At 60.3% G+C, this 113,823-nt stretch carries 106 protein-coding genes and 3 pseudogenes (1 of these 109 only partly in view); 61 read left to right on the top strand and 48 right to left on the bottom strand.

Annotation, left to right across the window (positions count from 1 at the left end; translation table 11 throughout):
- Positions 1-17 carry the 5' portion of an STAS domain-containing protein gene (locus AD670_RS20955; RefSeq protein ID WP_053136745.1) on the bottom strand. Its footprint begins 835 nt before the window's first position, so 17 of the gene's 852 nt are visible here — the first part of the coding sequence; it begins with the start codon at positions 15-17; its stop codon lies off the left edge, out of view.
- Between the two features lie 209 nt (positions 18-226).
- Between AD670_RS20955 and AD670_RS20950 the strand changes: the two genes are divergently transcribed.
- Entirely contained in the window at positions 227-1,129 is a 903-nt protein-coding gene (locus tag AD670_RS20950) for a LysR family transcriptional regulator (RefSeq protein ID WP_053136742.1), read from the top strand.
- Here AD670_RS20950 and AD670_RS20945 read toward each other — a convergent pair.
- Together AD670_RS20945 and AD670_RS20940 are read right to left on the bottom strand one after the other, a co-directional pair.
- Positions 1,121-1,879: a substrate-binding domain-containing protein gene (locus AD670_RS20945; protein WP_053136739.1), complete on the bottom strand. Its 759-nt coding sequence runs from the start codon at positions 1,877-1,879 to the stop codon at positions 1,121-1,123. The two genes, AD670_RS20950 and AD670_RS20945, sit on opposite strands and share 9 nt — an antisense overlap.
- Positions 1,879-3,183, bottom strand: coding sequence for an MFS transporter (locus AD670_RS20940; RefSeq protein WP_053136735.1), 1,305 nt, complete (start codon positions 3,181-3,183; stop codon positions 1,879-1,881). The genes AD670_RS20945 and AD670_RS20940 overlap by 1 nt, the downstream gene beginning before the upstream one ends.
- A 197-nt stretch (positions 3,184-3,380) precedes the next feature.
- Here AD670_RS20940 and AD670_RS31720 point away from each other — a divergent pair, with 197 nt between their 5' ends.
- The 9 genes from AD670_RS31720 (at position 3,381) to AD670_RS20900 (ending at position 11,328) form a co-directional block, all read left to right on the top strand.
- Positions 3,381-3,527, top strand: a complete 147-nt coding sequence (locus AD670_RS31720; RefSeq protein ID WP_172681511.1) for a hypothetical protein — start codon at positions 3,381-3,383, stop codon at positions 3,525-3,527.
- Between the two features lie 156 nt (positions 3,528-3,683).
- On the top strand, positions 3,684-4,406 hold the full coding sequence (locus tag AD670_RS20935) for a GntR family transcriptional regulator (RefSeq protein WP_053136733.1): 723 nt from the start codon (positions 3,684-3,686) through the stop codon (positions 4,404-4,406).
- A complete protein-coding gene (locus AD670_RS20930; RefSeq protein ID WP_053136730.1) occupies positions 4,403-5,191 on the top strand; it encodes an SDR family oxidoreductase in 789 nt (262 codons plus the stop codon). Before AD670_RS20935 ends, AD670_RS20930 begins: the two co-directional genes overlap by 4 nt.
- Before the next feature lie 67 nt (positions 5,192-5,258).
- The gene (locus AD670_RS20925) at positions 5,259-6,191 is read left to right on the top strand and encodes a 3-keto-5-aminohexanoate cleavage protein (RefSeq protein WP_053136728.1); all 933 of its coding nucleotides are present in this window, start codon (positions 5,259-5,261) and stop codon (positions 6,189-6,191) included.
- 64 nt (positions 6,192-6,255) lie between these two features.
- Positions 6,256-7,134 (top strand): SMP-30/gluconolactonase/LRE family protein, encoded by an 879-nt coding sequence (locus tag AD670_RS20920; protein WP_053136725.1) that lies wholly within the window; start codon positions 6,256-6,258, stop codon positions 7,132-7,134.
- 73 nt (positions 7,135-7,207) lie between these two features.
- The gene (locus tag AD670_RS20915) at positions 7,208-8,527 is read left to right on the top strand and encodes an MFS transporter (RefSeq protein ID WP_053136722.1); all 1,320 of its coding nucleotides are present in this window, start codon (positions 7,208-7,210) and stop codon (positions 8,525-8,527) included.
- A 56-nt stretch (positions 8,528-8,583) separates the two neighbouring features.
- Positions 8,584-9,903: an MFS transporter gene (locus tag AD670_RS20910; protein WP_053136720.1), complete on the top strand. Its 1,320-nt coding sequence runs from the start codon at positions 8,584-8,586 to the stop codon at positions 9,901-9,903.
- Positions 9,904-9,986: 83 nt separating this feature from the next.
- Positions 9,987-10,910: a LysR substrate-binding domain-containing protein gene (locus AD670_RS20905; protein WP_053136717.1), complete on the top strand. Its 924-nt coding sequence runs from the start codon at positions 9,987-9,989 to the stop codon at positions 10,908-10,910.
- Between the two features lie 55 nt (positions 10,911-10,965).
- On the top strand, positions 10,966-11,328 hold the full coding sequence (locus AD670_RS20900; RefSeq protein ID WP_053136714.1) for a 5-carboxymethyl-2-hydroxymuconate Delta-isomerase: 363 nt from the start codon (positions 10,966-10,968) through the stop codon (positions 11,326-11,328).
- Between the two features lie 290 nt (positions 11,329-11,618).
- Here the strand turns inward: AD670_RS20900 and AD670_RS20895 are convergent, their stop codons facing one another.
- The 4 genes from AD670_RS20895 to AD670_RS20880 all read right to left on the bottom strand — a co-directional run bounded on the left by AD670_RS20895 (position 11,619) and on the right by AD670_RS20880 (position 17,089).
- The gene (locus AD670_RS20895) at positions 11,619-12,554 is read right to left on the bottom strand and encodes a LysR family transcriptional regulator (protein ID WP_053136711.1); all 936 of its coding nucleotides are present in this window, start codon (positions 12,552-12,554) and stop codon (positions 11,619-11,621) included.
- 137 nt (positions 12,555-12,691) lie between these two features.
- Positions 12,692-13,879, bottom strand: coding sequence for a cyanate transporter (locus AD670_RS20890; protein ID WP_053136709.1), 1,188 nt, complete (start codon positions 13,877-13,879; stop codon positions 12,692-12,694).
- Positions 13,880-14,024: 145 nt separating this feature from the next.
- On the bottom strand, positions 14,025-15,467 hold the full coding sequence (locus AD670_RS20885; protein WP_053136706.1) for an aldehyde dehydrogenase family protein: 1,443 nt from the start codon (positions 15,465-15,467) through the stop codon (positions 14,025-14,027).
- Positions 15,464-17,089, bottom strand: a complete 1,626-nt coding sequence (locus tag AD670_RS20880) for a 5-guanidino-2-oxopentanoate decarboxylase (protein WP_053136703.1) — start codon at positions 17,087-17,089, stop codon at positions 15,464-15,466. Before AD670_RS20880 ends, AD670_RS20885 begins: the two co-directional genes overlap by 4 nt.
- A 111-nt stretch (positions 17,090-17,200) precedes the next feature.
- Here AD670_RS20880 and AD670_RS20875 point away from each other — a divergent pair, with 111 nt between their 5' ends.
- The gene (locus AD670_RS20875; RefSeq protein WP_053136700.1) at positions 17,201-18,073 is read left to right on the top strand and encodes a LysR substrate-binding domain-containing protein; all 873 of its coding nucleotides are present in this window, start codon (positions 17,201-17,203) and stop codon (positions 18,071-18,073) included.
- Between the two features lie 123 nt (positions 18,074-18,196).
- Here AD670_RS20875 and AD670_RS20870 read toward each other — a convergent pair whose 3' ends face one another.
- Both AD670_RS20870 and AD670_RS20865 read right to left on the bottom strand, forming a co-directional pair.
- Complete coding sequence (locus tag AD670_RS20870; protein ID WP_053136697.1) at positions 18,197-18,811, bottom strand: NAD(P)-dependent oxidoreductase; 615 nt, start codon at positions 18,809-18,811, stop codon at positions 18,197-18,199.
- Between the two features lie 35 nt (positions 18,812-18,846).
- On the bottom strand, positions 18,847-19,710 hold the full coding sequence (locus AD670_RS20865) for an MBL fold metallo-hydrolase (RefSeq protein WP_053136694.1): 864 nt from the start codon (positions 19,708-19,710) through the stop codon (positions 18,847-18,849).
- A gap of 107 nt (positions 19,711-19,817) precedes the next feature.
- Between AD670_RS20865 and AD670_RS20860 the strand changes: the two genes are divergently transcribed.
- A complete protein-coding gene (locus tag AD670_RS20860) occupies positions 19,818-20,723 on the top strand; it encodes a LysR family transcriptional regulator (protein WP_053136691.1) in 906 nt (301 codons plus the stop codon).
- 100 nt (positions 20,724-20,823) lie between these two features.
- Positions 20,824-21,000, top strand: a complete 177-nt coding sequence (locus AD670_RS31715) for a hypothetical protein (RefSeq protein ID WP_172681510.1) — start codon at positions 20,824-20,826, stop codon at positions 20,998-21,000.
- A gap of 15 nt (positions 21,001-21,015) precedes the next feature.
- Here AD670_RS31715 and AD670_RS20855 read toward each other — a convergent pair whose 3' ends face one another.
- On the bottom strand, positions 21,016-21,894 hold the full coding sequence (locus AD670_RS20855; protein ID WP_053136688.1) for a helix-turn-helix domain-containing protein: 879 nt from the start codon (positions 21,892-21,894) through the stop codon (positions 21,016-21,018).
- Positions 21,895-22,083: 189 nt separating this feature from the next.
- Here AD670_RS20855 and pobA point away from each other — a divergent pair, with 189 nt between their 5' ends.
- Together pobA and AD670_RS20845 are read left to right on the top strand one after the other, a co-directional pair.
- Positions 22,084-23,268 (top strand): 4-hydroxybenzoate 3-monooxygenase, encoded by a 1,185-nt coding sequence (gene pobA, locus AD670_RS20850; protein ID WP_172681514.1) that lies wholly within the window; start codon positions 22,084-22,086, stop codon positions 23,266-23,268.
- A 66-nt stretch (positions 23,269-23,334) separates the two neighbouring features.
- Positions 23,335-24,852 carry an MDR family MFS transporter gene (locus AD670_RS20845; protein ID WP_053136682.1) on the top strand — a complete coding sequence of 506 codons (1,518 nt, stop codon included), beginning with the start codon at positions 23,335-23,337 and terminating at the stop codon, positions 24,850-24,852.
- A gap of 87 nt (positions 24,853-24,939) precedes the next feature.
- On the opposite strand, the gene AD670_RS20840 is transcribed toward AD670_RS20845, so the two are convergent.
- Together AD670_RS20840 and AD670_RS20835 are read right to left on the bottom strand one after the other, a co-directional pair.
- On the bottom strand, positions 24,940-25,779 hold the full coding sequence (locus tag AD670_RS20840) for a cache domain-containing protein (RefSeq protein ID WP_053136678.1): 840 nt from the start codon (positions 25,777-25,779) through the stop codon (positions 24,940-24,942).
- 50 nt (positions 25,780-25,829) lie between these two features.
- Positions 25,830-26,603, bottom strand: a complete 774-nt coding sequence (locus AD670_RS20835; protein WP_053136675.1) for a transporter substrate-binding domain-containing protein — start codon at positions 26,601-26,603, stop codon at positions 25,830-25,832.
- A gap of 346 nt (positions 26,604-26,949) precedes the next feature.
- Between AD670_RS20835 and AD670_RS20830 the strand changes: the two genes are divergently transcribed.
- The 5 genes from AD670_RS20830 (at position 26,950) to AD670_RS20810 (ending at position 31,607) form a co-directional block, all read left to right on the top strand.
- Positions 26,950-28,320 (top strand): glutamine synthetase family protein, encoded by a 1,371-nt coding sequence (locus AD670_RS20830; RefSeq protein WP_053136672.1) that lies wholly within the window; start codon positions 26,950-26,952, stop codon positions 28,318-28,320.
- A 101-nt stretch (positions 28,321-28,421) separates the two neighbouring features.
- A complete protein-coding gene (locus AD670_RS20825; protein WP_053136669.1) occupies positions 28,422-29,021 on the top strand; it encodes a class I SAM-dependent methyltransferase in 600 nt (199 codons plus the stop codon).
- Positions 29,022-29,143: 122 nt separating this feature from the next.
- The gene (gene rnd, locus AD670_RS20820; protein WP_053136666.1) at positions 29,144-30,277 is read left to right on the top strand and encodes a ribonuclease D; all 1,134 of its coding nucleotides are present in this window, start codon (positions 29,144-29,146) and stop codon (positions 30,275-30,277) included.
- Positions 30,274-30,567, top strand: a complete 294-nt coding sequence (locus AD670_RS20815; protein ID WP_053136663.1) for a YcgL domain-containing protein — start codon at positions 30,274-30,276, stop codon at positions 30,565-30,567. Before rnd ends, AD670_RS20815 begins: the two co-directional genes overlap by 4 nt.
- A 107-nt stretch (positions 30,568-30,674) precedes the next feature.
- Complete coding sequence (locus AD670_RS20810; RefSeq protein WP_053136659.1) at positions 30,675-31,607, top strand: D-2-hydroxyacid dehydrogenase; 933 nt, start codon at positions 30,675-30,677, stop codon at positions 31,605-31,607.
- A 67-nt stretch (positions 31,608-31,674) separates the two neighbouring features.
- Here AD670_RS20810 and AD670_RS20805 read toward each other — a convergent pair whose 3' ends face one another.
- Positions 31,675-32,259, bottom strand: coding sequence for a nitroreductase family protein (locus AD670_RS20805; protein ID WP_053136656.1), 585 nt, complete (start codon positions 32,257-32,259; stop codon positions 31,675-31,677).
- Between the two features lie 153 nt (positions 32,260-32,412).
- On the opposite strand from AD670_RS20805, the gene AD670_RS20800 reads away from it, so the two are divergent.
- Positions 32,413-32,862, top strand: coding sequence for a YcgN family cysteine cluster protein (locus AD670_RS20800; RefSeq protein ID WP_003172524.1), 450 nt, complete (start codon positions 32,413-32,415; stop codon positions 32,860-32,862).
- Between the two features lie 13 nt (positions 32,863-32,875).
- Positions 32,876-34,096 carry a hypothetical protein gene (locus AD670_RS20795; protein ID WP_053136653.1) on the top strand — a complete coding sequence of 407 codons (1,221 nt, stop codon included), beginning with the start codon at positions 32,876-32,878 and terminating at the stop codon, positions 34,094-34,096.
- A gap of 162 nt (positions 34,097-34,258) precedes the next feature.
- On the opposite strand, the gene AD670_RS20790 is transcribed toward AD670_RS20795, so the two are convergent.
- The 3 genes from AD670_RS20790 to AD670_RS20780 all read right to left on the bottom strand — a co-directional run bounded on the left by AD670_RS20790 (position 34,259) and on the right by AD670_RS20780 (position 35,687).
- Entirely contained in the window at positions 34,259-34,609 is a 351-nt protein-coding gene (locus AD670_RS20790; protein WP_053136649.1) for a DUF2892 domain-containing protein, read from the bottom strand.
- 67 nt (positions 34,610-34,676) lie between these two features.
- Positions 34,677-35,144 (bottom strand): RNA methyltransferase, encoded by a 468-nt coding sequence (locus tag AD670_RS20785; RefSeq protein ID WP_053136646.1) that lies wholly within the window; start codon positions 35,142-35,144, stop codon positions 34,677-34,679.
- Between the two features lie 168 nt (positions 35,145-35,312).
- On the bottom strand, positions 35,313-35,687 hold the full coding sequence (locus tag AD670_RS20780) for a YajD family HNH nuclease (RefSeq protein ID WP_003210675.1): 375 nt from the start codon (positions 35,685-35,687) through the stop codon (positions 35,313-35,315).
- A gap of 261 nt (positions 35,688-35,948) precedes the next feature.
- On the opposite strand from AD670_RS20780, the gene AD670_RS31505 reads away from it, so the two are divergent.
- The gene (locus tag AD670_RS31505) at positions 35,949-36,557 is read left to right on the top strand and encodes a hypothetical protein (RefSeq protein WP_156338286.1); all 609 of its coding nucleotides are present in this window, start codon (positions 35,949-35,951) and stop codon (positions 36,555-36,557) included.
- A gap of 19 nt (positions 36,558-36,576) precedes the next feature.
- On the opposite strand, the gene AD670_RS20765 is transcribed toward AD670_RS31505, so the two are convergent.
- Positions 36,577-37,263, bottom strand: a complete 687-nt coding sequence (locus tag AD670_RS20765; RefSeq protein ID WP_053136638.1) for a spermidine synthase — start codon at positions 37,261-37,263, stop codon at positions 36,577-36,579.
- A 78-nt stretch (positions 37,264-37,341) separates the two neighbouring features.
- Between AD670_RS20765 and AD670_RS20760 the strand changes: the two genes are divergently transcribed.
- Complete coding sequence (locus AD670_RS20760) at positions 37,342-37,620, top strand: hypothetical protein (protein ID WP_034137387.1); 279 nt, start codon at positions 37,342-37,344, stop codon at positions 37,618-37,620.
- Here the strand turns inward: AD670_RS20760 and AD670_RS20755 are convergent.
- Together AD670_RS20755 and AD670_RS20750 are read right to left on the bottom strand one after the other, a co-directional pair.
- Positions 37,617-38,090, bottom strand: coding sequence for a cyclic nucleotide-binding domain-containing protein (locus AD670_RS20755; protein WP_053136635.1), 474 nt, complete (start codon positions 38,088-38,090; stop codon positions 37,617-37,619). The genes AD670_RS20760 and AD670_RS20755 overlap by 4 nt on opposite strands.
- A gap of 68 nt (positions 38,091-38,158) precedes the next feature.
- Positions 38,159-40,201, bottom strand: a complete 2,043-nt coding sequence (locus tag AD670_RS20750; RefSeq protein WP_053136632.1) for a S9 family peptidase — start codon at positions 40,199-40,201, stop codon at positions 38,159-38,161.
- 24 nt (positions 40,202-40,225) lie between these two features.
- Between AD670_RS20750 and AD670_RS20745 the strand changes: the two genes are divergently transcribed.
- Genes AD670_RS20745 through AD670_RS20735 form a run of 3 tightly spaced genes read left to right on the top strand, consistent with a single transcriptional unit; the run spans position 40,226 to position 42,120 of the window.
- Entirely contained in the window at positions 40,226-40,759 is a 534-nt protein-coding gene (locus AD670_RS20745; RefSeq protein WP_053136629.1) for a hypothetical protein, read from the top strand.
- 30 nt (positions 40,760-40,789) lie between these two features.
- Positions 40,790-41,566 carry a class II glutamine amidotransferase gene (locus AD670_RS20740; RefSeq protein ID WP_053136626.1) on the top strand — a complete coding sequence of 259 codons (777 nt, stop codon included), beginning with the start codon at positions 40,790-40,792 and terminating at the stop codon, positions 41,564-41,566.
- An 11-nt stretch (positions 41,567-41,577) separates the two neighbouring features.
- The gene (locus AD670_RS20735; RefSeq protein ID WP_027604263.1) at positions 41,578-42,120 is read left to right on the top strand and encodes a DUF2937 family protein; all 543 of its coding nucleotides are present in this window, start codon (positions 41,578-41,580) and stop codon (positions 42,118-42,120) included.
- Positions 42,121-42,154: 34 nt separating this feature from the next.
- On the opposite strand, the gene AD670_RS20730 is transcribed toward AD670_RS20735, so the two are convergent.
- A complete protein-coding gene (locus AD670_RS20730) occupies positions 42,155-43,069 on the bottom strand; it encodes a LysR family transcriptional regulator (protein ID WP_053136623.1) in 915 nt (304 codons plus the stop codon).
- Positions 43,070-43,244: 175 nt separating this feature from the next.
- On the opposite strand from AD670_RS20730, the gene AD670_RS20725 reads away from it, so the two are divergent.
- From AD670_RS20725 to AD670_RS20710, 4 genes are all read left to right on the top strand, one after another.
- On the top strand, positions 43,245-43,985 hold the full coding sequence (locus tag AD670_RS20725) for a 5-oxoprolinase subunit PxpA (RefSeq protein WP_053136620.1): 741 nt from the start codon (positions 43,245-43,247) through the stop codon (positions 43,983-43,985).
- On the top strand, positions 43,982-44,686 hold the full coding sequence (pxpB, locus tag AD670_RS20720; RefSeq protein WP_053136617.1) for a 5-oxoprolinase subunit PxpB: 705 nt from the start codon (positions 43,982-43,984) through the stop codon (positions 44,684-44,686). Before AD670_RS20725 ends, pxpB begins: the two co-directional genes overlap by 4 nt.
- A complete protein-coding gene (locus AD670_RS20715; RefSeq protein ID WP_053136614.1) occupies positions 44,683-45,594 on the top strand; it encodes a biotin-dependent carboxyltransferase family protein in 912 nt (303 codons plus the stop codon). Before pxpB ends, AD670_RS20715 begins: the two co-directional genes overlap by 4 nt.
- A 96-nt stretch (positions 45,595-45,690) precedes the next feature.
- Complete coding sequence (locus tag AD670_RS20710; RefSeq protein ID WP_053136611.1) at positions 45,691-46,233, top strand: hypothetical protein; 543 nt, start codon at positions 45,691-45,693, stop codon at positions 46,231-46,233.
- A 39-nt stretch (positions 46,234-46,272) separates the two neighbouring features.
- Here AD670_RS20710 and AD670_RS20705 read toward each other — a convergent pair whose 3' ends face one another.
- The 3 genes from AD670_RS20705 to AD670_RS20695 all read right to left on the bottom strand — a co-directional run bounded on the left by AD670_RS20705 (position 46,273) and on the right by AD670_RS20695 (position 49,472).
- Positions 46,273-47,451, bottom strand: coding sequence for a VWA domain-containing protein (locus AD670_RS20705; protein ID WP_017848758.1), 1,179 nt, complete (start codon positions 47,449-47,451; stop codon positions 46,273-46,275).
- On the bottom strand, positions 47,451-48,296 hold the full coding sequence (locus tag AD670_RS20700; RefSeq protein WP_003210690.1) for a MoxR family ATPase: 846 nt from the start codon (positions 48,294-48,296) through the stop codon (positions 47,451-47,453). The genes AD670_RS20705 and AD670_RS20700 overlap by 1 nt, the downstream gene beginning before the upstream one ends.
- A 99-nt stretch (positions 48,297-48,395) precedes the next feature.
- Positions 48,396-49,472: a DUF748 domain-containing protein gene (locus AD670_RS20695; protein ID WP_053136608.1), complete on the bottom strand. Its 1,077-nt coding sequence runs from the start codon at positions 49,470-49,472 to the stop codon at positions 48,396-48,398.
- Positions 49,473-49,598: 126 nt separating this feature from the next.
- Between AD670_RS20695 and cysK the strand changes: the two genes are divergently transcribed.
- Together cysK and AD670_RS20685 are read left to right on the top strand one after the other, a co-directional pair.
- Entirely contained in the window at positions 49,599-50,573 is a 975-nt protein-coding gene (gene cysK, locus AD670_RS20690; RefSeq protein WP_053136605.1) for a cysteine synthase A, read from the top strand.
- Positions 50,574-50,700: 127 nt separating this feature from the next.
- A complete protein-coding gene (locus AD670_RS20685) occupies positions 50,701-51,639 on the top strand; it encodes an aspartyl/asparaginyl beta-hydroxylase domain-containing protein (protein ID WP_032888770.1) in 939 nt (312 codons plus the stop codon).
- Positions 51,640-51,781: 142 nt separating this feature from the next.
- On the opposite strand, the gene acnA is transcribed toward AD670_RS20685, so the two are convergent.
- The gene (gene acnA, locus AD670_RS20680; protein WP_053136603.1) at positions 51,782-54,523 is read right to left on the bottom strand and encodes an aconitate hydratase AcnA; all 2,742 of its coding nucleotides are present in this window, start codon (positions 54,521-54,523) and stop codon (positions 51,782-51,784) included.
- A 196-nt stretch (positions 54,524-54,719) separates the two neighbouring features.
- On the opposite strand from acnA, the gene rlmM reads away from it, so the two are divergent.
- Complete coding sequence (gene rlmM, locus AD670_RS20675; RefSeq protein ID WP_053136601.1) at positions 54,720-55,796, top strand: 23S rRNA (cytidine(2498)-2'-O)-methyltransferase RlmM; 1,077 nt, start codon at positions 54,720-54,722, stop codon at positions 55,794-55,796.
- Between the two features lie 27 nt (positions 55,797-55,823).
- Entirely contained in the window at positions 55,824-56,075 is a 252-nt protein-coding gene (gene tusA / locus AD670_RS20670; RefSeq protein ID WP_053136598.1) for a sulfurtransferase TusA, read from the top strand.
- A 126-nt stretch (positions 56,076-56,201) separates the two neighbouring features.
- On the opposite strand, the gene AD670_RS20665 is transcribed toward tusA, so the two are convergent.
- Positions 56,202-57,590: an MATE family efflux transporter gene (locus AD670_RS20665; RefSeq protein WP_053136595.1), complete on the bottom strand. Its 1,389-nt coding sequence runs from the start codon at positions 57,588-57,590 to the stop codon at positions 56,202-56,204.
- A 195-nt stretch (positions 57,591-57,785) separates the two neighbouring features.
- On the opposite strand from AD670_RS20665, the gene pdxB reads away from it, so the two are divergent.
- Positions 57,786-58,928 carry a 4-phosphoerythronate dehydrogenase PdxB gene (gene pdxB, locus AD670_RS20660; protein ID WP_053136592.1) on the top strand — a complete coding sequence of 381 codons (1,143 nt, stop codon included), beginning with the start codon at positions 57,786-57,788 and terminating at the stop codon, positions 58,926-58,928.
- A 53-nt stretch (positions 58,929-58,981) separates the two neighbouring features.
- On the opposite strand, the gene AD670_RS31710 is transcribed toward pdxB, so the two are convergent.
- On the bottom strand, positions 58,982-59,155 hold the full coding sequence (locus AD670_RS31710) for a PA1571 family protein (protein WP_053136589.1): 174 nt from the start codon (positions 59,153-59,155) through the stop codon (positions 58,982-58,984).
- Between the two features lie 251 nt (positions 59,156-59,406).
- Between AD670_RS31710 and AD670_RS20650 the strand changes: the two genes are divergently transcribed.
- Complete coding sequence (locus AD670_RS20650) at positions 59,407-61,194, top strand: ABC transporter transmembrane domain-containing protein (protein WP_172681509.1); 1,788 nt, start codon at positions 59,407-59,409, stop codon at positions 61,192-61,194.
- 162 nt (positions 61,195-61,356) lie between these two features.
- Here AD670_RS20650 and AD670_RS20645 read toward each other — a convergent pair whose 3' ends face one another.
- Positions 61,357-63,285 carry a transglycosylase SLT domain-containing protein gene (locus AD670_RS20645; RefSeq protein ID WP_053136583.1) on the bottom strand — a complete coding sequence of 643 codons (1,929 nt, stop codon included), beginning with the start codon at positions 63,283-63,285 and terminating at the stop codon, positions 61,357-61,359.
- A gap of 213 nt (positions 63,286-63,498) precedes the next feature.
- Between AD670_RS20645 and AD670_RS20640 the strand changes: the two genes are divergently transcribed.
- On the top strand, positions 63,499-65,418 hold the full coding sequence (locus AD670_RS20640; protein ID WP_053136580.1) for an ATP-binding cassette domain-containing protein: 1,920 nt from the start codon (positions 63,499-63,501) through the stop codon (positions 65,416-65,418).
- Between the two features lie 119 nt (positions 65,419-65,537).
- Here the strand turns inward: AD670_RS20640 and AD670_RS20635 are convergent, their stop codons facing one another.
- Positions 65,538-65,978: a universal stress protein gene (locus AD670_RS20635; RefSeq protein ID WP_053136577.1), complete on the bottom strand. Its 441-nt coding sequence runs from the start codon at positions 65,976-65,978 to the stop codon at positions 65,538-65,540.
- Between the two features lie 105 nt (positions 65,979-66,083).
- Between AD670_RS20635 and AD670_RS20630 the strand changes: the two genes are divergently transcribed.
- The 7 genes from AD670_RS20630 to AD670_RS20600 all read left to right on the top strand — a co-directional run bounded on the left by AD670_RS20630 (position 66,084) and on the right by AD670_RS20600 (position 74,559).
- Positions 66,084-66,521 carry a hypothetical protein gene (locus AD670_RS20630; protein ID WP_053136574.1) on the top strand — a complete coding sequence of 146 codons (438 nt, stop codon included), beginning with the start codon at positions 66,084-66,086 and terminating at the stop codon, positions 66,519-66,521.
- 495 nt (positions 66,522-67,016) lie between these two features.
- Positions 67,017-69,164 (top strand): fatty acid oxidation complex subunit alpha FadB, encoded by a 2,148-nt coding sequence (fadB, locus tag AD670_RS20625; RefSeq protein ID WP_053136572.1) that lies wholly within the window; start codon positions 67,017-67,019, stop codon positions 69,162-69,164.
- Between the two features lie 29 nt (positions 69,165-69,193).
- The gene (fadA, locus tag AD670_RS20620) at positions 69,194-70,369 is read left to right on the top strand and encodes an acetyl-CoA C-acyltransferase FadA (RefSeq protein ID WP_026136849.1); all 1,176 of its coding nucleotides are present in this window, start codon (positions 69,194-69,196) and stop codon (positions 70,367-70,369) included.
- A gap of 97 nt (positions 70,370-70,466) precedes the next feature.
- On the top strand, positions 70,467-70,703 hold the full coding sequence (locus AD670_RS20615; protein ID WP_010212074.1) for a DUF1653 domain-containing protein: 237 nt from the start codon (positions 70,467-70,469) through the stop codon (positions 70,701-70,703).
- A 114-nt stretch (positions 70,704-70,817) separates the two neighbouring features.
- The gene (gene topA / locus AD670_RS20610; protein ID WP_053136569.1) at positions 70,818-73,439 is read left to right on the top strand and encodes a type I DNA topoisomerase; all 2,622 of its coding nucleotides are present in this window, start codon (positions 70,818-70,820) and stop codon (positions 73,437-73,439) included.
- 246 nt (positions 73,440-73,685) lie between these two features.
- Positions 73,686-74,207 carry a DUF6586 family protein gene (locus tag AD670_RS20605; RefSeq protein WP_053136566.1) on the top strand — a complete coding sequence of 174 codons (522 nt, stop codon included), beginning with the start codon at positions 73,686-73,688 and terminating at the stop codon, positions 74,205-74,207.
- A gap of 118 nt (positions 74,208-74,325) precedes the next feature.
- Positions 74,326-74,559 (top strand): hypothetical protein, encoded by a 234-nt coding sequence (locus AD670_RS20600; RefSeq protein ID WP_017254451.1) that lies wholly within the window; start codon positions 74,326-74,328, stop codon positions 74,557-74,559.
- A gap of 263 nt (positions 74,560-74,822) precedes the next feature.
- Here the strand turns inward: AD670_RS20600 and sulA are convergent, their stop codons facing one another.
- On the bottom strand, positions 74,823-75,296 hold the full coding sequence (gene sulA / locus AD670_RS20595) for an SOS-induced cell division inhibitor SulA (RefSeq protein WP_053136563.1): 474 nt from the start codon (positions 75,294-75,296) through the stop codon (positions 74,823-74,825).
- A gap of 10 nt (positions 75,297-75,306) precedes the next feature.
- A complete protein-coding gene (lexA, locus tag AD670_RS20590; protein WP_003172575.1) occupies positions 75,307-75,915 on the bottom strand; it encodes a transcriptional repressor LexA in 609 nt (202 codons plus the stop codon).
- Between the two features lie 264 nt (positions 75,916-76,179).
- On the opposite strand from lexA, the gene AD670_RS20585 reads away from it, so the two are divergent.
- The gene (locus AD670_RS20585) at positions 76,180-76,887 is read left to right on the top strand and encodes a TetR/AcrR family transcriptional regulator (RefSeq protein WP_053136560.1); all 708 of its coding nucleotides are present in this window, start codon (positions 76,180-76,182) and stop codon (positions 76,885-76,887) included.
- Positions 76,888-77,023: 136 nt separating this feature from the next.
- Entirely contained in the window at positions 77,024-78,034 is a 1,011-nt protein-coding gene (gene nagZ / locus AD670_RS20580) for a beta-N-acetylhexosaminidase (protein WP_053136557.1), read from the top strand.
- 31 nt (positions 78,035-78,065) lie between these two features.
- On the opposite strand, the gene AD670_RS20575 is transcribed toward nagZ, so the two are convergent.
- From AD670_RS20575 to mfd, 3 genes are read right to left on the bottom strand one after another with little or no spacing between them, the layout of a single operon-like run.
- Positions 78,066-80,759 (bottom strand): DEAD/DEAH box helicase, encoded by a 2,694-nt coding sequence (locus tag AD670_RS20575; RefSeq protein ID WP_053136554.1) that lies wholly within the window; start codon positions 80,757-80,759, stop codon positions 78,066-78,068.
- Positions 80,760-80,768: 9 nt separating this feature from the next.
- The gene (locus AD670_RS20570) at positions 80,769-81,335 is read right to left on the bottom strand and encodes a CsiV family protein (RefSeq protein WP_053136551.1); all 567 of its coding nucleotides are present in this window, start codon (positions 81,333-81,335) and stop codon (positions 80,769-80,771) included.
- Between the two features lie 11 nt (positions 81,336-81,346).
- On the bottom strand, positions 81,347-84,796 hold the full coding sequence (gene mfd / locus AD670_RS20565) for a transcription-repair coupling factor (RefSeq protein ID WP_053136548.1): 3,450 nt from the start codon (positions 84,794-84,796) through the stop codon (positions 81,347-81,349).
- Between the two features lie 340 nt (positions 84,797-85,136).
- Here mfd and AD670_RS20560 point away from each other — a divergent pair, with 340 nt between their 5' ends.
- Positions 85,137-86,600 carry a glyceraldehyde-3-phosphate dehydrogenase gene (locus tag AD670_RS20560; protein ID WP_053136545.1) on the top strand — a complete coding sequence of 488 codons (1,464 nt, stop codon included), beginning with the start codon at positions 85,137-85,139 and terminating at the stop codon, positions 86,598-86,600.
- A 337-nt stretch (positions 86,601-86,937) separates the two neighbouring features.
- Here AD670_RS20560 and AD670_RS20555 read toward each other — a convergent pair whose 3' ends face one another.
- On the bottom strand, positions 86,938-87,471 hold the full coding sequence (locus tag AD670_RS20555; protein WP_053136542.1) for a chalcone isomerase family protein: 534 nt from the start codon (positions 87,469-87,471) through the stop codon (positions 86,938-86,940).
- A gap of 234 nt (positions 87,472-87,705) precedes the next feature.
- Here AD670_RS20555 and sthA point away from each other — a divergent pair, with 234 nt between their 5' ends.
- Positions 87,706-89,100, top strand: a complete 1,395-nt coding sequence (sthA, locus tag AD670_RS20550) for a Si-specific NAD(P)(+) transhydrogenase (RefSeq protein WP_032888814.1) — start codon at positions 87,706-87,708, stop codon at positions 89,098-89,100.
- 42 nt (positions 89,101-89,142) lie between these two features.
- On the opposite strand, the gene AD670_RS20545 is transcribed toward sthA, so the two are convergent.
- Positions 89,143-89,865, bottom strand: coding sequence for a glycerophosphodiester phosphodiesterase (locus AD670_RS20545; protein ID WP_053136538.1), 723 nt, complete (start codon positions 89,863-89,865; stop codon positions 89,143-89,145).
- A 44-nt stretch (positions 89,866-89,909) separates the two neighbouring features.
- Positions 89,910-90,494 carry a PilZ domain-containing protein gene (locus tag AD670_RS20540; protein ID WP_053136535.1) on the bottom strand — a complete coding sequence of 195 codons (585 nt, stop codon included), beginning with the start codon at positions 90,492-90,494 and terminating at the stop codon, positions 89,910-89,912.
- A 94-nt stretch (positions 90,495-90,588) separates the two neighbouring features.
- On the opposite strand from AD670_RS20540, the gene AD670_RS20535 reads away from it, so the two are divergent.
- The 4 genes from AD670_RS20535 (at position 90,589) to AD670_RS20520 (ending at position 94,896) form a co-directional block, all read left to right on the top strand.
- Positions 90,589-91,839, top strand: a complete 1,251-nt coding sequence (locus AD670_RS20535; protein WP_053136532.1) for a lipoprotein-releasing ABC transporter permease subunit — start codon at positions 90,589-90,591, stop codon at positions 91,837-91,839.
- Positions 91,840-91,846: 7 nt separating this feature from the next.
- Positions 91,847-92,530: a lipoprotein-releasing ABC transporter ATP-binding protein LolD gene (gene lolD, locus AD670_RS20530; protein ID WP_024074097.1), complete on the top strand. Its 684-nt coding sequence runs from the start codon at positions 91,847-91,849 to the stop codon at positions 92,528-92,530.
- Between the two features lie 58 nt (positions 92,531-92,588).
- Positions 92,589-93,833: a lipoprotein-releasing ABC transporter permease subunit gene (locus tag AD670_RS20525; protein WP_053136529.1), complete on the top strand. Its 1,245-nt coding sequence runs from the start codon at positions 92,589-92,591 to the stop codon at positions 93,831-93,833.
- Between the two features lie 325 nt (positions 93,834-94,158).
- Positions 94,159-94,896, top strand: coding sequence for a YopT-type cysteine protease domain-containing protein (locus tag AD670_RS20520; RefSeq protein ID WP_082341019.1), 738 nt, complete (start codon positions 94,159-94,161; stop codon positions 94,894-94,896).
- Between the two features lie 80 nt (positions 94,897-94,976).
- Here the strand turns inward: AD670_RS20520 and AD670_RS20515 are convergent, their stop codons facing one another.
- Both AD670_RS20515 and AD670_RS20510 read right to left on the bottom strand, forming a co-directional pair.
- On the bottom strand, positions 94,977-96,317 hold the full coding sequence (locus tag AD670_RS20515; protein ID WP_053137483.1) for a heavy metal sensor histidine kinase: 1,341 nt from the start codon (positions 96,315-96,317) through the stop codon (positions 94,977-94,979).
- The gene (locus AD670_RS20510) at positions 96,314-96,994 is read right to left on the bottom strand and encodes a heavy metal response regulator transcription factor (RefSeq protein ID WP_053136523.1); all 681 of its coding nucleotides are present in this window, start codon (positions 96,992-96,994) and stop codon (positions 96,314-96,316) included. Before AD670_RS20510 ends, AD670_RS20515 begins: the two co-directional genes overlap by 4 nt.
- Before the next feature lie 156 nt (positions 96,995-97,150).
- Between AD670_RS20510 and AD670_RS20505 the strand changes: the two genes are divergently transcribed.
- A complete protein-coding gene (locus tag AD670_RS20505) occupies positions 97,151-97,672 on the top strand; it encodes a plastocyanin/azurin family copper-binding protein (protein WP_053136520.1) in 522 nt (173 codons plus the stop codon).
- A 66-nt stretch (positions 97,673-97,738) separates the two neighbouring features.
- Entirely contained in the window at positions 97,739-98,569 is an 831-nt protein-coding gene (gene queF, locus AD670_RS20500; RefSeq protein ID WP_053136517.1) for an NADPH-dependent 7-cyano-7-deazaguanine reductase QueF, read from the top strand.
- 64 nt (positions 98,570-98,633) lie between these two features.
- On the opposite strand, the gene AD670_RS20495 is transcribed toward queF, so the two are convergent.
- Together AD670_RS20495 and AD670_RS20490 are read right to left on the bottom strand one after the other, a co-directional pair.
- Positions 98,634-98,900: a DUF4404 family protein gene (locus tag AD670_RS20495; RefSeq protein ID WP_053136514.1), complete on the bottom strand. Its 267-nt coding sequence runs from the start codon at positions 98,898-98,900 to the stop codon at positions 98,634-98,636.
- Positions 98,901-99,010: 110 nt separating this feature from the next.
- Positions 99,011-99,619, bottom strand: a complete 609-nt coding sequence (locus AD670_RS20490; RefSeq protein WP_053136511.1) for a hypothetical protein — start codon at positions 99,617-99,619, stop codon at positions 99,011-99,013.
- Between the two features lie 195 nt (positions 99,620-99,814).
- On the opposite strand from AD670_RS20490, the gene AD670_RS20485 reads away from it, so the two are divergent.
- Complete coding sequence (locus tag AD670_RS20485; protein ID WP_053136508.1) at positions 99,815-100,504, top strand: VacJ family lipoprotein; 690 nt, start codon at positions 99,815-99,817, stop codon at positions 100,502-100,504.
- A gap of 62 nt (positions 100,505-100,566) precedes the next feature.
- Here the strand turns inward: AD670_RS20485 and AD670_RS20480 are convergent, their stop codons facing one another.
- The gene (locus AD670_RS20480; RefSeq protein WP_053136506.1) at positions 100,567-100,863 is read right to left on the bottom strand and encodes a PilZ domain-containing protein; all 297 of its coding nucleotides are present in this window, start codon (positions 100,861-100,863) and stop codon (positions 100,567-100,569) included.
- 277 nt (positions 100,864-101,140) lie between these two features.
- Here AD670_RS20480 and rssB point away from each other — a divergent pair, with 277 nt between their 5' ends.
- Both rssB and rssC read left to right on the top strand, forming a co-directional pair.
- Complete coding sequence (gene rssB / locus AD670_RS20475; protein ID WP_027604216.1) at positions 101,141-102,322, top strand: two-component system response regulator RssB; 1,182 nt, start codon at positions 101,141-101,143, stop codon at positions 102,320-102,322.
- On the top strand, positions 102,322-102,804 hold the full coding sequence (gene rssC / locus AD670_RS20470; RefSeq protein WP_003172602.1) for an anti-sigma factor antagonist RssC: 483 nt from the start codon (positions 102,322-102,324) through the stop codon (positions 102,802-102,804). The genes rssB and rssC overlap by 1 nt, the downstream gene beginning before the upstream one ends.
- Before the next feature lie 168 nt (positions 102,805-102,972).
- On the opposite strand, the gene tal is transcribed toward rssC, so the two are convergent.
- Together tal and dusA are read right to left on the bottom strand one after the other, a co-directional pair.
- Positions 102,973-103,899, bottom strand: coding sequence for a transaldolase (tal, locus tag AD670_RS20465; RefSeq protein ID WP_053136503.1), 927 nt, complete (start codon positions 103,897-103,899; stop codon positions 102,973-102,975).
- A 226-nt stretch (positions 103,900-104,125) separates the two neighbouring features.
- Positions 104,126-105,136, bottom strand: a complete 1,011-nt coding sequence (gene dusA / locus AD670_RS20460) for a tRNA dihydrouridine(20/20a) synthase DusA (protein ID WP_053136500.1) — start codon at positions 105,134-105,136, stop codon at positions 104,126-104,128.
- Between the two features lie 105 nt (positions 105,137-105,241).
- Between dusA and AD670_RS32015 the strand changes: the two are divergent.
- A pseudogene (locus AD670_RS32015) lies at positions 105,242-105,433 on the top strand (site-specific integrase); the annotation flags it as partial.
- A gap of 31 nt (positions 105,434-105,464) precedes the next feature.
- Here the strand turns inward: AD670_RS32015 and AD670_RS20455 are convergent.
- Positions 105,465-106,253 (bottom strand): annotated as a pseudogene (locus tag AD670_RS20455) (GPO family capsid scaffolding protein); the annotation flags it as partial.
- A 25-nt stretch (positions 106,254-106,278) separates the two neighbouring features.
- Here AD670_RS20455 and AD670_RS20450 point away from each other — a divergent pair.
- Positions 106,279-107,124 (top strand): annotated as a pseudogene (locus tag AD670_RS20450) (terminase large subunit domain-containing protein); the annotation flags it as partial.
- Positions 107,124-108,173: a phage portal protein gene (locus tag AD670_RS20445; RefSeq protein ID WP_082341018.1), complete on the top strand. Its 1,050-nt coding sequence runs from the start codon at positions 107,124-107,126 to the stop codon at positions 108,171-108,173. The pseudogene AD670_RS20450 and the gene AD670_RS20445, both read left to right, overlap by 1 nt.
- Before the next feature lie 86 nt (positions 108,174-108,259).
- Here AD670_RS20445 and AD670_RS31095 read toward each other — a convergent pair whose 3' ends face one another.
- The 4 genes from AD670_RS31095 to AD670_RS31790 form a co-directional block, all read right to left on the bottom strand.
- Complete coding sequence (locus tag AD670_RS31095) at positions 108,260-110,749, bottom strand: S8 family peptidase (protein WP_082341017.1); 2,490 nt, start codon at positions 110,747-110,749, stop codon at positions 108,260-108,262.
- A 16-nt stretch (positions 110,750-110,765) separates the two neighbouring features.
- Positions 110,766-111,941 (bottom strand): AAA family ATPase, encoded by a 1,176-nt coding sequence (locus AD670_RS20440; protein WP_053136497.1) that lies wholly within the window; start codon positions 111,939-111,941, stop codon positions 110,766-110,768.
- Positions 111,942-112,926: 985 nt separating this feature from the next.
- Positions 112,927-113,586, bottom strand: a complete 660-nt coding sequence (locus tag AD670_RS31500) for an HNH endonuclease (protein WP_156338284.1) — start codon at positions 113,584-113,586, stop codon at positions 112,927-112,929.
- A 3-nt stretch (positions 113,587-113,589) separates the two neighbouring features.
- A partial coding sequence (locus AD670_RS31790; RefSeq protein WP_218187637.1) for a hypothetical protein occupies positions 113,590-113,823 on the bottom strand: 234 nt, incomplete at its 5' end.

The raw sequence follows: 113,823 nt of genomic DNA, 5'->3' as shown, positions 1-113,823 counted from the left end.
GCTTGCAGAGTTGCCACGGGGATCTCCTTGAATGCCTTGGGAATGGCATGCAATTTATACTAAATTGAAGTGTTTTGAATTGTTTCGATGGTTTTCGTTCAATCGCCGCAAGCCGCATCACGCGGGCGCTTCAGGCCTGTGTAGGGTTTGGCGGCAGGGTTTAATTAGCGTGCACTCGGCAGCCAGACGATAATGCCGCCCATCCCGACTCAACTGGCCAGCCCTTGTGATCATCAACTTCGACCTCAACGACCTCCAAGCCTTTCGCGCCGTGGTAGACAAGGGCAGTTTTCGCGGCGCCGCCGAGGCCATCCGGATCTCGCAACCGGCCCTCAGCCGGCGCATCGAAAAACTTGAGTCCGCCCTCGACGTAAAGCTGTTCGAACGCACCACCCGCCGCGTCAGCCTGACCATGGTCGGCCGCGCCTTCCTGCCGCAGGTCGAACGCATACTCGACGACCTCGACGTCGCCCTGATGGGCATCAGCAATGTCGCGTCCACGCGCATGGGTAACGTGACCATCGCCTGCGTGCCGTCTACCGCGTACTACTTCATGCCCCACGTGATCTCCGAATTCCACAAGCTCTATCCGAAGATTCGCCTACGGGTGCTGGATGCCAGTGCCGGTGAAGTGTGTAACGCGGTGGAAAGTGGTGAGGCAGATTTCGGCGTGAGCTTCAGTGGCAGCCTGGCCGATGAGATGGAGTTCGAGTTGCTGCTGCAAGAGCGCTATGTGCTGGCTTGTCGCCGTGACCATCCACTGGCCCAGCGTGACGCCGTGACCTGGGCCGAAGCCTATGAGTACGAATACATCACTGTGGACAAGACTTCGGGCAACCGCTTCCTGCTGGATCAGGCCTTGCGCGGGGTGCGGGTGAAAAAGCCGAGTATCTGCGAGACGCACCATGTGACCACCATGATCGGGCTGGTGGAGGCAGGGTTGGGGGTGGCGATGGTGCCGTCGATTGCGATGCCCGCCTCGGAGCACCCGATTTTGGTCAGTGTGCCGTTGGTGGAGCCGCAGGTGATGCGCAATGTGGGCTTGATCAAGCGCCGCGGGCGGACATTGCCGCCGGCGGCGCTGGAGTTGGAGCGGTTGGTGCGGGAGATGCCGTTTCGGTCAGCGTGACACTGAGTCCAGGCCGGTGGATTGCACCACCGGTTGTGCCTGGGGCGAGGCCAGGAACTGCAACAGTGCCTTGGCCTGCTCAGGGTGTTCGGCGTTGACCGGAATGCCCGCCGCAAAGCGCGTCACCGATTGCACATCCTCCGGGATCTTGCCGACGTAGGTCACACCCGGCACCGGCAACAACTCCGCCACCTGCTGCAAACCCACTTCGTAATCGCCCTTGGCAACCTGTTCGGCCACCGGCAGGCGTTCGATCATGGTGCCTTTGGCGGGCATGCCGAGCTTCTTGAACAGCTCTTTCTCGACATACACACCGCTGGCGCTGTCCGAATACGCCACGGACTTGGCTTGGCTCAGCACTGCCTTGAGTTCGGCATCGGTACCGATCGCGGGTTTGGCCGCACCTTGTTTCACCACCATACCGATACGTGAGTCGGCCAGTTCTACGCGGGACGCCGGGTCGACCTTGCCTTGTTTGATCAAGTCATCCAGGGCGTAGCCGACCATGATCACCACGTCGGCGTGCTCACCTCGGGCCAGGCGGTTGGGGATCGCTTCCGGCGCTTTGCCCATGGACGGGCCGAGGATCGTGTCGAGGGTGTCGCCGCTGTGCTGGGCGTATTGCGGGCCCAGCAGTTTATAAGCGGCAGTGAAGCCACCCGAGGTCATCACCTTGAGCTGTTCGGCCTGGGCCGTCAGCGCCAGTCCGCCGAGGGCCAGGGCCGTCAGGGTCTTGAGCAGAGACTTCATCACGCCGCCCCCTGCATGACCTGCCCGCGTGCGTTGGCGCGACGATACAGCGCCAGGGTCGAACACAGCGCGCACAGCGCTGCGAACATCATCCAATAGGCCGGCGACGCCTTGTCTTCGGTGATGTGGATGAACCAGGTGGAGATCGCCGGGGTGAAACCACCGAAGATCGCGGTTGCCAGGCTATAGGCCAGGGAGAAACCCGCTACGCGCACTTCCACTGGCATGATCTCGGTGAGGGCCGGGATCATTGCACCGTTGTACATGCCGTACAGGAACGAGAACCACAGCAGGGTTTCCAGCATATGGGCGAAGCTGGGTGCATTCACCACGTAGGACAGCGCCGGATAAGCCGTGAGCACCGTCAGCGCGGTCATGGCGATCAGTACCGGCTTGCGGCCGAAGCGGTCGCTCAGGGTGCCGCCGATCGGCAGCCAGACAAAGTTCGACACCGCCACCAGCAAGGTCACCAGCAGGGCGTCGGAGGTGCTCAGTTGCAGCACGGTCTTGCCGAACGTCGGCGCGTACACGGTGATCAGGTAGAACGCGGTGGTGGTCATCGCGACCATCAGCATGCCGCCGATGACCATGGTCCAGTTCTTCGCCAATGTGGCCAGCACTTCGCGCATGGTCGGGCGATGCTTGCGGTTGGCGAACTCTTCGGTTTCCTGCAGGTTGCGACGCAGCACAAAGATGAACGGGATGATCACGCAACCGACGGCGAACGGAATACGCCAGCCCCAGTCGGCCACCACGGACGGCTCCATCCACACGTTCAAGCCATAGCCCAGCGCGGCGGCGACTACGATGGAGATCTGTTGGCTGCCCGATTGCCAACTGGTGTAGAAACCCTTGCGCCCTGGCGTGGCCATTTCAGACAGGTACACCGACACACCGCCCAGTTCCGCGCCGGCCGAGAAGCCTTGCAACAGGCGGCCCAGCAGCACCAGCAGCGGCGCCCACAGGCCAATGGTGTGATAACCCGGCACCAGCACGATCAACAGCGTGCCGCTGGCCATGATCGACAGCGTCACGATCAGCCCTTTGCGGCGACCGACGTCATCGATGTAAGCACCCAGGATGATCGCGCCCAGTGGCCGCATCAGGAACCCCGCACCGAACACGGCGAAGGTCATCATTAATGACGCAAACTCATTAGCGGCGGGGAAGAACGCGGCAGCAATATAGGTGGCGTAGAAGCCGAACAGAAAGAAGTCGAACTGTTCGAGGAAGTTGCCCGAAGTAACGCGCAATACAGCGCCTACTTTCGAGCTGGCAGAGTCGGGCCGGGAAGGGCTAGTCATGGTTTTGTGTCTCCAGCGTTCTTTTAACGTGCTTGTTTCGCTTAAGACCTGGAATAGTGGCTGACACATTTAGAAATGAAAAGTGACAAATTTAGATTGATTGATGTGCGTTAGCTATCAATCGGAGCGCCGCTTAACAGTCCTGTGCTGTTCTATGCTGCAAAGGTGTGACCAATTCTTACGGATGGGAGGTGACCATGGGCAACGAACAGCAGCGCCAGGATGAGCCGGAGCGTGAACAACCCCCTCGGCAGCGTGAAGAGGAAAAACCCCAGACCTGGAAACATCCGGATGATGGTACGGAGCTTTCCGAGCGGGATCAGGAGCGCCCTTTGCAGCCCTGATTCATCCCAAGGGTAAGTTTGGCCAAGGCGCGACCCCAATGGGAGTTGCCGATAGGTGATTCGGCAGCTCCCTTTTTTTCGCCGGGAAATTATTTGACATATTTGATTTGTGATCACATATTGGAGGCATAAGAACGACAACACAGGCTTTGACTCATGACAGATGGTCCGCTGCTCCTGCCCACCCTGCGCCAGGTCTCCCGCGATACCTTGCAAGACCAGGTCTATCGCCAGATCCGCGAAGCCTTGATGAGTGGCCGTTTCCAGCCCGGCCAGAAACTCACCATCCGTGGCCTGGCCGAAGCGCTCGGCTCCAGCCCCATGCCGGTGCGTGAAGCGCTGCAACGCCTCAGCGCCGAAAACGCCTTTGAAGTCACCGAGACCTCCCGTCTGCGCGTACGCCTGATGACCGTCGAACGCCTGCGCGAAATTCGTGATGCGCGGGTCGCCCTCGAAGGGTTACTGGCGGAAAAAGCCGTGCAGCTCCTGCAAAAAACCGACCTCGACGAAATCACCGACCTGTGCCAACAGATGCAACATGCCGCTGATGAAGTCGACGTGTCCCGCTACCTGTGGACCAACTTCGCTTTCCACCGGCGCATCTACGCGGTGGCCCAGGCCGAATTGACCATGGCTGCGGTGGAAAACTTCTGGCTGCACATGGGCCCGTGCTTTGCCTTGGTTGCCCCGGATAAAGCTCACCTGCAACGTTCGATGGAAGCGCACACGCGCATCGTTGAAGCCCTGGCCGCCCGCGATGGCGCCGGTGCCCGCGCGGCGGTGACCGATGACATCATGCAGGCCGCCGATTCCCTGGCGCGCCTGCTCGTCAAGAGCGACCGTGCGCGGTCGTCTGTTTCAGGAGGTAAACGTGCATGAGTGTCCTACAACGGCTGCAGCCCTATCCTGGGTTACGTGTATTGATTTCCGGCGGGGCTGCCGGGATTGGTGAGGTGTTGGCGGCGGCGTATCTGGAAGCCGGCGCCCAGGTGCATGTGTGTGATGTGAGCGAACCGGCCCTGGCGGCGTTCCGTGACAAGTACCCGGGCAGCATCGCCACCCGTGCCGACGTCAGCGATGCCGCGCAGATCGAGGCGGTCTTCAAGGTACAGCGCGAGCATTTCGGCGGCCTTGATGTGCTGGTCAACAACGCCGGGATCGCCGGGCCCACCGGTGGTATCGATGCGATCAGCGACGCCGAGTGGCAAGCCACCATCAATATCAACCTGACGGCGCAATACCGCTTTGCCCACCACGCGGTGCCGATGCTCAAAGAATCGTCCCACGGCCACTTGCTGCATATCGCCTCGGTGGCAGGACGCCTCGGCTACGCCTGGCGCACGCCGTATGCGGCGACCAAGTGGGCCATCGTCGGCCTGATGAAATCCCTGGCGTCGGAGCTGGGTGAGAGCGACATCCGCGTCAACGCCTTGCTGCCCGGTATCGTCGAAGGCCCGCGCATGGACGGCGTGATCCGTGCCCGGGCCGAACAGGTCGGCGTGCCCGAAGCCGAGATGCGCCAGGAATACCTCAACAAGATCTCCCTCAAGCGCATGGTCACCGCCGAAGACGTCGCGGCCATGGCCTTGTTCCTCTGTTCGCCCGCCGCACGCAACGTGACCGGCCAAGCGATCAGCGTCGACGGAAACGTCGAGTACCTGTAAGCCACGGAAGAACACACAGCGCTGGACCCAGGATTTTTTTCATAAGAATAAAAGTCGGAGAATCGTCATGTCCAAAAAACGCCCCGTCATTATTACCTGCGCCGTCACCGGTGCGATTCATACGCCGTCGATGTCGCCGCATTTGCCTATCACCGCCCAGGAAATTGCCGCCGCTGCCATTGGCGCCGCCGAAGCCGGCGCGGCCATTGTTCACCTGCATGCCCGTGACCCGATTGACGGCCGCCCCAGCCAGGACCCGGCGTTGTTCGCCGAATTCCTGCCGCACATCAAGGCCGCCAGTGACGTGGTGATCAACATCACCACCGGCGGCGCACCCACGATGGGCGTGGAAGAACGCCTGCAACCGGTGATGCAGTTCAAGCCGGAACTGGCCTCGCTGAACATGGGCTCGATGAACTTCGGCCTGTACGAAATGCTTAACCGCTTTACCGAGTTCAAGCACGACTGGGAGCGTCCGTACCTGGAAGAGAGTGACGACCGGATCTTCCGCAATACCTTCCGCGACATCACCCACATCCTCAATGCCTGCGCCGAGAACCGCACCCGCTTTGAAATCGAGTGCTACGACATCGGCCACCTCTACACCGCCGCGCACTTCCTGGAACGCGGCCTGCTCAAGCCGCCGTTGTTTATCCAGTCAGTGTTTGGGCTGCGTGGCGGTATCGGCAGCCACCCCGAAGACCTGGCGCACATGCGTCGTACCGCCGACCGCCTGTTTGGCGACGACTACGTGTGGTCGATCCTCGGTGCCGGGCGTGGGCAAATTCCGTTGGCGACCATGGGCCTGTCCATGGGCAGTAACGCCCGTGTCGGCCTGGAGGATTCATTGTGGGACGGCCCGGGCAAGCTGGCGGCCTCGAATGCCGACCAGGTGCGGCGCATTCGTACGGTGATCGAAGCCCTCGGCCATCGTGTCGCCACGCCAGATGAAGCGCGGGAAATCCTCGGGCTCAAGGGGCGTGACCACGTCAACTTCTAACCAGCTAAAGGCCGCGTAATCGCGCGGCCTGCATCCCGCACAACAACAATAAGGGGATCACACCATGCGTATCGAAGTGCTTGTGGACGTCAAGACCACCCTGGGCGAAGGCCCGGTATGGGACGTCGAACAACAACGGCTGTACTGGATCGACAGTGCCGACGGCCGCATCCTGCGCTGCACCGATGATGGTCGCGAGCTACGTGCCTGGGACGTGGGCCAGAAGATCGGCTCCATGGCCCTGCGCCATAACGGCGAGGCGGCCATCGTCGCCCTGCAAAACGGCGTGCACACCCTGGACCTCGCCAGCGGCGAACTGGCGCTGATCCAGGACCCGGAACCGAACCTGCCGAACAACCGCCTCAACGACGGCAAGGTCGACCGCCAGGGCCGCTTTGTGTTTGGCTCCATGGACACCCTGGAAGACAGCGCCAGCGCCAAACTCTACCGTCTCGACGCCGACTTGAGCCTGCACACCCTGGACGAAGGCATCATCGTCTCCAACGGCCCGTGCTGGAGCCCGTCGGGGGAGACCTTCTACTTTTGCGACACCTGGTCCGGCGAGATCTGGGCGTATGACTACGACCTCGCCACCGGCGCCGTGAGCAACCGCCGCACCTTCGCCAAGGTCGATACCGCCAGTGGCGGCGCGGCCGACGGCTGCACCGTGGACGCTGAAGGTTGCCTGTGGCAAGCGCTGGTCTACGCCGGGAAACTGGTGCGCTACACCCCGGACGGCCACGTCGATCGCATCATCCAGATGCCGGTAAAAAAGGTCACCAGCCTGACCTTTGGCGGGCCAAACCTGGACACCCTGTTTGTGACCTCCATGGCCAAGCCGCCGCTGCCGCGTTTTCCGGCCGACGGCCAGCAGCGCGGCGCGCTGTTCGCCATTACCGGGTTGGGCGTGCAAGGAATAGCCGAGCGACGATTCGCCAGCTAGCGCGTTGATTCAACAAGGCACCTTCCTTTGCAACCTTGTGTCAGTGCGCGCCCTCGCGCGCCTGGAGAGGCCCATGGCAACTTTAAAAAAAGCGTCGCTGCGCAGCATTCACCGGCATTCCTGGGTATCGCTGCTGGTCTGCTGGATGATCTGGATCCTCAACGCCTACGACCGTGAGATCGTGTTGCGCCTGGGGCCGACCATCTCCAAGCATTTCGATTTATCCGCCGACCAATGGGGCACCGTGGCCACGGTGGTCATGCTCGCGCTGGCCCTGCTGGATATTCCCGGTTCGATGTGGAGCGACCGCTACGGCGGCTGGAAACGTGCACGGTTCCAGGTGCCGTTGGTGCTCGGCTACACGGCGATCTCGTTCCTGTCCGGCTTCAAAGCCTTGAGCGGCAACCTCGCGACCTTTATCGCCCTGCGCGTCGGCGTCAACCTCGGCGCCGGCTGGGGCGAGCCGGTGGGCGTGAGCAACACCGCCGAGTGGTGGCCGGTGGAGCGTCGCGGGTTTGCCTTGGGAGCGCACCACACGGGTTACCCGATTGGCGCAATGCTCAGCGGCATCGTCGCCAGTTTTGTCATCACCGTGTTCGGCGAGGACAACTGGCGCTACGTGTTCTTCTTCGCCTTCGTGGTGGCGCTGCCGCTGATGATCTTCTGGGCGCGTTATTCCACAGCCGAGCGCATTACCGCGCTGTACGTCGACATCGCCGCCAAGGGCATGACCCCACCCGACAACGCCCCGGCCAGCACCGTGAAGGGCGAGGCCTGGCGCACGTTTGTCGCCACCTTGCGTAACCGCAATATTGCCCTCACGGCGGGCAATACGATGCTCACCCAAGTGGTGTACATGGGCGTCAACATCGTGTTGCCGGCCTACCTCTACAACATCGCCGGGCTGTCGCTGGCGGAGTCGGCAGGGATGAGCGTGGTGTTCACCCTCACCGGCATTCTCGGGCAATTGGTGTGGCCGTCGCTGTCGGACATCATCGGCCGGCGTACCACCCTGATCATCTGCGGGCTGTGGATGGCGGCGAGTGTCGGCGCGTTCTACTTCGCCAATACCCTGACGTTGATCATCGTCGTGCAACTGCTGTTCGGCCTGGTGGCCAACGCGGTGTGGCCGATCTACTACGCGGTGGCCTGCGACTCGGCCGAGCCGTCGGCGACGTCCACCGCCAACGGCATCATCACCACCGCGATGTTTATCGGCGGCGGCCTGGCGCCGGTACTGATGGGCAGCCTGATTGCCATGGGTGGCGGCTGGACCACCTTGCATGGCTACACCGTGTGTTTCTTCGTGATGGCCGGCTGCGCCCTGGGCGGCGCGCTGCTGCAACTGTTTTCCCATCGCCCGCAGGCCCTGGTTGTGCAACTCGAACCCTAGAACAACAGTGATGCGCCCCCCAGCCAGGCTGGCGGGGCGCCAAGAGGAATTGCCCAATGACTACCGCCACTTCGGCCCGCGACCCGCAGGCGCTGAACGCACTGATGTTCGCCAAGCTGATGCCCTTGCTGATCATCGCCTACATCCTGAGTTTTCTGGACCGCACCAACATCGCCCTGGCCAAGCATCACCTGGACGTCGACCTGGGCATTTCCGCGGCGGCCTACGGGCTGGGGGCCGGGCTGTTTTTCCTCACGTATGCTCTGTCGGAAATCCCCAGCAACCTGATCATGCATAAGGTCGGCGCGCGGTTCTGGATTGCCCGCATCATGGTGACCTGGGGCCTGATCTCGGCCGCCATGGCGTTTGTGCAGGGCGAGACGTCGTTCTACGTATTGCGCCTGCTGCTGGGCATCGCCGAGGCCGGTTTGTTTCCCGGCGTCATGCTCTATCTGACGTACTGGTTCAACCGTGAACAGCGGGCGCGGGCCACCGGTTATTTCCTGCTTGGCGTGTGCTTTGCCAACATCATCGGCGGCCCGGTGGGTGCGGCCTTGATGCGCATGGACGGTATGCTCGGCTGGCACGGCTGGCAGTGGATGTTCCTGCTCGAAGGCCTGCCGGCCGTGGCGTTTGCCTGGGTGGTATGGCGCAAGTTGCCGGACCGCCCGAGCAAGGCACCGTGGCTGACGGCTGAAGAGGCACGCGGCATCGAACAGCGCATCGCTGTGGAAACCGAGGAAGGTGCCGGGGAGGGCGGTCACGCGTTGAAAAACTGGCTGACCCCGCAAATCCTGCTGGCGATCTTTGTGTACTTTTGCCATCAGATCACCGTCTACACCGTGATTTTTTTCCTGCCGAGCATCATCAGCAAGTATGGCGAACTGAGCACCATGAGCGTCGGTTTGCTGACCTCATTGCCGTGGATCGCGGCGGCACTCGGTGCGGTACTGATCCCGCGTTTTGCCACCACGCCCGGACGTTGTCGTCGACTGTTGGTCACGGGGTTATTGACCATGGCGCTGGGCTTGGGCATTGCGTCGGTGTCGGGGCCGGTGTTCAGCCTGTTGGGCTTTTGCCTGTCGGCGGTGATGTTCTTTGTGGTGCAGTCGATCATTTTTCTGTACCCGGCCTCGCGCCTCAAAGGCGTGGCGCTGGCGGGTGGCTTGGGCTTCGTCAATGCCTGCGGGCTGTTGGGTGGGTTTGTCGGCCCCTCGGTGATGGGCGCAATTGAAATGAGCACCGGCAATGCCATGAACGGCTTGAAAGTCATCACCGTGGTGCTGGTGGTCGCCGCGCTGGCGGCGTTGCGCTTGCGTCAGGGCCAGGAGCCGGCACCTGCCACTCACGGGGTGCTGAAACCGGTGACGAAATAGGCAACCCCATGCGTCCACCGGCATAGACGCGGCCCTATTGCCTTTCTAAACTGCGGCTTGTCTTGGGGAAGGGGCAGGCGCCGATGAATCGCAATGAATTACGCAAGGCCGATATCAACCTGATGGTGGTCTTCGAAGCACTGATGCTCGAGCGCAATGTGACGCGGGTGGCCGAGAAGCTGTTTCTCGGCCAGCCGACCATCAGTTCGGCGCTCAACCGCCTGCGCACCTTGTTCAATGACCCACTGTTCATTCGCGTCGGCCATCGCATGGAACCCACCGCGCGCGCCGAGGAAATCATCCAGCACCTGTCGCCGGCCCTGGACTCACTGTCGTCGGCCCTGAGCCTGACCCACGATTTCGACCCGTCCATCAGCACCATGACCTTTCGCATCGGCCTGTCCGATGATGTCGAGTTCGGCCTGCTGCCACCGTTGCTGCGCGCCTTGCGCCAGGAAGCGCCGCAGGTGGTGTTCGTGGTGCAGCACGTGGACTACTGGCGGATTCCTGATCTACTGGCGTCCGGCGATATCACGGTTGGCATCACCCAGACCCGTGGCCTGCCGGCCAATGCCAAGCGCAAGCTGTTGCGCCACATTCGTCCGCGACTGCTGCGCGCCGATGCCTCGGACACCCCGCTGACCCTCGATGAATATTGCTCGCGCCCCCATGTGCTGGTGTCCCACACCGCCAATGTGTCCGGGTTTGCCGATGAGTGGCTGGCGGAAATCGGTCGCAAGCGCCATGTGGTGTTGTCGGTGCCGCAATACAGCGCGTTGCCGGCGTTGCTGGCCGGCACCGACCTGATCGCCAGTCTGCCGGACTACACCGCCGAAGCCATGGCGGTGTCGGGCAACCTGTTCTGTGAGCCGTTTCCGTTCGAGACGCCGACGTTGGATTTGTCCATGGTCTGGCTCAGCCATGTGGACACCGACCCGGCTGAACGCTGGGTGCGTTCGCGGCTGGAAGCGTTCATGAGTGATCGGGGCCTGGCGAACAACGCCTGAGGCTTTTATCCGTGCTATATCTAACAACTTTCCTACGAATGACTCGGAGTCATCCATGCCACACCTGCACCTGGAATACACCGCCAACCTGACAAACCTGGCCGTCGAGAAAACCCTGTTACGGCTCAATAACGTGCTGATGGCGTCCGGGCAATTCGGCTCCGAGTTCGATATCAAAAGCCGCGCCGTGAAGGTTGAGCATTTTCAGGTGGGCACCTCCCTCAACCCTCGCGGTTTCATCGCGGTGAAGCTGTCGCTGCTCAGCGGGCGTTCGCCGCAGGTCAAGCAGCAATTGTCGCAAAGCCTGCTGGCAGCATTGCAGGACCTGGGCGACTGGCCGGCGGATATACAGGTTCAGCTCAGCGTCCTGCTGGTCGACATGGATCGCGACTCCTACAGCAAAGTCGCGATTGGCTGACACGCCATCCATCGTGGCGAGGGAGCAATTTAAAATTTCACTCTAAAGTCTTGAGTCTCGCATAAGCCATTTCAGGCGAGCGCGCTCCTGTGGCGAGCGGGCTTGTCCCGCGTTGGGCTGCGCAGCAGCCCCAGAACCAGGCGCAGAGGAGTGCCTGATACACCGCATTCTTCTTCATTAGGGGCGCTTCGCGCCCCAACGCGGGACAAGCCCGCTCGCCACAGATGTCCCAGTTTGCTGCGCGACAGCGCTACGTCGAAGAGGTAGTGGGACCTCCCTTGCCACAGACGTTAGAGTAATCCCTGATCCGCACACACCTTCACCACCTGCTCACGAAACCAGGTATTGGCGCTGTCCTGTTCACTGCTTTCATTCCACTGCATATCCAGGGTGAACCCCGGCAACCCGTTGGGGGCCTCGCAGTGGCCGAATACCGTCGCGGGCGCCAGCAGTTTTTGCACGCGGCGCGGCAGGGTGACGATGAAGTCGGTGCCGGTGATCATCTTCAGGGCTGCGCTGTAGCTATTGGCCCGGGCGATCACCTGGCGCTTGTGGGACTGGCGCGCCAGCCAGCCGTCGATCATGTTGGTGTCGGACGTCCATGGCGTGGGGAACACGTGGCGTCGCTCGACGAACGATTGCAGGCTGAAGGCAGGCTCCCTGGGCGCCGAGCGTTTATCGAAGACGCAGACCAGGTCGTCCTCCAGCAGCATCTGGGTCTTGAAGTCTTTATGGGCACGGTGAAAGTGCGGGCCGAAGCAAATCACCAGGTCCAGGCGGCCCTCGCGCAGGTCGTCGGCGGGGATCTCGGTTTCGAGCTTCTGCACATTGACGATTACCGGCAGGTCCGCCCGGTCGAAATTCTTCAACAGACGCGGCAGGATCAGTTGTTCGAAGTACTCCGGCGCGCACACATTGAACGTCACGGCCTTTTGCGTGGGGTCGAAGGCCTGGCCACCGGCGTGGCACAGGTTGATGCTTTCGAGGATCTTCTGCACATGGGCGTACATGGTGGTGGCCTTGTACGTAGGACGCATGCCCGCGCGGGTGTTGATAAACAGCTCGTCTTCAAAACTGGTGCGCAGCTTCTTCAGGCTGTAGCTCACGGTGGACTGGCTGACGAATAGGGTTTCGGACACCTCGGTCACGCTGCTCTGGTCATAGACGGCGATAAACACCATCAAGTCCTGCATATCGAGTTTTCTGAGTAAGTTACTGTTTAACATCGGTTTCGTCCGTAAACCCCATGTACCGAAGTCAGTACAAGACAGCGCGAAAGCTTAACGGAACGAGCGTGCCAATAGAAAGCGCTGTAGGGCGCTTCTATGTTTTGTGTGGGACAAATACTGTTTGTAACGCGACCTCAGCGAATATGCTGCGCGTAATGCCTTGGGTTGAAGCGCGTGACAATCAGCAGCATCAGCACAATCACCGCGGTCAGGGACCACCAGGCCCATTCGAAGCTACCCAGTTGGTCGCGGATCATCCCGGCGATCAGCGGCGACAGGCCGGCAATCAGGTAGCCGATGCCCTGCACAAAGGCGGTCAGGGCCCCTGCGCGGCGCGGGTTATCGAGGTGGTCGAGGGACAGGATCAGGCTCATCGGGAACAACCCGCCGATACCCAGGCCCAGCAGGCACGGCCACAGCAAGCTGAGGTGTTGCGGGCTGAGGATCAAGCCGCAGAACCCAAGGATGATCAGCACCAGCAACACGGCCACCACCCCGCGTTTATCCCGGCGACGGTTGGCGATGGCCGGCGTGACCAGGCCGGACACCACCTCCATTGCGGTCAGGAAACCCAACAACAAACCGGCATTCTGTTCGCTCCAGCCTTGCTCCACGTAGTACGGCGCCAGCCACGCGAGTACACAGGTGTAGGACGCAGTACCGAGGCCGAAAAAAATCGCCAGCAACCAGGCGCGACCGTTGCCGAAAAACGACTCCTTAGGGCCGGCGGCGGCTTGGGGCAAGGGCGGCAATACCGAGCGCTGGGCGTACCAGAACACCAGGGCCAGCAGCGCCAGGCCTGCCCAGATTGCCAGGCCGATGCGCCAACTGCCGGTCTGCACCTGCACCCAGGGCGAGAACGCTGCCGCCAGCGCCGCGCCGCCCATGATGGCCGTGACGTAGAGGCCCATGAACAGCGAAACGTTGTCACTGAACCGCGACTTGATCAGGGCCGGCATCAGCGCCTGGATCATGGCGATACCCACACCGGCGGCGATGGCGCTGACGATCAACTCCAGGGCCGAATCCAGGAACAGCCGCGACACTGTCGCCACGCCAATCACCAGCAGTGACAGCAAAATGCTGCGGTGCTCGCCAAAACGCTTGGCCACGCCCATGCCAAAGAACATCGCCAGGCCCATGGCCATGACCGGCAACATGGTCAGCAACGCCGCGCTGCTGAAACTCAACGGCACCTCGCCGCGAATCGACGACAACAACGGCCCCACGGCGGCCATTGACGGCCGCAGGTTAAGGGCGACCAGCACGACGCTGATCATCAGCCATACGGCGGTGGTGGGTTTTGCCTGAACGTTTTCCATGGGCCTGCCTTGAATGAACAAGGGCGAATCAGGCCACGCATGGGGGAGGGGGGCAAATGAGAAAGTCGCAGGGGCTATCTAAAAATTGCAGTTAACGGAGATACCGCTATCGGGGCAAGCCCCCTCCCACAGTTGTTCTGCGCCGTCAGATAGACCGGATCACATGCTTGATCTCCTGAAACGCCGCCAGCCCCCACGGGCCCAGCTCGCGGCCGATACTGCTCTGCTTGTAACCACCCCATGCGGTCTGCGGGAAGATCACCTGCGGTGCGTTGATCCACACCAACCCGGCCTGCAAGGCATTCGCCACGCGCTCGGTGGTCTCGACGCTACGGCTGACCACGCTGGCCACCAGGCCGAAATCGCTGTCGTTGGCCAGGGCGATGGCCTCGTCCTCACTGGCAAAAGGTCGTACACACAGCACCGGGCCGAAGATTTCTTCGTTCCACAATGCACTGTCCAGCGGCACGTCGGTAAACACCGTCGGGCGAATGAAGTAGCCCTTCGCCAGATTCGCCGGGCGTTCACCGCCACACACCAATCGCGCGCCAGCCTCAACGCCACGTTGGATATGCCCCAGCACCCGCTGATACTGCACGCGGTTGATCAGCGCGCCCATTTCCACGTCGTCGGCAAACGGGTCGGCGACGCGAATCCCTTCAGCCCGTGCCTGCAAACGCTGCAGGAACTCATCCACCAGGCTGTCGGCCACCAGCACGCGGCTGGTGGCGGAACACATTTGCCCGGCGTTGAAAAAACTACCGCCACACGCCAGCTCCACCGCCAGGTCGAGGTCGGCATCCGCGAGTACCAGCAGCGAAGATTTACCACCCAATTCCAGGCTTACGCCCTTGATGGTTTCCGCTGCGCGTTGCATCACCTGCACCCCCACGGCGTTGCTGCCGGTGAAGGAAATCTTCGCCACGCGACGGTCTGCGGCCAACGGTGCGCCAACGGCCAACCCGGTGCCGCACACCAGGTTGAACACCCCCGCCGGGATGCCAGCGTCAGCGATGATTTGCGCCAACTGCAACTCCGCCAACGGCGTGACTTCCGACGGTTTGAGCACCACGCAGCAACCGGCGGCGAGGGCCGGGGCGAGTTTCCATGCGGTGGTGACCATCGGGAAATTCCACGGCACGATCAGCCCTACCACGCCGCAGGGCTCACGGCGCAGGCGCGCACTGAAGTCATCGCTGGGCAGCGCCACCGACAGGTCCTGACCAGCGTCCATGGCGTCGGCGATACCGGCGTAGTACTCGAACGTGGCGATCACGTCGTCCACATCGATGCCGGCTTCAAAGAGTGGCTTGCCGTTGTTGCTCGACTGCAGGTGCATCAGCTGTTCGCGCTGCTCGCTGACACCTTGGGCGATTTTGCGCATCAGGCTGGCGCGATCACGGCCGGTACTTTTCGACCAATCGATAAAGGCCGCACTGGCCGCATCGACGGCTTGGGTCACGGCCTGCGCATCGCCGACGCTGATGCGCGCCAGAGTCGCCTCGGTGGCCGGGTTGATCACCTCCAGCACGTCGTGGCCTGCACGCCATGCGCCATCGATATACACACCGTTCAATACTGCGCTCATACCGCTACCTCCTGCATCCATAGGTTCTGGTCGATCTCAATCAGCGTCGGCCCCTGGCGATCGGCGGCGGCGCGCAAGGCGTTGCTTAGCTGTGCAACGCTGTGAGCGCTGTCGGCAGCACTGCCGAGGGCCTTGGCCACGCCGATAAAGTCCGGGGTGTAGATGTCCACGCCGACCGGTTCGATGGCGCGGTTGAGCATGTATTTCTTGATCTCTTCATACCCCTGGTTATTCCACAGCAGCACGATGATCGGCGTGCGCGCTTCCACCGCGCTGGCCAGTTCCGGCAGGGTGAATTGCAGCCCGCCGTCGCCGATCAAACACACCACCGGCTGCCCATCGCCACGGCCCAGCCAGGCGCCGATGGCGGCCGGCAGGGCGTAGCCCAAGGTGCCGTAGCCGGTGGAGGAGTTGAACCAGCGGCGCGGCTGGTCGAGGTTCAGGGTCAGGTTGCCGCTGTACACCGGTTGGGTCGAATCGCCCACCAGCACGACGCCCGGCAGTGTCTCCAGCACCGTGTTGAGGAACAGGGTTTGCGCGCGGGTGGCGGCGTCCCAGGAGAGGCTCAGTTCGGCCCACAGACGGGCGACGCGCTGAGCGCCCCAGTCGGTGTGACGAGGGGGTAGCGGCGTGCGGTTTAATTCGGCCAGCAAGGCATCGGCGGCGATCTGCGCATCGGCCACCAGTGCGAGGTGCGGCGGGTAGTTGCGCACGGTCTGGTCGGGGTCGATATCGACGCGCAGCAGCGCACCGGGTATCTCGAAGCCACCGGCGAAGGTCACGTCGTAGTCGGTCTCGGCCAGCTCGGTGCCGATGGCCAGCACCACATCGGCCTCAGCCACCAGCGCGCGGGTAGCGACCAGGGACTGGGTCGAGCCGATCAGCAGCGGATGATCGGAAGGCAGCATGCCCTTGGCATTGATGGTCAGGGCCACTGGCGCGCCGAGGGTTTCGGCCAGGCGGGTCAGTTCGGTGGCCGCCTCAATCGCGCCACCACCGGCCAGGATCAGCGGGCGTTTGGCGGCGGCGAGCAACTGGCTCATCTGCTTGACCGCCGACGGTGCCGCACCGGCACGGGCGACGCTGACCGGTTGACTGCCGAGCAGTGCATCGGCGTTCTCCACCAGCACATCCAACGGAATCTCGATATGCACCGGGCGCGGCCTGCCGGCCTGGAACAACGCAAACGCCCGCGCCAGCACGGCGGGCAACTCCGCTGCCGACATCAACGTATGGGAGAACGCCGCCACGCCGGCCATCATCGCGCCCTGGTTCGGCAGCTCATGCAGCTTGCCGCGCCCACCGCCCAATTGGCTGCGCGATTGCACGCTGGAAATCACCAGCATCGGGATCGAGTCGGCATAGGCCTGGCCCATGGCGGTGGTGATATTGGTCATGCCGGGGCCGGTGATGATGAAACACACGCCCGGCTTGCCGCTGGTGCGCGCATAACCGTCAGCCATAAAACCGGCGCCCTGTTCGTGGCGCGGGGTGACGTGGCGGATGCTCGAGCGGGCCAGGCCGCGATACAGCTCCACGGTGTGCACGCCGGGAATACCAAACACCTGGTCCACCCCGTAGCTTTCCAGGAGGTTGACCAATACTTCGCCGCAGGTCGCCATAGGTGTCGCTCTTGTTATGGATTCGTGGCGGTATTGGAACGGCTGGCCCGTAGCGGCAACAATCGATAAAAAGTCATACTAGCCATGTCCTCACGTCATGGCTGCGACCTTATGAAACGCCTTCCGCCACTGCCCGCGTTGCATACCTTCTGGGTCACGGCCCAGTGCTGCAACTTCACCCGCGCCGCCGAGCAACTGCACATCACCCAAGGCGCGGTGAGCCGGCAGATCGCCGGGTTGGAGAGCCATTTGGGCTACGCCTTGTTCCAGCGCCAGGCACGGGGGTTGAGCCTGACTGAAGAAGGTCGCGAGTGGTCGCAACGGGTGCAGCAGGTGTTTGGCCTGCTCGGTGACGCGGTGGAGCAGATCGGCAGTCGTCGCCACACCTTGCAAATCAAGGCATCCACCTGTGTGATGCGCTGGTTGTTGCCGCGCTTGATGCAGTGGCAAAAGGAACGCCCGGACGTGCCGGTGGAACTCACCACCACCGTGGCCTACAGCGTGGATTTTCGTCGCGAGCAATTCGACGCAGCGGTGATCTATGCGCCCATTGCCGAGCAGTCGGCCGAGGCGCGGCATTTGTTCGATGAGCAACTCACCCCGGTCTGCGCCCCCACGCTGCTCGCCGGTTTGCACACCCCGGCGGACCTGCAGCAACAGGTGCTGCTGCACCCCACGCGGGACGAGCGCGATTGGGCGCGGTGGCTCAAGGCGGCGAATACGCGGTTGAGCAATGTGAGCCAGGGGCATCATTTCGAGACGTTGGATTTGGCGATGAACGTTGCCTCCCAGGGCTCCGGGGTGGCGATGGGCGACAGTGCGTTGATGGGCGAGGATCTGAAGGCGGGGCGCTTGGCGATGCCGTTTGAACTGCGGGTGCCGACGGGCAAGGGCTATTACCTGGTGTATCCGCCGGGGACGGTGCCGTCGGCAGGGCTTGAAGCGCTGATGGATTGGTTAGTGAGCCAGGCGCAGCAGTCGTAGGCGCTGAAGATCCAAATGTGGGAGGGGGCTTGCTCCCGATAGCGGTGTGTCAGTCAAAGAGGCTCCAACTGAACCACTGCTATCGGGAGCAAGCCCCCTCCCACATTTCTTGACCGCGTTGGGTCAGTAGCCGACGGTGAAGCGCTGGCGGGAATGTTTCGGTGCTTCCACTTCGTCGATCATGGCGATGGCGTAGTCGGCAAAGCTGATCGAGCTGGTACCGTCACTGCTCACCAGCAAATCATCCTGGCCCAGGCGGAATTTACCGGTGCGTTCGGTGCCATCGAACAAGGCCGACGGCGACAGGAACGTCCAATCCAATTCCTTTTCCTGGCGCAGCACATCGAGAAACGCGGCCCCTGCACTGGCTTCGGCTTTGTATTCAGCCGGGAAGCCCTCGCTGTCGATCACGCGTCCGCCACCCGGCAGCAGCAACGAACCGGCACCGCCGACCACCAGCAGGCGTTTCACTCCGGCTTTTTTCACCGGGCCAATCACGGCGTTGGCGGGCAGGGTGGCGAAATGTGCCGCACTGATCACCACATCGCTGCCGCTGATGGCTTGTTCCAGGGCATTGGCATCCAGTGCATCAACCTGCTTGACGGTGACGCCGGGGCGTACAGCCAGCTTGTCGGTGTTACGCGCGATAGCCACCGCGCTATGCCCACGACGCAGTGCTTCTTCCAGCAATTGGCTGCCGGCACGGCCGGTGGCTCCAATGATTGCGATCTTGCTCATGACGTTCTCCAGTACGGTTAGGGTTTAAAAGCCATTCACCACTTCATTTCGCCCTTGGCGACTTTGGCGCTCAGTTCCAGCGAGCTTTCGTCGGCGAGGGTGGGGTAACGCTTTTTCATCGCCGCGATCAGGGCGGCGGAGTCCTTGGCCTTGGCGGTTTCTACGTCGAAGGCCTTGATGTAGTCGGCAGTAAAGGCCACGGATTTCGGCGATGGCGTGCCCAGGTAGTGGCCCGGAATCACCGTGCGTGGCTTCAGCTGTTCGATGCGTTGCAGGGTGGCGAGCCAGTCTTTATGGGATTGCGCGCTTTGGGTGTCAGCCATCCACAGGTGGATGTTTTGCGCGACCACGACGCCCCCGACCACGGCCTTGATCGACGGGATCCACACAAAGCTGCGGTCCGGCTGCGGGCCGTCCAGGCCGATCACCTCCAACTGCTGCCCTTCAAGGGTCAGGCTGTGGCCTTGCAGCACCTGCGGCACGATGGTTTTGCCGGGTTTGTCTGCACCCATTTTCGGGCCCCAGAACTCCAGTTTGCCGGCCACGGTGGCGTTGATATGGTCGACCACCGGTTGCGGCGCCAGCACCTTGGCGTCGGGGAACGCGGCGGTCAGGGTGTCGAGGCCGAAGTAGTAATCCGGGTCGCCGTGGCTGATGTAGATGGTGGTCAGGTGCTTGCCGCTGGCACGGATCTTCTGCACCAGTTGTTCGGCCTGGCCTTTGCCGAATTGGGCGTCGACCAGGATCGCGTCTTTGGCGCCGCTGACCAGCACCGAGCTGACCGGGAAGATCGCGGCCTCGCCTGGGTTGTACACGTCGAGGGTCAGGTCAGCCGCTGCGGCATGGCCGGCGAACGCCAAGGCAGCGGTGAAGGTCAAGCGCTTGAGGGTTGAGAACATCGGGCAGCTCCAGCAGTCGATTCAAAGGATGCACAGAGCTTAGTTGCACTAAACAAGACTAAAAATGCGATGCTGGGACATAGTTTGTTTCTGAAATCGGGCAAATCATGGATCGTCTTCAAGCAATGCGCGTGTTTGTCACGGTGGTGGACCTGGGCAGCCAGTCCGCTGCCGCCGACCATCTGGACCTGTCGCGCCCAGTAGTGTCGCGTTACCTGGCCGAGTTGGAAGACTGGGTCGGCGCGCGCCTGTTGCACCGCACCACACGCAAGCTCAGTCTTACGGCGGCCGGTGGCGAAACCCTGCCACGGTGTCGGCAACTGCTGGAATTGTGCGGCGATATGCAGGCCGCCGTCAGCGAGCCCGATGACGCGCCCCGTGGCCTGTTGCGCCTGAGTGTCAGCACCTCGTTCGGCCAGGCGCAATTGGCCGAGGCCATCGCCGAGTACGTCACGCGCTATCCCTTAGTGACCATTGACCTGCAAATGCTCGACCGCACGGTGAACCTGGTGGACGAGCGCATCGACCTGGCCATCCGCACCAGTAACGACCTGGACCCGAATCTGATCGCCCGGCGCCTGACGGTTTGTCGCTCCGTGGTGTGCGCAACCCCGGCGTACCTGTTGGAGCACCCGGCGCCGCAGAAAGTCGAAGACCTGGCCCGGCACAACTGCCTGACCCACTCGTACTTCGGCAAAAGCCTGTGGCATTTCGAAGAACACGGCGAGCACGTGTCGGTGCCGGTGCACGGCAATATCACCGCCAACGAAGCCAGTACGCTGTTGCGCGTCACGTTGGCCGGCGCGGGTGTGGCGATGCTGCCCAGCTATCAGGCCGGCGATCACATTCGTCGCGGTGAACTGGTGCGCCTGCTGCCCGCCGCAGAACCCCGGCAGATGAACATCTACGCGGTGTATGCGTCGCGCAAGCACATGCCGTCGGCGTTGCGCAGCCTGCTGGATTTCCTGGTGCTGAGGTTTCCGGAAACACCCGCGTGGGATGTGGGGCTCTGAGCCGACATAAACGTGTTGAATGTCGTCCAATAATGGCAACTCGCCCTGACTGGCCTATGCTTTAAACAGCACCGAATAGATCCGCTCAGAGGTCTGTGCCATGAGCATTAAAACCAGAAAATACCTGATGATTTTTTTCCTCTGCGCCCTGGCGACCGGCCTGTATGGCACCGCCGCCTACCGCGTGGAGCAGACCCGGATGCAGCCGACCTTTGCGATCAGTTGCCATCAGGACCAATGCGTGCCCCACATCGGCAGCTTCAGCGCTCTGCGCTGAAGCTGCAGCAGCCGGCTAGTTGTGGGGTGTTTCGGTCTTGAGTTGCTCGCGAAACGCCTTGGGTGAAAACCCGACCCGTCGGCGAAACAACCGAGAGAAGTTGGTCGGGTCGGAAAACCCCAATACCTGCGACATCTCGTTGATCGTCATGCTGGTATAAGTCAGCAGGCGCTTGGCTTCCAGCAACTGGCGGTCATGCATGATCTGCAATGCCGGTTGCCCGCCCAATTCCCGACACGTCCCGTTCAAGTGTGAGACCGAGATCCCCAGCTTGTGGGCCAAATCTTCAATCTTCGGATGCTCGCGGTAATGCTGCTCGACCAGTTGGGTAAAGCGCCGAAAATACTCGCGCCCGCGCGGTGCACGGGGATGGCGCAGTTGAATGGCCTGGCGGCTGATCCACACCAGCAGCACGCTGACCAGGGCATGCATCATCATGTCCCGGGCCGGTTGTTCATCGGCGTATTCATCCTGTAGCCGCGCGAACAGGCTGTTGAGGTAGTCGCTGTCCTTGCCCGCCGGGTAACTGCCCAGCGCCTGCAGACCGTCCACCGTCGCGCCCAACTGCGCCTGCAGATGGCTGACCAGCGGCGCCGCCAGGGTCACGACGTAACCTTGCACATCTTGCGCAAACCGAAAGCCATGCACACACAGCGGCGGCAGCACCTGCAAGGTCGCTTCGCTGAGGGTGCTGCGCTTGCCTTCGATCTCCAGTTGCGCCTGGCCTTTGTGCACGTACAGCAACTGGCACAGATCCGCGTGCCGGTGGGGTTGGATTTCCCACTCGTATTCCCGGCTGCGTCGGGAAATGGTTTCGCAGTGCAACAAATCGGGCGTCGGCCATTGCTGGCTTTCCCCGTAAAGCTTGAAGACCGGAATCGCGGTTTTGGTCATGGTTTTTATCCGATACTCAGAAGAGTGGTGCGGTAATCGCCCCAATTGGCAAAAAGCGCAGACTTTGTCTCAGTTTTCACCTTCTTATGCTGCTCACTCAAGTGAAAAATGTCAGCAACAAAACCAATGACAACTCTTTCACTTGATCCGTTCGGGTGGAACATGCGGGCCATAAAAATAATGAAAACGCTGAAAACCCAAGTCGCCATTATTGGTGCCGGTCCCTCCGGACTGTTGCTCGGCCAACTGCTGCACAACGCCGGTATCCAGACCCTTATCCTGGAGCGCCAGAGCGCCGACTACGTGCAAGGCCGCATCCGTGCCGGGGTGCTGGAGCAAGGCATGGTCGACCTGCTGCGCGAGGCGGGCGTCAGCCAGCGCATGGATACCGAAGGCCTGGTGCACGACGGCTTCGAGCTGGCGCTGGACGGGCAACTGACCCACATCGACCTCAAGGCGCTGACCGGCGGCCAATCAGTGATGATCTACGGCCAGACCGAAGTCACCCGCGACCTGATGGCCGCCCGTGCCGCCGCTGGCGCCACCACCCTGTATGAAGCGCGCGACGTGCAGCCCCATGATCTTAAAAGTGATCGACCCTGGCTGACGTTCGAGCATCAAGGCGAGGCGTTTCGTCTGGAGTGCGATTACATCGCCGGCTGTGATGGTTTCCACGGTGTGGCGCGCCAGTCGATCCCGGCTGAATCGCTGAAAGTATTCGAGCGCGTCTACCCCTTCGGTTGGCTGGGCATCCTCGCCGACACCCCGCCGGTGCACGAGGAACTGGTGTACGCCAAGCACGCCCGGGGTTTCGCGCTGTGCAGCATGCGTTCACCGACGCGCAGCCGCTATTACCTGCAAGTGCCGGCCGAGGAACCCGTGGATGAATGGTCGGACGAACGCTTCTGGGCCGAACTGAAAATGCGCCTGCCCAACGACCTCGCCGAACAGTTGGTCACCGGCCCATCCATCGAAAAAAGCATCGCGCCCCTGCGCAGTTTTGTGGTGGAACCGATGCAGTACGGGCGCCTGTTCCTGCTCGGCGATGCGGCCCATATCGTGCCGCCCACCGGGGCCAAGGGCCTGAACCTGGCGGCCAGCGACGTCAGCACGTTGTTCCGGATTTTGCTCAAGGTGTATCGCGAGGGACGGGTGGACTTGCTCGAACGTTATTCCGCCATCTGCCTGCGCCGGGTGTGGAAGGCCGAACGGTTTTCCTGGTGGATGACCTCGATGTTGCATCAATTTCCCGAGTCCGACGGCTTCAGCCAGCGCATTGCCCAGAGCGAGCTGGAATACTTCATTCACTCCGAAGCCGGACGCAAGACCATTGCGGAAAATTACGTCGGGCTTCCTTACGAAGCTATTGAATAGCCTGCTATCGTATCGAGCATTCCTGCGGGCCGCCTTTTCCCGCAGGCCCTGCTCGAAGGTTCTGCCGTGACTCAGCTCAATCAGCCCGCGCCACCGCTCCCCGCGGTGCGCAGTATTCTCGCCTCGTTGATGATGGCGATCTTCCTCGGTGCCTTGGACCAAACCATCGTCGCCGTGTCCATGCCCGCCATCTCCGCGCAATTCCACGACGTCAACCTGCTGGCCTGGGTGATCTCCGGCTATATGGTGGCGATGACGGTAGCGGTGCCGATCTACGGCAAGCTCGGCGACCTCTACGGGCGGCGGCCGATGATGCTGATCGGCATGGGCCTGTTTACCGTCGCTTCGTTGTTCTGCGGCATGGCCCAGAGCATGGAGCAACTGGTGCTGGCGCGGGTGCTGCAGGGCATCGGTGCCGGGGGGATGATCTCGGTGAGCCAGGCGATCATCGGCGACATCATCCCGCCCCGTGAGCGCGGGCGCTATCAGGGCTATTTCAGCAGCATGTACGCGGTGGCCAGCGTGGCCGGGCCGGTCTTGGGCGGCTACATGACCGAGTACCTGTCGTGGCGCTGGGTGTTCCTGATCAACCTGCCCTTGGGCGCCGGCGCCTGGTACGTGGCCCATCGCACCCTGGTGGGGCTGCCGGCGCCGCAACGCAAGCCCATCATCGATTACCTCGGCACGGTGCTGATGATCATCGGCCTGACCGCCTTGCTACTGGGCATTACCGAAATCGGCCAGGGCCATCATTGGCGTGACAGCCAGGTACTGGGGCTGTTGGCCTGCGCGCTGGTGGCGTTGACGCTGTTTGTCTGGCACGAGCGCCGGGCGCGCGAGCCGTTGCTGCCGATGCATCTGTTTGCCAATCGCAGTGCGGTGCTGTGCTGGTGCACGGTGTTTTTCACCAGTTTCCAGGCGATTTCCCTGACGGTGCTGATGCCCCTGCGCTTTCAGACAGTGACCGGCGGCGGTGCCGACAGTGCCGCCTTGCACTTGCTGCCCCTGGCAATCGGCCTGCCCATCGGCGCCTATTCCGCCGGGCGCCTGACCTCGGTGACCGGGCGCTACAAACCGATGATCCTCAGCGGCGCGCTGTTAAGCCCTCTGGCGATTCTGGGCATGGCCTACAGTGCGCCTCAGGATGTGCTGCTGACCGGCATATTCATGCTGTTGTGCGGGATTGCCGCCGGTATGCAGTTCCCCACTTCTTTAGTCGGCTCGCAGAACTCGGTGGAACAACGGGACATCGGGGTCGCCACCAGCACCACCAACCTATTCCGCTCTTTGGGCGGGGCGGTGGGGGTGGCGTGCATGTCGGCGTTGCTGCTGGCGCTGTTGCAGGACTCCAGCTTCGCCCACCTGGCCAGCGGTGCGCTGGTGGCCGAGGGCAGTTCTGGCAACGTGCTGTTGGATGGCCTGAACGCCGCCCCCGGCGCAGCGCAGAACGCCCTGCGCGGGGAGTTGGGGGACACGTTCCGGCATTTGCTGATGGTGAGTGCGGCGATCTCGCTGCTGGGGTTGGCGGCGGCGATCGCGATGCCCAACCGCGTGCTGCGCGGGCGAGACGACAAAACCCGCTGACTGACACAATAGAGACCTAATGTGGGAGGGGGCTTGCCCCCGCTCGCCACAGGGGAACTCCCACATTTGAATGCATTCCAGTTCAGATCAAGGGCTGTAGTACCCCACCGCAACCATGAAATGCCCGGCCTTGCGCACATACGCATGTTTGTTCTCGACCTTGCCGGTCACCGGGTTCTTCCAGCGGTACTTGTATTCCCCCTGGTCCTGCTCGGCCATCAGCTTGAGGATCGGCTCGCCCACCGGCTTGCCGTCGGGGTCCTTGATCTTGCTGAAGTCGGTGTTGATCAGCCGCAGTGTGGTGCCGTGGGCCACGTAGCGTTTGCTGTTCAGATCGACCACAAACACATAGAGGTCATCCTGCAGGAATCCCCCTTGCAATGAGTTGATGGCCTTGAGGGTGCCGGTTTCATCCTTGAGCAGTGCGTTCACCGCCTTGTTGCGCAGCGCGCGGGCCTGTTCCGGGGTGGCACGCGGCAGGTAATAACCCACGGCCAGGATGCGTTCGCCGACCCGCTGGTAAAACACATGCTTATGTTCGACCTTGCCGTCGTTCCAATTCTGCCAGCGGTAGTCGGCCTGCTGGATGCCCTGGCCTTCCGGCACCTTGAGCGCCTCCTTGAATGACTGGCGCAACTCCGGCCCGAGTACCTCGGACACATCGCGGCCGATCAGCGCGGAGGAGGGGCCGCCGCTGGCCAGCAACACGCCTTGGGTATCGACCACGAATACGTAGCGGTCCTGGTCGACAAACTCGCCCTGGCGACTGAACGCCGCGAAGGCCTTGTCACCGTTGGTCTGGTAATAGGCCAGGGCTTTTCCCAGCAAGGCCTTGGCCGCCTGGGCGTCCTCATCCTGAGTCGTTGCGGCGTGCACCTGGCTGAAACACAACAGCAGCAGCCAGGTGATGCGGAGCAATCCCTTCATGTTCCGTCCCTCATTATTATTGGTGTGACCACAGCGTAGACCGCTGTGGCTCAAGGCGCCGCCAGCCATTGGCTGACGATACCGTCATAGACACCGGTGGCCACGCTCAGGTGCAACCACTGGTCGACATAGCTTTTCCAGGCCACATCGTCACGGGGCAGCAAAAAGGCTTTTTCGCTGTATTGCATCTGCCGTTCCGGGTTGACCGCACACAGCCCCGGCTTGAGTTTCTGCTGGTACCGCGCCTCGCTGGCGTCGGTGATCATCACATCCGCCTTGCCGGCGAGCAGTTCGTCGAAGATGGTCACGTTGTCGTGCAGGCGGATTTGCGCCTGGGCCAGGTGGGCGCGCGCGAATATTTCGTTGGTGCCGCCTGCCGGTTCGATCACCCGCACCTGGGGCTGGTTGATCTGCTCCACGGTCTGGTAGCGCTTGACGTCGGCGCAACGCACCAGCGGGATCTTGCCGTCGACCCCGAGGGACTGGCTGAAGAAGGCTTTTTTCTGACGCTCCAACGACACCGAAATACCGCCCACGGCGATATCGCAGCGCTGGGCGAGGAAGTCCGGCATCAGGGTTTTCCAGGTGGTGGGCACCCATTGGATCTTGGCGTTGAGGCTCTTGGCCAGGGATTCGGCCATGGCAATGTCGATGCCTTCATAGCTGCCATCGGCGCGCAGCGAGGTGTAGGGCTTGTAGTCGCCGGTGGTGCAGACGCTCAGGGTGCCGCGCTCAAGCACCTGGTCAAGACGCGAGGGCGCGGTGTCGGCCAGGGCAGAGGTGGCCAGGCTTGCCAGTACGCACAGGGTTATCGTTGTTTTCATGCGATCGGGTCCTTGGGGCATGCTCGGGGGCGGTCATTATTTCCAGCAGGACGGCCAGGTAGCAAGGGGCGGCAAATGTTTAGCCAAGTTGCACCCAAACTCCGTCAACCCTGAATTTAAACACCTATGCAGGCGTGTGACGCTGGCGCATCTCCATCATTGTGATTCACCCATGGACGGCTGCCTCGACACTCATCCTGCGACATTGCCGTCCGAGCTCGCCTTCTGGGCCCTGTTTCACTGCCGCCACGCGCGCCCGCCAGACTCCCTTCTCCTACGCTGATTTTCTCCATGGATGACGCACGCTTGTGCGCGCCTGCCTGAAACAAACGTACGAGAACCCCCCATGAGTGTTTTTGCCAGCCTGCACGAAGCCCACGCCTTCCTTGCACAGCACCCGGACATCGAGATGTTCGAGCTGTTTATCCTCGACAACAACGGCGTGCCGCGCGGCAAGTTGCTGCACCGCGACGAATTGCTGGCGGTGTATGAATGCGGGCGACCGCTGCCCAGCACCATCCTCGGCCTGACCATTAATGGCGACGATGTGGAAAATTCCGGGCTGGTGTGGGAGGTGGGCGATATTGACTGCCGCGCCTATCCGATCAGCGGCAGCCTGCAGCGCATGCCGTGGCGGCTGATCCCGACGGCGGCGGTGCAAGTCAGCATGCACCCCACCGAAGGCCTGCCCGCCACCGTGGCCGACCCCCGGCATGTGCTGGCCAAGGTAATCGAAGGGTTGAATGCCGACGGTTATTACCCGGTGATGGCGGCGGAGTTGGAGTTCTACCTGCTCGACCAGAAGCCCGACAGCAATGGCCGCCCGCAACCGGCGCGAGACGCGGACGGCGGTCGCCCGCGTTCGACACAGGTCTACGGCCTGCGCGAACTGGAGCAGATCGAACCGTTTCTCGCCGACCTTTACAGCGCCTGCAAACTGCAAGGCATTCCGGCGCGCACGGCCATTTCCGAATACGCCCCAGGCCAGGTGGAAATCACCCTGGAACACCGCAGCGATGCTCTGCAGGCGATGGACGAAGCGGTGCGCTACAAGCGTCTGGTCAAGGGCGTGGCGCATAAACACGGCATGGCAGCGTGCTTTATGGCCAAGCCCTTCGATGACCTGGCGGGCACGGGCATGCATATGCACGTCAGCCTGGCTGACGCCGAGGGCAACAACCTGTTCGCCAGTGCAGCCGCCGACGGCACGCCACTGCTGCGCCACGCCGTGGGCGGCATGCTCAGCACCTTGCTCGACTCACTGCTGATGTTCTGCCCCAACGCCAACTCTTATCGGCGTTTCCAAACCAACAGCTACGCGCCGCTGGCCGCCACCTGGGGCGTGGACAATCGCACCGTCAGCCTGCGCGTGCCAGGCGGGCCGGCCAACTCGCGGCATATCGAACACCGTATCTGCGGCGCCGACGCCAACCCGTACCTCGCCGCTGCCGCGATCCTCGCCGGTATCCACCGTGGCATCCGCGAACAACGCGACCCCGGCGCCCCGGTGGAAGGCAACGGCTACGCCCAGGCCAAGGAATTACTGCCCACCGACTGGCTCACCACCCTGCGTGCGCTGGAGGCTTCAAGCTGGGCGCGGGAGGCGTTCGGCCCTGAGTTCCTGGGGGTGTACCTGGCGGTCAAGCGTGCGGAGTACCGGCAGTTCATGGGCGAAGTAGGCGAGCAGGATTGGCGTTGGTATCTGCATCAGGCGTGAGTGCTTTTATGCTGGCGAGGGTTTCGACCTTTTTTTCACGTTGCAGTCGTTAAGCTGCGAATCAAGGTCGTTCACTCCCGTTCCAGTCACATGAGCCTGCGATGTCGCCACAACCTCCATCCTCCATCGAGATCGAATACGCCGAGCGCTGCGACCGTGAGCACGCGAGGGTTTGCGGTGACACGCGCCCGCCCGGCGTGCGCCAGCGCCTGGCCTCCTGGCGTGATGCCCGGTTGGTGCGGCATGCGCTGAAAGTCGCTGGCGAGCCGGGGCTGATCCTCGATCTGGCCTGTGGCTCGGGGCGCTTCTGGCCGGTGTTGGCCGAACACATCAACCGCGTGATCCTGGCCTCGGACAACTCCCAGGACATGCTCGACCACGCCCGCACCCACCATCCGGCGTCCTTGCTCAAGCGCGTCAAGACGTTTCAGGGTTCGGCGTTTTCCATCGGCTTGTCGGCGAATGCCGTGGACTGCATCTTCTGCCTGGAATTGTTTCGTCATGTGCCCAACAGCGAAGGGCGCATGGCGTTGCTGCGCGAATTTCATCGGGTCAGCCGCGACACGGTGATTGTCTCGGTGCAGTCGCGTACCGCCGTGGAAGAGGAATTTCGTCAAGCCGGATTCAAGGTCTTGAATCAACAGGAATTCGTGCCGGGCTCCAGCCTGTGGCGGGTCTACGTTCTTCGTAAGAAAGGATAACTCCCGCTTGTCGGACTATTCTTCATCTCCTGTCTGAGTTTTCATGGTTGCCTGTGCACTGCGGATGCTCGCTAGCCCCGTTCGCGATATATACTGCGCGCCATTCTTCAAGGGAGAGCCGTGTGGCCATCGATATTCACTGGATCTGCGACAACGATAGCCTCGGCCAGCATTGCGCCGAATGGCAGCAGTTGCCATTCGTCGCCCTCGACACCGAATTCATGCGGGTCGACACCTTTTATCCCATTGCCGGGCTGATCCAGATCGGTGATGGCGTACGCGCTTATCTGATCGATCCCCTGACCATCGACAACTGGCAACCCCTGGCCGCCTTGCTGGAGAACCCGGCGGTGATCAAGGTGGTGCACGCCTGCAGCGAAGACCTGGAAGTATTGCTACGCCTGACCGGCAGCCTGCCAGTGCCGTTGTTCGACACCCAGTTGGCTGCCGCTTACCTGAACCTTGGCTTCTCCATGGGTTACTCGCGCCTGGTACAAGCCGTGCTCGATATCGAACTGCCCAAGGGCGAGACCCGCTCGGACTGGCTGCAGCGGCCACTGTCCGAGACTCAGGTGAGCTACGCCGCCGAAGACGCCGTGCACCTGGCCGAGGTCTACATTCGCCTGCGCCCGCAGCTGTCTGACGATAAATACGCCTGGGTCCTGGAAGATGGCGCCGAACTGGTCGCCAACCTGCGCCGCGAAGTCGACCCGTACGAGGTGTACCGCGACGCCAAGCTGGCCTGGAAACTGTCCCGCGCGCAGCTCGCCGTCTTGCGTGAACTGTGCGCCTGGCGCGAGCAGCAGGCCCGCGCCCGCGACCTGCCGCGCAATCGCATCATTCGCGAACACTCGCTGTGGCCCCTGGCCAAATCCCAGCCGGACAACCTCGTCGCCCTGGGCAAGATCGAAGACATGCACCCGCGTACCGTGCGCCAGGATGGCCAGTTCCTGCTGGACCTGATCAAGCGTGCCGGCAGCGTGTCCATGGACCAGTGGCCGCCGGCCGTGGCTGAACCGCTGCCGGTGGACGCCGCCACGCTGATCAAGCAACTGCGCGCCCTGGGCCAGACGTTCGCCGAACGCCTGGAGATGGCGCCGGAACTGATGTTGCGCAAGAAAACCCTCGAAGCCCTGGTTAAAAGTGGTTACCCCGATGGGCCTTATAAATTGCCAGACTCGCTGCGTGGCTGGCGCCGCGAGTTGATGGGCCAAGCGCTGCTCGACAGCCTGGCCACTGCCGGAGAACAGCCTTGAAACGTATTTGCTCCATCTATCGCAGCTTGAAAAAAGACGGCATGTACCTCTACGTGCTCAAAAGCGACGCACTGGAGCGCGTGCCGGAACCGTTGATGGTTGCGTTCGGCAAGCCGCACCACGCCTTCGACATGGTGCTGACGCCCGAGCGCAAGCTGTCGCGCGAGGACATCCTTGTCGTGCTGGAAAACCTCGACAAGCAGGGCTATCACCTGCAAATGCCGCCGGCCGAGGACGAGTACATCGAGCACTTGCCCGAAGAGCTGCTGCGTCGCAACGATCCGATGTGATCGACCAGTGCCCCGCCCGGGGCACATGTTTCAATGGAATCGTATTAGTGGGCGGTGGCCGTAAGGAAGCGGGCGGCCGTCTGCACTGTTTTTGAAAGGTTTGAACCATGCGTGTTCTGATTGCTGAACAGGATCACCCGCTTTACGCCCAATTGCTCAATGAAGCGGCGCCGGACCTTGAGGTGCTCACCAGCGGCGACTCGGCCGAACTGTCGCGCCTGGCCGGCGACTGCCCGGTCTGGCTGGGCCAACCGGACTTGCTGGCCACCTTGCTGCGCCAGGGCCACCAGCCGCAGTGGCTGCAATCGACCTGGGCCGGCATTACGCCGCTGCTGGCCGAAGGCTTGCCCCGCGACTATCGCCTGACCCGCGCCGTCGGTATTTTTGGCCAGGTCATGGCCGAGTTTGTCCTCACCTACATGCTGGGTCACGAGCGCGAAGTACTGGCGCGACTGGTCAGCCAGGTCGAGCGCAAGTGGGACAGCCGCACGGGCCAGAGCCTGGCGGGGCGCAAGGCATTGATCGTGGGCACCGGCGATATTGGCCGCAGCGTGGCAGAGTTCCTCGTGCCGTTTGGCGTCAAGCTGTACGGCATTGCCAGTACCGCGCGGGAACAAGCGCCGTTTATCGAAGTGGCCGGCCTCGACCAACTGGGCCGGTTGGTGGGGGAGGTGGACTACGTGATCAACCTGCTGCCCAACACGCCCAACACCCACGACCTGTACGACGCTGCGCTGTTCAAGCAATTCAAGCCGACTGGCTTGTTCATCAACGTCGGGCGCGGTGTGGCAGTGGTGGATGCCGATCTGGTCGAAGCTTTGAAAGAAGGGCACCTGGCCGGCGCGGTCATCGACGTGTGCCGCCAGGAACCGTTGCCCCAACGCCATCCGTTCTGGACCGCCTGGGGCCTGCTGTTGACCGGGCACAGCTCCGCGCCGACCTCGCCGTCGATGATGGTGGAGTTGTTCCTGGAAAACCTACGCGCGTACAAAGCCAAGCAAGCCTTGCGTGGGGAAGTGGATTTCGAGCGCGGTTACTGAGCCGACGCGGGAAGAAAATGTGGGAGGGGGCAATCCCCCCCTCCCACATTTTAAGATTGCGTCAGTTTCAGAGGCTGAAATCACCTTCTGACACCAGCTCGCTCAGCGGCTTGCGCGGGCTTGGTACTTCACGGCCTTGCAGGTACTCGGGCAGGGTCGATTTGTCGCCCAGCTTGCCGACCGCAACGGCGGCATGCAGCGCATAACCCTCTGGAATCTTCAGCTCCTTGCGGGTCAGCTCCTGATCAAAGCCGGCCATGCCGTGGGTGTGCCAGCCGCTGAGGCTGGCTTGCAGCGCCAGGTGGCCCCAGGCCGAGCCGGTGTCGAAGGTGTGCCACAGGGCGGGGGTTTCTTCCGTGGCGCCGGGGGCGATGAAGTCGGTTTTCGAGGCGATGATCACCAGGGCCGACGCATGCTGTGCCCAGCCACGGTTGAATTCATTCAGCAGGCCCAGGAAGCGCTCCCAATCCGGCGTGTCACGGCGTGCGTAGAGAAAACGCCAAGGCTGCGAGTTGTACGCCGACGGTGCCCAGCGTGCGGCTTCGAAGAAGCTCAGCAAGGTTTCCTGCGGGATGCTCTCGCCGGTAAAGGCGCGGGGCGACCAGCGTTCGGTGAATTGGGTGTGGATCGGGTAATCGGCAACGCGTGTCATGGGCAGCTCCTGATCGTCAATTCGGCGCTCAAAGCTACTGCGCGCCCGCTAGACTGACAAGTCTTGTCATACCGGCAGTCGTAAGCGCTTGGCCCCAGGGGCCTTGGGCACTAGACTGGCGGCCTTTTCACCTACCGATACTGATGTAGAGCCATGGCCGCCAAAGTCGAACCTTTCTGGATACGCAAAACCCTTGAACACCTCGACCAGGAGGAATGGGAGTCGTTGTGCGACGGCTGTGGCCTGTGCTGCCTGCAAAAGCTTGAGGACGAAGACGACAACAGCGTCTATTACACGCGCATCGCCTGCAAACTGCTGGACCTTAAGACCTGTCAGTGCACCGACTACCCCAACCGCCGCGCCTCGGTGCCCGACTGCATCCAGCTCACTCCCGGCCAGGCCGATCAGTTCAAGTGGCTGCCGCCCACCTGCGGCTACCGCCTGGTCAGCGAGCGCAAGGACCTGCCGCTGTGGCACCACCTGGTCTGCGGCGACCGCGATGCGGTGCACCATGAACGCATTTCCCAGTCCGGGCGCATGCTCAGCGAAGGCAGCGTGCCCGAGGACGACTGGGAGGACTACCTGATCTTCCGCGCGGGCTGAGCAAGGAGTGTGTATGAGGGCGGGAACCAAGCTGGCGGCAAGCCTGGTGTTGCTGGCGTTGAGCATGCCTGCGTGGTGCGCGAAGAAAGTCGACCTGGATTATCACGTCAAGCTGCTGCCCCAGAGCGACCAGGCCGAGGTGCGGGTGAGCCTCTCCCAGGGCTCGGCGGTGCGCAGCCTGAACTTTGACCTGGGGCGCGATGGGGACTATAGCGACTTCAAGGCCGACGGCCAGTGGAGCGTCACTGAGCACCGTGGCCTGTGGCAGCCCAGCGCCAGCAAGGCCAGCCTGACCTACCGTGTACGCCTGGGCCAGGCGCGCAAGCCGGGTATTTATGAAGCGCGGATGACGCCGAGCTGGGCGCTGTTTCGCGGCGAAGACCTGGTGCCCCCGGCGCGCCTCGACCAGCAGGACGGTGTTGAGCTGGTTTCGCGCCTGGTGTTCGAACTGCCGGCCGGCTGGAAAAGCATCGAAACCGCCTGGCCGCGCATCGGCAAGAACAAATTCCGCATCGACAACGTCTCGCGCCTCTTCGACCGGCCTACCGGCTGGATGCTCGCCGGCACCCTCGGTAGCCGCCGTGTGCGTCTGGGGGAAACCGAAGTCACCGTGGCCTCTCCCAAAGGCCAGGCCATGCGGCGTATGGATGTGCTGACGCTGCTGACGTTTGTCTGGCCTCAAGTGGAAGCCGCATTCCCGCGTCATCCGGCCAAGCTGTTGGTGGTGGGCGCCAGCGACCCGATGCGCCGTGGCGCGTTTTCGGCACGCGACTCGATCTACCTCAACAGCCGCACGCCGCTGGTCAGCGAAAACGGCAGCAGCCCGTTGATCCGTGAAGTGGTGCAGGCGATTGGCCGCTTCAACGACCACGAGACCAGCGACTGGATCAGCGAAGGGCTGGCCGAGTATTACGCCATCGAACTGCTGCGCCGTGCAGGCGGAGTTACCGATGAGCGCTATCAGGCGATACAGGCGCGGTTGACCAAGGAAGGCAAGGACGTGAACAGCCTGCGCGGCGAACACGTCAGCGGCGCGACGGTGTCACGGGCGGTGGTGGTGTTGCAGGAGCTGGACCGCGAGATCCGCGTGAAAACCCACAACAAACGCTCCCTCGATGACCTCGCGCAAGCGGTGATGCGCGCCAACAGCATCACCACGGCGGAGTTTGTGCAGTTGGCCGAGAGCATCATTGGGGAATCGTCGGTGGTACTGGACAGCAAGCTGCTGCGCTGAGCCCTCGCCATACACAAAACAAAAGGTGGGAGGGGGCTTGCCCTAATGCCATGTAGGAGCGAGCTTGCTCGCGAAAAACGTCAACGATAACGCGTGCTTCCTGAATGAACGCGGCGCCTGTGAGTTTTTCGCGAGCAAGCTCGCCCCTACAAAAAGCTGAATCTAACCGGTGGTTTTAACCGCTTTCTCAGCCGCCACTTCCGCCTTGGTCTTCAGGTTTTTCAGTTCTGCACCGGCACGCTCGATCTTCGTGCGCACGCTGTTCATTTCCTGGCGGCCCTGTTCCAGCTTGTCTTTAAACGCACTGTGCCCGGTAAAGCCGCGTGCCAGTGCCACACCGCCGATCGCTACCTGAATCAGGCCGAAAATCCCGCCACGGCGCAGGCCTTTGCCCACCATCATTACGCCACCGGCCACTGAGCCGATGCGTTCCCAGCCATGCACGTTCTGGGTAGGCTGGGTTTGGTAGGGGGTGTGTTCGATGATAGGTCGCAAGGTTTTGCTGTCGCTCATGATCTGTCTCCAACAAGGGCAAGTGTCTGCAGATGACTGCGCGCAGGCGCCGGATGTTCCCAAAAAATCAGTACTTGGGGCCCGAGCGGGTGTTGTTGCCCTTGGCCAGGCGGTCGTAGAGCACCACGTTGACGGTTGCAGCAAGGTTCATGCAGCCAGTGGTCGGGATGTACACGACGTCTTCGCACCAATCGCGGATGTCTTTATCCAGCGACCCGTCTTCAGGGCCGAAGATATACAGCGCGCGGTCGGGGTGGGTGTATTCGGGCAGCGGACGGGCGCCTTCCACCAGTTCCACCGCGACCGGGATGCAGCCCAGGGGCAGGATCTTCTTCAGGTCATCGATGCCGATCAGCGGAATGTCGTGGTGGACCTTCTTGGTGTCGGTGATGAAATCCCGCGCGCGCTCGTAACGCACGCCGGTGTAGAACACCGAGGCCACGCCGTAGCAGCCGGCGGCACGCATGACCGAACCAACGTTTTCGGGGGATTTGGGGTTATACAGACCGATGCAGCTGTAGCGTTTATTGCCCACGGGGAAGGGTGCCTTGGAGAAAAACGGCGATTATACGGCTTGAAGGTGATGTATTGCTTGGGCTAACGCTATCGGGAGCAAGCCCCCTCCCACATTTGAAAGTGTTCACAACTCAAAATGTGGGAGGGGGCTTGCTCCCGATGAGGCCATGACAGGCGACGACAATCTTCAGTCGTCTTTCTTCATCAGCCCCGCCAACGCCGCAAACGGGTTATGCGTGGCCTTGGCGATCGTCGGGCTGCTGGTGGAGCCTTCGCCGAAGTACTGCTGGTCGGTGTAGCGCGAGTGTTCGTTGTCGTGGCAGTACAGGCACAGCAACTCCCAGTTCGAGCCATCCTGGGGATTGTCATCATGATTGTGGTTACGGTGGTGTACCGTCAGTTCACTCAAGCGCTTGCCGGCGAATTCGCGGGCGCAGCGGCCGCACACGTGGGGGTACATCTTCAGGGCTTTGTCGCGGTAGCCCATTTCCCGGTCGCGCTGGGCATCGGCAAGGATGCGGTCCAGCTTGGCGGTGTGGGAGGGCGGGTTGGTCGAGCTCATCATGGCTCCTGGCTATTTGGTGGTCACGGATGTGGTTGATTCTAGCCGTTGGCCGTGCAATTGGCTGCGGCTTTTTAAGCACCGTCTGCGCAGTTCACGATTGTGCTTTGCCCTGAAACAATCGGTACACCAATGCCTGCGCCAGCGCGGCCGTCAGCACTCAAACTTTGTGTAGTATCGAGCGCCCCGATCAGCAGATAGTAAAGGTACGTGATGCCCGTTATCCCCCCTTCGAACACGACGCTGCCAATAGGCCAGACTATGCCTGCCAGCGAGGGCAACCGCCCGTCGTCAAAACGTTCCATTGACTTCAGCTCGCTCAATAGCGAGAGAGACCTGTTCCGGCCTGTTCACGGCGCATCATCGGAAAAAGCGCTGTCGCCCCCACCTAAAACTGTTTCGGTCGACACGGGGCGTTCTGTGACGCTCCATGGAGGCGACTCGACGCTCTCCACACAATACCTCTCCTACTCCTCGGCGTTGGCAGTGCTTTCGAACTGGAATGGAAACACCTTCGAAATGCGTACGTTGATGAACCTGACTGGGAGCAGTCTGAGCCATTGTCGGGATGCCGAGGATATCGACAAGCTTTTCGATACGCTCAAGCCATCCCTGGACGGCGGCGCAAAGGTGATTTGGGTCGGAGGGCTGGACGCTCAGACGGATTCCGCATTGAGGAGGGGCCTGGAGCAAGAGCACGGCGGACGTCAGCCCCTATTGGAGTTATTGGAGACTCCGGGTGTGTCCACCATCATTGCCGGCGCCAGTGGCGTTGAGGTCATGGCAGACGGAAGCTTTACCTTGGAAAAAAATATAGGCCGAGGCGAGCTGAACGAGCAGGAGGTACGCGGCCTGTGTCACTTCGCGTGAAACAGGCGGGGTGAAGTGGTTAGCCCTTGAGCTTTTCCGCAACCCAGATGGTGTGCCGGGTGCCCTTGTTGCCGTGGGCAAACACCTGCACTTCCTCGGCCTTGAAACCGGCCTTGCGCAGTTTGTCGCTGAACAGCTTGTCGGCGCTGGCGGACCATACCGCCAGTACGCCTTTGGGGCGCAAGGCCTTGGCGCAAGCGGCCAGGCCACCGGCTGAATAGAGCCAGCTGTTGGCCTTTTGCGTAAGGCCTTCGGGACCGTTGTCGACGTCGAGCATAATCGCGTCAAAGCCCTGGGGCTCGGCCTGCAGCACCTTGGCCACGTCTTCCATGCGGATCACCGTGCGCGGGTCCAGCAGTGGGCGGCCGGCCTTTTCCCCCAATGGCCCACGGTTCCACTCCACGACACCGGGCACCAGTTCCGCCACCACCACTTCGGCGGTCTTGCCCAGGTGCTTGAGCGCCGAGGCCAAGGTGAAGCCCATGCCCAACCCGCCGATCAATACCCGCGAACCCGGCCGCCCCGCGACCTTGCGGCAAGGGATTTCCGCGAGTGCGTCTTCGGAGCCGTGCATGCGCGTGTTCATCAACTGGCCGCCGTCACCGCCCTGGATCTTGATGACAAAGTCTTCACCGTATTCGAACAGGCACAAGGCACCGCCGTTGTCGGGGATCGGGGTGGTGTCCAGCAGAACGAAACGTTTCATGGAAATCTCATTGGGAAGGGCATTCTTGCGCGGTTGGGAGTAGCCTTACGACATTCCGGTCAGGCCATGGAGCCATCGATGAAGTGCAGCATTCTAACGGTCATTGTGTTGAGCGCGCTCGCATTGGGTGCGGCGCAGGCTCAGGAGTTGCAAACCGTACCGGTGGCGCCGGCACCTACCCCAGGCGCACCGGGCACTCCAACGCCGACGCTCTACCCGCAAGTCACGCCACCGGTCGTGCCCAAGACCAACGGCTCGCCACCCCTGGCACCCATCGTGCTGCCAGCGCCGCCGAAGGACCAGACGGTGCCCGGCCTGCAGCAGAACGACAGTAAGCCAAAGACGCCTGGCGGCTAGAACTGTTGGGAGAGTAATTGCCCATCGGCCATGCGCAGGCGCTTGGACAACGCGATGGCGATTGCGCGGATGATCTTTGCCGCCACACGCGGCGTTTCATTGAGCATCTTTTCCAGCGCGTCCTTGCCCAGGTTCAACAGCACACAGTCACTGGCGGCCACGCAACTGGCGGAGCGCCGCTCGCCGTCAAGCACCGCCATCTCACCAAAGGCCCGGCCGCTGCGCAGGGTGGCGATGGTCAGGCGCTGGCCGGTGTGGTTGGTTTTCTGCACCGCCACCTGACCGCTGTGGATGATGCACATGAAGGTGCCGGCATCGCCCTCGAGGAAAATCACCTCGCCCTCGGCAATGCTGCTGATATTGAAATAGCCTGCGGCCACATGAAAATCTTCCGGCAACAACGGGTCGAACAGGCCGCAGTCCATCAGCATGTCGCGAATTTCGGTATTCATCAGGGTCGGTAGTGCCATGGCTGCAATCTTGGTCCATCAATCAGGAGGCGGTCCTGTGTTCAGACAGGGCCGCCCCGCTAAGTTCCTTAAATCAGCCCCAGCGCCTTGAACACAAATGCATATTCGAGTGCTACGTCACGTAATCCCTGGTAGCGACCGCTCATCCCGCCGTGGCCGGCACCCAGTTCGGTCTTGAGCAACAGCAGGTTGTCGTCCGTCTTGGTGTCGCGCAACTTGGCCACCCACTTGGCCGCTTCCCAGTACTGCACACGGCTGTCGTTGTAGCCGGCGATCACCAGCGTGGCCGGGTAGGCCTGGGCGCTGACGTTTTCGTACGGCGCGTAGGCCTTGATGCGTTCATACACTTCGGGCTCTTCGGGGTTGCCCCACTCGTCGTACTCGGTGATGGTCAGCGGCAATTCCGGGTCGAGCATAGTGTTGAGCACGTCGACAAACGGCACTTCGGCAATCGCTGCCTGGAACAGCGCCGGACGCTGGTTGAGCACCGCGCCGATCAACAGGCCGCCGGCACTGCCGCCGCTGATGGCCAGTTGCTTGGAGGTGGTCAGGCCTTCGGCGATCAGGTGCTCGGCACAGGCGATAAAGTCGCTGAAAGTGTTCTGCTTGTGTTCCTGCTTGCCATTGCGATACCAGGCTTCACCCAGTTCGCCACCGCCGCGCACGTGCGCAATGGCGAAGGCCACGCCACGGTCCAGCAGGCTCAGGCGTGCGTGGGAGAACCACGGGTCGAGGCTTTGGCCGTAAGCACCGTAGCCATACAGGTACAGGGGCGTCGGTTTGCCGAGCTGGTCGCGCTTGACCACCAGGCTGATCGGCACCTGGGTGCCATCGACGGACGTAGCCCACAGGCGCTGGCTGACGTAGTCATCGGCATTGAACACGCCGAGTACCGGAGTTTCCTTGAGCACCTGCTGCGCGCCGCTGGCCAGTTCCAGCTGGCGTACCTGGGCCGGGCGGTTCAGGGCTTCGTAGCGCAGGCGGATCTTGTCGCTGACGAATTCCAGGCTGTTCTGGACGTAGAGGCTGTAGGCGGCGTCGGGTAACTCCACGCGATAGGCCGGCATGCCTTGGGGGTGCACTTCGATCACCGGCAGGCCGCCGATGCGCAGGCTCAGGGTCATGGCGCTGACGTTCAGGCTGACGCCGTCGAGCATCACCTCGTCGCTGTGGGGGATCAGGTTCTGCCACTCATCCTCGGTCGGCACGTCGCCAATGTCGGTAGCCACAAACAGGGCGTAGTTGATGCCATCACGGTTGCTGCGGATAAACCAAGTCCACGCGCCATTCAGTTGGCCGTGGTCGACATCGTATTCATGGTCCTCGACCCGCGGTGCCAGGCAGGTGAAGTCCAGGTGCGGCTGGTTGGCGTCCAGCGCCCAGATTTCGCTGGTGGTCTTGCTGCCCAAAGCCAACAGCAGCTGGCGCTCGGAGCTGGAGCGGTAGCAGTGCAGGAAGAAACGTCCGTCCGGCTCGTGGAACACTTCCTGCGCCGCCGTGCCATCCAGGCGGTAGCGATACAGCTTGTGCGGACGGTGGGTGTCGTCCAGCTCGCCGAAGAACAGTGTCAGGCTGTCATTGGCCCAGGTCATGCTGCCGTCGCAGTTCTCGAATGCCAGTTCGCTGACTTTGTCGGTGGCCAATTCCTTCACGAACAGGGTGTAGATCTCTTCGCCACTGGTGTCGAGGCTGTAGGCCAAACGCTGGTGGTCGGGGCTGATGCTGAACGCGCCGAGGGAAAAGAAGCCGCCGTTGGCCAATACGTTCGGGTCCAGCAACAGCTCTTCGCTGCTGTCGTCCACCTGGTTGCTGTCGTCGGCCGGGCGGCGGCAGCGGTAGTGGCGGGCGTATTCGTCGCCGGCGGTGGTGCGCGTGTAATACAGGTACGGACCCCAGGGGGAGGGCAGGGACAAGTCGGTTTCGAGAATGCGGCCCTTGATCTCCTCGAACAGGGTTTCGCGCAGGGCCTGCTGGTCTGCGAGTTGCGCTTCCTGAAAGGCGTTTTCGGCCTTGAGGTAATCAAGCACTTCAACACTGTCGCGCTCTTGCAGCCAGGCGTAGGGGTCCTGGCCTGGGGCTTTACGGGCAATCGGGGCGGTCGATGAAGGCATGGAGCACTCTCTGTCTGGCGGAAGGTGGCAGGCATTGCAGCCGCGACACGCAAAAGCCGTTATCATAGCCGCCTGTTTGCCTACCTTGCCATGGACACCATGACCGAGAACGACTATCTGACCGCTTGGGGCCTATACGCCTTCGCCGCTTTGGGCTGCCTGTTGGTGTGGTGGCGCATGACCCGCTGGATCTGGCGCTGGCTGCGCGAGCCGCTGCAATTGCTGATGGCGGTGCTGCTGTTGAGCCCGACCATCGTCGATCCGGTCAAGACTCAGTTCGCGCCGGCCGTGGCCATCACCGCCCTGGACCTGGTGCTCAAGGTCGGCAATAACGCCTGGCGGGCCATTTCCGATTTGTTCATGTACACCCTGATCGCCTTTGGCGTGTACATCGTGTTTGTGTTGATCCGCTGGCCCATCGAGCGCGCGGCCAACGCCCGCCGTGAGCGCAAGGCCGCCACCGATGCCGCCTTGGCCGCCGAGCCTGTGGACGAAGACGATGAGCCTTTCCGCCGTCCTGCACCGGTGAGCGGTATGCGGGTCGAACCGCGCCTTTAACGTTGTCCGCCCTGCAGCGAGAGCCCTGGCATGTGTGAATTATTGGGCATGAGTGCCAACGTCCCCACCGATATCGTGTTCAGCTTTACCGGGCTGATGCAGCGTGGTGGGCGCACCGGTCCCCACCGCGACGGTTGGGGCATCGCGTTCTACGAAGGTCGTGGCCTGCGCCTGTTCCAGGACCCGGCCGCGAGCAGCGAGTCGGAAGTTGCCCTGCTGGTGCAGCGTTATCCCATCAAGAGTGAAGTGGTGATCGGGCATATCCGCCAGGCCAACGTCGGCAAGGTGAGCCTGGCCAACACCCACCCGTTCGTGCGCGAACTGTGGGGCCGCAACTGGTGTTTCGCCCACAACGGCCAACTGGCGGACTTCACCCCTCGCGCCACCTTCTACCGTCCGGTCGGCGATACCGACAGCGAAGCGGCCTTTTGCGACTTGCTCAACCGCGTGCGCGAAGCCTTCCCCGAGCCGGTGGACATCGAACAGATGCTGCCGGACCTGATCGCCGCCTGTGCCGAATACCGCAGCAAAGGCGTGTTTAACTGCCTGCTCAGCGATGGCGACTGGCTGTTTTGCTATTGCTCGACCAAATTGGCGCAAATCACCCGGCGTGCACCGTTTGGCCCGGCGCGCCTGAAAGACGTCGACGTGATCGTCGATTTTCAGGCCGAAACCACCCCCAACGATGTGGTGACGGTGATTGCCACCGAACCGTTGACCGACAACGAAAACTGGACCCGCTACGAACCGGGCCAATGGAGCCTGTGGCGACGCGGTGAATGCGTCAGCCAGGGCGTTACCGAGTAAGGATATCGACCATGTTGCTGAGCTATCTGCGGTTGGTGCTGTTTGCCATTGGCCTGTTGGTCGGCGTGCAAGTGCCGGGGTTTATCAACGACTACGCCAAGCGCGTCGAAGCCCACCTGATCGAGGCGCAGACCGGCCTGAGCGGGTTTGAAACCACCGCGCGGCAGTTCTTCAACGGTGACTTGAAGGCCTTGGTGGCGCATTACCGCGCCAGCGATGACCCGGTGTTCCAGAGCGACGCCAACAGCCTGGGCGCGATGCTTGACCGCCAGGTGGCGTTGGACAAGCAATTCCAGGCCATGCAAGGGCCGTGGTACATCCGCGCCCTGCAAGTGGCGGTGGCCGCCGACCCGGATATTCGCCTGGAGACCTGGAACGGCTACAGCTACCAAATCCTGCTCACCCCCGAAGCAATGGGCTGGGGCCTGGGCGGGGCGATGCTGCTGTCGTTCGGCCTGGAGTGCCTGTTCCGCCTGATCGACTGGGTGGTGCTGGGCGGCAAGCGCTTGCGCCAGAGCCGGCCGATTGAGGAGCGGGACCTGAAAGGTCTCTAAAGACCGCCCCTCCCACAGTTTTAATCGAGTTTCGTCAGGGGGGCAGCAGCATCCGCTCTTCGCCGACTTCCTCGGCATAGCGGGCAACGACCTGCTGGCACAGCCCGACAATCTCCTCCACCAACTCCACCCCCACGCGCCACGACACCACCACCTGCAGATTCGGCAGTTTCTGCGCCATCGGCAACATCACCAATTCGCCGCGTGCCAGTTCTTCGCTGACCAGCACCGGCGGCAGTGCGCCAATGCCGAAGCCATCGCGCAGCAAGCGGGTGATGGCCGACACCGAGTTCACGCAGTTCATCCGCGGTGCAGCCACGCCGTTGGCTTGCATCAGGCTGAGTACATCCTGGTGCGGGTGGGAGTTTTTCGAGTAGGTGATGATGCGCTCCTGGGCCAGATCGGCGAGGGAGGCGTAGTCGCGGTTGTAGATCGACTGGCTGGCGACGATCCAGGCCATGGGGTGGCTGGCCAGTTCCAGGCTGCGCACGGTTTCCAGGCGCAGCAGGTCGGTTTGCAGGATCAGGTCGAGAAAGCCTTTTTGCAGCTGATCGCTGAGGTTAAGCGCGGTATCGGCGACCAATTCGATTTCCACCCGTGGGAAATGGTCCATCAGTTCCGCCACCAACGGGCTGAGCCAGGTGTGGATCACCGTGTCCATCGCGCCGATCCGAATACGCCCGACCTTGCTGCTGGTGGTTTCCAAGGACTGCTTCAGGCCCTGCATGGTCACCATCATCTGCTCGGCATAATCGAGCACCTTCAAGCCTTCCGGGGTCAGGCTCACGCCCCGGGAGTCACGCAGAAACAGCTTCACCCCCAGCTCGCTTTCCAGCACGGCGATGCGGCTGGAGATCGAGGCCTGGGTGGTGAACAGTTTCTCGGCGGTCAGGCGGAAGCTCTTGAGCTTGGCCACCCAGACGAAGGTTTCGAGGAACTTCAAATTCATGGGATCAACTTTTTCTTATGCATGGATCGGTTTTTATTAGTTGGACGCCGCACCGGGCAAACGCCAAAAATCGAGCCATTCCACGATAAGCGCCGTTGGGGTGTCAGGACAAGTTGCGAGTTCTGCGTAAAAAATCCCACACTACAAAAAAACAAAGCCTACAGGAGCAACCAGCGTGAGCCGTCTGCTATTGAATTGCGACATCGGCGAGAGCTTTGGCAACTGGACCATGGGTCTGGATGCCGAGGTCATGCCGTTCATCGATTGCGCCAACCTGGCTTGCGGCTTTCATGCCGGCGATCCGAGCATCATGCGCAAGACCGTCAGCCTGGCGCTCAAGCACGGCGTGCAGGTGGGTGCCCACCCGGCGTATCAGGACCTGCAAGGCTTCGGCCGCCGTTCCATGGCCTACACACCCCAGGAAATCCAGGACCTGCTGCATTACCAGATCGGCGCACTGGATGGCATCTGCCGTGCCCAGGGCGGACGTGTCAGTTACGTCAAACCCCACGGCGCGATGTACAACGACATGATGGCCAACCCGGTGCAACTGCGGGCGGTGATCCAGGCCGTGGCTGCTTATGGCGACCTGCCGCTGATGCTGCTGGCCACCCGCGACAACAGCGCGGCCCAGGCATTGGGGGATGAGTACGGGGTGATCCTGTGGTTCGAGGCTTTCGCCGACCGTGCGTACGACAGCAACGGCCACCTGGTTTCGCGCCAGTTGCCGGGTGCCGTGCACCATGATCCAGAGGTCATCGTCCAACAGTCCTTGACCCTTTCCCGTGGCGAACCCCTGACCGCCAGCGATGGCAGCCCGTTGCTATTGCGCGCCAATACCCTCTGCGTGCATGGCGACAATGCCAGCTCGGTCGCCGCCGTAAAGCGTATCCGCGAGGCATTGAAGCCAGCATGAAGGCACGGATTGAAGTGGTGGCCATTGACTGCCTGATGGTGCGTCTGTTTGAGGTGATCGCCGAAGCCAATATGCCGTGGATGCTCGCTGCCACCCAGCGCTTGCGCAGCGGCTTTGGCGCAGCCTTGGTGGATCTGGTGCCGTCCTACACCACCTTGATGGTGCATTACGACCTCACCATGTTGAGCCCGGCGCAGGCACGCGGACTGATCGACCAGGCGCTGACCGATCTGCAGCCCCAGGCCCAGGGCAGCGGCCAGTGCCATGTGCTGCCGGTGTGGTACGACCTGAGTGTCGGCCCTGAACTGACATTGCTCGCCCAGCGCAGTGGCCTGGCCGTCGACGACGTGATCCGTCGTCACAGTGCCCACGAATACCAGGTGTTCGCTCTCGGCTTCGCCCCCGGTTTTGCCTTTATGGGGTTGGTGGATGAAATCCTCGCCACGCCGCGCCTGAGCACCCCGCGCAAACGCGTGGCGGCCGGCAGCGTGGGCATCGCCGAGCGGCAAACCGCTGCCTACCCGGTGGTGTCCCCCGGTGGCTGGAACCTCATTGGCCGCACGCCGGCCAAGCTGTTTGATCGCGAGCGCGACGGCTACAGCCTGATGCAGCCTGGCGACACCGTGCGCTTTGAGTCAGTCAGCCACGCTGAATTTATCCATCTGGGTGGCGATGACACGCCGTTGGAGGCGCAGGCATGAGCCGCTTGATCATTGAGGCCAGCACGCCGCTGTGCCTGTTGCAGGACGCCGGTCGTTTTGGCGTGCGCCACCTGGGCGTAACCCAGGGCGGCGCGCTGGATTGGGTGTCGATGTCCTGGGCCAATTGGCTGCTGGGCAATGCGCTGGACGCGCCGGTGGTGGAAATCACCCTCGGCGGCTTTACCGTACAGGCCGAGGAGTATTGCCTGCTGGCCTTGGCCGGGGCGGACTTGGGCGCGTATATCGACGAGCGCGCCATCAGCCCTGGGCGCAGTTTTATCCTGCAAAAGGGCCAGCGCCTGCGCTTTACCCAACCGTTCAGCGGTGCGCGGGCTTACCTGGCGGCGCCGGGCGGGTTTGATGCGCCGGATGTGCTGGGCAGTTGTGCCACGGTGGTACGCGAGGAACTGGGCGGGCCGGACGGCTTTGGCAAGGCCCTGGCTGAAGGCGGGCGGTTGGCCTATTCCGGTACTGGTGGAGCGATGAAAGTGCTGGCCAATCCAAGCCTGCCTGCCAAAGCTGCATTGGATGTGATTGTTGGCGCACAAATTGGCCTGTTCAGCGGCCAGAGCCTGTTCGATGCCTTCAACACCGACTGGGCCCTGGACAGTCGCGCCGACCGCATGGGCATGCGCTTGCTCGGTACGCCGTTGCAGTACCAAGGGCCGTCGCTGATCTCCGAAGGGATCCCGTTGGGGGGCATCCAGGTGCCGCCGGATGGGCAGCCGATTGTGTTGCTCAATGATCGGCAGACCATTGGCGGGTATCCGCGTCTGGGCGCGTTGACGCCATTGGCGCTGGCGCGGCTGGCGCAGTGTTTGCCGGGGGAGACGGTGAGGTTGGCGCCGGTGGTGCAGGAAACGGCGCATCGGCAGCATGTGGCGTATCTGCGCAGGTTTACCGCGTAAAGAAAACTCCTACGGGAGTGCCAGCGTTTGTCGTCTTCGCTGCTTGGGTGCAGTCATGAAAATCTTGATAGGTCCATCCACTACTCAGGATTTGCCATGCGCTATTTGAAGATATTTGCCCAAGATGTGTTCGATAACGATATTCCCGACGTGGTCTATCTGGAGTTCTATGACGACTCCCAAGCCCGCGCGCTTGTCCACCGGGCGACGGCGTTCGATATCACCGAAAACGGCCAGTTCGACTGGGTCATTGCGGACGATCTCAATCAGGACGGTATTGTCGACACCGTGGACCGGGAGATGGCCCTTGAGTTTGCCCAGCTGTTTCTGGCATTCGAACGGTTCAGCCTCGACGAACCCTTCGACAAGTACCTGAAGGTATTTGCCGGGGACTTTGATAACAACGGGATTCCCGACACGGTGCGCTTGCACTTTCATCAAGGGGAAGGGGCGCCCCGAGATGAAACCATTGTCTATTCGGCGGCGGTGTACAGCGACGGTAATGGTCGGGGGAGCACTGTCTCGATCAACCAGGACGTCAACAATGATGGGGTAGTCGACCGTCAGGATTCGGAACTGGTCAAACAGTTCGCTGCGCTGTTCCTCAAGTTTGCCTGGATCGACAGCGAGCACTGCTGAGTGTGCCTGTAGCCGATACCATCGGCTACAGGACTGCCATCACTTGGACAGGAAGCGCATCCCTTCCTCAAGCCCGCGCAGCGTCAGCGGGTACATCTGATCCTCCACCAACTCCCGCACAATCCCCGTCGACGCGGTATAGCCCCACGTATCCTTGGGATACGGGTTTATCCAGATCAGCTTCTTGTACTTGGCCATGAAGCGCTGCATCCACACATAGCCCGGTTCTTCATTCCAGTGCTCGACGCTGCCGCCGGCCTGGGTGATTTCATACGGCGCCATCGACGCATCGCCGATAAAGATCACTTTGTAGTCGGCGCCGTACTTGTGCAGCAGGTCCTGAGTAGATGTTCGCTCCGAGGTGCGGCGCTGGTTGTTCTTCCACACCGACTCGTACACGAAGTTGTGGAAGTAGAAGTACTCCAGGTGCTTGAACTCGGTCTTGCACGCCGAGAACAGTTCTTCGCAGATCTTCACGTGGGCGTCCATCGAGCCGCCGATATCGAACAACAACAGCAGCTTGATGGTGTTGCGCCGTTCCGGGCGCATCTGGATATTCAGCAGCCCGGCATCGCGAGCGGTGTGGTCGATGGTGCCGTCGATGTCCAACTCTTCGGCCGCACCCTGGCGGGCGAACTTGCGCAGGCGGCGCAGGGCGATCTTGATATTGCGCGTGCCCAGTTCCACCTGGTCATCGAGGTTCTTGTACTCTCGCTGGTCCCAGACTTTCACCGCCTTACCCTGGCGCTTGCCGGCGTCGCCGACGCGAATGCCTTCCGGGTTGTAGCCGCCGGAGCCGAACGGGCTGGTACCGCCGGTGCCGATCCATTTGTTGCCGCCGGCGTGGCGTTCTTTCTGTTCTTCCAGGCGCTTTTTGAATTCCTCGATCAGCTTGTCCAGGCCGCCCAGGGACTGGATCTGCGCGCGTTCTTCATCGCTCAGCGAGCGCTCGAACTCCTTGCGCAGCCAGTCTTCGGGGATCAGCGCCTGCAGGTGGTCGTCGAGCTTTTCCAAGCCGTTGAAATAGGCGCTGAAGGCGCGGTCGAACTTGTCGAAATGCCGCTCGTCCTTGACCAGGATCGCCCGGGCCAAGTAGTAAAACTCGTCCATGTCGGCGAAGGTCACGCGCTGTTTCAGCGCGTTGATCAGGTCGAGTAGTTCGCGCACCGACACCGGGACCTTGGCGGCACGCATTTCATTGAACAGGTTGAGCAACATTAGCGATTACCGCGACGGCTCATGAACGCCAGACGTTCCAGCAACTGCACGTCTTGCTCGTTCTTGACCAAGGCACCGGCCAGGGGCGGGATGGCCTTGGTGGGGTCGCGCTCGCGCAGCACCGCTTCGCCGATATTGTCGGCCATCAGCAGCTTGAGCCAGTCGACCAATTCGGAGGTGGACGGTTTCTTCTTCAGGCCCGGCACTTTGCGCACATCGAAGAACACGTCCAGCGCTTCGCTGACCAGGTCTTTCTTGATGTCCGGGTAGTGCACGTCGACGATTTTTTGCAGGGTGGTGCGGTCGGGGAAGGCGATGTAGTGGAAGAAGCAGCGGCGCAGGAACGCGTCCGGCAGCTCTTTTTCGTTGTTGGAGGTAATGATGATGATCGGGCGCTTCTTGGCCTTGATGGTCTCGTCGATTTCGTAGACGTAGAACTCCATCTTGTCGAGTTCTTGCAGCAGGTCGTTGGGGAACTCGATGTCAGCCTTGTCGATTTCATCGATCAGCAGGATCACCCGCTCCTCGGACTCGAACGCTTCCCAGAGCTTGCCCTTCTTCAGGTAGTTGCGCACGTCGTGCACCTTGTCCACGCCCAGTTGCGAGTCGCGCAGGCGGCTGACCGCGTCATACTCGTACAGGCCCTGATGGGCCTTGGTGGTGGACTTGATGTGCCAGGTGATCAGCTTGGCGCCGAAGGACTCGGCCAGTTGTTCGGCGAGCATGGTCTTGCCGGTGCCGGGCTCACCCTTGACCAGCAGCGGGCGCTCCAGGGTGATGGCAGCGTTGACGGCCAGTTTCAGGTCATCGGTGGCAACGTAGGCCTGGGTGCCTTCGAACTTCATCGGTCATTCCTCGAATTCATCAATGCCCGACTATACCGCGAGGCCCCGGCGACTGTGAACGCAGACGGGTTATTCAGTCTCTGAATGACCGGTCACGGCTCAATCCGCCGAGGGCTTGGGCTGTTCATAGCGCGCATTGAACGCCTGGATAAAACCATTGCGTAAAATCGCCAAAAATGCGGAGAACGCGCTGACATTTTGCTGATGCACGCTGCCACTGAGTTCCACGCGGGTAGCGAACTGGTTCTTGGACTGGTTTTTCAGCACCGTCTCGCTGGCGCCGACCACGGCCTCCCAGATCGAACGGAAGATGTTCTTGTCCTTGTTCTCGACGTCCTGCTTCCAGTCGAAGACCTCCACATCGCGCAGCAGTGGCTTGATGTACCCGGTCAATTGGCCTTTTTGCGCCTGGGCTTCGATCACCACGTCCCCCGTGCCGGCCTTGAAGTCGAACTTGCCATAGGCCGAGGCGAAGTCATTCATGCGCTTGAGCTGCAGGTCTTTGGCGCGGAAGCGGAATTCGAAGTCTTCGAAATTGTTCAACGGGTCAAAGGTGGCGGTCGCTTCCAGTGGCGCCTGCCCTTGCAGCAGGGCCTTGCCCTCAAACCGCGCGTCGCGTTTGCCTTTGATGTCCACCACGTTGGTGAGGTTGTAGAAACTGGCGTTCACCGACGTCGCATTGATGTTCACCGGCGGGGTGGAACTGAAATTGTGAAAGGCGATCTTGCCCTCTTCGATACGGACCTCATTGAGGGTAATCGGCAACAGCTTGCGCAGTTGCTCCTGCCAGTCGGTGCCCTTACCGGTCTGGGATGCCTGCTTGTTGGCGCCACCGTCGACGAAATTGACCTCAGGCCTGACAAAATGCCCCTCGGCAACCACGGCGTGGTCGTACCACAGCGAGTGCCAGCTCACGGCGAATTCGATCAGGGGCGCCTTGACGAACGGCACGGGCACCTTGCCGTCCACCTTGACGATTTGCAGGCCATTGATCCGGTAAGCACCGCGCCATAAGGCCAGGTCCACATCGGCGACTTCGCCACGGTAGTCACCCATGTCGGCAAGCTTATCGTTCAGGTAATTGCGCACCATATAAGGCAGCGCGATGCTCACGGCCACCAGCACCACCACCAATCCGGCGACGGTCCATAGCGGCCAACTGTAGCGACGTTTCATGGGGCAGTTCTCCTTGCAGGTAGGAGATGGACTGTCGGGATGCGCGCAACGTTCCTCTGACTGGACGCTTGGCAACACGAGGCATACCCTTGGGGCCTTCCTGAAAATCGCCTAATAGGACCCGCCATGAGCCGCATTTTTGCAGACAACGCGCACTCCATCGGAAACACGCCCCTGGTTCAGATCAACCGTATCGCACCCCGTGGCGTGACCATCCTGGCCAAGATCGAAGGGCGTAACCCGGGTTACTCGGTGAAGTGCCGCATTGGCGCAAACATGATCTGGGACGCTGAAAGCACCGGCAAACTCAAGCCGGGCATGACCATCGTAGAGCCGACTTCCGGCAACACCGGCATCGGCCTGGCGTTCGTCGCTGCCGCCCGTGGCTACAAGTTGCTGCTGACCATGCCGGCGTCCATGAGCATCGAACGCCGCAAGGTGCTCAAGGCACTGGGCGCCGAGCTGGTCCTGACCGAGCCGGCCAAGGGCATGAAGGGTGCCATCGACAAGGCCGGCGAAATCGTTGCCAGTGACCCGGCCACCTACTTTATGCCGGCCCAGTTCGAAAACCCGGCCAACCCGGCCATCCATGAAAAAACCACCGGTCCGGAAATCTGGAACGACACCGATGGCGCCGTGGACGTGCTGGTGGCGGGCGTGGGTACGGGTGGCACCATCACCGGTGTCTCGCGCTACATCAAGAACATCGCGGGCAAGCCGATCCTGTCGGTGGCTGTCGAGCCAATGGTTTCGCCCGTCATCACCCAGGCCCTGGCCGGTGCAGAGATCAAGCCCAGCCCCCACAAGATCCAGGGGATTGGCGCCGGGTTCGTGCCGAAAAATCTTGACCTGTCGATGGTCGACCGCGTGGAACTGGTGACCGACGAGGAATCCAAGGCCATGGCCCTGCGCCTGATGCAGGAAGAGGGCATCCTCTGCGGTATCTCCTGCGGTGCCGCCATGGCCGTGGCCGTGCGCCTGGCCGAGAAGCCGGAAATGCAGGGCAAGACCATCGTGGTGATCCTGCCGGACTCCGGTGAACGCTACCTGTCGAGCATGCTGTTCAGCGATTTGTTTACCGAGCAAGAAAACCAGGCTTGATTTATGTCAGCCGGTCAGCCTGGGCCTTCTGCATAATGGCCCAACTGTTTATCATGGCCGGCTGTTACGTCTGGTCTCCCGTCGCCGGGAGGCTGTTGGCCAGGCGCTTATTTCCAGGAGTTGCTGCATGACCTTTTCTTTGGCCGCCAAACTGTCGGTGTTGTTGCTGTTTATCGGCAGCACGCTGTATGTGCACCTGCGCGGCAAGGCCCGTTTGCCGATGTTGCGTCAGTTCGTCAACCATTCGGCGCTGTTCGCCCCCTATAACGCCTTGATGTACCTGTTTTCGGCCGTGCCGTCCAAGCCATACCTGGACCGCAGCAAGTTCCCGGAACTGGACGTGCTCAAGGACAACTGGGAGGTGATCCGCGAAGAGGCCATGCACCTGTTCGACGAGGGTTACATCCGCGCCGCCGAAAAGAACAACGACGCCGGTTTCGGTTCGTTCTTCAAGAAGGGCTGGAAGCGTTTCTACCTCAAGTGGTACGACAAACCCCTGCCATCGGCCGAGGCGCTGTGCCCGAAAACCGTGGCGCTGGTGAGCAGCATCCCCAACGTCAAGGGCGCGATGTTCGCGCTGTTGCCGGGCGGCAGCCACCTCAACCCGCACCGTGACCCGTTTGCCGGTTCCCTGCGTTATCACCTGGGCTTGTCTACGCCGAACTCCGACGACTGCCGCATCTTCGTCGACGGTCAGGTGTATGCCTGGCGCGACGGTGAGGACGTGATGTTCGACGAAACCTACGTGCACTGGGTGAAGAACGAAACCGAGAAGACCCGCGTGATCCTGTTCTGCGACATCGAACGCCCGCTGAGCAATCGCGTGATGACCCGCGTCAACCGCTGGGTCAGCAAGCAGCTGGGCCGCGCCACCGCGCCGCAGAACCTCGACGACGAGCGCGTCGGCGGCATCAACCAGGCGTATGCCTGGAGCAAGACCTTCAGCGACAAGTTCAGCGGCGTGGTCAAGCAGTGGAAGCGCAAGCATCCGAAGGCTTACCGCATTGCACGGCCGGTGCTGGCGGTGGTGGTGCTGGTGCTGTTGTGGAAGTGGTTGTTCGGCTGATCTGAAGCGTTAAACGCGATCAAAATGTGGGAGGGGGCTTGCTCCCGATGGCGGTGGATCAGTCACAGATGTTTTGACTGACATACCGTCATCGGGAGCAAGCCCCCTCCCACATTAGATCTCCATTGCTTTTGAGACCGCCTTAAGAGGCGATCAACTGCCGCAGCACATAGTGCAAAATCCCCCCCGACTTGAAGTATTCCACTTCATTCAAGGTATCGATCCGGCACAGCACCTCGACCTTCTCGCTGCTGCCATCCTCGCGGGTAATCACCAGCGTCAGGTTCATTCGCGGCACGATCTCTACTTCGGTCAGCCCGAGAATATCGATCTTCTCCTTACCGGTGAGCTTGAGCGCCTTGCGGTTCTGATCCAGCTTGAACTGCAGCGGCAGCACGCCCATGCCCACCAGGTTGGAACGGTGGATCCGCTCGAAACTCTCGGCGATCACCGCCTTGACCCCCAGCAGGTTGGTGCCCTTGGCGGCCCAGTCGCGGCTGGAGCCGGTGCCGTACTCTTGGCCGGCGATCACCACCAGCGGTGTGCCGCAGGCCTGGTACTTCATGGCCGCATCGTAGATCGGCATTTTCTCGCCGGTGGGGATGTACAGCGTGTTGCCGCCTTCCTCGCCGCCGAGCATTTCATTGCGGATGCGGATGTTGGCGAAGGTGCCGCGCATCATCACTTCATGGTTGCCCCGGCGTGAGCCGTAGGAGTTGAAGTCACGCGGCTCCACGCCTTGCTCGCGCAGGTAGCGGCCGGCAGGGCTGTCGGCCTTGATGTTGCCGGCGGGGGAGATGTGGTCGGTGGTCACCGAGTCGCCCAGCAACGCCAGTACGTTGGCGCCCTTGACGTCTTTGATCACCGGCAGGGGGCCGGCAATGTCGTCGAAGAACGGCGGGTGCTGGATGTAGGTGGAGTCTTTCTGCCACACGTAAGTCGCGGCCTGTGGCACTTCAATGGCTTGCCATTGCTCGTCACCGGCAAACACTTCGGCGTACTCCTTGTGGAACATGCCGGTGCTGACTTGCGCTACTGCGTCAGCGATCTCTTTGCTGCTCGGCCAGATGTCCTTCAAATACACCGGATTACCCTGCTGATCGTTACCCAGCGGTTCGCTGCTGATATCGATGCGTACGGTCCCCGCCAAGGCGTAGGCCACCACCAGCGGCGGCGAGGCCAGCCAGTTGGTTTTCACCAGGGGGTGCACGCGGCCTTCGAAGTTGCGGTTGCCGGACAGCACCGAGGCCACAGCGAGGTCGGCCTTCTGGATGGCTTTTTCAATCGGCTCAGGCAACGGCCCGGAGTTGCCGATGCAGGTGGTGCAGCCATAACCCACCAGGTCGAAGCCAAGTTTGTCCAGATACTGGGTGAGGCCCGCGGCCTTGTAGTAGTCGGTGACCACTTTGGAGCCCGGCGCCAGGGAGGTTTTCACCCAGGGTTTGCGCGTGAGGCCTTTCTCCACGGCTTTTTTCGCCACCAGCCCGGCGGCCATCATCACGCTGGGGTTGGACGTGTTGGTGCAGGAGGTGATAGCGGCGATCACCACGGCGCCGTTTTTCAGGCGATAGGTCTGGCCTTCATATTCATAGTCGGTTTCGCCCACCAGGTCGGCGTTGCCCACGGCTACACCGCCGCCGCCTTCACTTTCCAGGCGGCCTTCTTCTTTGTTGGTGGGCTTGAATTGCAGGTCGAGGAAGTCGCTGAACGCCTGGCCGACGTTGGGCAGGGAGACACGGTCCTGTGGGCGTTTCGGCCCAGCGAGGCTGGCTTCGACGCTGCCCATGTCGAGGGCCAGGCTGTCGGTGAACACCGGCTCCTGGCCAGCGTTGCGCCACAGGCCCTGGGCCTTGGTGTAGGCCTCGACCAGCTTCACGGTGGCAGCCGGGCGACCGGAGAGGCGCAGGTAGTCCAGGGTCACCTCATCCACCGGGAAAAAGCCGCAAGTGGCGCCGTATTCCGGGGCCATGTTGGCGATGGTTGCGCGGTCCGCCAGGGGCAGGTCGGCGAGGCCGTCGCCGTAGAACTCGACGAACTTACCCACCACGCCTTTCTTGCGCAGCATTTGGGTGACGGTCAGCACCAGGTCGGTGGCGGTGATGCCTTCCTTGAGCTTGCCGGTGAGCTTGAAGCCGATCACTTCCGGGATCAGCATCGATACCGGCTGGCCGAGCATCGCCGCTTCCGCTTCGATCCCGCCCACGCCCCAGCCGAGCACGCCGAGGCCGTTGATCATGGTGGTGTGGGAGTCGGTGCCGACCAGGGTGTCGGGGAACGCGTAGGTGCGGCCGTCCTCGTCCTTGGTCCACACGGTGCGGCCCAGGTATTCGAGGTTGACCTGGTGGCAGATGCCAGTGCCCGGCGGCACCACGCTGAAGTTGTCAAAGGCACTCTGGCCCCAGCGCAGGAAGGCGTAGCGTTCGCCGTTGCGCTGCATTTCGATGTCGACGTTCTGCTCGAAGGCGTCGGCGTTGCCGAACTTGTCGACCATCACCGAGTGGTCGATCACCAGGTCCACGGGCGAGAGCGGGTTGATGCGCTGCGGGTCGCCGCCGGCCTTGGCCACGGCGGCGCGCATGGCGGCCAGGTCGACCACGGCGGGTACGCCGGTAAAATCCTGCATCAGCACGCGGGCGGGGCGGTACTGGATCTCGCGGTCGGACTGGCGCTCTTTGAGCCAGGCGGCAATGGCCTTCAGGTCGGCGCCGGTGACGGTCTTGTTGTCTTCCCAGCGCAGCAGGTTCTCCAGCAGCACCTTGAGGGACATCGGCAGCTTATCCAGGTCACCCAGGCTCTTGGCGGCCTCGGGCAGGCTGAAATAGTGGTAGGTCTTGTCGTCGATTTCTAAAGTTTTAAGGGTTCTCAGGCTATCAAGGGATGACATTACATGACTCCTTATGGTCCGCACGGCTACGGACCTGACGGGACGAACAGAGCTTTCAAACTAGCCCTGTTTTCAGTAGCTGGCTAATTACTGGACTCTATGGACAGAACCAAGGTTCCGAACTCGGCTATCATGCGCGCGTTTTCATGACAGGCATTGCGATAGCGCAACGTCAGTTGAGTCACCAGGAGAGTCGATGAACACCCTTTTTATGCACTGCCGCCCGGGGTTTGAGGGCGAAGTCTGTTCCGAGATCGCGGAACACGCCGCGCGCCTGAACGTTTCCGGCTACGCCAAGGCCAAGACCGGCAGCGCCTGCGCCGAATTTGTCTGCACCGAGGAAGACGGCGCCCAGCGCCTGATGCACGGCCAGCGCTTTGCCGAGCTGATCTTCCCGCGGCAGTGGGCGCGCGGGGTGTTTATCGACCTGCCGGAAACCGACCGTATCAGCGTGATCCTCGCTCACCTGCGTGAATTCCCGGTGTGCGGCAGCCTGTGGCTGGAGATGGTCGACACCAATGACGGCAAGGAACTCTCGAACTTCTGCAAGAAATTCGAAGTGCACCTGCGCAAAGCCTTGTTGAACGCCGGCAAGCTGGTGGACGACCCGAGCAAGCCGCGCCTGCTACTGACCTTCAAAAGCGGCCGCGAAGTGTTTATGGGCCTGGCCGAGTCGAATAACTCGGCGATGTGGCCGATGGGCATCCCGCGCCTGAAATTCCCCCGTGACGCGCCCAGCCGCTCGACCTTGAAGCTGGAAGAGGCCTGGCACCACTTTATCCCCCGCGACCAGTGGGACGAGCGCCTGCATGGCGACATGACCGGCGTCGATCTGGGCGCAGCCCCTGGCGGCTGGACCTGGCAACTGGTCAACCGTGGCATGCTGGTGACCGCCATCGACAACGGCCCCATGGCCGAAAGCCTGATGGACACCGGCCTGGTGCAGCACCTGATGGCAGACGGCTTTACCTTCGTGCCCAAGCAGCCGGTGGACTGGATGGTCTGCGATATCGTCGAAAAGCCGGCGCGCAACGCGGCGCTGCTGGAAACCTGGATCGGCGAAGGGCATTGCCGCGAGGCGGTGGTGAACCTGAAGCTGCCGATGAAACAGCGTTACGCCGAGGTCAAGCGCCTGCTGGAACGTATCGAAGACGGTTTCAAGGCGCGCGGCATTCGGGTGGAGATCGGCTGCAAGCAGCTGTATCACGACCGTGAAGAAGTGACCTGCCACCTGCGTCGGCTGGTGGATGTGAAGAAAACCAAGGCCCGCTAAACTGAGCGCCGGTTTCAGGAGTAGACAATGAGCGATATTTTCGACACCGCCGTTGATGGCACCCTCGATGCAACGGGCCTCAACTGCCCGGAGCCGGTGATGATGCTGCACCAGCACATCCGCGACCTGCCGCCCGGCGGCTTGCTCAAGGTGATCGCGACCGATCCGTCGACCCGTCGCGATATTCCCAAGTTTTGCGTGTTCCTTGACCACGAACTGGTGGATCAGCAGGAGCAGTCCGGTACCTATCTGTACTGGATCCGCAAAAAACTCGACTAACACCGGTCCCTGTAGGAGCGAGCTTGCTCGCGAAGGGCGTTAACGATGACGCGGGTATCCTGAAGGAACGCGGCGCTCTCGGGTTTTTCGCGAGCAAGCTCGCTCCTACAGAGGGACGCGTTGTGCTTATGCCTTGTTGGCGCGAATGCGCCGGCGTGCACTGCGCGCCAGGCGCACCAGCAACATCCCCGCCGCACAGCTCAAGCCCACGATCAGCCCTTGCCACAAACCACTCGGGCCGCTGGGTTCGCCCAACCAGTGGGTCAGCCCCAGGGCGTAACCCACCGGCAGCCCGACGCCCCAGTAGGCAAACAGGGTCAGCACCATGGTCACGCGGGTGTCCTGGTAGCCCCGCAGGGCGCCGGCGGCGGTGACCTGGATCGAATCACTGAACTGGAACAGCGCGGAAAACACAATCAGCGTCGATGCCAGGTGGATGACGATAGGGTCCGGGGTGTAGATCGCCGCAATCTGCTCGCGAAACACCAGCATCAGGCTGCACGACAGGCAGGCGTAAGCCAGCGCCGTGCCCATGCCGACCCCGGCGGCGAAACGTGCTTCACGCGCCTCGCCACGCCCCAGGGCCTGGCCGACGCGCACGGTGACGGCCATGCTCAGGGAATAGGGGATCATGAACACCAGTGAGCTGACGTTCAGCGCGATCTGGTGCCCCGACACAACGGTGGCGCCCAGGCTGCCGAGCAGCAGGGCGATGACGGCAAAGATGCTCGATTCGGCAAAGATCGCGATGCCGATCGGCAGGCCAATCCCCAGTACGCGCTTGATCACCGACCACTGCGGCCAGTCGAAGCGCTTGAACAGTTCGCTGCTCTGGTAGGCGGCCCCCCAGCGGGTCCAGGCGGCCATGCCGAGCATCATCACCCACATCGCAATCGCCGTGGCCCAACCGCAGCCCACGCCACCCATCGCCGGCACGCCCAGGTGGCCGTAGATGAAGATGTAGTTCAGCGGAATATTCAACGCCAGCCCGCACAGGCCCATGGCCATGCTGGGCAGCGTACGGCCCAGGCCATCACTGAAACAGCGCAGCACGTAATACAGGGCAACGGCGGGCATACCGGCGGCGATGCCATGCAGGTAGCCCATGGTGGGGGCAATCAGGTCCGGCTCAACCTTCATGGCATGCAGGATCGGCTCGGCACAGAGCAACAGCAGCGCGCCGATGATGCCGACCACCACGGCCAGCCACAAAGACTGACGCACCAACGGCCCGATTTCGCCGTAGTGGCCCGCACCGTAGCGTTGGGCGACTTTGGGCGTGGTGGCCAGCAGGGTGCCGGTCATCAGCAGGTAAACCGGAATCCAGATCGAGTTGCCCAGGCCCACCGCCGCCAGGTCCTGGGGGCTGACGCGCCCGGCCATCACCGCATCGACGAAGCTCATGGCGGTGGTTGCCAGTTGGCCGACCATGATCGGCAGCGCGAGCGTCAGCAGGCCGCCCACTTCCCGGCTGATGCGGGCGGGGCGGGAGAGGGGGGCAGTGGCAGTGTTCACGTACGGGAGTCCAGTTAAGAGTGGCGCAAGGCCGCGGATTCTACGCCTTGACGTAACGGTCAGGAAAAAACCTGTGTTAGGGATTTGTAAGCGAGCTGCGAGGCCACCGCATATCCAGTGTGGGAGGGGGGCTTGCTCCCTCCTACATTGAAGATCGCATCCCTGTACACTGCTGATCCGCCAAAGGAGCCTGCCATGCTGATTGTTGCCGACGAAAATATCCCGCTGCTCGATGAGTTCTTCCATGGATTTGGCGAGATTCGCCGCGTGTCCGGCCGTTCCATCGACCGCGCCACCGTCGAACAGGCCGATGTACTGCTGGTGCGTTCGGTAACCAACGTCAACCGCGCCCTGCTGGACGGCAGCAAGGTGCGTTTTGTCGGCACCTGCACCATCGGCACCGACCACCTCGACCTCGATTACTTCAAGCAGGCCGGAATCCAGTGGTCCAGCGCTCCCGGCTGTAATGCCCGGGGTGTGGTGGACTATGTGCTCGGCAGCCTGCAGACCCTGGCCGAGATCGAGGGTGCTGACCTTAATCAACGCACCTACGGCGTTGTGGGTGCCGGTGAGGTCGGTGGGCGGCTGGTCAGGGTGCTCAAGGGGCTGGGCTGGAACGTGTTGGTGTGCGACCCGCCGCGACAGATTGCCGAGGAAGGGGATTACGTCAGCCTGGAGCAGATCATCGAGCAATGCGATGTCATCAGCCTGCACACGCCGTTGACCAAGTCCGGCAATGGTTCCACCTGGCACCTGTTTGATCGCGACCGTCTCAACCGCCTCAAACCCGGCACCTGGCTGATCAACGCCAGCCGTGGCCCGGTGGTGGACAACGCCGCCCTGCGCGACGTGCTGCTGGAGCGCGAAGACCTGCAAGCGGTGCTGGACGTGTGGGAAGGCGAGCCCGAGGTGGACGTCGACCTGGCCGACCTGTGTGTATTGGCCACGCCGCATATCGCCGGTTATAGCCTTGACGGCCGGCAGCGCGGTACGGCGCAGATCTATCAGGCGCTCTGCGCGTACCTGGGGCAGGAACCGGGCATTCAGTTGAGCGATTTGTTGCCGCCAGCGTGGTTGGCCGAGGTGCATTTGAACGCATCGACCGACCCCGCCTGGGCGCTCGCGACGTTGTGCCGCAGCGTGTACGACCCGCGCCGTGATGATGCGGATTTTCGCCGTAGTCTGGTGGGAACAGTGGAAGAGCAGCGCAAGGCGTTCGACCTTTTACGCAAGGGCTACCCGGCGCGCCGCGAGATTGACGCTTTGAAAGTGCGCATCAACGGCGAGTCAGCGGTGTTGTCGAGCATCGTGTCCGCATTGGGCGCGGAAACCGTTTAAACGCCGAATAAAAAACCCGGCCACCTGGGCCGGGTTTGAAAGAACGTGGCGCTTCAGCCTTGCTGGGCAGGCTTGACCAGTCGCTGTTCCAGCTCGCGGCACGCTTGCTGGATCATCTCTTCGGTAATCTGCACTTCGCGGCCCTGGGCGTCGATCACGGAGCAAGGCAATTGCTGCGGCTGGCGGATCACTTCAATTTTGGCATCGCTGCTATTTTGCAAGGTCATGGCCTGTCTCCTCATCAGGTTGTGTACCTACTCTGAACCCCCCGCGTGACCGCGCTGTTACAACTCCCTGCGAGATCACCGGTTCGAACGCTCACTCCAGCAGAAACCGCTACAAATTTCCAGTTGAACGTTAGACCGATAGCCTCTAGGGGCTAGCATCGGTGGGCATAATTAATCTGACTCATTGCTGTTACGAAAGTTGTTATTTGCCCAAGTTCCCCCAATGTGTGTGTACACGTTCCTCATCGGTGATGCCCTCCATGCTCTCAGTCCGTCAACGCCGCGCGATTCGCCTGGCCAGCCGCTTTGTCGCGCCCTACCGCTGGCAGGCACTGGGTGCCCTGGTGGCGCTTATCGTCACGGCTGGCATCACCTTGTCCATGGGCCAGGGCATTCGGCTGCTGGTGGACCAGGGCTTTATGACCCAGTCACCACACCTGCTCAACCAGTCCATCGGCCTGTTCATGGTGTTGGTGCTGGGCTTGGCCGTGGGCACGTTTGCGCGGTTTTACCTGGTGTCGTGGATCGGTGAGCGGGTGGTGGCGGACATTCGCCGGCAGGTCTTCAACCACCTGATCTACCTGCACCCGGGTTTCTACGAGAACAACCGCAGCTCGGAAATCCAATCGCGGCTGACCACCGACACCACCTTGCTGCAATCGGTGATCGGTTCGTCGCTGTCGCTGTTCCTGCGTAATGCCTTGATGGTGATCGGCGGCATCGTGCTGCTGTTCATCACCAACCCCAAGCTCACCAGCATTGTGGTGGTGGCGCTGCCGCTGGTGCTGGCGCCGATCCTGATTTTCGGCCGCCGCGTGCGCAGTTTGTCGCGCCTGAGCCAGGACCGTATCGCCGATGTGGGCAGCTACGTCTCCGAGACCCTCGGCCAGATCAAGACCGTGCAGGCCTATAACCACCAGGTGCAGGACGAACAGCGCTTTGCCGTGACCGTTGAAGAGGCGTTCACCACCGCACGCAAGCGCATCGCCCAGCGCGCCTGGTTGATCACCCTGGTGATCATGCTGGTACTCGGCGCTGTGGGCGTGATGCTCTGGGTCGGCGGCATGGATGTGATCAGCGGGCGCATTTCCGGCGGCGAGCTGGCCGCGTTTGTGTTCTACAGCCTGATCGTCGGCAGCGCCGTCGGTACCCTGAGCGAAGTCCTCGGTGAACTGCAGCGGGCCGCTGGTGCGGCGGAGCGCATTGGTGAGCTGTTGCAGTCGAGCAACGAGATCCAGGCGCCTGCCACTGGGGGTGTGTCGTTGCCGGAGCGCGTCAGCGGTCGCATGGAGTTGCAGGACCTGCGCTTTTCCTACCCTTCGCGGCCGGACAGCTACGCCATCGACGGCCTGAACCTGAGTATCAATCCTGGCGAAACCCTGGCGCTGGTGGGCCCGTCCGGCGCGGGCAAGTCGACGCTTTTCGACCTGTTGCTGCGCTTCTACGATCCTCAGCAAGGCCGCATCCTGGTCGAGGGCCAGGCGTTGACCGATCTCGACCCCCTGGACCTGCGTCGTCACTTCGCCCTGGTGTCCCAGAGCCCGGCGCTGTTCTTTGGCAGCGTCGAAGAAAACATCCGCTACGGCAACCCAACCGCCACCCGTGAGCAAGTCGAAGCCGCCGCCCGCATTGCTCACGCCCACGATTTCATCCTGCAAATGCCCGATGGCTACCAGACCCACCTCGGCGACGGCGGCATGGGCCTCTCCGGCGGCCAGCGTCAACGCCTGGCGATTGCCCGCGCGTTGCTGGTAGACGCGCCCATCCTGCTGCTGGACGAAGCCACCAGCGCCCTGGATGCCCAGAGTGAACACCTGATCCAGCAAGCGTTGCCGCAATTGATGCAAGGGCGCACCACGCTGGTTATCGCCCATCGACTGGCGACGGTGAAGAACGCCGACCGCATTGCGGTCATGGACCAGGGCAAGCTGGTGGCCGTGGGCACGCACCAGCAGTTGATTGCGAGCAACCCGCTGTATGCGCGGTTGGCGGCGTTGCAGTTCAGCGACGCCGCAGAGGTTGCAAAAAACCAGGCCTAGCACGATCTATGTGGCGAGCGGGCTTGTTGTGGCGAGCGGGCTTGCCCCGCGTTGGGCTGCGTAGCAGCCGCCAAAAACTATCAGTTGCACCGCAACGACTGGCTCAGGAGCGCTTCGCACTCCAACGCGGGGCAAGCCCGCTCGCCACAGGGATGTGGTGCGTCATTGGTCGTCAAAATACCGCTCATGCCAATCCACCAGCGGCTGTGGCGAGTTGAGCTTTTGCCCGTAGATAACCGAATAAGACAGCACGTTCTGCACATACTGGCGGGTTTCGTCGAACGGGATGCTTTCCACCCATACATCGAAACTCAGGTGGTCCGCGCCACGTAGCCATTGGCGCACGCGGCCGGGGCCGGCGTTGTAGGCGGCGGAGGCGAGGACGCGGTTGCCGTTGAACTGGCTGTGCACCTGGCTCAGGTAAGCGGCGCCGAGCTGGATGTTTTTGTCCGGGTCCAGCACCTGGGCGGGTGAGGCCAGGGGAATGCTGAACTTGCGCGCGGTGTCCTTGGCGGTGCCGGGCATCAGTTGCATCAGGCCGCTGGCGCCGACACCGGAGCGGGCGTCGTCCATGAAGGCGCTTTCCTGGCGGGTGATAGCGAACACCCAGCTGGAATGCAGGCCACGCACCTTGGCTTCGCGCACCAGGGTGTCGCGGTGGGCCATCGGGAAGCGGATATCCAGGTCATCCCAGTACTGCGCCTGGCTGATGGTGCGGATTGCCGGGAAGTACCACTTCATGTCGTAGGCCAGCTTGGCCTGGGCGACCATTTCGTCACGGTTGAAGTGGCGGCTGACGTGGTACCACTCGCGGCGACCATCCACTATCTGACCACGGGCATAGAACTCAAGGGCACGGCGTACACCTGGGGTGTTGCGCACTTTGTTCACCAGCGCCTGGCTCATCAGCAGCGGCTTGTTCTTCAACTGGTACGGGGCCTTGGAGCGATCGGCGGCGAGGAAGCCGTAGAAGTCGCGTTCTTGCGCCAGGTTCTTGTACAGCACCAGGGCTTGCGGGTTTTTCGGCTCGGCCAGTTCCAGGCTACGGGCCTGCCAGTAGCGCCAGCGGTTGGTGGTGGCCAAATCCTGCGGGAGTTTGCGCGTCAGTTGGTAGGCATCTTCCCAGCGGGCCAGGCGCAAGAGCAGGCGCAGACGCCATTCGGACACGGTGTTGTCGCGCAGCTCGGGGTCGTATTTGGTCATCACTTCTAGTGCGCGCGGGTCAAAGCGCTTGGCCAGGGTCAGGCCGATTTCGCGGGCGATTGCCACTTTTTCGTCACGGGAGAAGTGCATGCTGCTGGCGTAACCGTCGAGCAGGGCCATGGCCTTGTCCGGATCCTGGCGTGCCAGGCGGCGCAGTCCCAGGCCCACGGCGTCAGACATCGCCTCCGTGGCCGGCAGGAAGCGCGACGGGTCGCTGAGCATGTCAGGCTTTTGCGCCACGTCCACCATCAGGCGGCCCTGGGCACCCAGGGTCGGCAGGGTTTTTACCAGGCTGTTGGCCAGCGGGTAGTTGCGTGCTTCGGCGGCGAGTTTGGCGCGGTCCCAGATTTTTTGTTCGGTGAGTTGGCCGTCCGCGGCCCACTGGCCGAAGGTGGCATCACAGGCGGCCGGCTGGGATTTGCCGGTCATCCACAGTTTTTCGGTGGTTTTGTAGCCTTCAGCCTTCAAGTTGTGGGTCAGTTGGAACTGGCCATGCAGGCAGTCCAGCTCGACGAAATTGAGCTTGGGGTCGTAGTACTTTTCAAAGGTCTGCCAGTCGCCACGGTCGGCCAACCAGCGCAACCAGCGCAGTTTCATCCAGTTGGCCTGGGGCAGGTCGCCGTTTTTGGCGAGAAATTGTTCGATTTCCTCGTTGCTGGCGGTTTTCAGCCGGGCGGTCAGTTCGTCGTAGGCCAGGTAGGGTGTCAGCGGGTAGTCCGCCAGGGCCTGGCTGTATTGCATGTAGGGGCCGGTATCACCCTTGGCCAGGGCGCGTTTGGCTTCATCGTAATATTGACGTTGGGTGGTGAGGTCCACGGCCTGGGCGGATTGAACGGCGGTGGCGGAAAGAAGCAGACAAGATAAAAAGTTGAAAAGGCGACTGCGCATGAGACGTCCGTGCAGAGAAATCACGACTAGCACCGGCACCGCCGACACTGATTGCCCCTAGCTTAGCCTTTTGCCAGCGACCGGCGAAAGCTTTGCCAGTGGGTTCGTTCAAGTTCGCCGGAAATGTCCTACAGAACGTGTCGGCAGCGAAAATGCTGGCCGCATCCCACCCTCAAGTCAGGTAGAATGCGCGCCCAGTTTTTGGAGAAGCGTATGACCCTGCTCAAATTCAGCGATGTGTCCCTTGCTTTCGGCGCTATGCCGTTGTTGGACAAGGTGTCCTGGCAGATCGCCCGTGGTGAGCGGGTGTGCATCATCGGCCGCAACGGCACCGGCAAGTCCAGCATGATGAAGCTGGTAAAAGGCGACCAGAAGCCCGATGACGGCTCTGTCTGGCGCGCCCCAGGCCTCAAGATTGGCGAATTGCCGCAAGAACTGCCGGTTGCCGACGGACGGACCGTGTTCGACGTGGTTGCCGAAGGCCTGGACGGTGTCGGTGAATTGCTTGCGCAATACCATCACCTGGCACAGAACTGCGTCACCGAAGCGGACCTGGACAAGCTGATGCATGTCCAGCAAGACCTCGAAGCCCGTGACGGCTGGCGCCTGCAGCAACTGGTCGACAGCACCTTGAGCCGCCTGCAACTGCCGGCCGACAAGACCCTCGCCGAGTTGTCCGGCGGCTGGCGTCGGCGTGTGCTGTTGGCCCAGGCCTTGGTGTCCGAGCCGGATCTGCTGCTGCTCGACGAACCGACCAACCACCTGGACATCGGTGCCATCGCCTGGCTGGAAGAAGCCCTCAAGGATTTCCAGGGCGCCGTGCTGTTCATCACGCACGACCGTTCCTTCCTGCAGAACCTCGCCACGCGCATCCTCGAACTGGACCGTGGTGGCCTGATCGACTGGAACGGCGACTACGCCAGCTTCCTGGTGCACAAGGAAGCTGCACTGTCCGCCGAAGAAACTGCCAACGCCCTGTTCGACAAGAAACTGGCCCAGGAAGAAGTCTGGATCCGCCAGGGCATCAAGGCGCGCCGCACCCGTAACGAAGGCCGTGTGCGTGCCCTCAAGGCCCTGCGCGTTGAGCGCAGCGAACGTCGCGAACGCACCGGCAAGGCCAATATCCAGCTGGATACCGCCGATAAGTCGGGCAAGCAGGTCATGGTGCTGGAGAACGTCAGCTTCCATCACCCGGATGGCCCGTTCCTGATCAAGGACTTCTCGATGGTCCTGCAGCGTGGCGACCGTATCGGCCTGTTGGGCGCCAACGGTACCGGCAAGACCACCTTGCTCAAGCTGATGCTCAATGGCCTGAAACCGACCAGCGGCACCGTGGAAGAGGGCACGCGCATCGACGTGGCCTACTTCGACCAGTTGCGCCATCAGTTGGACCTGGAAAAAACCGTGATCGATAACGTCGCCGAAGGCCGCGATTTTATCGACATCGACGGCCAGAGCCGCCACGTGCTCAGCTACCTGGGCGACTTCCTGTTCAGCCCGCAACGTGCGCGTACGCCGGTGAAAGCCTTGTCCGGTGGTGAGCGTGCGCGCCTGCTGCTGGCCAAGCTGTTCAGCAAACCGGCCAACCTGCTGGTGCTCGACGAACCGACCAACGACCTCGATGTGGAAACCCTCGAGCTGCTGGAAGAGGTCCTGCTGACCTTCAACGGCACCGTGCTGATGGTCAGTCACGACCGGGCATTCCTCGACAACGTAGTCACCAGCACCCTGGTCTTCGAAGGTGAAGGCAAGGTGCGTGAATACGTCGGTGGTTACCAGGACTGGCTGCGCCAGGGCGGCTCGCCGCGCCTGTTGGGCGTGACCGAGAGCAAGTCCGGCAAGGCCGACCTGACCTCCGCTGTGGTTGCTCCCGTGGAAGCTGCTGCACCGACTCAGGACGCTGCGCCGGCGGCCAAGAAGAAACTCAGCTACAAGCTGCAGCGTGAGTTGGAAGCCTTGCCGGCGGATATCGACGCCAAGGAACAGCAGATCGCCGCAGTAGAAGCGGAAATGGCTGACGCGGGTTTCTACCTGCGTCCGGCGGCGGAAACCGCCAAGGTCATTGCTTCCCTGGAGACGTTGAACCAGGAACTGGAAGTGCTGGTTGAGCGTTGGGCTGAGTTGGATGCCTGAGTGATCTACACGCAATAAAAAACCCGGTGTTCATCTGATGAACACCGGGTTTTTCATATGAAATGCGGTTCAAATGTGGGAGGGGGCTTGCGCCCTCCCACATTTGAACCGCATCGGTCTTACGAACTTTTTACCAGCTTCACCGCCAATACATCGCACGGCGCACCATGCAGCACATCATTGGCGGTGGAGCCCAGCAGCAACGCCAAACCGTGACGGCCATGGCTGCCGACCACGATCAGATCACAATGCTTATCCTTGGCCAGTTGGTGGATTTCCTGGCGCGGCTGGCCGTAGGTGAGGTGGGAGTTTTCCTTGGTCACTTCCGGGTATTTGATGATCAGGCGCTCAAGGCGCTCCTTGGCCTGGTCGAACTGCTGTTGCTGCAATTGGGAAAGGTCCATGGGCACGTCGCCGCCAAAGGCCATGGCCATGGGCTCCACGATATGCACCAGGGACAGTTTCGCGCCACTGGCGACGGCGAAGGCGCGGGCGCGCTTGATCACTGGATCGCACTCTTCGGTCAGGTCTACGGCGACCAGAATATGTTCGTAGGACATGGGGCGTTCCTCCAGGGGACTGCAATAGATTCAGTATGGCTGCTTTCAAGCGGATAGGGTTGCGTCGGGTCAAATCCGCTCATCAGAAAAATCGGGAGTACACATATGACGGTCTGGATAGTGGTGTCAATCCTTGTCGTGGTTCTGAGCCCTCTGGCATGGCTGCGTCCATCGCGCCATCAGAGCGGGCGCATGGCCCTGCGCATGGAGGCACGCCGCATCGGCCTGGCCATGCAACTGGCGCCCCAGGAGTGGCCGCACTGGCTCAAGCAGGAGCCGCCGAGCCCGTGTGCGCAGTACTGTCGGCCACGGCGCGGCAGTGCGCCGGCGCTCTGGAGTTACTGGCAGTTGGAGCCGGGGGTGTGGGTCAATCAGTGGCGCGAAGTGTGTGTCGATGAGAAGTTGTTGCCGCATTTTGCAACGCTGCCGGCGAATGTCTACAAGGTCGAGGCCGACAAGCAAATGATCGCCCTTTACTGGGGCGAGAAGGGTGAGGCGAGTGATCTGCTGGCCATTGATAAATTGCTCAAGGCCCTGGCCTGATGCTTCAGTGTTAAACGCCAGGCAATAAAAAGCCCGAAAGCATCATCGGGCTGGAGTTGGCCAGGCAGGCCGGTAAATCTGTGTTTGCAACACCGGATGTTCATCCGGGCGCGTTACGGTTGTCGCTAGCCTAGCGGCATATCCGATCCTGTACAGCGGTTTCGCCTATATTTTCCATTATTGATTTCGTGAATATTTAAATATTGACGAATCGCGAGCCTGTGCCTGGGGTTCTGAAATGACTGGAAAGTCGCGTTTTTCCTAGCCTTTCGAGCGATTGACAATTGCTCGGAATTGGATGAAGGTGGCGTACCCAAATCAAACGGGCGTATGAATTGAGCGTTTGTCTGTCAGACCGCTCATACAGAACCCCGACTATCGCATTGGCGGGTGTGCCTGGCGGATTGGCCTGAGCATTGACGAAATTATCAATGTCCAAGCATAGGCCAGCGTCCAATGTGTACTGTTCAGCTTCCATATCGTGGAGATCAGTTGATGATTTACGAAGGTAAAGCCATCACGGTTAAGGCTCTTGAAAGTGGCATCGTCGAACTGAAGTTCGACCTCAAGGGTGAGTCCGTCAACAAGTTCAACCGTCTAACCCTGAACGAACTGCGTCAGGCCGTAGACACCATCAAGGCTGATGCATCGATCAAAGGCGTGATCGTCTCCAGCGGCAAGGACGTGTTTATCGTCGGCGCTGACATCACCGAATTCGTCGACAACTTCAAGCTGCCCGATGCCGAGCTGGTGGCTGGCAACCTCGAAGCCAACAAGATTTTCAGCGATTTCGAAGACCTCAACGTACCGACCGTTGCCGCGATCAACGGCATCGCGTTGGGCGGTGGCCTGGAAATGTGCCTGGCGGCGGACTTCCGCGTCATGGCGGCCACGGCCAAGATCGGCCTGCCTGAAGTCAAATTGGGCATCTACCCAGGCTTCGGCGGCACCGTACGTCTGCCGCGCCTGATCGGTGCCGACAACGCCATCGAGTGGATTGCCGCCGGCAAGGAAAACCGTGCCGAAGACGCGCTGAAAGTCGGTGCCGTCGACGCTGTGGTGGCTCCGGACAAACTGGCCGAAGCCGCGTTGAACCTGATCAAGGGCGCCATCAGCGGCGAATTTGACTACAGGGCCAAACGTCAGCCGAAGCTGGAAAAACTCAAGCTCAACGCCATCGAACAAATGATGTCGTTCGAAACCGCCAAGGGTTTCGTGGCTGGCCAGGCCGGCCCGAACTACCCGGCGCCGGTTGAAGCGATCAAGACCATCCAGAAGGCCGCGAACTTCGGTCGCGACAAAGCCCTGGAAGTGGAAGCGGCAGGCTTCGTCAAACTGGCCAAGACCTCGGCCGCCCAGAGCCTGATCGGCCTGTTCCTGAACGACCAGGAACTGAAGAAAAAGGCCAAGGCCTACGACGAAATCGCCAAGGACGTGAAACAGGCTGCCGTACTCGGTGCCGGTATCATGGGCGGCGGTATCGCCTATCAGTCGGCGTCCAAAGGCACGCCGATCCTGATGAAAGACATCAACGAGCACGGTATCGAACAGGGCCTGGCCGAAGCCGCCAAGCTGCTGGTTGGCCGCGTTGATAAAGGTCGCATGACGGCTGCGAAGATGGCTGAAGTGCTTAACGGCATTCGTCCTACGTTGTCCTACGGCGATTTCGGCCATGTCGACCTGGTAGTCGAAGCGGTTGTCGAGAATCCGAAGGTCAAGCAGGCGGTACTGGCTGAAGTTGAAGGCCACGTCAAAGACGACACCATCCTGGCGTCGAACACCTCGACCATTTCCATCTCGCTGCTGGCCAAAGCCCTCAAGCGTCCGGAAAACTTCGTCGGCATGCACTTCTTCAACCCGGTGCACATGATGCCGCTGGTGGAAGTGATCCGTGGCGAGAAGTCCAGCGAGCTGGCGATTGCCACCACCGTTGCCTACGCCAAGAAAATGGGCAAGAACCCGATCGTGGTCAACGACTGCCCGGGCTTCCTGGTCAACCGCGTGCTGTTCCCGTACTTCGGCGGTTTCGCCAAGCTGGTGAGTGCCGGTGTGGACTTCGTGCGCATCGACAAGGTCATGGAAAAATTCGGCTGGCCTATGGGCCCGGCGTACCTGATGGACGTGGTCGGCATTGACACCGGCCACCACGGTCGTGACGTGATGGCTGAAGGCTTCCCGGACCGCATGAAAGACGACCGCCGCTCGGCGATCGACGCGCTCTACGAGGCCAAGCGCCTGGGCCAGAAGAACGGCAAAGGCTTCTACGCCTACGAGGCGGACAAGAAGGGCAAGCAGAAGAAAGTGGCCGACCCATCGGTGCACGAAGTACTCGCGCCGGTCATCTACGAGCAGCGTGAGGTGTCCGACGAGGACATCATCAACTGGATGATGATCGCCCTGTGCCTGGAAACCGTGCGTTGCCTGGAAGACGGCATCGTTGAAACCGCCGCCGAAGCCGATATGGGCCTGGTGTACGGTATTGGTTTCCCTCCATTCCGTGGTGGTGCGCTGCGTTACATCGATTCGATCGGTGTGGCCGAGTTCGTTGCCCTGGCTGATCAATACGCTGATCTGGGCCCGCTGTACCACCCGACCGCGAAGCTGCGTGAGATGGCCAAGAACGGCCAGCGCTTCTTCGGTTAAGTGCCCAGACGACTAGAGCGAGAATATTTATGAGCTTGAATCCAAGAGACGTCGTGATTGTCGACTTCGGTCGTACTCCGATGGGCCGCTCCAAGGGCGGCATGCACCGCAACACCCGCGCTGAAGACATGTCGGCGCACCTGATCAGCAAGCTGCTGGAACGCAACGTCAAGGTCGACCCGAACGAAGTCGAAGACGTGATCTGGGGCTGCGTCAACCAGACCCTGGAGCAGGGCTGGAACATCGCGCGCATGGCGTCGTTGATGACGCAGATCCCGCACACGGCAGCCGGCCAGACCGTCAGCCGCCTGTGTGGCTCGTCCATGAGTGCGCTGCACACCGCCGCCCAGGCGATCATGACCGGCAACGGTGATGTGTTCGTGGTCGGTGGCGTGGAGCACATGGGCCACGTCAGCATGATGCACGGCGTCGATCCTAACCCGCACATGTCGCTGTACGCGGCAAAAGCCTCGGGCATGATGGGCCTGACCGCGGAAATGCTCGGCAAGATGCACGGCATTACCCGTGAAGCCCAGGATGCATTCGGCGTGCGGTCCCACCAGCTCGCCCACAAGGCGACCGTGGAAGGCAAGTTCAAGGATGAAATCATCCCGATGAACGGCTACGACGAGAACGGTTTCCTGAAACTGTTCGACTACGACGAAACCATTCGTCCGGATACCACCCTGGAAAGCCTGGCGGCCCTCAAGCCTGCCTTCAATCCGAAGGGCGGCACCGTGACAGCCGGTACTTCGTCGCAAATCACCGACGGCGCCTCGTGCATGATCGTGATGTCGGCGCAGCGTGCCCAGGACCTGGGTATCCAGCCGCTGGCGGTGATTCGTTCGATGGCGGTGGCGGGTGTGGACCCGGCAATCATGGGCTATGGTCCAGTACCGGCGACACAAAAAGCCTTGAAGCGCGCGGGCCTGACCATCTCCGATATCGACTTCTTCGAGCTCAACGAAGCTTTCGCTGCACAGGCCCTGCCGGTGCTGAAAGATTTGAAAGTACTCGACAAGATGAACGAGAAGGTTAACCTGCACGGCGGTGCGATTGCCCTGGGCCACCCATTCGGTTGCTCCGGTGCGCGTATTTCCGGCACTTTGCTTAACGTGATGAAGCAAAATGGCGGTAACCTTGGGGTTGCAACCATGTGCATTGGTCTCGGCCAAGGCATTTCCACCGTCTTCGAACGCGTCTAAGCGTTGAGTTGACGGAAGCCGGGGCCCAGTGCCCCGGTTTTTGTTTTTTGGAATTTTTAATATTTTTTTTCAACAAATTTTATAAGGGGGCCAGAGCATGAAAGTCGAACCAGGGCTCTACCAACATTATAAAGGTCCGCAGTACCGCGTTTTCAGCGTGGCACGGCATTCCGAGACCGAAGAAGAAGTGGTGTTCTACCAAGCACTGTATGGCGATTACGGCTTTTGGGTGCGCCCCTTGAGCATGTTCCTGGAGACCGTCGAAGTTGACGGCGAGCAGGTCCCGCGCTTTGCTTTGGTCCAGGCCGAACCCAGTCTTTTTTCAGGGCAATAACGGCAGGCCGCGCAGAATGCTGCGCTTGACCTCACCTTGTTGCCACTATATATAGCGTTGCCGCGTCAGGCGCCAACTGCCTTTCACTTCTCGAATTCAGGAATTTTCCGATCCATGGGCAAATCGCTGGTCATTGTGGAATCCCCGGCTAAGGCCAAGACCATCAACAAGTACTTGGGCAACGAGTACGTGGTGAAGTCGAGTATCGGCCATATCCGAGACCTGCCCACCAGCGGTTCGGCTAGCGCCAGCAAGGAGCCTGCCGCCAAGCGCGGCAAGGCGGCTGCGGGCGAAGGCCCGGTGCTCACGCCTAAAGAGAAAGCGCGCAAGCAGCTGGTCTCGCGCATGGGTGTGGACCCGGACCATGGCTGGAAGGCCAAGTACGAAATCCTTCCGGGCAAGGAAAAGGTCATCGAAGAGCTGCGCCGGCTCGCCAAAGATGCCGACACCATCTATCTCGCAACGGACTTGGACCGCGAAGGGGAAGCCATTGCCTGGCACCTGCGGGAAGCCATCGGCGGTGATGACAGCCGCTACAAGCGTGTGGTGTTCAACGAAATCACCAAGAAAGCCATCCAGGAAGCCTTCTCCAAGCCGGGCGAGCTGGACATCGACCGCGTCAACGCCCAGCAGGCCCGTCGTTTCCTCGACCGCGTCGTGGGTTACATGGTCTCGCCGCTGCTGTGGGCCAAGATCGCCCGCGGCCTGTCCGCTGGTCGTGTGCAATCGGTAGCGGTCAAGCTGGTGGTGGAGCGTGAGCGTGAGATCCGTGCGTTCAACCCCGAAGAATACTGGGAAGTCCACGCCGACCTGGGCACTGCCAAGGGCGCCAATGTGCGCTTTGAAGTGGCCCGCGAGAAAGGCGAGGCTTTCAAGCCGCTGAACGAAGCCCAGGCTATGGCCGCGCTGGAGAAGCTCAAGGCCTCCAGCTACAGCATCGTCAAGCGTGAAGACAAACCGACCAGCAGCAAGCCGTCGGCACCGTTCATCACGTCCACCCTGCAACAGGCCGCGAGCAACCGCCTGGGCTTCGGCGTGAAGAAAACCATGATGATGGCCCAACGTCTGTACGAAGCCGGCTACATCACCTATATGCGTACCGACTCCACCAACCTGTCGCAAGACGCGGTGGCGATGGCGCGCACTTATATTGAAAGCGAGTTCGGCAAGAAGTACCTGCCGGAGAAGCCGAACGTCTACAGCAGCAAAGAAGGCGCCCAAGAGGCTCACGAAGCGATTCGTCCTTCCGATGCCAACACCGAGCCAAGCAAGCTGAGCGGCATGGAACGCGACGCTGAGCGCCTCTACGAGCTGATCTGGCGCCAGTTCCTGGCTTGCCAGATGCTGCCGGCGCAATACCTGTCCACCACCGTCAGCGTAGGCGCTGGCGACTTCGAGCTGCGCGCCAAGGGCCGTATCCTCAAGTTCGACGGCTACACCCGTGTGATGCCGCAGATCGCCAAGCCAGGCGACGACGATGTGTTGCCGGACATGGCCCAGGGCGACACGTTGAAGCTGATCAAGCTCGACCCGTCCCAGCACTTCACCAAGCCGCCGGCGCGTTATTCGGAAGCCAGCCTGGTGAAAGAGATGGAGAAGCGCGGTATCGGTCGTCCTTCGACCTACGCGGCCATCATCTCGACCATCCAGGACCGTGGCTACGTCGCGCTGCACAACCGTCGTTTCTATTCGGAAAAGATGGGCGATATCGTCACCGAGCGCTTGTCCGAGAGCTTCTCCAACCTGATGGACTACGGCTTTACCGCCGGTATGGAAGAGAACCTCGATGACGTGGCCCAGGGCGAGCGCGACTGGAAAAACGTGCTCGACGAGTTCTACGGCGACTTTAAGAAAAAACTCGAAGTGGCCGAAAGCCCAGAGAGCGGCATGCGTGCCAACCAGCCGGTGATGACCGACATTCCGTGCCTGACCTGTGGCCGTCCGATGCAGATTCGTACTGCGTCCACTGGCGTGTTCCTGGGTTGCTCGGGCTACAGCCTGCCACCGAAAGAGCGCTGCAAGGCGACAGTCAACCTGGTGCCGGGCGATGAAATCGCCGCTGACGACGAGGGTGAGTCCGAGTCGCTGGTACTGCGTGGCAAGCACCGCTGCCCGATCTGCAGCACGGCGATGGATGCCTACCTGCTGGACGAGAAGCACAAGCTGCACATCTGTGGTAACAACCCGGATTGCAACGGCTACGAAATTGAAGAAGGTACCTACCGCATCAAAGGCTACGAAGGTCCGAGCCTGGAATGCGACAAGTGCGGCAGCGAGATGCAGCTCAAGACCGGCCGCTTCGGCAAGTTCTTCGGTTGCACCAACCCGACCTGTAAGAACACGCGCAAGCTGCTGAAAAGCGGTGATGCGGCGCCGCCGAAGATGGACCCGGTGAAGATGCCGGAACTCAAGTGCGAGAAGGTCAACGACACCTACATCCTGCGTGACGGCGCTTCGGGTCTGTTCCTGGCGGCCAGCCAGTTCCCGAAAAACCGCGAGACCCGAGCGCCGTTGGTGCTGGAGATCGTGCCGCACAAGGACGAGATCGATCCGAAGTACCACTTCCTGTGTGAAGCGCCTAAGAAGGACCCGGATGGTCGCCCAGCCGTGATCCGCTATAGCCGCAAGACCAAGGAGCAGTACGTGCAGACCGAAGTGGACGGCAAGCCTACCGGCTGGAAAGCGTTCTACGACGGTGGCAAGTGGAAGGTCGAGGACAAGCGCCAGGGCGCTTGATCCGTCGGATGCGCTGAAGGTCCAGTGTGGGAGGGGGCTTGCCCCCGATAGCGGTATATCAGTCGACATGTGTATGACTGATGCTCCGCTATCGGGGCAAGCCCCCTCCCACATTTGGATCTGTCTGGATCTGAAAGTCGAGTTTTGACCCGCGTAAGCAGCGGTTTATTGCACTTGCAGTAGGCTCGGCTGATCCGTGACACTGTTCAGCCAGCATCACGCTTATTCGTTGTGGAGATTGCCGTTATGGCCAACGAACTCTATACCCGTACCAACCAGAAAATTTACTTCGCGGGTTTGTCCCTGGAAGCCCTTGGTCGCGCCGAGGAAGGGAAAGAGATGAACGCGATTGCGCTGGTTCAGGCCGGGCGTGAAGCCGCGTTGTTCCACCTGTATGGTGCGTTACTGGGCTTGTGTCATGAGATCGCCGGGTTCTACCGCTTGCCCCAGGCCGGTTCGCCACGTGCGGAAATGATCATGAATCGTGAAGTGCTGGAAAGCATGGCGATCCCTGAGCTGGCCGAATTGGTGGAAATGGCCCAGAGCCCTGACAGCTGGGTCGCGCGTCTGTTGAAGGCCCACGCGGATATGTTTCAGCCGCCCCGTGTTCCCCATGTGCCCAAGGGCGACGTGACCCAGCCCTTGATCGTGGCGATTGCGTTGGAAGAGGAAGAGCCCAAGCCATTGAGTCGCGAAGAGTTGGAAGGCTGGCGCCAGGACCTGAAAAAGATGGCTTTGCGCTTTCGTGAAGGTTTGAACGAGTGCTGAACGCTGGTCGGATTCATATGGCACCGTTCATCAAGCGGTAAAGAAACCTGTTCAGATCCTCAACGAGGCCGGGCGGATGACTGATATAATCCCGGCCTTTCGTGGAGAACAGACTTTTATGCCGACGTCCTTTCTGGAAATTGTTGAGTTGCCTGACGGCCGAATTGAGCTGCGCCGGGCTGAGGACGAAGGTTCTCTGGTTATTCTGGACTTTTCCGAGGACGCCAAGGCGTTCCTGCAGGGCCAGCACGTGGAAGTGGCAAAAGCCATGTTGAGCGTTGGTGTGCAGATGGCAGGTCGTCTGGCCGAAGGTGAGCCGGAGAAAGAAGACGGGCCGCGCGTTCTTCACTGAGCCCTATAGGGTCAGGTTTGTTGTGGTTAGCAGGCTTGTGTGGTTAGCAGGCTTGTGTGGTGAGCGGGCTTGTTGTGGCGAGCGGGCTTGCCCCGCGTTGGGCTGCGAAGCGGCCCTAGATAGATTAACTCGGTATATCAGGTATTCCACGGTGTCTGGTTTTGGGGCCGCTCCGCAGCCCAACGCGGGGCAAGCCCGCTCGCCACAGTGAGAGCATCGCCACAACAGGCCCCCTCCACAGGGACAGCCTGCCGCACACCGAATTACCCCAATCGAATATTCAAGCTCTGCGCATCGCCGGTACGCGCTGCGCTGATCAACTGCTGCTTGGCCGTTGCATTCAGCGGGTTGAGCCAGCTCACCACGGTGTGGCTACGGCCCAGGCGCAAGGCTTCACAGGTCAGTTGCTGGGCGCTTTGCGCACCACGAGGTTGCAGCAACAGGATGCGTTCGCGGTTAAGGCCGGCGTCCCGCAGCCAGGCCTGGGTCAGGCTGGCGGGCGGGGCGATCAGCGTCAACCAGCGTGCATCCTGCTCTTCGCTCAGTTCGCGAAGGATCGGCGCCAGCAGGCTCAGGCAGCTCCCGGCCGCACCGCGCAACGACAGCTCACTGAACGCCTCAGGTTCGGCGCTCCAGGGCGCCTCGACCGTTTCCTTGAGGATGGGCGCAAGAGGTTGGGCCATAAAGGCCTCGAACAGCGACAGTTGTGTGTGTTGTGGGGTGTGGACGAGCTGCATGATGCCTCCTTTAGCGGCGAATGACGCCGACGCTCAGGCCTTCGATCACCAGGTCCTGATCTTTCAGGTTCACTTCAATCGGGGCGAACTCAGGGTTCTCGGCCAGGAGCCAGACCTTGCTGCCTTCGCGCTTGAAGCGTTTGACGGTGACTTCATCGCCGATACGGGCGACGACGATCTGGCCATTACGGGCTTCGCGGGTGGTATGGACGGCCAGCAGGTCGCCATCGAAAATACCCACGTCCTTCATGCTCATGCCATGTACCCGCAACAGGTAGTCGGCGCGAGGGTGGAAGAAGGTTGGGTTGATGTTGCAGGACTCCTCGACGTGCTGCTGCGCCAGGATCGGCGCACCGGCGGCGACGCGACCGATGATCGGCAATGTCGATTCGTCGGCCTTGGCTTCGAAGCCAGGGATGCGGATGCCCCGCGAAGCACCGGGGGTCATCTCGATCGCGCCTTTGCGAGCGAGGGCCTTCAGGTGTTCTTCGGCAGCGTTGGGCGACTTGAAACCCAGTTCCAGCGCAATTTCCGCTCGCGTCGGCGGGTAGCCGTTGTCATCGAGGCAGCGCTTGATAAAAGCCAGAATCTCAGCTTGGCGTGGCGTCAGTTTTAGCATGTTGATCGCTCTGTCTTTTTATACAGTGACTGGGATTATATACAGTGAACTGCGCTTGGCAATCATCCTTTTATGCGACTCCGCTGGACGGTCACTCGTGATCCGTCCTACAAGGTAGAGATAGCGCTGCCTACAGGCCTGGGTGGATGTGATTAAATAGCCAGTGAAAGAGCTGACTGCCCAGCCGGAAAACGGCCCCGCAGGCTTGACAAGACACAACCTGAAACGTATGTTTCAAACAAGTGTTTGTCAGGCGGAGTAGTCATGGCCCAGTCGGAAACCGTTGAACGCATTCTCGATGCTGCCGAGCAGTTGTTCGCGGAAAAAGGATTTGCTGAAACTTCATTGCGCCTTATCACCAGCAAGGCGGGGGTTAACCTCGCTGCGGTGAACTACCATTTTGGCTCGAAAAAAGCCCTGATCCAGGCCGTGTTCTCGCGCTTCCTGGGACCCTTCTGTGCCAGCCTCGACCGTGAACTGGAGCGTCGCCAGGCCAAGGCCGACCATAAGCCGACCCTGGAAGAGTTGCTGGAAATCCTCGTGGAGCAAGCGCTGGTGGTTCAGCCGCGCAGCGGCAATGACTTGTCGATCTTCATGCGCTTGTTGGGCCTGGCATTCAGCCAGAGCCAGGGCCACCTGCGCCGTTACCTGGAAGATATGTACGGCAAGGTATTCCGACGCTACATGTTGTTGGTCAACGAAGCTGCCCCGCGTATTCCGCCTATCGAACTGTTCTGGCGCGTGCACTTCATGCTCGGTGCTGCCGCATTCAGCATGTCCGGGATCAAGGCGTTGCGTGCGATTGCCGAGACCGATTTCGGCGTCAACACCTCCATCGAGCAGGTGATGCGCCTGATGGTGCCGTTCCTTGCTGCCGGCATGCGCGCTGAAACCGGCGTGACCGACTCGGCGATGGCTGCCGCTCAATTGCGTCCACGCAGCAAATCCGTGCCGGCCCCCGCCAAGGTTTGACCGTCGCGGGTGGGCGAGGCCGCTTGCATCCGCTAAGCTAGCCGCCCATGCCGAATTCAGCTATTTACTCGCAACCTGTTGTTCTCACTGTGCCTGGTGAGGGCAACGGGTTGTGTGCGTTATTTAAGGAAGGTTTATGACTGCTGCCCTGCAAGGTTCTTTGATGGTCGACGTTGCCGGTACTTGGCTGACGGCCGAGGATCGCCACCTGTTGCGCCAGCCTGAAGTCGGTGGCTTGATCATTTTCGCGCGCAATATCGAGCATCCGCGCCAGGTGCGGGAATTGAGCGCGGCGATTCGCGCCGTGCGCCCTGACCTGCTATTGGCTGTCGACCAGGAAGGCGGTCGTGTCCAGCGCCTGCGTCAAGGCTTTGTGCGCCTGCCGGCCATGCGCGCGTTGGCGGACAACCCCAACGCCGAGTACCTGGCCGAGCAGTGCGGCTGGATCATGGCCACTGAAGTGCTGGCGGTCGGTCTCGACCTGAGCTTCGCCCCGGTACTGGATCTGGACTACCAGCGCAGCGCCGTGGTCGGCACCCGTTCCTTCGAAGGCGATCCCGAGCGCGCCGCTGTGCTGGCCGGTGCCTTTATCCGCGGCATGAACAGCGCCGGCATGGCCGCAACCGGTAAACACTTTCCGGGGCATGGCTGGGCCGAGGCTGATTCCCACGTCGCCATTCCCAATGACGAACGCAGCTTGGAACAGATTCGCGCCAATGACTTGGTGCCTTTCGCACGCTTGAGCAAGCAGTTGGCGGCGGTCATGCCGGCACACGTCATCTACCCTCAGGTGGATGCGCAGCCCGCAGGCTTTTCGCGCCGCTGGTTGCAGGACATCCTGCGCGGCGAGTTGCAGTTTGATGGGGTGATTTTCAGCGATGACCTGTCGATGGCCGGTGCCCATGTGGTGGGTGATGCCGCCAGTCGGATTGAAGCGGCGCTGACCGCCGGTTGCGACATGGGCCTGGTGTGCAACGATCGTGAGGCGGCCGAGTTGGCGCTGAGTGCGGCGCAGCGGATGAAGGTCACGCCTTCGGCTCGCATCGCGCGGATGCGTGGGCAGGCGCTTGCTTCGACTGACTATAAGCAGGATCCACGTTGGTTGACGGCCCTGACTGCCCTTAGGGCCGCTCAACTGATCGAATGATGTGTAGGGGGGGGGCGTAAGGCGCGATTGGTCAGCGCTTTTCTTGCTTGTTCGGCAACGGCGCAAACAACGCTTCGATATCGTCGTTGCCCAACTGCCAATCCCCCGTCGTACGCCCATCCAGCACACCCGCCGCCAGGTCGGACTTTTCCTTCTGCAGGTGTTGGATTTTTTCCTCCACCGTGCCCCGCGCAATCATCTTGTAGACGAACACCGGCTTCTCCTGGCCGATGCGATACGCACGGTCGGTGGCCTGGTTTTCCGTGGCCGGGTTCCACCAAGGGTCGTAGTGAATCACGGTGTCAGCTTCGGTCAGGTTCAGCCCCACGCCACCGGCCTTCAGGCTGATCAGAAAAATCTGCAACTTGCCGCTCTGGAAATCCTTCACCGGCGTGCGCCGATCGCGGGTCTGGCCTGTCAGCAGGGCGTAGGCGACACCGCGTTTTTTCAGCTCGACTTCGATCAGGCTCAACATTGAGGTGAACTGGGAAAACAACAGGATCCGGCGACCTTCCTCAAACAGCTCTTCGAGCATTTCCATCAGGCTGTCGAGCTTGCCCGAGCTGCTGCCACGGGCGGGCAGGGTGGCGTCGTTGACCAGCCGCAGGTCGCAGCACACCTGGCGTAGCTTCAGCAGCGCCTCAAGAATGATGATCTGGCTGCGCGCCACGCCTTTGCGGGTGATCTCGTCGCGGACCTTTTTATCCATGGCCAGGCGCATGGTTTCGTACACATCACGCTGAGCCTCATTGAGATCGACCCAGTGAATGATTTCGGTCTTGGGCGGCAGCTCCGTGGCCACCTGCTCCTTGGTGCGGCGCAGCAGGAAGGGTTTGATCCGGCCGTTGAGGTGCTGCAATCGCACCTCACTGGCGCGCTTTTCGATGGGAACACGGTAGTCGCGGTTGAAGCTCTTGACGTCGCCCAGCCAGCCCGGCAGCAGGAAGTGGAACAGCGACCACAACTCGCCCAGGTGGTTTTCCAGCGGTGTACCGCTCAGGCACAGGCGCTGCCGGGCATTCAGCTCGCGCGCGGCCTGGGCAGCCTTGCTGGAAGGGTTCTTGATGTACTGGGCTTCATCGAGGATCAGCACATGCAAGGGCAGGGCGGCCAGTTGTTCGATGTCTTTGGGTAGCAGGGCGTAGGTGGTCAACAGCAGGTCGTAGTCCTGCAGGCTGGCGAAGTGTTTTTTGCGCGTGGCACCGTACAGCGCCAGTACCTTGAGCTGCGGGGTGAAGTGCGCCGCTTCGTCGAGCCAGTTGGGGATCAGGCTGGTGGGCATCACCACCATGCACGGCCGGTCCAGGCGTCCGGCGATCTTTTCACTGAGGATATGCGCCAAGGTCTGTAGGGTTTTGCCCAGGCCCATGTCATCCGCAAGAATCCCGCCCACCTCCAGTTGGCGCAGCGACTGCATCCAGCTCAAGCCTTCCAACTGATAAGGTCGCAGTGTTGCGTTCAACCCTTCAGGCGCTGAACAGGTGAAATCCTTGATGTCCCGCAGGCGCTGGGCAAAGTTGCGGATCTTCTCGCCACCCTCCCATTGCAGGGGCAGGTCTTCCAGCGGGTTGAGGCGAATCGCATCGGCCTTGGCCAGGCGCAGCGTGGTGGTGCCGGCTTCCTGCAGGTAGAACTCACCGAGGGTGGCGAGCACCGGTTTCAAGCGGCCGTAGGGCAGGGCCACTTGCAGCGGGCCGTGACCGCCATTGGGCAGGCCGGGGATATTCACCAGGATCAGCTCATCATCGCGGCGGCGTGCGAGTTTCTCCGGGTTGAGGATCTCGGTGTGGGAGCGCATCAGGTTCAGCAGGATCGGCAACAGGCTCAGCCGCTCGCCGTTGACGATGATCCCCAGTTCCAGGTCGAACCAATCGCGCTCTGGCCCTTCATCAACCGTGGCGTACCAATCGTCGACGGCGCTCAGGTCAAAACCGAAGTCTTCGTCGATCTGCAGCTCCCAGCCCTCGGCCCGCAGGGTCGGCGATGCATTGAGGGTGAAGTTCAGCCAGGCACTGTCATTGACCATCTCGAACAGCTCGCCGGCGCTCTCCGGCAATGCCTTGCTCTGGCGCGTGGCGATCTTGAAACCGAGCAGGCGCAGTTGCTCGCGATAGGGCTGCTCCAGCTCGGGATGACGCTTGATGCGCAGGCTCTGGGTTTCCTGGCGCACGATGATGTCGGCGTTTTTCTGCCCGCTGACATAGTTGCCCAAATAGTTGAACGACAGCGCCGCACGGTGCTGGATATAACGCTGCATCTTGCCGTTGCGCGGTTCAAACGCGCTGAACTCGACGCTGGCCAGCCACAGGCGCGGTACGGGCACAACATCCTCCATCACCACCTGCGGCAACACCACACGGTTATCCAGCACTGCCTGGAGCTTTTCCAGCAGCTCGGCATCCTGGGCGGCGGCCGGGTAGGCCAGGGTTTCCTGAACCTTGAGCAGTACCGCCGCGATATGTTTGCAGTTGGTGTGCACCGGGCAGGTACAGCGGCTGTCCACCAGGATCAGCGCGCCCTTGGCCGATTCACGCAATGAGATGGTCTGCCGGTAAACGTTGCTCCCCGAGCCTTCGCAACTGGCGATGATGGTGCTGTCGCCGGACTCGACGATGCGTACGCGGTTCTCCAGGGCGTAGCGTCGCCCGCGCTCCAGGCTTTGCTCTTTGAAGCGATTGGCCCATGAAGGGGCCAGGGGTTTGGTCAACGGCGACGTCAGGGGCATGGCGCTGGATCAGTCCTGAATGTCGGGCGGGGGGGCGCTGGGTGGTTTGGCGGTCAGCGACGTGATCTTGATCAGCAGGGCCAGGTGGCCGCCGTCCAGGTAGTTGAGCTGGTTGTTCTTGGTGCGCACGTCTTTCTGGCTCAGGTGTTCGCTGGCGACCACGCTGCCGTTGCTGTCGAACGTGTTGAGCCAGAAGTCCGCATCGATATCCGTGAAACGCCCCAATTGCAGGCTCAGCACACCCTCGATGGGAAACTGGCCGAACTGCTCCTGGCCGTCGGTGATCGCGATTTTGACCGGCTGCTCGCCGAGATTCTGTTCCCAGGCCTTGTGCGCCAGCACGGTGAAGCTGTTATCGGCGTTGAGTTTGTCGACGATATTGTTCAGGCGCGGCGGGCTCAGTCTGTCGCCCAATCGCTGCGCGCCTTCATCCCAGTTTTCCGGCGCAGCGCGGCTGTTGAGCGCCGGCTCCGCGTTCTGGCGTACCAGAATCATTTCCACCTGATACGGACTGTCGGCAAATGCCGAAGGTGCGAGTACCACCAACAATAGGCTCAGAATGCGGAACAGGCGCATTGGGGCGTCCTTCAAACAGATTTCGGGATGAGGCGCTCGAACAACGCCTCCAATGTATTAAAGCGTTCTTCGGCGCGTTCCATCGGCACCATGAACTTGAACAGCGTAGCCCCTTCGAACTTGTAGCGGTTGGGCTGGCCCTGGATCAGCTTGATCAGCACCAGCGGGTCTACCGGGGTCTGCGCTTCGAATTCGATACGCCCGCCCTGCGGCCCGGCGTCGACTTTCTTGATCCCAAGCTGCTCGGCCTGCAATTTGAGCAGGGTCAGGCGCACCAGGTTCTTGGTCGGCTCGGGCAGCAGGCCGAAGCGGTCAATCATCTCCACCTGCAGGTCCTTGAGGCCTTCTTCGTCGGTGGCCGAGGCGATGCGCTTGTACAGGATCAGCCGTGCATGCACATCCGGCAGGTAGTCTTCGGGGATCAACGCCGGCAAGCGCAGGTTGATTTCCGGACCGCCGCCCAGGGGTTGATCGAGGTTCGGCTGCTCGCCCTTGCGGATGGCTTTCACCGCGCGTTCGAGCATCTCCATATACAAGGTGAAACCGACGGCCTGGATCTGCCCGCTCTGGCCATCGCCCAGCAGTTCGCCGGCACCACGGATTTCCAGGTCGTTGGTGGCCAGGACAAAACCGGCGCCCAGGTCCTGGGTGTTGGCGATTGCTTCCAGGCGCTTTTCGGCGTCCCCGGTGATCTGTTGGCGGGGCGGTGTCAGCAGGTAGGCATACGCCTGGTGGTGACTGCGCCCAACCCGACCGCGCAACTGGTGCAACTGGGCCAGGCCGAACTTGTCGGCCCGCTCGATAATGATGGTGTTGGCGCTTGGCACGTCGATGCCGGTCTCGATGATGGTCGAGGCGATCAGCACGTTGAAGCGCTTGTGGTAGAAGTCGCTCATCACCTGTTCGAGATCGCGTTCGCGCATCTGCCCATGGCCGATGGCGATGCGTGCTTCCGGTACCAGTTCGGCAAGGTCGGCGGCGCATTTCTCGATGGTTTTTACGTCGTTGTGCAGGTAGTACACCTGGCCGCCGCGCAGCAATTCGCGCAGCAGTGCTTCCTTGACCGTGCTTTTGTTCTGCTCCATGACGAAGGTGCGCACCGACAGGCGCCGCGCCGGTGGCGTGGCGATGATCGACAGGTCGCGCATGCCCGACACGGCCATGTTCAGCGTGCGCGGAATCGGCGTGGCGGTGAGGGTGAGGATGTCGACCTCGCTGCGCAGGGCCTTGAGCTGTTCTTTTTGACGCACACCGAAGCGGTGTTCTTCGTCGATGATCACCAGGCCCAGGTTCTTGATCTTCACATCGTCCGACAGCAGCTTGTGCGTACCGATCACGATGTCGATCTTGCCTTCGGCGAGGTCGGCGACGGCGGCATTCACTTCCTTGGCGGACTTGAAGCGGCTCATCACTTCCACGCTCACCGGCCAGTCGGCAAAGCGGTCGCGGAAGCTGTTGTAGTGTTGCTGGGCGAGCAGGGTGGTTGGCACCAGGATCGCCACTTGCTTGCCGCCGTGTACCGCAATAAAGGCTGCGCGCATGGCCACTTCGGTCTTGCCGAAGCCCACGTCGCCGCACACCAGGCGGTCCATCGGCTTGGGCGCGAGCATGTCGGCGCGCACGGCTTCGATGGTGGTTTGCTGGTCCGGGGTTTCTTCGAAGGCGAAGCCGGCGCTGAAGGTGGCGTAGTCGGCTTTCGGGTCGGCGAAGGCATACCCTTCGCGCGCCGCACGACGGGCATAGATGTCGAGCAGTTCGGCGGCGACATCGCGCACCTGTTCGGCGGCCTTGCGCTTGGCTTTCTGCCAGGTCTCGGAGCCCAGGCGGTGCAACGGCGCCAGGGCGTCGTCGCTGCCGGTGTAGCGGGCGATCAGGTGCAGGTTGGCCACCGGCACATAGAGCTTGGCGCCCTCGGCGTATTCCATGGTGAGGAATTCGGCGGCCTGGTTGTCGATCTCCAGGGTCTGCAGGCCGAGGTAGCGGCCGACGCCGTGGTCGATATGCACCACCGGCGCGCCTTCGCGCAGTTCGGTGAGGTTTTTGATCACCGCATCATTGTTGGCGTCGGCGCGTTTTTCACGGCGGCGACGCTGCATCACACGCTGACCGAACAGCGGGCTCTCGGCGATCAGCGCGAGTGCCGGGTCATCCAGCAGCAGGCCTTCGTCCAGCGGCGCGATGGTGATCGCCAGGCGTTCTTTGCTGGCGACAAAATCCGGCCAGCTGTCGACGGTTTTCGGCCGCAGCTTCAGGCGTTCCAGCAGTTCCAGCAGCACTTCACGGCGCCCGGCGGACTCGGCGGTGAACAGTACGCGACCGGGGAAGTCGCCGAGGAAGTTCGAGAGGGCTTCCAGTGGTTGCGTGGCTTTGGCCTGGATCGCCAGGTCCGGCAGCGTTCCCGCCGGGAAACGCTCGCGGCCGCTGCCGGCGTCCACGTCCTGTTGGCTGGCGACCACGCGCGGCCAGTTTTTCAGGCGGGCGAAGCAGTCTTCCACCGGCAGGAACAGCTCGGCGGGCGGCAATAAAGGCCGTGAAGGATCGACACGGCGCTCTTCATAGCGGTTGCGCACGTCGTTCCAGAAGTTCTCTGCCGCTTGCTCGATGCCCGGCAGCGAGAACACTTGGGTGTCCTGGGGCAGGTAATCGAACAGGGTGGAGGTTTCGTCGAAGAACAGCGGCAGGTAGTACTCGATACCGGCCGGAGTAATCCCGCTGCTCAAGTCCTGGAAGATCGGGCAGCGGCGGAAGTCGACATCAAAGCGTTCACGGAAGCGCGCCTTGAAGCGCGTGACCGCGTCTTTTTGCAGCGGAAATTCCCGCGCCGGCAGCAGCTTGATCGACTCGACTTTGTCGATGGAACGCTGGTTTTCCGGATCGAAGGTGCGCAGGGTCTCGATTTCGTCATCGAACAGGTCGATGCGGTACGGCAACTTGCTGCCCATCGGGAACAGGTCGATCAGTGCACCACGCACGGCGAACTCGCCGTGTTCGTACACCGTGTCAACGCAACGGTAGCCACTGGCTTCCAGGCGCGTGCGCATCTGTTCCACGTCGAGCTTCTGGCCAATATCCAGCACTAGGCTGCTGCCCAGCAGGAACTTGGTCGGCGCCAGGCGGTGCAGGGCGGTGGTGATCGGCACCACCAGCACACCGTGGGCCAGTTCCGGCAGGCGGTAAAGGCTGGCGATACGCTGGGAGATGATGTCCTGGTGCGGCGAGAACAGGTCATAGGGCAGGGTTTCCCAGTCGGGAAAATGCAGCACCGGCAAATCGGGGGCGAAGAAGCTCAGCTCCTGCTCCAACCGTTCGGCGCTTTGGCTGTCGGCGGTGAGCAGCAGGGTAAAGCGCTTGGCTGCGCTGGCAGCCTCGGCAATGGCCAGGCTCAGGGCGGCACCGGGCAGGTTGCCCCAGTGCTGTTTACCTGCCGCGGCAGGGAGAAGCGGTAGACGCAGAACGGGCACGGAAGGTTGAGCTCCAAGCGTTGCGACAAAGTCGGTAATTGTAACGGCCCGAGGTGCCGCCTGTCAGTTGCTGACTGAGCCTATTACGGTTTGTAGGAAATGTAGTGGCTAAGACAAACAAAGCGGCCTTTTGACTCATTATGTAGTGCCGTTTTGCACGGATGTTTCGGAGGGTTACGGACAAGTTGGCGGCACTGCGCCATTGGTGGCCTTCTGAAGCCCGCGTGTTTCCTGGCCTGTAGCGGGGTGGTATTTTTTTGCAAGGGCTTTTTGTTGGGCTTGGCGCATTGCTCAACGGGCGGTCGGACGACATAATGTAGCCCCTTTTTTCAGCCCCTACATGTGGAAGGTTCCCGTGACTCAGAAGCCCGACCAGTGTCTTGGTGAATGGATCGACCGTGAAGCACTCGCAGAAGCGATGATCCCGCTTATCGGTCAGCTGTACCGCAATAACAATGTGGTGAGCTCGATCTATGGCCGCAGCCTGATCAACCAATCAGTCATCGCGATTCTCAAGGCGCATCGCTTTGCTCGCCATCGTTCTGCCGACGACAGCGAACTCTCCGTCCACGAAACATTCCCCCTGCTCAAGGCCATGAGCGAGCTCAAGCTCGGCGCGGCCTCGGTAGACCTGGGCAAGCTGGCCTACAAATTCCGCAAGGAAGGTGCCGGCCGCAGCGCCGAGCAGTTCGTGCGTGAAGAAATGGCCGATGTGGTTGGCCAGCAAAACGCCGCTGCCCGCAAAGGCACCGACGTTGTCCTTTACGGTTTCGGTCGTATCGGCCGCCTGCTGGCACGCATCCTGATCGAAAAAACCGGTGGCGGCGACGGCCTGCGCCTGCGCGCCATCGTCGTGCGCAAAGGCGCCGAGAACGACCTGACCAAACGTGCCAGCCTGCTGCGCCGCGATTCGGTACACGGTCCGTTCAACGGCACCATCGTCATCGATGAAGAAAACAACACCATCACCGCCAACGGTAACCTGATCCAGGTGATCTACGCGAAGAACCCGACTGAGGTGGATTACACCCAGTACGGCATCAAGGACGCCCTGCTGGTGGACAACACTGGCGTATGGCGTGATGCCGAAGGCCTCGGCCAGCACCTGACCTGCCCGGGTATCGACCGCGTCGTGCTGACCGCGCCTGGCAAAGGCAAGCTCAAGAACATCGTCCACGGCATCAACCACGGCGAAATCACCGCTGACGACAAGATCGTGTCCGCCGCTTCCTGCACCACCAACGCCATCGTGCCGGTGCTGAAGGCTGTGAATGACAAGTTCGGCATTGTTAACGGCCACGTTGAAACCGTTCACTCGTACACCAACGACCAGAACCTGATCGACAACTTCCACAAGGGCGATCGCCGTGGTCGCAGCGCCGCGCTGAACATGGTCATCACCGAGACCGGTGCTGCCACCGCCGCTGCCAAGGCCCTGCCTGAGCTGGCCGGCAAGCTGACCGGTAACGCGATCCGTGTGCCGACGCCGAACGTGTCGATGGCCATTCTCAACCTGAACCTTGAGAAAGCTGCTACCCGTGAAGAGATGAACGAGTACCTGCGCTACATGGCGCTGCACTCCGATCTGCATAAGCAAATCGACTTCGTCAACTCGCAGGAAGTAGTGTCCACCGACTTCGTTGGCTCGCGCCACGCCGGTGTGGTGGACGCGGAAGCGACCATTACCCAGGACAACCGCGTTGTACTGTACGTCTGGTACGACAACGAGTTCGGCTACAGCTGCCAGGTGGTTCGCGTGATGGAAGACATGGCTGGGGTCAACCCGCCGGCGTTCCCGCGCTAAGCCTTTGCACTGAATGAGAAAGCCCCGACTGGTTCGGGGCTTTTTTATGGCTGCTGGTTTTGTGTTGTCGAGCAGGGCCTCATCGGGAGCAAGCTCCCTCCCACATTTGAATGTATTCACAAGTCGACACGTGGGAGGGGGCTAATGCCAGTCAGTTAAGGCTTTTTGTAGGAGCGAGCTTGCTCGCGAAAAACTCACAGGCGCCGCGTTCATTCAGGAAGCACGCGTTATCGTTGACGTTTTTCGCGAGCAAGCTTGCTCCTACAGGAGGCGATGTGCGCTTAACTGACTGGCATTAGGGCAAGCCCCCGATAGCGATCGTTCAGTGGATGCATACTCATTTCAGCAGTTTGCCGCGCAAGTCATCGGACAAGCCCTTCGGCTCCAGCCAGATGCCCAGGTAGGCCCTTGCCAGCGCGTCGTTGCGGCTGCTGAACACCACCTGCCCATTGATCTCCAGATTCAGGCCACGGCCCGGGCGAAAGTCGAGGGCGTAGCGATCACCGCTGCGGATGTTACGAAAGTTGGCGTGCAACTGGTCGACTTCGGGCTTCAGGCGAGGGCTGGCTTGTTGGCGCTCCAAGGTGGCCGTCGCTGCCTTGATCACATCGTTGCGGTCGATGTCGCGAAAGTAATACAGCACAAGGCGCAGCGGCTGTTGCGAGTTCCATGCTTGCCTGGCGCTTACATTCTGCGGGGCATACAGCGCAGCCGCGTACACATCCGCCCAGAGGTAGGTGAACACCGTCTGGTTTTTCAGCGCCAGTTCATGGGTTTGTGCAGGAAAATCGGCTTGCCGGAGCCGGCCTGCCTCACTCGCCTGCACCACAAGCGAAAAAATCATCATTAAACAGAAAACGACATGCCGCATAATGGCTCGTCCTGCAAAGGTGCGTGTCAGCAGTGTAATGCCAGTTTCCTGTTCCTGTAGTAAAGGCAAAACTGGCCTACGACGCGACCAAGGGTTAATGTGCGCGGCGTTGAGCCTTATATAGACTGTGCCCCGGTTCACACACTTGAGCCAAATTGTCCTTCATGACCGCTGGCCGCGGCATGATTTAGCCTGGCGCCCAACCGTGCGCCTGGCCTGTTCTGAGGAGTACGCATGGCTGTCTACAACTACGACGTGGTGGTACTGGGTTCCGGCCCGGCTGGAGAAGGTGCGGCGATGAACGCCGCGAAGGCAGGTCGCAAGGTGGCGATGGTCGATAGCCGTCGCCAGGTCGGCGGTAACTGCACCCACCTGGGTACCATCCCGTCCAAGGCTTTGCGTCACTCGGTGCGCCAGATCATGCAGTTCAACACCAACCCGATGTTCCGGGCCATTGGTGAGCCGCGCTGGTTCTCGTTCCCGGACGTGCTGAAAAGCGCCGAGAAGGTGATCTCCAAGCAGGTGGCTTCGCGCACCGGTTACTACGCGCGTAACCGTGTCGACCTGTTCTTCGGCACCGGCAGCTTCGCCGACGAGCAAACCGTCGAAGTGGTGTGCGCCAACGGCGTGGTCGAGAAGCTGGTGGCCAAGCACATCATCATTGCCACCGGTTCGCGCCCGTATCGCCCGGCGGATATCGATTTCCACCACCCGCGTATCTACGATAGCGACACCATCCTCAGCCTGGGCCATACCCCGCGCAAACTGATCATCTACGGCGCCGGTGTGATCGGCTGTGAATACGCCTCGATCTTCAGCGGCCTGGGTGTACTGGTGGAGCTGGTGGACAACCGCGACCAGTTGCTGAGCTTCCTCGACTCGGAAATTTCCCAGGCGCTGAGCTACCACTTCAGCAACAACAACATCACCGTGCGTCACAACGAAGAGTATGAGCGGGTCGAAGGCCTGGACAACGGTGTGATCCTGCACCTCAAGTCCGGCAAGAAGATCAAGGCCGACGCCTTGTTGTGGTGCAACGGCCGTACCGGCAACACCGACAAGCTGGGCATGGAAAACATCGGGGTCAAGGTCAACAACCGTGGCCAGATCGAAGTCGACGAGAACTATCGCACCTGCGTGACCAACATCTACGGTGCCGGTGACGTGATCGGCTGGCCAAGCCTGGCCAGTGCGGCGCATGACCAGGGCCGTTCGGCCGCTGGCAGCATCGTCGACAATGGCAGCTGGCGTTATGTGAACGACGTGCCGACCGGGATCTACACGATTCCCGAGATCAGCTCGATCGGCAAGAACGAGCACGAACTGACCAAGGCCAAGGTGCCTTATGAAGTCGGCAAGGCGTTCTTCAAGAGCATGGCGCGTGCGCAGATCGCCGGTGAGCCGCAAGGCATGCTGAAGATCCTGTTCCACCGCGAAACCCTGGAAGTCCTCGGCGTGCATTGCTTCGGCTACCAGGCTTCGGAGATCGTGCACATCGGCCAGGCGATCATGAACCAGCCGGGCGAGCAAAATACCCTCAAGTATTTTGTGAATACCACGTTCAACTACCCGACCATGGCTGAAGCCTATCGGGTAGCGGCCTACGACGGCCTCAACCGGCTTTTTTGAGCGGCTCCGGCCGGTGGCCTGAGCCGGCCGGGGAGACCGATTTCAGTAATTCTCGAGGGTGGCAGTGGCCAAACCGGGAAAGTCTGTAATCAGGCTATCTACGCCGAAGTCGGCGAGCCTGCGCATCAGCGCAGGTTCGTTGACCGTCCACACGGATACATGCAGGCCCTGGCGCTGGGCTTTTTCCAGACGCTCGGGGGTGCACAACGTCCAATTCAATGCCAGAAACTCGCAGCCGTAGTTCTGCGCGACCTTCAGTGGGTCAAGCCAGGCATATTCGGCGACCAGCCCGCGTGACAGGTCGGGGGTGAGTTCAACCGCCGCTTTCAGCACTTCCCGCGAGCTTGAGGTCACCGTGACCTTGTCCATCAGGCCGAAACGCACGGCCATCTCACGAATTGCCAGCACGGTGGTCGCGGCGCGGGTGCGCGAGGCGCTTTTGACTTCCAGTTGCCAGTGATCGAAGTCGCACTGTTCGAACAGTTCTTCCAGGCGCGGAATCGGGCAAGGCTTGACCCAGCCCGGGCCGCCTTTGCGCGCGTCCATCTTCACCAGGTCTGCCGCTGAATACTCGACGACTTTGCCGCGTCGGTCGGCGGTGCGCTTGAGGGTCGGGTCGTGGATGACCATCAGCTCGCCGTCCATGGACAGGTGCAAATCCAGTTCGCAACGGCGTACACCGTGCTTGAGGCACTCCTGGAAGCTGGTCAGGGTGTTTTCCGGTGCTTCGCCTTTGGCACCGCGGTGGCCGTAGATCAGGGTCACAGTTGCTCCTTTACGCCAGGTTGTCTGGCGGGGTAAATACGAATTCAGGTGTCTTGGGCGTCGCTCTGTTCCCGCGCCAGGCGCCGTTCCTGCGCCTGTTTCTGCAGGATGTAGCGCGCCAGCAGCTGGCGTTGGGCATCGGTCATGGCTTCGAATTCCGTGCCGATGTCGAAGCCTGTGCCCTTGGGATCGCAATGGGTGACCCGCGCGCGCAACAGCAGGCCGAGGGCCTGGGGCATCAGCACCAGCTTGACCGCCAGGTGCGCACCGACAGTCAGGACGGTGGGGTGTTGGAAATCGATGCCGCCTTCGGAAATGATCACCGGTTGCGGGGCGCCGACCTCATCCAGCAGGCCGCGCGCCATGATCTGGCTGAGCAGGTCCACACGTTTGTTCTGGACCCGCAGGAAGGCGGCGAGGGTGCGGTCCTTCTCGCTGAGCTGGCGCAACAGGTGTTGGGCTTCGAACTCGCTCAGGTGCAGTTCGCTGAGCAGATTGAAGAGTGGGGAATCATCCAGCAACACTTCCTTGCTCGCCGCTTCGGGGGCAGACAGGCTTTTGATTTGGAGTGCGATCATGTCGTCGATACGGTAGTATTCGCGGCGCTCTTCTTCATCTAATGTCGACATGGCGAACCCCAGGTAACGGTAATGGTCTGAGTGTAAAGCTGCTTACCAGACCCCGCCACCGGGACGTCTTCTTTTCCTCCGAACAAGCCCCGACATGTTCAGACCTCTCTTCGTATTTATCGGCACGCGTTATACCCGTGCAAAACGTCGCAATCATTTTGTGTCGTTCATTTCCTTGACCTCGATGATCGGGCTCGCCTTGGGCGTGGTCGTGATGATCGTGGTGCTGTCGGTGATGAACGGTTTCGATCATGAGATGCGGACCCGCGTGCTGGGCATGGTGCCCCACGCGACCATCGAGGGTGATGCGCCCATCAGCGACTGGCAAAGCCTGGCCGCCAAGGTCAAGCAGAACCCCAAGGTCGTGGCCGTCGCGCCGTTTACCCAGATGCAGGGGCTGCTGACCAATGACGGCAAGGTGCAGAAGATCCTGCTCAATGCCATCGACCCGGCCCAGGAACGCAACGTCTCGATCATCGACAAGTTCATGTTGCAGGGCAAACTCGACGATCTGGCGCCCGGCAGCTTTGGCATCGTCATCGGTGACAAGGCGGCGGCCAAGCTCGGCGTGGGCATCGGCGACAAGCTGACCTTCGTCGCCCCGGAAGTCACCGTGACCCCGGCCGGCATGTTTCCGCGTATGAAGCGCTTTACCGTGGTCGGTACCTTCCACGTCGGTGCCGGCGAGATCGACGGCTACCTCGGCCTGACCAACCTCACCGACCTGGCCCGCCTGCACCGCTGGCAGCCGGACCAGGTGCAGGGCCTGCGCCTCAAGTTCAACGACCTGTTCGACGCCCCGCGCGGCGCCTGGGACATCGCCCAGCACCTGGGTGAAAGCCAGTATTACGCCCGCGACTGGACCCGCACGCACGGCAACCTGTACCAGGCCATCCGCATGGAAAAAGCCATGATCGGCCTGCTGTTGCTGCTGATCGTCGCGGTCGCGGCCTTCAACATCATCTCCACGCTGGTGATGGTGGTGAATGACAAGAAAGGCGACATCGCCATCCTGCGTACCCTGGGCGCCACGCCGGGGCAGATCATGGCGATCTTCATGGTGCAGGGCACCGTGATCGGCGTGGTCGGCACCTTGATCGGCACGGCGGTAGGCATCTTGGCCGCGCTGAACGTCAGCGCCGCCATCGCCTTGCTTGAAAAGGTGATCGGCCACAAGTTCCTCAACGCCGACGTCTACTTCATCGATTACTTGCCATCCCAGGTCCAGGCCCAGGATGTGTTGATGGTCGGCGGCGCCGCGTTGGTCCTGAGTTTCCTTGCCACCCTGTATCCAGCCTGGCGCGCGGCACGTACCCAGCCAGCACAGGCCTTACGTTATGAGTGAATCGGGCATGAGTGAAAAAGCAATCCTGAGCTGCCGCAACCTGGGCAAATCCTACGAGGAAGGCCCGGAGTCGGTTGTGGTGCTGTCCAACCTGCAACTGGAACTGCATCCCGGCGAGCGCGTGGCGATCGTCGGCAGTTCCGGTTCGGGCAAAAGTACCTTGCTCAACCTGTTGGGCGGCCTCGACACGCCGTCCCAGGGCAGCGTATGGCTGGCCGGCGAAGAGCTGTCGGCCTTGAATGAAAAGGCCCGTGGCCAGTTGCGCAATCGCTCGTTGGGCTTTGTGTACCAGTTCCACCACCTGTTGCCGGAATTCACCGCCCTGGAAAACGTGTGCATGCCGCTGTTGATCGGCAAGACCGCGATCCCCGAGGCGCGCCAGCGTGCCAAGGCCTTGCTGGAGCGCGTCGGCCTCGGTCACCGCCTGGAGCACAAGCCGGCCGAACTGTCCGGTGGTGAGCGCCAGCGTGTGGCAATCGCCCGTGCCCTGGTCAACAACCCAGGCCTGGTGATGCTCGACGAGCCGACCGGCAACCTCGACTCCCACACCGCCCAGGGCATCAAGGACTTGATGTTGGAGCTGAGCACCCAGATGCGCACTGCGTTCCTGGTGGTGACCCATGACATGAGCATGGCCCGCCAGATGGACCGCGTGCTGCACCTGCAGGAAGGTCATCTGGTCGCCATCTGACCTGTTTCAAGCCCGGTGCCTGACGCCGGGTTTTCTATTTTTCCAACGGTGCCCGCGAATGTTCAGACCGTTATCGATTTTCATCGGCACGCGCTATACCCGCGCCAAGCGCCGCAACCGTTTTGTTTCGTTTATCTCGATGACGTCGATGATCGGCCTCGCCCTGGGCGTGTTGGCGATGATCGTGGTGCTGTCGGTGATGAACGGCTTCCAGCGCGAAATGAGCTCGCGCATCCTCGGCATGGTGCCCCACGCCACTATCGTCGGGGTGAACCCGATCGATGATTGGCAGCCGGTGGCCGCTGCGGCGATGAAAAATCCGCAAGTGACTGCCGCCGTACCGTTCACTCAGATGGACGGAATGTTCTCCTACAAGGGCGCGATGCAGCCGATTGAGATCAGCGGCGTTGACCCGGCCCAGGAAGGCAAGGTGTCGATCGTGGCCCAGCATATCGTGCAGGGCAAACTGGAAGACCTGAAACCCGGCGAGTTCGGTGTGGTGGTCGGCGAAATCACCGCCCGGCGTTTTCGCCTGAATGTGGGTGACAAACTGACCCTGATCGTCCCGGAAATCAGCAGCGCGCCCGGTGGTATCACCCCGCGCATGCAGCGTCTGAACGTGGTGGGGATCTTCAAGGTCGGCGCCGAGCTGGATGGCTCCATGGCCCTGATCAACAGGGCGGACGCGGCCGAGATACAGCATTGGCAGCCGAACCAGGTGCAGAGCGTGCGCCTTGCTTTGAAAGACTTGTATGCAGCGCCCAAGGTCTCGGCGGACATCGCCGCCAGCCTGGGTGCAGGCTACAAGCCCGATGACTGGACCCACACCCAGGGCAGCCTGTTCAGCGCGATGAAGATGGAAAAGACCATGATCGGCTTGCTGTTGCTGATGATCGTTGCCGTCGCGGCGTTCAATATCATCGCCACGTTGATCATGGTGGTGAACGACAAGGGCGCGGACATCGCGATCTTGCGCACCATTGGTGCCACCCCTCGGCAGATCATGGCGATCTTCATGGTGCAGGGCACGGTGATCGGCATTGTCGGCACCCTGATCGGCGGCGTGCTGGGCGTGATTGCCGCGCTCAACGTGAGTGAGCTGGTGGGCTGGCTGGAGCGGGTGAGCGGGCAGCATATTTTCAGTTCGGACGTGTACTTCGTCAGCAACCTGCCGTCGGAACTGCAAAGTGGCGATGTGGTGCTGATTTGTACGGCCGGGTTTGTGTTGAGCTTCCTGGCGACGATTTACCCGGCGTATCGGGCGGCGAAGATTGAGCCGGCGCATGCCTTGAGATATTCGTAAGATTTGACACGGTCGTTGTCGGTCAATCAGTTTTTACAGGGGAGTGCACTGTACCTGTAGAGACTTTGTTTACGGCCAAGTCCTTAGCAGGTTTTTGCACTAAGACAGCTTGGCCGTATCAACACCTCCCTCTGCACGCAACTCTATGGTTGCCTCGTCCGGTATTGTATGCGCCCAATTGGCCAAGGGGTGGCCGATAGATTTTCTTCAGCGGGCACAGCTGTAAATGATCAGCGTCGTGCGCAGTCACTTCACCAGTGTCAGCAACCCAGTCACTCCCGGTATTTTCGGTGGGGGTAGGCTTTTCCTTATTAGTTAATTAACCATGATTGACGACTGGTTTTCAGGACCATTCTTCGTAAGAATAATGACTGTCGGTTTAGAGCGCTGGAATAAGCCTGTAAGTATGGCGCGCAAAGCCGGGAAGTTACGAGTGGTTACGGGGAATGTGAATATGAAAGAGCGGTTACTAAACTTATGTAAAAAGTATGATGTAGAAATCGTTAAATATTATAAACAAAGCAATGACCCTGCGTTGCGCAGCTATGATTTGACAAGAGGGGGTTGGTGTTTTGGCATGACGATCGACTGGTTGCGATGTAAGCGTAAGAGTATTGATTTCTGGGGGTCGCTCAATAGCGACTCGGGGAAGAGTCGCGTACGTTTTCTCATGGCGCGTCAAGAGATGGTGCTTCTAAAAGGCACTTTTGCAGATACGAAACCCCAGGTTCAGGCGGGAATGTCCTCGGCAGGCTTGGTGTTGCGCACTTTAGAACTATGCGCAGGGATTAATGATCAAGTGTGTGCGACTGCTTTAGTCAACTCGCTGTTACGGGGGGAGGGCCGATATAGATATTTCTCCATCCACGACGGCCTCGGTACTGCTCATGCGATGGGCTTTCTGCGTAGTCAAACGCAGCTTGTCTTCATGGATCCTAATGCGGGTGAGTTTGTATTTCCAAAGGAATCTGTATTTGGGCTTTGGCTGTTGGAATACTTGAGGTTAATGAGATACGAGTCAAAGGGGTTGCTAAGGACTTATTTGGTGCAATCTTTCGGTTGATTAGATTGCGCCGATTCTTGTAAGTGACTCTTTATCTTACGTCCGGATTCAGATTCCTTAGAAGATGTTGGCGTTTGGCCTTACCCGTGCAGCTTAATTATAAACCTTGTGCATCCCGCCTCTGATTCACAAAAAATCTTCCCCCCATGCGCTCTTACAATCGACTGGGTAATCGCCAGTCCCAGTCCGGCATGCTCGCTGCTGCCTTCATGGCGCGCCGGATCGGCCCGATAGAATCGGTCAAACAATCTCGGTAGCAACTCTGGTGGAATGCCTTCGCCGCTGTTCTCGACCGTCAGCGTTACGCCCTCCACCAAACTCACACGCACTTCACCGCCTGCTGGCGTAAACCGCAGTGCGTTATCGAGCAAGTTCGAAAGCGCCCGGCGCAACATGCCGCGATCACCCAGGGTATGGGCAGTGCCTTCACGCACCAGGCTGACGTGGGCGTCTTCTGCCAGCAAAGCGAAAAACTCCAAAAGGGCATCTACTTCAATCGCCAGGTTCAGGGCCTCACGTTTGGGCACCAGCAAACCGTGATCCGCCTTGGCCAGGTACAACATGTCATTCACCAATTGCGCCATCCATTGCAGCTCTTCCAGATTGCTGTGCAGCGCCTCGCGGTAATCCTCCAGTGGGCGCGGCTGGGTGAGGATGACCTGGGTCTGGGTCAGCAGGTTCGACAGCGGCGTGCGCAGTTCATGGGCGATATCGGCAGAGAACGCCGACAGGCGCTGGAACGCGTCGTCCAGCCGTCCCAGCATGGCGTTGAAGGCCTGGGCCAGTTCAGCCAGTTCCACCGGCATGTGTTGTTGGGGCAGGCGTTGGGTGAGGGAATGGGCCGACACGCTGGCGGCCACTTCACCCATGCGCCGTAACGGCCGCAACCCGCTGCGCGCGGCCCAGGCACCGAGCAGCGCAGTGGCCAGGGCCGAGAGGCCAACGGTGAGCCAGATCAAATGCTGCATGCGTTGCAGGAAGTGTTGATGGTGGGTGATGTCGAGCATCAGGCTCAATTGCGGTGAGTCGACTTGGCCGGCGTTCAGCGGTGCGTTGTAGACGCGGTAGTCGGTGTCGGCGTTTTGCAGGCTATGCAGGCCGGGTGCGGTAGGCAGGGTGACGCTCGGCGCATCGTCCAGCCAGCGCTGGCCGGCGGCGGTGATGCGCAAGGCAAGGTCGGGCTGTCGATTGAGTTCGGCGCGCAATTGCGCCTCGCGTTGGTTGAATGCTTGAAGCGAGTCGACGCCCTGCAAAGTGCTGCGCAATGCCACGAGCTTGCTGTCGAGTTGCTGCTGGTCCAACTCGATAAAGTGCGCCTCACTGGCCTGGTTGAACAGCACACCCGCAATCAGCGAGACCACCGCCGTACAGGCAGCAAACAACAGCGCCAGGCGGCTGGTGAGGGACAAGCGCTTGATCAATTGCACCGCTCCTCCAGCACATAGCCCATGCCGCGCACGGTGTGGATCAGCTTGGTGGGGAAGGTGTCATCGACTTTGAGGCGCAGGCGGCGGATCGCGACTTCGATGATGTTGGTGTCGCTGTCGAAATTCATGTCCCACACCTGAGAGGCGATCAGCGACTTGGGCAGCACTTCACCCTGGCGCCGCAGCAGCAGTTCCAGCAGTGAGAACTCCTTGGCAGTGAGGTCGATACGCTGGCCGTCCCGTTCGACGCGACGGCGAATCAGGTCCAGGCGCAGGTCGGCCAGTTGCAAGGCGGTTTCCTGCGGCGTGCTGCTGCCACGGCGCAACAGGCTGCGCACCCGCGCCAGCAATTCGGAGAAGGCGAAGGGCTTGACCAGGTAATCGTCGGCACCGAGTTCCAGGCCGTGCACACGGTCTTCCACAGCGTCCCGGGCAGTCAGGAATAGCACCGGCATGTCCAGGCCGGCACTGCGCACGGCTTGCAGGATCTGCCAACCGTCGCGGCCGGGCAGCATTACATCGAGGATCAGCAGGTCATAGTCACCGGTCAGCGCCAGGTGCTGGCCGCTGGTGCCGTCGGCCACCAGTTCGGTGGTGAAGCCAGCCTCGGCCAGGCCTTGGCGCAGGTAGTGGCCGGTTTTCGGTTGGTCTTCGACGATCAGCAATTTCATGGGCGGCTCTGGGTAACGGGTGACGAGAGGCTTTATACCGTGGGTGCCAGGGGAAGGGCGCAACCTGACAAAGTTGTAATCTAGCAGTCAGCTGGCTGGCAGCGGCGCAATCTTAGAGTGCTGTCCAAGCAGGTTGCACACTTTTGGAGAATCGAGATGGTATTGCGTACACCCCTGTTGTTGGCGGGCTGCCTGTTGGCGTTGAGTTTCAATGCCATGGCGGATGCGGCCCATACCTATGCGTTCGGCCGGCCGGCACCGGCTGAAAAGGCCACGCGTACTGTGGAAGTGACGCTGCAGGATATTTCCTTTTCGCCCAAGTCCCTGGACGTCAAAGCCGGTGAGACGGTGCGCTTTGTACTGGTCAACAAAGGCCGGTTGCTGCATGAATTCAACCTCGGTGACGCGGCGATGCATGCCGAACACCAGAAGGAAATGTTGCAGATGCAGGCCAGCGGCATGCTTACGTCCACCGGGATGGGCAAGATGGATCACAGTGCCATGGGCCACGGTGAGATGGGCGGCATGAAACACGACGATCCCAACAGCGTACTGGTGGAACCCGGCAAGACCGCTGAGCTGACCTGGACGTTCACCAAGGCCACTGGGTTGGAGTTTGCCTGCAACCTGCCCGGGCATTACCAGGCGGGCATGGTCGGCAAGCTGACCGTTGAGTAAGGCGTTTCTTAAGGGCGGGGGCAAAGGCTGGTAGACTGGCGCGGTTTATTTAGCCAGGTTTCCGCCATGCATCCCGCAGCCGAACATTCGCCGCTGGGCAAGTCCAGTGAATACATCTCCACCTACACCCCTTCGTTGCTGTTCCCGATTCCACGCGCCGCCAAGTGGGCCGAGCTGGGCCTGAGCGCCGAGACCCTGCCGTACAAGGGCGTGGACTTCTGGAACTGCTTCGAGTTGTCCTGGTTGCTGCCGTCGGGCAAGCCGGTGGTGGCCATCGGTGAATTCAGCATCCCGGCCGACTCGCCGAACATCATCGAGTCCAAGTCGTTCAAGCTGTACCTCAACTCGCTCAACCAGACCGCGTTTGTCGACGTGCAAAGCCTGGAAGCGACCCTGCGCAACGATCTCGGCGCCGCTGCGGGTAAACCGGTGGATGTACGCATCCGCAGCCTGGCTGACGTTGAAGCCGAGGGCGTGCAGGCGCTGCCGGGGGTGTGCATCGACGAGCTGGATATCAGCGTCAGCAACTATGAACACCCGCGCCCGGAGCTGCTGCGTTGCGATGATTCGCGCATGGTCGAGGAGAGCGTGCACAGCCACCTGCTCAAGTCCAATTGTCCGGTGACCAGCCAGCCCGATTGGGGCAGCGTTGTGGTGGAGTACCGCGGTGCGGCGTTGGATCACGCCAGCCTGCTGGAATATCTGGTGAGCTTTCGCCAGCACTCGGACTTCCATGAGCAGTGTGTGGAGCGCATCTTCCTCGACCTGCAGCGCTTGCTGAAGCCGGAGAAACTGACGGTGTATGCACGGTACGTGCGCCGGGGTGGGTTGGATATCAACCCGTACCGCAGCACTGAGGATGTGGCGTTCCAGAACGTGCGCCTGGCTCGCCAGTAAACAAGTGTGGGAGGGGGCTTGTCCCCCTCCCACATTTTGGTTCTGTGTCTGGCTTGAGTTCGGGTCAGATGCCCATATTGCCCAAGGTGATCATAATATTGCGCAATGTCCCGGAAATCACCGGGTGCTCAGCGTCGAACTCTATGGCAGCTTGACTCACATCGTCGGAAATACTCGGTGTCTGAGTAGCCGGCTCAAGTTCAAGTTGTAATTCGAACTTGGCAATCAAGGCCTCCAGCGCTTCACGTTTTTCTTGCGGCAGCGGCGGTTCCTGTTCCAGCTGCCCGCGCAGGATATTGACCTGTTCTTCCAGTTTTTTGCGATCAGGCATGACGTTCTTCCTTTTATCGATAGGCACTGGCATAGACCGCGGCACGCCGTGAAAGGTCTACGGACTGACCTGTAGATTAATCCACGGGCGCCGACTGTGCATGATCTCGATCAGGGCTTCTCGCCTTTGAGCTGGCGCAGGCTGATGTCGGCCAGGCAGGTGCCGAGCTCACCGAGGTGATCGATCACCGAGTGTACCCCCAGCCCATATAGCTCAACGGTGGCTTTGCCGCGCTTGTGCTCGCGTTCCTTGTCGCTCAGCGCCTGCCACTGCTCAGGCGCCAGGCCGCACAGCGAGCCACAGGAGGCCAGGCCAATGGTCCACAATCCGGCATTCAGCCCCGATTGCAGCAAGCGCGGTTCGCCGCTGACCAGTACACAACCTTCCAGGCGTTGAATGTTCAGTTCCATCAAGGCTTGCCAGCAGGCATGGGGCGCGGGCCAGCGGATGGAGGAGGGGGATGCAGCCTTGAGCCAGCCCGGCAGTACGGCGGCCAGTGGTGTGGTCACCGAAGGCGGCAGCTCATCCAGCCAGGCACAGGGGACGCCTTGTTCCTTGAGGCTGCGCAGGATTTTCAGAGCGCCGGGCGTGGCCAGGGAGTCAGGGGAGGGAGAGTCAGTGCGCGCCCGGGAGCCAAAGTCCACCAGGCAACCACTCAGGCCAAACAGAACAGCAGTCAAGGCGGGCGCGTTGGCGATGGCTATCTCGGCGTGAGGCATGTCGACATCCCTGAAATAGCTGTGACGCTATCGGCGTAGGATGACAAGCAGATGACAGGCGGGTTAATTGTAGGAAAATTGTCCATTTGTATTAGGAGGATTCCTAGCAGCTGCCTAATTGGACACTTCCGTCATATACTGACGGCCTTATTCAGGGCATAGCGCCCATGACAGACCATTCAAGGAGCAAAAGCTATGCGCTGGAGCCACTACTTCGCTCAGCTGTCGGTGTGTGCCACAGTCTTACTGGCGCCGTTCGCCGCACAGGCTGCGTCGGAAGATGATCCATGGGAAAGCATCAACCGCCCGATCTTCACTTTCAACGACACTGTTGACACTTACGCCCTCAAGCCATTGGCCCAAGGCTATGAGTGGATCACCCCGCAATTTGTCGAAGACGGTATCCACAACTTCTTCCGCAACATCGGTGATGTCGGCAACCTGGCCAACAACGTGCTGCAGCTCAAACCCCACAATGCCGGGGTCGACACTGCGCGTTTGCTGGTTAACACCACGTTCGGCGTGCTGGGCTTTGTCGACGTCGGCACCAAAATGGGGCTGCAACGCAGTGACGAAGACTTCGGCCAGACCCTGGGTTACTGGGGTGTGGGCAGCGGTCCATACGTGATGATCCCGCTGCTGGGCCCGAGCACCTTGCGTGATGCGCCGTCCAAGTACGTGGACAGCTACACCCAACCGTACCGCTACATGAACGATATCGGCTGGCGCAACAGCACCATGGGCCTGAACATCGTGGATACCCGCGCCAGCCTGCTCGACAGCGAGAAGCTGATCACTGGCGACAAGTACACCTTTATCCGTAATGCCTACCTGCAGAACCGCGAGTTCAAGGTCAAGGACGGCAAGGTTGTCGACGACTTTTAAGCTGTGATGTTTTGAAATGAAAAAAAGGCGACCCTGATGGTCGCCTTTTTTGTGCGCGGCTTTCAGCGCATTTTCAAGATCTTGAGCCCCAGCTGTTGTTCTTCGCCTGCCGTCTTGGTCCATACCACTTCAGTGTCCGCTTCCAGGCCCTTGAGCGCCGCATGCTCTGAATCAATGCGCACAGTCAGCAGGTCTCCGACGTTGAACTGGCGCGGTGCCTGCACCTGCATCCCGGAGCTGGAAAGGTCCACGCAAACCCCGGCAATCTCCTGGCCTTCGTGGAGCAAAGATACTTCTGCATCCACCCGCATGCGGATGAAATCGCGTTTTTCGGCGTAGTCGCGCTCGTGTTCGCCCATCGGCTCCATCCTTACTTTGTGTTGTGGTCGTGACTGTTCTTATAACTCCCGGTGATTTGCGATGTAAAGACGCCCGGCGACCATCGGCATGAGCTTGAAACACCTGACGGATGGGAGTACCGTCTGCGCCTTAGAAGGGCACCTCTGCTTTACAGTTGTGCGTGGGCAAAACGCCTATGCTTTGTAGGACAGAGAGGCTAGAAAGCGAATCCAGTAGTGTGAGCCCGGCCATTGCCGACTCGCCTACGCCAACCTAATTCTGGCGCCGTTTGCCCACATGCAAAAAACCAGTGCCACGCTGCTGATAATCGATGACGACGAAGTAGTGCGCGCGAGTCTCGCAGCCTATTTGGAAGACAGTGGCTTCAGCGTCCTGCAGGCCAGCAATGGCCAACAGGGTCTCCAGGTATTCGAGCGCGACCAGCCAGACCTCGTGATCTGCGACCTGCGCATGCCCCAGATGGGCGGCTTGGAGCTGATTCGCCAGGTGACCGAGCTTGCTCCGCAGACGCCGGTGATTGTCGTGTCCGGCGCCGGCGTCATGAACGATGCCGTCGAGGCGTTGCGTCTGGGCGCTGCCGACTACCTGATCAAGCCCCTCGAAGACCTGGCGGTGCTGGAGCACTCTGTGCGCCGCGCCTTGGATCGTGCGCGCTTGCTGGTAGAGAACCAGCGTTACCGCGAAAAGCTCGAAACCGCCAACCGCGAACTCGAAGCCAGCCTGAACCTGCTCCAGGAAGACCAGAACGCCGGTCGCCAGGTGCAGATGAACATGCTGCCGGTCAGCCCCTGGACCATCGACGAATTCCAGTTTGCTCACCAGATCATCCCGTCGTTGTACCTGTCGGGCGATTTTGTCGATTATTTCCGTGTAGATGAACGGCGTGTCGCGTTCTACCTGGCCGATGTTTCCGGCCATGGTGCTTCCTCTGCTTTTGTCACCGTGTTGTTGAAGTTCATGACCACACGGCTGTTGTTCGAATCCAAGCGCAATGGCACCTTGCCGGAGTTCACCCCCTCCGAGGTACTGGGTCACATCAACCGAGGCCTGATCAGCTGCAAGCTGGGCAAGCACGTGACGATGGTGGGTGGCGTGATTGATGAAGAAACCGGTCTTTTGACCTACAGCATTGGTGGTCACCTGCCGATGCCTGTTTTATACACTCCCGACAGTGTGCGTTACCTGGAAGGGCGTGGTCTGCCCGTAGGCTTGTTCAATGAAGCGACCTACGAAGATCACATCCTGGAGCTGCCGCCGACCTTCAGCCTGACGCTGATGTCCGATGGCATCCTGGACCTGCTTCCAGAGCCTACACTCAAAGAGAAAGAAGCCGCCTTGCCCCAAAAGGTCAAGTCGGCGGGCGGCAGCCTGGATGGCCTGCGGCAGGTTTTTGGATTGGCCACGCTAGGGGAGATGCCGGATGATATCGCCCTATTGGTGTTGAGCAGGAATCTTTGATGAGTACCGGAAGAATCCAATTCGCCGAGCAAGACGGGACCTTCGTCCTGAAGTTTGTCGGTGAAGTGCGCCTGACCTTGTGTTCAGCGCTGGATGCGACGATTGAGCGGATTTTCACAGCGTTGAATTTCTCGGCGATCGTGATCGATCTGACCGAAACCCGCAGCATCGATAGCACCACCCTCGGGCTGTTGGCCAAGTTGTCCATTCTGTCTCGGCAGAAGGTCGGCCTGTTGCCGACCGTCGTCACCACCCACGAAGACATCACACGTCTGTTGCAGTCCATGGGCTTCGACCAGGTGTTCAACATCGTTGACCGCCCGATCCCTTGCCCGGAATGCCTCACCGACCTGCCGTCCCAGGACCAGTCCGAGGAAGTGGTACGGGTCAAGGTGCTGGAAGCGCACAAGATCCTGATGGGCCTCAACGAGTCCAACCGCGAAGCCTTCCACGACCTCGTCAACGCCCTCGAGCGTCACTGATCCTTCTGCCGAACACATTCCAAATGTGGGAGAGGGCTAGTCAGCACATTCACAACTGACTCACCGCCATCGGGAGCAAGCCCCTCCTACAGTTGAACTGAGATCGGCTTGAGACACAAAAAAGGGCGGTACCCTCACAGGTACCGCCCTTTTTGCCGCCTCCGCTTCTTACAGCTTGGCGGACAACAGTGCCTCAAGCTTCTCCTGGTCCCGAGCAAACTGACGAATCCCCTCCGCCAGCTTTTCAGTCGCCATCGCATCCTCGTTGGACTCCCAACGGAACTGCGCTTCAGTCAGATGCACCCGCGCTTCCCCGGCATGCCCTGGCGACAGCTTGCGCTCCAGCTTGCCTTCATCCGCCGCCAGCTTCTCCAGCAGGTCCGGGCTGATGGTCAGGCGATCGCAGCCGGCAAGTTCTTCAATCTGGCTCAGGTTACGGAAACTCGCACCCATCACCACGGTCTTGTAGCCATTAGCCTTGTAGTAGTTGTAGATGCGCGTCACCGACTGCACGCCTGGATCATCAGCGCCGGTGTAGTCGTTGCCATTGGCTTTCTTGTACCAGTCGTAGATGCGGCCTACGAACGGTGAAATCAGGAACACGCCGGCTTCTGCGCACGCCACAGCCTGGGCAAACGAGAACAGCAGGGTCAGGTTGGTCTGGATGCCTTCTTTTTCCAGCTTCTCCGCTGCGCGGATGCCTTCCCAGGTGGAGGCGATCTTGATCAGCACGCGGTCACGGCTAACGCCAGCTTTGTCGTACAGGTCGATCAGACGGTGCGCACGCTTGAGTACGGCGTCAGTGTCGAACGACAGGCGCGCGTCCACCTCAGTGGAGATACGCCCTGGCACGACTTTCAGGATCTCTTGGCCTACGGCCACCGCGAAACGGTCGCTGGCCAGGCCGACATCGCCGTTGCAGTCCTGCACACACTCATCCAGCAGCTTGGCATAGCCGGGAATCGACGCGGCCTTGAGCAGCAGGGAAGGGTTGGTAGTGGCGTCTTGGGGCTTGAGCTTGGCGAGGGTAGAAAAATCGCCGGTATCGGCTACGACAGTGGTGAATTGCTTGAGTTGTTCCAGCTTGGAAGTCATGGGCGTGCTCTGTCCTATGGGTCTGATGACATTACCCGAGCGCTGGCAGGCGCTCAAGGGCGCAAATGCGTTCGATCGTTTGCGAGGGCAACAACCTGAAAACAGCCGTTTGAATGCCCGGCCGTACTGATCAATAGGAGGCCAGAACGGCCGACAGGTTCAACCCAACTGCCCGATAACACTAGGATAGCGCTTCATGCCAACTGACCCCCTGCACGCTATCCAATCAACGCCCTTCCAACAAAGCCCCAGCCTGATCCAACAATGCCAGCGGATCCGCAGCCTTATGAATATCCACCGACAACAACTGCCTGAATCTGCGTGCCCCAGGGAAACCGGTGCCCAACCCCAACACATGCCGCGTAATGTGATGCATCGTCCCGCCAGTCGCCAAATGCTCAGCAATATAAGGCCGCAGTTGCGCCAACGCCTCAGCCCGACTGATCACCGGCGCTTCACTGCCAAACAACTGCTGGTCCACCTCCGCCAGCAGATATGGATTGTGATACGCCTCCCGGCCCAGCATCACTCCATCAAACGTCTGCAAATGCTCATGGCACTGCTCCAGCGTCTTGATGCCGCCGTTGAGAATAATCTCCAACTCCGGGAAATCCTGCTTCAACTGCGCCGCCACGTCATAACGCAACGGCGGAATGTCGCGGTTCTCCTTAGGCGATAACCCCTCCAGAATCGCAATCCGCGCATGCACGGTAAAACTGGTGCAGCCGGCGTCCTTCACCGTTCCGACGAAATCACACAGCTCGGCGTAGCTATCCCGGCCATTGATCCCGATACGGTGCTTCACCGTCACCGGAATCGACACCGCATCACGCATCGCCTTCACACAGTCCGCCACCAGAGCCGGGTGAGCCATCAGGATCGCGCCGATCATGTTGTTCTGCACCCGGTCGCTGGGGCAGCCGACGTTCAGGTTCACTTCGTCGTAACCGGCAGCCTCGGCCATACGGGCACAGGCGGCCAGGTCAGCGGGGACACTGCCACCGAGCTGGAGCGCCAAAGGATGCTCGGCTTCGTTATGGCGCAGGAAACGGTCGTGGTCGCCATGGAGGATCGCGCCGGTGGTGACCATCTCGGTGTAGAGCAGAGCGTGCTTGGAGAGCAGGCGCAGGAAGAACCGGCAGTGGCGGTCGGTCCAATCCATCATGGGTGCAACGCTAAAGCGCCGAGACAGTGCGGGGCTTGATTCTGCTGGGCTAAAGCTCTGTTTATCTAGCATTTTACTCAACGTGTTCTTGACGAGTTTTAGGGCGTTTTCAGGCGTTTTTTTGGAGGCTCGGTGGTACGAGGTACCACCTCAAAACTGACGCGTACCACTTTTGAAATGGCGACTATCAGGGCAAGAAAACTGGCGGATGGGACTGTGAGCTACACGGCTCAAATCCGCATCAAACGCGACGGAGTGCAAGTCTACCAAGAGAGCCAGACCTTCGCCCGGAAACAGGCCGCCCAGGCGTGGACGCGCAAGCGTGAATCGGAGCTGGACCAGCCTGGTGCGATCGAGCGGGCCAGTCGGAAGCGCTTTGTGTTCTGCGGGTTTCGCGCCATTACCCTGGGGCTCGCAAACGAACCGATGCCGCTTTCGGTTGGACGCAGTCAGGGCCTCGGTAAGGCCTGGCACTACGGCGGCGCATTGCTCGTACCGGTGGGCGCTGGGTTTGGGAGTGGTCTTGGGTTTTACCGAGGGTGGTTTTCAGCTCGACCAGGTCTTTGCTGAGCTGCTCAAGCTTGGTGTTCAGTTCGCCGGAGAATTTCTTCTCGGCAGCCAGTTGATCGGGCAGATCCTTGACGTGATCGGCAATCGCTTCGATGGCCTGGCCGATTTGGGCGAATTCGGCGTCGTCCTTCGCCTGTTTGCCGCCGAGCAGCGCCTGCACCTTGCTGAAGAGCTGGGCGCCGAGGCTGGGTTTGTCCTCGATTTCCTCAAACTGCAACTCGGTTTCCAGTGCCTCGGTGAACATCGATGTCGCGGAGTAATGACGGTCTTTGAATGGGCTGGATTCTGGCTTCTGCGCCGAGAAAGACAGTACATCGGTGCCCAGGCTGGCCGGGGAGTCGGTCACCGCAAGGCCAACGATGTATGCCTCGCCGGTATCCGAGAAGCTGTCGTCGATTTCGATCGAGGTGTAAATCTTCTGCTTGGCCTTGTTCATGGCGATCAGATCGGGCGTCGGCTCGACCTGGGCGAACAGGGCCAGCTTCTTCTGGCCGTTGATTTCAACTTCTTCGGTCTTGACAGCGAGCACGTCACCGTAGGCCTTGAAAGTGCTGTCGGGCAGTAGGCTACGGAAGTGCTCCAGCCAGATGCGAGCACCATAGGTGGCTGGATTGAAGTTCGGGTATGGCGATGCACAAGAAGTGGCGCAAAACCTACTTCTCGACGTATCCCATGGGGCGCTCCAGCAGGGGAGGTTCTGCGAAGACCGGCTTTGGCGACAGATCGTCACCATCCTCGACGCGGAGCAGGGCGGTTGCGACCTGTTCGACATTGAAGAACTGCGGCGGGAGTACAGCTCGGAAGCGTTCGCCAACCTGCTCATGTGCGAATTCGTCGACGACGGCGCGAGCATTTTCCCGCTGACGGTGTTGCAGCCGTGCATGGTCGACAGTTGGGTAGAGTGGGCCGAGGACTACAAGCCGTTTGCCATGCGACCGTTCGGCGACCGCCAGGTGTGGGTGGGGTATGACCTGGCGGAAACCGGCGATTGCTCGGGCCTGGTGGTGGTCGCACCGCCTTTGGTACCAGGGGGCAAGTTCCGGGTACTGGAGCGTCACCAATTCCGAGGCATGGACTTCGCAGCGCAGGCGAGCGTGATCAAAGCCGTCTGCGACCGCTACTGGGTGACGTACATCGGCATTGACGTCACCGGTCTGGGCAGCGGCGTGGCGCAGCTGGTGCGCCAATTCTTCCCCAATGTCACCACGTTCAGCTATTCGCCTGAGGTCAAGACCCGCCTGGTGCTGAAGGCCTACGACGTGATCAACCGTGGCCGGCTGGAGTTCGACGCCGGCTGGACCGACATGGCCCAGTCGTTGATGGCGATCCGCAAGACCATCACCGCAGGCGGTCGCCAATTCACCTACACCGCCGGCCGCAACGACAACACCGGCCACGCCGACCTGGCATGGGCACTCTTTCACGCATTGCACAACGAACCGCTGGAGGGGCAGACCACTGCCAATACCGGGCGGATGGAGATTTTTTGATGTCGAACCGCCGCAGAAATACCAAGCAAGTGGCTCAGGCTTCCACGGTTGCAACGCAGGAATTTATCCCACGAAGTGACAGCAAGATCGAGGCGTTCAGCTTCGGCGATCCGTCACCGGTACTGAGTGGCCGGGAGGTGTTTGATTATCTGGAGTGTTGGTTTAACGGGCGCTGGTACGAGCCGCCGTTGTCGTTGGACGGTCTGGCACGGTCTGTGGGGGCCAGCGTGCACCTTCACTCGGGGCTGATGTTCAAGCGCAATTTGCTGAGCAAAACCTTCATTCCACACCGGCTGCTGTCGCGGGCAGCGTTCGAACAGTTTGCCCTGGACTTCCTGTGTCTGGGTAACGGCTATCTGGAAGCACGGCGCTCGATGCTCGGCCCAGTGCGCGAGCTGGTGCCACCGTTAGCGAAGTATATGCGCTCGGGCAAGAACGGCCGGCAGTTCATGGTCCAGGGCTGGAAGGAAGAGCATGAATTTGAATCCGGCACCGTCTTTCACCTGCGGGAAGCGGATCTGCACCAGGAGGTGTACGGCCTGCCCGAGTGGATCAGCGCCTTGCAGTCGGCGTTGCTAAATGAGTCGGCCACGTTGTTTCGCCGCAAGTATTACGAAAACGGCAGCCATGCCGGTTTCATTCTCTACATGACCGACGCCGCGCAGAACGAAGCGGACGTCGATTCACTGCGCAAGGCGCTGAAGGACTCCAAGGGGCCGGGCAACTTCCGCAACCTGTTCGTGTACTCGCCGAACGGCAAAAAGGACGGTCTGCAGATCATCCCTGTCAGCGAAGTGACGGCCAAGGACGAATTCAATTCGATCAAAAACCAGACCCGCGACGACGTGCTGGCCAGCTTGCGCATCCCGCCGCAGTTGATGGGTATCGTGCCGCAGAACGCGGGTGGGTTTGGGTCGATCAGGGAAGCGGCGCAGATTTATGCGGCCAATGAACTGGAACCGATTCAGGCGCGTATGGCGCAGGTGAATGATTGGCTTGGGGAGGAGATTGTGCGGTTCAAACCCTATGAAATTCCCGTGGGGGTATAAAATTTCAAAGTGGTCGCGGCCTCGAGCTTGTGGATTACCACTGCTCGAAGCCGAGTTGCATATATATCATACGGTTGCAACTGGATCTAAACTTTAGGCGTTACGCGCGCAGCAGTATGAATGTCGGCAATTTTAGCTCCAGATAGTTGCAAACTATTCCGCATTTCCTGAAAAATTGGCTTAGATTTACTTGGGTCGGAGATCGTTAGCAAAATCGAAAACGGAACACCTTCTGGAGGAAGACTCTCTCCGGATCGCGTCAGATAATTGATCATTACTCTCCAGTTGGAACTCTTACCTCTCCCCTTGGGCATGCTTGTGCCGAACACCTTCACTGGTGACCACTTGAATTTGTGCTCAATAAGCTCGGCCTCAGTGACCTTGTCATCGTTGCTGAAAAAAACATAAGTAGGCTCTAGGCCACTTTTGAATTTTCCATCCGGCTGTTCCTGTTGCAGGGCGGCCTCAATATTTACCCTTACGAATTCAGCACCATATTTATGATCCAGGGGCGGGGAGGACACTAGCGTAAGTTTGACATTGCCTTGGCATTTGCCTCCTGGTAGCACGAGTGAGTTTGGCCAAGCAAATTTAAACTCCAAGGCTTTTCCCTGAATGAGTCGGCTCGAAAACAGCAACGTTATTTCATGATCACCATTTAACATTGCATCAGATGCCGCAGGAGGTCTACCAAACCCAACTAATTGCTGTGCAGCACCTTGGAATTCTTTCCTCCTCAGAGTATTTGAGATGTTAGAATTGTGAATGGCCAGTGCCGTCAATGTTTCCCTTGTTACGTCTCCTTCAATGCTTGATGCTAAGCTTGCAAGCATTTTTGCTGCCATTGGAGCGGCATAGCTAGTGCCACATCCCGTAACTACATCTCCATTAGGCATAACCGAAGTAAGTCCGTGACCTGCGGTTGGGCAAACCGAACCTGCTCCGCCGTAGTGACTGATGTCGGGCTTCACCCCTGTCCTAAGGCCGGGTCCTCTTCGACTATACCTAGCTGGCATCTCCGCAATACTTCCCGAATGTTTTCCAGGGTTTAGTGCCGCCACAGATATATTCCTTATGGATTCTGCAGGAACATAGATTTGATCATTACGGAAGGTGGCTAATATGGCAGCTGCTTTAGTGTGGTCTGCTGGCCACTCAGGGCGCATTGTGGATGCAGTTAAATTACCCGCGGAGATTACGAATATGACGTCATAGTCATCAGCAATTTGGTCGAGACGTTGAGCGTCCAAGCTATAGCGCTCTAGATGCACTGGGCTTATAGCATTCAAGCTGATATTGAAAACTCTTACTCCGTGTTCTTCTACACAAACACGCACCGCCTCTTCGATCTCGTCAAAAAAATCGCTCGTGCCGTTTGGATAATATTGAGCGAAAACGCCGGGAGACGCTGAGTTTGGAAAGACATCAATATCCACAAGCATGCAACCGTCAGGATCAATATCCATGTGTGGATTGAGCTGTTTGCCGTTGACTAAAAGACCACCAATAAACGTTCCGTGATCATGCTGTTGATGGGTGGAGTCGAGGACGCCCCAGCGTCTTACTATCCATCCATCAAGCTGCTTAGAAATACCTCCGTCAATGATCCCTACTTTAGGATAGTTTTGACCAGGGGTTGGTGCTGAGAAAGAGTGCTTTCCAGAGTGAGTAGCCGTCGTAGAAGGTGAAGTTATCAGCAAGTTTGGTAAGTGAATTCGCTTAACAAGCGGATGTGAATCTAGAACTTTTAGTAGCCTTCTGTGGGTTTCGAGATCTTTGCTGTATTCGATATTCGAGTCGAAAATATTTTGCCCACCAGGTTCGTTAAATTTGGTTGGTTGAGAGCTATTTGTGACTTTTATTTCAATGACAGTATCGTCGCGTGTGAATTTTTTGGGGAAGCTTACGACGATACCTTCTGGTAGCTCTCTCAGTTCTCTAATAAGGCTTTGGCTCAGTTGGTCCTGCAGAAAGCTCACGTTACTGGTTATGCTTCTGAATAGTTCAACATGATAGACATGTCCACTCCTTGGATCCGATAGCCAATTTACGGCAACAGGGATTTCGAAGCTCCGTCTATCGCTGCTTTCCCACATTTCGAGTTTTGCGATTGCACTGACTTCACATCTGTAGCGAGTGGGGGCGTCCTCCATGAGTTCTGTTTTTTTATTGAATCTCTGGCGTACGATTAGCTCTGCTTTCTCGATAGCACTTTGGACCCATTCAAGGGACTGTTTGTTAACCTCGCAAATTAACTCGCCCAGTCCATCAACTCCAATCTCAGGTGCTTTGTCGCTTCTGAATATTGCAGTAGTTGGGCGGTGTGATTTAGCCAGTGCTTCTGGTTTCATCGAAACTTTGATAAAGGCAGAGGCTCCATAAAGTCGAACCTTGCTCGGCTCTAATATATGGGTACTAATTGATGCTAGCTGCTGCTTCAAGTCCTCCTTGTGAGCGGCGAACGCACTGCTCTCTCCAGACAAAAAGTCGGTGCCAGCACTGGCAGGGCGCTTTGCCTCTCTGTCTTTCCGGTATCCATCCGCGTTCAAAATAACTTGAATTGGTGCGTTCGCCATTTTTACATCCTTTTAATTACGCGGCTTTCAGCCAGCGTCCAATAGTTGTTTTGTCTTTATTTAGAAGGTGGCCGATATCTGCTCTAGAAAAAGAAAGCTCATGTTTTGCAGCTAAGGCCACCGCGATTTGTGGGGGTTCTAGCATTATAAGGTCATGTGCTTCTTTTCGAACTTTGTCGCCACTTACGGTAAGTAGATATTGAAAGGCTGGGAAGATATTTTCCGGCTCATCACCTGTAATTGCTCGATATTTCTTATACCCATTTATGAATACTTCAATCTCGGCGCCTGAGAACCCTTCAGTGATCCAAGCAAGTAGTTTTTTTGCTCGTTCATCCAGTTCAATTGGATGTAGGTATTTCTCAGCGATTTTTATTCTGCCCTCAAAGTTAGGTTTGGGGATTCGAAGCTGCAGTTCAAATCTTCTCCAGATTGCAGGATCTAGGAGTTGCTCATGGTTGGTTATCGCAATGGTGATTCCAGCCAGTCTTCGTGAGTCAATATTCTGTAAAAGAGCGTTCACAACGCGCTTTATTTCGCCTACTTCATTAGGATCGTCTCGGACTTTTGCCACAGCGTCGAACTCATCAAGAATGAGAACGCATTTGTAACGATTGGCGAACGAAAAAAGAGCTCCCACGTTTCTTGCAGTTGTACCTAAGAATGAGGAAATCAACCCATCTAGGCGTGCAATTACTACCGGCAGGTTAAGTTGCTTGGCGAGCCAGAGAGCTAAACTAGTCTTGCCCGTCCCTGGGACTCCATAGATTAAGCAGGACTTGGCGGGTTCCACACCAAACTTCAGCAGCTCCTCAGACATATTCCACTCAGACAGTAGAGCTTTTGCTGCCACAGTAACGCGGGCGTCCAGCAAGGGCATTTCGCTGCTGAGTTGTTCTGGGAAATAAATGTCTGCGAGCGGTGAGGCTGTCTCCCGGTCAACAGGGATAGGTGTGTTCTTCGTGAGATCCTCACCCAAGACCAAAGCCTGTCTGGACTGCGTCAGCTTGCTCGGTGCCATTTCGGTTGCTTTAGCGGAGTTCGCCAGTATCTTTCCCAGGCTTTGTGCCTGCCTTGTCTCTCCTGCCTCAGCCAATGCCTCTTTTAGGCGTTCCACTTGGTTGCGAACTGCCACGCCTCCAGTGGGTAGCGCGGATCGAGTCAGCGCTTGAATAATTTGAAAATGGTCCATTTTGAGCCTCTAAGCGCGTATAGAAAGCGAAAAAAATCGTTTTCGGTGCGAAAAATACCATCCTTGATGCGCTAAATATATCCTGTGTTGCAAATATTGCGTTATCTGGTGCGTTTTTCTTCTGGTTGGTTTGTTTTTGCACAGCGCGGCTGGCTGATTGCGCTCATGGGAGAGGGTACTGGAAAGTTAAAGGAGGCAACGCCGCTGGCGTCCCCCCACCTCGCCTGCGGGCTAAATGTGTGGTTTTTTCTGCACTCCCTGCAGTTGCTTAGGTGCAGGCTTTTCGGGGCTTTCTCTGGCGTTACCGGGGATGAAAAAGCCTGCGAATTCCTGCAGGGGTAAGCTCTTTTGTGAAGGGCGCTGGAGCGCAGTGTGGGATGGATTTTGAGAGGTGGCTCGGGAAAAGGGTTAGTTTTTGAAATGGTAGCCCGAGAGCCGCTGAGATGCCCGTATTTACTGGTCTTGAGGGCTAACTTTGGAGGGGTAGTTATGGTTAGGTCTGGGGTTGGTAATTTGCAAGATGCTGATTTATAAGAGTTTTATTTAATTTCTCTTTAACATCTACAAAGGTTAGAAAATAACCTTCTGATTACCAAATCCTAACCTGCGTGGATTGTCGCAAAGCCCGGCAGCACAAGGCTTTCACGGCAGTCAGCAAAAAACTAACCGTCCTAACCGTTTCCGAGGGGGCAACATGAAAATCCAAAAGCGCCTAGAGGGAGGGCGCTTGCAGAGGTCCATCAGATGCTGCGCACTCACGTAGGTACGCAAACACTCCCAGAATCCAGTAACTGTCACCAGTTCTAAGCAATGTCACCTTGATACCGATGGAAGCCTTGAAACTAGTGGGGCGGGTGAAGGGAATCGAACCCTCCTCATCAGCTTGGGAAGCTTGTGTTTAATCTTGGGTCACTGTGATCAAAGGAGGGGGATGCATAGCAATCCCCCTCTTATCGTAAAGTTTGTAAGGGTGTTTTTATGGTGGCTAGTCAATAGAATCTTTCACAACTTCAAATAGCTCGGGTGAGTCTATTACTGCCCATCTTAAAAAGGCCGAATATTCTTGGCTTTTTTTCATTAGGTTTTCAATTCTAAGGATGGCATCTCTTTTTTCTGAGTCCAAAGAATCTTCATCAATATATATATTGATGAATGATAAAAGTAGGGAGTATCGTTTGTATACTCGTTTTCTTAAATAAGTACCGGTTATATCTTTGTTGCCCGTGTTGTCTTCGGTGAAGACTTTTCTTATTAATAAGGCAGTTTCAATTGTGCTGGCTTCACCGTTTGTTGGTTCAATTGTTAGCGTTTTCGCAAAAGGCGTAACTGGGGGCGCGTGTCGTATGAGGCGCAATGCGTCTAGGCCGGCGTCTGTGCAGTTAATGAGGTTGTTGAATAAGTGTCGTTTAATATTGTTGCACCGGGCGCAAGCAAGAAATAGGTTGTTCCAGTCATACATTTTGTCGACGTCATCCATGTGGGCGTCAAGATGTTCAACATTAAGGCTGAGTGGGTCTTTTGTTTCGCAGATATAACATTTGTCATAAAATGCTTGTCTCAACGAATGAAGTACATCGCTGCCGGTCCAGCTTTTTTTTTCAATCAAAGATGGTGGGGCGAGCTTTGGTCGTTCCACATTAAACATTTATTAGTTCTCCGCCTTCATCTTAATTATTTTGTTGGCGGCAATTTGGTAGAACATTTCTGATTCAGCGTCTAGCACGTCTATGTGAGGTGCAATCGTATTCAGTAAGTCCTCTGCCAATTTAAGGTCGAAAAAATCAGCACTTGTGATTTTTGTTAGTTTTTTAATTGTGTCCTCAAATATTTTTGAGATGGGAGGTACGCCTAATAGTCCTTCAGCAACAGACTCATAAGAGTA

Source organism: Pseudomonas sp. MIACH (assembly GCF_001269925.1).
In the GTDB taxonomy this organism is placed as follows: Bacteria; Pseudomonadota; Gammaproteobacteria; order Pseudomonadales; family Pseudomonadaceae; genus Aquipseudomonas.
Note: the sequence above shows the minus strand (reverse complement) of the source record. Positions and strands in the feature narration are given on the sequence as shown.

Coding starts and splice junctions, on each gene's coding strand:
- AD670_RS20765 (WP_053136638.1), bottom strand. CDS start 37,263: ATGAAACGTTTCGTTCTGCTGGACACCACCCCGATCCCCGACAACGGC.
- rssC (WP_003172602.1), top strand. CDS start 102,322: ATGAGTACCGGAAGAATCCAATTCGCCGAGCAAGACGGGACCTTCGTC.
- AD670_RS20445 (WP_082341018.1), top strand. CDS start 107,124: ATGTCGAACCGCCGCAGAAATACCAAGCAAGTGGCTCAGGCTTCCACG.
- AD670_RS20635 (WP_053136577.1), bottom strand. CDS start 65,978: ATGTCCTACGAACATATTCTGGTCGCCGTAGACCTGACCGAAGAGTGC.
- AD670_RS20485 (WP_053136508.1), top strand. CDS start 99,815: ATGCGCTGGAGCCACTACTTCGCTCAGCTGTCGGTGTGTGCCACAGTC.
- AD670_RS31715 (WP_172681510.1), top strand. CDS start 20,824: ATGAGCATTAAAACCAGAAAATACCTGATGATTTTTTTCCTCTGCGCC.
- AD670_RS20560 (WP_053136545.1), top strand. CDS start 85,137: ATGTGGAAGGTTCCCGTGACTCAGAAGCCCGACCAGTGTCTTGGTGAA.
- AD670_RS20875 (WP_053136700.1), top strand. CDS start 17,201: ATGAAACGCCTTCCGCCACTGCCCGCGTTGCATACCTTCTGGGTCACG.
- AD670_RS20825 (WP_053136669.1), top strand. CDS start 28,422: ATGTCGCCACAACCTCCATCCTCCATCGAGATCGAATACGCCGAGCGC.
- AD670_RS20640 (WP_053136580.1), top strand. CDS start 63,499: ATGACCCTGCTCAAATTCAGCGATGTGTCCCTTGCTTTCGGCGCTATG.
- AD670_RS20900 (WP_053136714.1), top strand. CDS start 10,966: ATGCCACACCTGCACCTGGAATACACCGCCAACCTGACAAACCTGGCC.
- AD670_RS20920 (WP_053136725.1), top strand. CDS start 6,256: ATGCGTATCGAAGTGCTTGTGGACGTCAAGACCACCCTGGGCGAAGGC.
- AD670_RS20830 (WP_053136672.1), top strand. CDS start 26,950: ATGAGTGTTTTTGCCAGCCTGCACGAAGCCCACGCCTTCCTTGCACAG.
- AD670_RS20730 (WP_053136623.1), bottom strand. CDS start 43,069: ATGAATTTGAAGTTCCTCGAAACCTTCGTCTGGGTGGCCAAGCTCAAG.
- AD670_RS31500 (WP_156338284.1), bottom strand. CDS start 113,586: ATGTTTAATGTGGAACGACCAAAGCTCGCCCCACCATCTTTGATTGAA.
- AD670_RS20925 (WP_053136728.1), top strand. CDS start 5,259: ATGTCCAAAAAACGCCCCGTCATTATTACCTGCGCCGTCACCGGTGCG.
- AD670_RS20855 (WP_053136688.1), bottom strand. CDS start 21,894: ATGACCAAAACCGCGATTCCGGTCTTCAAGCTTTACGGGGAAAGCCAG.
- AD670_RS20440 (WP_053136497.1), bottom strand. CDS start 111,941: ATGGACCATTTTCAAATTATTCAAGCGCTGACTCGATCCGCGCTACCC.
- AD670_RS20490 (WP_053136511.1), bottom strand. CDS start 99,619: ATGCCTCACGCCGAGATAGCCATCGCCAACGCGCCCGCCTTGACTGCT.
- AD670_RS31095 (WP_082341017.1), bottom strand. CDS start 110,749: ATGGCGAACGCACCAATTCAAGTTATTTTGAACGCGGATGGATACCGG.
- AD670_RS20930 (WP_053136730.1), top strand. CDS start 4,403: ATGAGTGTCCTACAACGGCTGCAGCCCTATCCTGGGTTACGTGTATTG.
- topA (WP_053136569.1), top strand. CDS start 70,818: ATGGGCAAATCGCTGGTCATTGTGGAATCCCCGGCTAAGGCCAAGACC.
- rlmM (WP_053136601.1), top strand. CDS start 54,720: ATGAACACCCTTTTTATGCACTGCCGCCCGGGGTTTGAGGGCGAAGTC.
- AD670_RS20695 (WP_053136608.1), bottom strand. CDS start 49,472: ATGAAACGTCGCTACAGTTGGCCGCTATGGACCGTCGCCGGATTGGTG.
- AD670_RS20890 (WP_053136709.1), bottom strand. CDS start 13,879: ATGGAAAACGTTCAGGCAAAACCCACCACCGCCGTATGGCTGATGATC.
- AD670_RS20605 (WP_053136566.1), top strand. CDS start 73,686: ATGGCCAACGAACTCTATACCCGTACCAACCAGAAAATTTACTTCGCG.
- AD670_RS20480 (WP_053136506.1), bottom strand. CDS start 100,863: ATGGGCGAACACGAGCGCGACTACGCCGAAAAACGCGATTTCATCCGC.
- AD670_RS20940 (WP_053136735.1), bottom strand. CDS start 3,183: ATGACTAGCCCTTCCCGGCCCGACTCTGCCAGCTCGAAAGTAGGCGCT.
- AD670_RS20570 (WP_053136551.1), bottom strand. CDS start 81,335: ATGCGCCTGTTCCGCATTCTGAGCCTATTGTTGGTGGTACTCGCACCT.
- AD670_RS20740 (WP_053136626.1), top strand. CDS start 40,790: ATGTGTGAATTATTGGGCATGAGTGCCAACGTCCCCACCGATATCGTG.
- AD670_RS20700 (WP_003210690.1), bottom strand. CDS start 48,296: ATGAAGTTCGAAGGCACCCAGGCCTACGTTGCCACCGATGACCTGAAA.
- fadB (WP_053136572.1), top strand. CDS start 67,017: ATGATTTACGAAGGTAAAGCCATCACGGTTAAGGCTCTTGAAAGTGGC.
- AD670_RS20880 (WP_053136703.1), bottom strand. CDS start 17,089: ATGGCGACCTGCGGCGAAGTATTGGTCAACCTCCTGGAAAGCTACGGG.
- AD670_RS31720 (WP_172681511.1), top strand. CDS start 3,381: ATGGGCAACGAACAGCAGCGCCAGGATGAGCCGGAGCGTGAACAACCC.
- AD670_RS20935 (WP_053136733.1), top strand. CDS start 3,684: ATGACAGATGGTCCGCTGCTCCTGCCCACCCTGCGCCAGGTCTCCCGC.
- lexA (WP_003172575.1), bottom strand. CDS start 75,915: ATGCTAAAACTGACGCCACGCCAAGCTGAGATTCTGGCTTTTATCAAG.
- AD670_RS20575 (WP_053136554.1), bottom strand. CDS start 80,759: ATGCCCCTGACGTCGCCGTTGACCAAACCCCTGGCCCCTTCATGGGCC.
- AD670_RS20755 (WP_053136635.1), bottom strand. CDS start 38,090: ATGGCACTACCGACCCTGATGAATACCGAAATTCGCGACATGCTGATG.
- AD670_RS20685 (WP_032888770.1), top strand. CDS start 50,701: ATGACCTTTTCTTTGGCCGCCAAACTGTCGGTGTTGTTGCTGTTTATC.
- AD670_RS20505 (WP_053136520.1), top strand. CDS start 97,151: ATGGTATTGCGTACACCCCTGTTGTTGGCGGGCTGCCTGTTGGCGTTG.
- AD670_RS20510 (WP_053136523.1), bottom strand. CDS start 96,994: ATGAAATTGCTGATCGTCGAAGACCAACCGAAAACCGGCCACTACCTG.
- acnA (WP_053136603.1), bottom strand. CDS start 54,523: ATGTCATCCCTTGATAGCCTGAGAACCCTTAAAACTTTAGAAATCGAC.
- AD670_RS20800 (WP_003172524.1), top strand. CDS start 32,413: ATGGCCGCCAAAGTCGAACCTTTCTGGATACGCAAAACCCTTGAACAC.
- lolD (WP_024074097.1), top strand. CDS start 91,847: ATGAGTGAAAAAGCAATCCTGAGCTGCCGCAACCTGGGCAAATCCTAC.
- AD670_RS20600 (WP_017254451.1), top strand. CDS start 74,326: ATGCCGACGTCCTTTCTGGAAATTGTTGAGTTGCCTGACGGCCGAATT.
- AD670_RS20645 (WP_053136583.1), bottom strand. CDS start 63,285: ATGCGCAGTCGCCTTTTCAACTTTTTATCTTGTCTGCTTCTTTCCGCC.
- AD670_RS20555 (WP_053136542.1), bottom strand. CDS start 87,471: ATGCGGCATGTCGTTTTCTGTTTAATGATGATTTTTTCGCTTGTGGTG.
- AD670_RS31710 (WP_053136589.1), bottom strand. CDS start 59,155: ATGACCTTGCAAAATAGCAGCGATGCCAAAATTGAAGTGATCCGCCAG.
- AD670_RS20910 (WP_053136720.1), top strand. CDS start 8,584: ATGACTACCGCCACTTCGGCCCGCGACCCGCAGGCGCTGAACGCACTG.
- AD670_RS20735 (WP_027604263.1), top strand. CDS start 41,578: ATGTTGCTGAGCTATCTGCGGTTGGTGCTGTTTGCCATTGGCCTGTTG.
- AD670_RS20525 (WP_053136529.1), top strand. CDS start 92,589: ATGTTCAGACCGTTATCGATTTTCATCGGCACGCGCTATACCCGCGCC.
- AD670_RS20795 (WP_053136653.1), top strand. CDS start 32,876: ATGAGGGCGGGAACCAAGCTGGCGGCAAGCCTGGTGTTGCTGGCGTTG.
- AD670_RS20615 (WP_010212074.1), top strand. CDS start 70,467: ATGAAAGTCGAACCAGGGCTCTACCAACATTATAAAGGTCCGCAGTAC.
- pdxB (WP_053136592.1), top strand. CDS start 57,786: ATGCTGATTGTTGCCGACGAAAATATCCCGCTGCTCGATGAGTTCTTC.
- AD670_RS20540 (WP_053136535.1), bottom strand. CDS start 90,494: ATGTCGACATTAGATGAAGAAGAGCGCCGCGAATACTACCGTATCGAC.
- rssB (WP_027604216.1), top strand. CDS start 101,141: ATGCAAAAAACCAGTGCCACGCTGCTGATAATCGATGACGACGAAGTA.
- tusA (WP_053136598.1), top strand. CDS start 55,824: ATGAGCGATATTTTCGACACCGCCGTTGATGGCACCCTCGATGCAACG.
- sthA (WP_032888814.1), top strand. CDS start 87,706: ATGGCTGTCTACAACTACGACGTGGTGGTACTGGGTTCCGGCCCGGCT.
- AD670_RS20715 (WP_053136614.1), top strand. CDS start 44,683: ATGAGCCGCTTGATCATTGAGGCCAGCACGCCGCTGTGCCTGTTGCAG.
- AD670_RS20760 (WP_034137387.1), top strand. CDS start 37,342: ATGAAGTGCAGCATTCTAACGGTCATTGTGTTGAGCGCGCTCGCATTG.
- pxpB (WP_053136617.1), top strand. CDS start 43,982: ATGAAGGCACGGATTGAAGTGGTGGCCATTGACTGCCTGATGGTGCGT.
- AD670_RS20915 (WP_053136722.1), top strand. CDS start 7,208: ATGGCAACTTTAAAAAAAGCGTCGCTGCGCAGCATTCACCGGCATTCC.
- AD670_RS20650 (WP_172681509.1), top strand. CDS start 59,407: ATGCCCTCCATGCTCTCAGTCCGTCAACGCCGCGCGATTCGCCTGGCC.
- AD670_RS20750 (WP_053136632.1), bottom strand. CDS start 40,201: ATGCCTTCATCGACCGCCCCGATTGCCCGTAAAGCCCCAGGCCAGGAC.
- tal (WP_053136503.1), bottom strand. CDS start 103,899: ATGACTTCCAAGCTGGAACAACTCAAGCAATTCACCACTGTCGTAGCC.
- AD670_RS20840 (WP_053136678.1), bottom strand. CDS start 25,779: ATGAAGGGATTGCTCCGCATCACCTGGCTGCTGCTGTTGTGTTTCAGC.
- AD670_RS20710 (WP_053136611.1), top strand. CDS start 45,691: ATGCGCTATTTGAAGATATTTGCCCAAGATGTGTTCGATAACGATATT.
- AD670_RS31505 (WP_156338286.1), top strand. CDS start 35,949: ATGCCTGCCAGCGAGGGCAACCGCCCGTCGTCAAAACGTTCCATTGAC.
- dusA (WP_053136500.1), bottom strand. CDS start 105,136: ATGCTAGATAAACAGAGCTTTAGCCCAGCAGAATCAAGCCCCGCACTG.
- AD670_RS20585 (WP_053136560.1), top strand. CDS start 76,180: ATGGCCCAGTCGGAAACCGTTGAACGCATTCTCGATGCTGCCGAGCAG.
- AD670_RS20810 (WP_053136659.1), top strand. CDS start 30,675: ATGCGTGTTCTGATTGCTGAACAGGATCACCCGCTTTACGCCCAATTG.
- fadA (WP_026136849.1), top strand. CDS start 69,194: ATGAGCTTGAATCCAAGAGACGTCGTGATTGTCGACTTCGGTCGTACT.
- sulA (WP_053136563.1), bottom strand. CDS start 75,296: ATGCAGCTCGTCCACACCCCACAACACACACAACTGTCGCTGTTCGAG.
- AD670_RS20945 (WP_053136739.1), bottom strand. CDS start 1,879: ATGAAGTCTCTGCTCAAGACCCTGACGGCCCTGGCCCTCGGCGGACTG.
- AD670_RS20535 (WP_053136532.1), top strand. CDS start 90,589: ATGTTCAGACCTCTCTTCGTATTTATCGGCACGCGTTATACCCGTGCA.
- AD670_RS20495 (WP_053136514.1), bottom strand. CDS start 98,900: ATGCCTGATCGCAAAAAACTGGAAGAACAGGTCAATATCCTGCGCGGG.
- cysK (WP_053136605.1), top strand. CDS start 49,599: ATGAGCCGCATTTTTGCAGACAACGCGCACTCCATCGGAAACACGCCC.
- AD670_RS20780 (WP_003210675.1), bottom strand. CDS start 35,687: ATGAGCTCGACCAACCCGCCCTCCCACACCGCCAAGCTGGACCGCATC.
- AD670_RS20520 (WP_082341019.1), top strand. CDS start 94,159: ATGATTGACGACTGGTTTTCAGGACCATTCTTCGTAAGAATAATGACT.
- AD670_RS20860 (WP_053136691.1), top strand. CDS start 19,818: ATGGATCGTCTTCAAGCAATGCGCGTGTTTGTCACGGTGGTGGACCTG.
- AD670_RS20870 (WP_053136697.1), bottom strand. CDS start 18,811: ATGAGCAAGATCGCAATCATTGGAGCCACCGGCCGTGCCGGCAGCCAA.
- AD670_RS20805 (WP_053136656.1), bottom strand. CDS start 32,259: ATGACACGCGTTGCCGATTACCCGATCCACACCCAATTCACCGAACGC.
- AD670_RS20790 (WP_053136649.1), bottom strand. CDS start 34,609: ATGAGCGACAGCAAAACCTTGCGACCTATCATCGAACACACCCCCTAC.
- AD670_RS20835 (WP_053136675.1), bottom strand. CDS start 26,603: ATGAAAACAACGATAACCCTGTGCGTACTGGCAAGCCTGGCCACCTCT.
- AD670_RS20865 (WP_053136694.1), bottom strand. CDS start 19,710: ATGTTCTCAACCCTCAAGCGCTTGACCTTCACCGCTGCCTTGGCGTTC.
- AD670_RS20630 (WP_053136574.1), top strand. CDS start 66,084: ATGACGGTCTGGATAGTGGTGTCAATCCTTGTCGTGGTTCTGAGCCCT.
- nagZ (WP_053136557.1), top strand. CDS start 77,024: ATGACTGCTGCCCTGCAAGGTTCTTTGATGGTCGACGTTGCCGGTACT.
- queF (WP_053136517.1), top strand. CDS start 97,739: ATGCATCCCGCAGCCGAACATTCGCCGCTGGGCAAGTCCAGTGAATAC.
- AD670_RS20905 (WP_053136717.1), top strand. CDS start 9,987: ATGAATCGCAATGAATTACGCAAGGCCGATATCAACCTGATGGTGGTC.
- AD670_RS20895 (WP_053136711.1), bottom strand. CDS start 12,554: ATGTTAAACAGTAACTTACTCAGAAAACTCGATATGCAGGACTTGATG.
- AD670_RS20885 (WP_053136706.1), bottom strand. CDS start 15,467: ATGAGCGCAGTATTGAACGGTGTGTATATCGATGGCGCATGGCGTGCA.
- AD670_RS20705 (WP_017848758.1), bottom strand. CDS start 47,451: ATGTTGCTCAACCTGTTCAATGAAATGCGTGCCGCCAAGGTCCCGGTG.